The organism is Pantoea sp. 18069 (genome assembly GCF_902706035.1).
Classification (GTDB): Bacteria; Pseudomonadota; Gammaproteobacteria; order Burkholderiales; family Burkholderiaceae_C; genus Comamonas.
This window is the reverse complement of the sequence record NZ_CACSJA010000018.1, coordinates 1-108,806: the sequence shown is the minus strand read 5'-3', so window position 1 is coordinate 108,806 and position 108,806 is coordinate 1. Positions and strand designations below refer to the sequence as shown.

Sequence of the window (108,806 nt, the reverse complement as noted above, 5' to 3'; positions counted from 1 at the left end):
TGTGTATAAGAGACAGACCCCGCCCCCCGTCCCGACTGGGGCTGGCAGCCCGGCTTTGCCGCGCTGGGCCCGGCCTTCTTCACCCACCTGCAGCCCACGCCCGTGCCCGCGCCGTACTGGGTCGCGGTGAGCCGCCCCGCGGCCCAGGCGCTGGGCCTGCCGCCCGGGTGGCTCGCCAGCGACGAAGCGCTGCAGGCGCTCAGCGGCAACCAATTGCTGGCGGGCAGCCAGCCCATGGCCACGGTCTACAGCGGCCACCAGTTCGGCCTGTGGGCCGGCCAGCTCGGCGACGGGCGCGCCATCCTGCTGGGCGAGACCGCGCAGCACCTCGAAATCCAGCTCAAGGGCGCGGGCCGCACGCCCTACTCGCGCGGCGGCGATGGCCGCGCCGTGCTGCGCTCTAGCATCCGCGAATTCCTCTGCAGCGAAGCCATGCACGCGCTGGGCATACCGACCACGCGCGCGCTCAGCGTGACCGGCTCGCCGCTGCCGGTGCAGCGCGAGACGCGCGAAACCGCGGCCGTGGTCACGCGCTTCGCGCCCAGCTTCATACGCTTCGGCCATTTCGAGCATTTCGCCGCGCGCGACCAGGTGCCTGAACTGCGCGCGCTCGCCGACCATGTGATCGCCCACTACTACCCCGCCTGCCGCAGTACCCCCAACCCCTACGCGGCGCTGCTGCAGGCCGTGAGCGAACGCACGGCCGAGCTGCTGGCCCATTGGCAGGCCGTGGGCTTTTGCCATGGGGTGATGAACACCGACAACATGAGCATCCTCGGGCTGACCATAGACTACGGCCCGTTCCAGTTCCTCGACACCTTCGACCCGGGGCACATCTGCAACCACAGCGACACGCAGGGCCGCTATGCGTTCAACCGCCAGCCCCAGGTCGCCTACTGGAACCTGTTTTGCCTGGCACAGGCGCTGATGCCGCTGATCGAAGACCAGGAAACGGCGCTCGCAGCGCTGGCCTCCTACAAGACGGTCTATGCGCTTGCGTTCCTCGCACGCATGCGCGCCAAGCTGGGCCTGGTCCATCGCCAGGACGATGCGCGGCACAGCGAAAGCGACGGTGCGCTGATCGACCAGCTGCTGGGCCTGCTGGCCGCGAACCGCGTCGATTACACGGTGTTCTGGCTGCGCCTGACCGATGCCGTGGCCTCGGGCGACTTCACGCCCGTGCGCGACCTGTTCCTCGACCGCGAAGGCTGGGATGGCTGGCTGCTGGCCTATTCCGAACGGCTGGTGCAGACCGATGCGGGCAGCGCCGCCAGCGGCATGCGCGCGCGCAATCCGCGCTACGTGCTGCGCAATCACCTCGGTGAACTCGCGATCCGCGCCGCCAGCGAAGGCGACTTCAGCGTGCTGCAGCAACTGCTGCAGGTGCTCGAACGCCCCTACGACACCCATCCCGAACACGCGCAATGGTCCGGATTTGCGCCAGAATGGGCCTCATCCATCGCCATCAGCTGTTCATCATGAGCTTTCCCATCCAGAAAACCGACGCCCAGTGGCATGCCGCGCTGCAGGAAAAAGGCGCCGAGCCGGGCGCCTACCAGATCACCCGCCACGCAGCAACCGAGCGGCCCTACAGCGGCAAATATGAGCAGCACTGGGCCGACGGCAGCTACCACTGCATCTGCTGCGGCGCCAAGCTGTTCGCGGCCAACGCCAAGTTCGACGCCGGCTGCGGCTGGCCCAGCTTTTCGCAGGCCATTCCAGGAACCATTCGCGAAATCGTCGATCACAGCCACGGTATGAGCCGTACCGAAACCGTCTGCGCACAATGCGGCGCCCATCTGGGCCATGTCTTCGAAGACGGGCCGCAGCCCACGGGCCTGCGCTACTGCATGAACTCGGCGTCCCTGGACTTTTCGCCCAGCACGTCCTGACCCCTGCGCCGCTGCAACCGCAGCGGCGTGCCCTTTTGCCCCTCTGGCCCGCAAGCCCCATGAAATTACTGATCGACTTCTTTCCCATCATCCTGTTCTTTGTCGCCTTCAAGGTCTGGGGCATCTACGCGGCCACGGCCGTGGCGATCGTCGCGACGGTGCTGCAGATCGCCTACCTGCGCCTGCGCAACGGCCGCGTCGAGCCCATGCAATGGGTCAGCCTGGGCGTGATCGTGCTGTTCGGCGGCGCCACGCTGCTGGCCGAAAGTGAAACCTTCATCAAGTGGAAGCCCACGGTGCTCTACTGGCTCATGGGCGGCGCGCTGCTTGTCGGCCAGCTGCTTTTCCGCAAGAACCTGCTGCGCTCGATCATGGGCGCGCAGCTGCAACTGCCCGACCCGGTCTGGCTCAAGCTCAACTGGGCCTGGGCCGCATTCTTCGCCGCAATGGGCGCGCTCAACCTGTGGATCGCCTTCCACTTCGATACCGACACCTGGGTCAACTTCAAGCTGTTCGGCGGCATGGGCCTGATGCTGGTGTTCGTGGTCGCCCAGGCGCTGTACCTGAGCCGCTACCTCAAGGAAGACGGCGCGCAAGCCCCTGCGCCCAAGGAACTGCCATGAGCGCGCTGCCCGCGATCAGCGCCGCGGCGATGGAAGCCGCGCTGCGCGCGCGGCTGGCGCCCACGGCGCTTGAAGTCATCGATGAAAGCGCCCTGCATGCAGGCCATGCGGGCGCCAACGACAGCGGCTTTGGCACCCATTTTCGGGTCCGCATTGCGGCCCCCGGATTTGCCGCCAAATCGCGCGTGGCACGCCATCGCCTTGTGTATGATGCGCTGCAAGACTTCATTGACCAGGGTGTTCATGCCATCGCCATTGAAGTGCTTTGACTACATGCATGCCTCGCAAGGCATGGCAACGTTGAACACTGAAACGTTTCTCATTTTTCTTTCGGAATTTCGCATGAATAAACAGTTCTTGTCCAGCCTGGTGACGGCTGCCGTTTTGGGTGGTGCTGCCCTGGGCGCTTCGGCGCAAAATCTGGCCGTTGTCAATGGCAAACCCGTTCCCAAGGAACGCGTGGAAATCCTCAAGCAGCAGATCGAGCGCTCGGGCCGGCCCATCTCCCCCGAGATCGAAGGCCAGATCAAGGAAGAAGTCATCGCCCGCGAAGTCTTCATGCAGGAAGCCAGCCGCCTGGGCCTGGAAGCGTCGCCCGAATACAAGTCGCAAATGGAGCTGGCCCGCCAGACCGTGCTGATCCGTGAACTGTTCGAAGACTTCAAGAAGAAGAACCCCGTCACCGACGCCGAGATCAAGGCCGAGTACGACAAGTTCGTCGCCGCCAACCAAGGCCAGGAATACCGCGCGAGCCACATCCTGGTGCCCACCGAAAACGAAGCCAAGGCCATCATTGCCTCGCTGAAGAAGGGCGGCAATTTCGCCGAGATCGCCAAGAAGCAGTCCAAGGACCCGGGATCGGGCGCACGCGGCGGCGATCTGGACTGGGCCAATGCCGACAGCTACGTGCCCGAGTTCACCGAAGCCATGATCAAGCTGCAAAAAGGCAGCTACACCCAGACGCCGGTCAAGAGCCAGTTTGGCTACCACGTGATCCGCCTGGACGACACGCGCCAGGCCGAACTGCCCCAGCTCGACGACGTCAAGCCCCAGGTCGCCCAGCAGCTGGAACAGCAAAAGCTGATGCAGTTCCAGGAAAGCCTGCGCGCCAAGGCCAAGGTCGAGTAAACGCGCTCAACGCCTGCGTTGAAGCACAAAAAAGCGGCCCAGGCCGCTTTTTTGTTTGCGCAGCGCGCCTCTTTCACGCCGCAGAAAGCCGCACCGGGTGCGCCTCGCGAATCGGCAGATGGATCAGCGCCGCGCCCGCGGCCAGCGCAATGTCGATGTACCAGACCCAGTCGTAGCTGCCCGTGGCCTGGAACACCTGGCCGCCGAGGAAGGCGCCAAAGAAGCCGCCGATCTGATGGGCCAGCATCAGCACGCCGAACAGCATGGCCATGTTCGCCGGCCCGAACATCTTCGCCACCAATCCCGCCGTCGGCGGCACCGTCGACAAGAACGTGACGCCCATCACGGCGGCGAAGACCAGCACCACCGCGGGCGTCTTGGGCGCGAGCACAAAGGCCAGCACGGCCAGGCCACGGATCGCATAGAGCAGCGACAGCAGGGATTTCATGCGCCAGCGCCCCACCGCCCAGCCCATGCCCAGGCTGCCCACGATATTGAACAGGCCGATCAGCGCCAATGACCAGCCGGCAATGGCTGGCGGCATGCCGCAGCTCTCTATCACTCCCGGCAGGTGGGTGGCGAGAAACGCGATATGGAAGCCGCAGACCATGAAACCCGCCGCGAGCAGGCCGTAGCTTGGCGTGGCAAGTGCACGCGCCAGCGCCTGGCGCGCCGTGAGAACGGCGGCGCCCGAAGCGCTTGCGGCAGCCGCGGCGAGTGCCCTGGAATTGCCCTTGAGCACCCATGCGGCGGGCAGCGCGAGCAGCACCAGCAGCCCCATCCACTGCATCGATGCGGCCCAGCCCAGCGAGACGGTCAGGCCCATCGCGACCGGCGCGAGCGCGAACTGCCCGAACGACCCGCCCGCGTTGACGATGCCCGTGGCCAGCCCGCGCCGGGCCGCGGGCACCATGCGGGTGCTGGCCGCCATCAGCACGGAAGGCCCCGCCATGCCGGCACCGCCCGCGGCGAGCACGCCGATGGCCAGGATGAGCCCCCAGGTGGATGTCATGAACGGCGTGATCACCGTGCCGATCGCGATCAGCACCACACCCGCGAGCAGTACGCGCGCCGTGCCGATGCGATCGGCAACGGCCCCGGCAAAGGGCTGCGTCAACCCCCACCAAAGCTGCCCGAACGCAAAGGCCAGGCTGATGTTGGCCACGCCCAGGCCCGTCGCCGTGTTCAATGGCGACAGATACAGGCCCATGGTCTGGCGCACGCCCATCGTGAGCGCAAACGTGCCTGCGGCGGCCAGCAGCACGAGCCACAGGGCGTAAGACGCTTTGGCGGACGCTGTTTCGTCCATTGGACGAGATTCGGAAATGGGTTCGACTTGCATGGGTTGCTCCGTTTTCGCATATGATTGTATATACAACTGTTGCATCTACAAATACATCACGACAGTGATGCCCGGCAATCCAACGCATTTCACAAGGAAGCAGCAATGACCCTCTCTTCTACCGTTCTGATCACCGGCGCCTCCAGCGGCATCGGAGCCACCTATGCCGAACGCTTCGCGCGCCGCGGCCACGACCTGGTGCTGGTCGCGCGCGACAAGGCACGCCTCGACGCCCTGGCAAAACGCCTGCAGGATGAAAACGGCGTGGCCGTAGCCGTGCTGCAGGCCGACCTGACCGAGTCCGCCGAACTGGCTGTGGTCGAGGCGCGCCTGCGCGATGACGCCCGCATCGGCATCCTGGTCAACAACGCCGGCATGGCCCAGTCGGGCAGCTTTGTGCAGCAGACCGGCGACAGCATCGAACGCCTGATCACGCTCAACACCACGGCGCCCGCGCGGCTGGCGGCTGCGGTCGCGCCGCGCCTTGCGCAGTCGGGCAGTGGCGCCATCGTCAACATTGGTTCGGTCGTGGGTTTTGCGCCCGAGATGGGCATGTCGCTCTACGGCGCGACCAAGGCCTTCGTGCTGTTTCTCTCGCAGGGCTTGAGCCTGGAGCTGTCGTCCAAGGGCGTCTACGTACAGGCGGTGCTGCCCGCGGCGACCCGCACCGAAATCTGGCAGCGTTCAGGCATGGATGTCAATGCACTGCCCGAAGTGATGGAGGTCGGTGAGCTGGTCGATGCAGCACTGGCCGGATTCGACCGCCGCGAGCAGGTCACGATCCCGCCCCTACATGTGGCGGCTCGCTGGGATGCGCTGGAGGGCGCGCGCCAAGGCCTGCTGTCGGACATACGGCAGGCGCACGCGGCCGAGCGCTATCGGGCGCCCGAGTGACGCGGCTGCGCAAAGATCAAGGGCGGGGGATGTCCGCCCACTTGCGCAGGCCATCGGTGCCTGCTGCGGCTCGTGCCAGCAATATGCCCGCGAGGGTCGCGTGCAGCACGGCGCGGCCCCGGCCATGCGCGCGCAGCGCACACAATACCAGGCCGAGCCCCGCGACCGCGGTGAAGCAATGCTCGTACGGAGCGCTGGGGCGCGCATCGTCATAGGCAATCATTTCGTGGACACATTCCTTGACGCTCTTTTCCATGGCAATCCTCCTTGGGCTGATGACAGAAAGCTCCAAGTTAATCGTTCACGAGCGAAAAGCAGGCCGGCGCACAGGCCGGCGCCACGTAGGCCATGCGGACAACGGGGCGCCACAGGCGCAAAGCCTACATCTTGGAGAGAGAAGCCTCGGGCACCGCCGCATATTGGACGGCGCTGGCGAAAGCCGCGCCCTCCGACTCTGGCTTCGGCGAGTGAAAGACAGGCTGGGCTGAATTGAGCGCGAACAGGATACGGTCTTCGCGCGTACCGCCCAGGCGTTGAATCACGATCGCACCATCGTCGTGAATGTAGACACGCAACTGCGGCACCCGGGGACTCTGCCAATAGCAGGGATTGCCGTCGAGACCATGCCAGTTGTTTTCCAATGACATTTTCGTGTGCAGCAAGGCGTCCAGATAGGCCTGGTCGTCGTGGTAATTGGATTCCACGGCGTGCCAGTGCGCAAGCAGGCTGTCATACGCCTGCTGCCGGGAACTGCAAGGAGCCATGCTCTCGATGCGCTTCAGGAAGGCAACGGCACGGCGCTCAAACTCGTAAAACAAGCTGACCTCCTTGATGTAAGCCGAGTTCGTCCGAGTTGGTTACGAATAGTCGTCAATATGTTAGTTCTAACAGAGCAGCCCCATGGCTGTCGAGCAACTACCGCCTAAGTTTCATAAGGTTTCATTTGAGGCTTGCTTTTTTCAGGACCCATTGCATTGTTTGTGTTGTTGAACCTGCATCTTCATCAAGCTTCAAGGAAACTCCATGCACCGCCCGCAGCCCACCGATCCACCCACACCACCGCCCGCCCCGACCGAGCAGCCCGGGGAGACGCCGATAGGCGATCCGCCGCCCAATCCGGCCACCGCACCCCCCGTGCAAGACCCGCGGCCCGAACGCGAAGCAGGCGAATCAAGGCCTGCATTCGCGGACGCGCGCGTGAGGGAGCGCTGACGGCATCCGCAGATAACGTAACAAAGATGTCTGCTGGTAAGTCAACGCCCGGTTTTACATGTCTGCGCACCTGCCCCAACAGCAGCGCCCTTGGCTCAAGCGCAATCGCCAGGCCTTGTGCGCCTGCGCAACATGCGGCGCAGCCCGTGGATATCGCCCCGCAAACCGCAGTGCCGACAATGATTTCCCGTTCTCTTTTCCGAGAATCTCTGGAACTTCAGTGTCCGAGTCGGACTCAGACAGGATTTTCCCATCCCCTGACCATCCGATAGGAGTTGCTTTCGTGCTGTCTTTGACCCGCCGTTTCTCGCATTTCATCGCCGCTGCCAGCCTGGCACTGGGCGCACTGGCACCCACCATGGCCAGCGCGGCCGCCGAATTCGTCAGTATCAAGGGTGCTTCGGTGAACGTGCGCGAAAAACCGAGCACACGCTCCGCCACCTTGTGGGAGCTGGGCCGGGGCTATCCGCTGCAGGTCACGCAGCGCCAGGGCCAATGGCTCAAGGTCCGCGATTTCGAGTCCAGCCTGGGCTGGGTGCACGCGCCGCTGACGGCCAAGACGCCGCACATGGTCATCACCGCCCGCAGCGCAAACCTGCGCTCGGGCCCGGGCCAGAACTTCAAGCGCGTCGCCAGGCTCGAACAGCACGAAGTGGTGCGCACGCTCAAGCATTCGGGCGGCTGGGCCCAGGTGCGCCGCGAAAACGGCCAGCAGGGCTGGATTTCAAAACGATTGGGCTGGGGCTGGTAAAGCCGGCGTTCAGCCACCCACAATGACTTGCGCGCGCGGCGCATAACCGTGGTTCAAAGGACCATGGCCGCTGCCGGTGCGCACATCGGCGCCCGCGGCGATCGCGCCCAGGATATAGCGGCGCGCGCGCACCACGGCTTCGGGCAGCGCGGCGCCCGAGGCCAGCTCGGCGGCGATGGCCGACGACAGCGTGCAGCCCGTGCCGTGGCCGTTGTGGGTCACGATGCGCGCCGACTCCAGCCTGTGGCTCACGCCATCGGCGTCCACCAGCAGGTCGACCACCCAGTCTCCGGGCAGATGCCCGCCCTTGAGCAGCACGGCCGGCGCACCCAGCGCCAGCAATTTGCGGGCCGCGTCGTCGAGCGCCGCGACGCCGTCTATGGGCTGCCCCAGCAGCCATCCGCCCTCGTCGAGATTCGGCGTGATCAGCTCGACCAGCGGGAACAGTTCGCGCACCAGCGCATCGGCGGTTTCGGCGGCGATCAGCCGGTCGCCGCTGGTGGCCACCATCACCGGGTCGAGCACCACATGCGGCAGCTGGTAGCGGCGAATGGCGTCGGCGACCACGCGCACGGTTTCGGGCGTGGCGAGCATGCCTATCTTGACGGCGTCGACGCCGATGTCCTGCACCACGGCATCGATCTGCGCCTTGAGGATGTCGGCCGGCACGGCATGGATGGCGCGCACGCCGCAGGTGTTTTGCGCGGTGATCGCGGCAATCGCCGTCATGCCGTAGCAGCCCAGCGCGCTGAAGGTCTTGAGGTCGGCCTGTATGCCCGCGCCGCCACCGCTGTCGGAGCCGGCAATGGAGAGCACGCGCAGGTAGCGCGCGGTGCGTTCAGAGGCAGAAGCGGGCAGGCCCGAAGGCGCCTGGGCGGATTGCGCCGGGTGAGGGATGGTCATGGGAAAATTATGGCTTATCTGGCGCCCTTCCCGCCCCAAACCAGCGGCGTCATCGCACGGGCCCGCAGCCCTGTGTCAAAGTGAAGTCCGGCGCATCGTCCTGTTCGAGCCGCAACACCGGCACGCTTTCGTCCTTGAGCATCACGCCCGTGCGTTCGCCGGCGCTCGCCGCGCGCAGCAGCCAGGCCGCGCGGCGTGCCGCTTCGGGGTAATCCTGGCCACCGGGGCGCACATTGGAAATGCAGTTGCGCTCGGCGTCGGTGCGACCGCGCCGCGGCGCCCAGGTCAGGTAGATGCCCATGCTGTCGGGCGAACTCAGGCCGGGCCGCTCGCCGATCAGCACCATCACCATGCGGGCGGCCAGCAATTCGGCGATGTCGTCGCCTATGGCCACGCGCGCCTGCTCGACCAGCACCGCGGGCGTCATGCGCCACGCGGGCTCATCGCGCTGCAACTCGGCGAGCAAGGCAGCGAGAAACGGCGCCGCGTGCCGCTCCATCGCCAGTGCCGAAAGCCCGTCGGCGACGACGATTCCCAAATCATGTTCTTCACCGCGATGCCAGGACTTGAGCGCCTGCGCCGAGGCCGCGTCGAGCTGGCGGCCCCAGTCCGGGCGCTGCAGATAGCTCGCACGGTCGGGCGCCGCGCTGTGCGCGCTCAGCGTCGGCACGCCCACAGCTTCTATGGCTTCGGCCGTGCGGCGCACGTCGAACGGACGGTGCACGGCATCGCGCGCCTGGGCATGGGCCAGCTGGAATTCAAGTTGCTGCGCGCTCGGTATGCTGATGCCGCTGCGGCCCAGCGCAATGCGCGCCGGCGTGTGACGGCGCAGAGGCTCCCAGGGGTTGGCGGTCACGACGGGATTCACGGTGTGCGCCTCCTTCACGGCAACAGATGCGCAAACGGGCCAGCGCCAGCGTCTGCCAGGCGCGCATGCGCTCCCGGAACAAAGATGCCCGCGCGCTCGAGCCAGGCCTCGAACTCGGGCGCGGGCCGCAGACCGAGCACGCGCCGCGCGTAGAGCGCGTCGTGGAAAGAGGTGCTCTGGTAGTTGAGCATGACGTCGTCCGAGCCCGGAATGCCCATCACGAACGTGCAGCCGGCAACGCCCAGCAGGGTCAGCAGCACGTCCATGTCGTTCTGGTCGGCCTGCGCATGGTTGGTGTAGCAGATGTCGCAGCCCATGGGCAGGCCGAGCAATTTGCCGCAGAAATGGTCTTCGAGCCCGGCGCGGATGATCTGCTTGCCGTCAAACAGGTACTCGGGCCCGATGAAGCCGACGACGGTGTTGACGAGCAGGGGATTGAAATGCCGCGCCACCGCATAGGCGCGCGCTTCCATGGTCTGCTGGTCGCAGCCGTGATGCGCATTGGCCGACAGCGCGCTGCCCTGCCCGGTCTCGAAGTACATCACATTGCGCCCGCGCTCGCCGCCCTCGAACACGCCGCCGCGCTGCAGCGACAATGCGGCCGTCTGCGCTTCGCCCAGCAAGGCCAGATCGATGCCGAAGCTGCGATTCGTGGCCTCGGTGCCGCCTATCGACTGGAACACCAGGTCCACCGGGGCGCCGCGCTCCATCGCCTGCAAGGTGTTGGTGACATGCGTGAGCACGCAGGACTGGGTGGGAATGCCGTACTGCTGGATCACCGCGTCGAGCATCTCGAGCAGGTGCACCACCTGGGAAACGTTGTCCGTTGCGGGGTTGATGCCTATCGTTGCATCGCCCGAGCCATACATCAGGCCGTCGAGAACGCTGGCCGCGACGCCGGCGGCCGCATCCGTCGGGTGATTGGGCTGCAGCCGCGTCGACAGCCGCCCGGGCAGGCCGATGGTGTTGCGAAAACGGGTCGTGACCTGGCACTTGCGCGCGACCTGGATCAAATCCTGGTTGCGCATCAGTTTCGATACCGCGGCCACCATCTCCGGCGTCAGGCCCGGCGCCAATGCGGCCAGGCTTGCGCTGTCGACATGGTCCGACAGCAGCCAGTCGCGAAAACCGCCGACATCCAGATTCGCGACAGGCGCGAACGCCTGGGGCTTGTGGCTGTCGATGATCAGCCGCGTGACTTCATCGGATTCATAGGGAACAATCGTTTCCTGCAGGAACTGCGCAAGTGGCACCTGCGCCAGCGCCATCTGCGCCGCTACGCGCTCTTCGGCGCAACGCGCGGCCACGCCCGCGAGCTGGTCGCCCGAGCGCTCGGGCGACGCGCGCGCGAGCAACTGCGCCAGGTCGTCAAAGACATGGCGGCGCACGCCGATGGTCTGGTGGTAAACGGGCATTGTCGGCAATCGGTTTTCAGCGGTGTGGGCCCATTCTGGCCCTCCTGGCCGGTAATGCAACTCCTGGCGAGACCGCGCGATCATTGCGCTTGTGCTGTAATTCGGCTTCAACGGACGAAACAGGGGTGTCCCACTGGCTACCGGTTGCCCGGCGCAACCGTCACTGCAGTGCGCGACTGAGAAACACCCTGGGGCATCCAACCGCAGCCTGTGCTGCCGCCCCGACACCCGATCCAGGTCATACTGGCGTGGGGAGTTTCCTGCAAAGCGTGGTCACGCCTTTTTTGTCCCTGCCGTATTGACGGGACTTATCGACGGGATTTCCCATGCCTTGCCTTCAACCTTCCTCGCGCATCGCCATTCTGGGCGCGGGTCTCATGGGCCGCCTGCTGGCCTGCACGCTCGCGCGCCAGGGCCACCAGATTGCGCTTTACGACGCCCATGGCCCACAGGCCGATGGCGCGGCCGCGCGCGTGGCCGCGGCCATGCTCGCGCCGCTGGCCGAGTCGGCCGTGACCGAGCCCGGCGTGGTGCGCATGGGCCAGCACGCGCTGGGCCGCTGGCCGCAGATCATTGCCGAACTCGACGGCCATGTGTTCTTCCAGCAGAACGGCACGCTGGTGCTCTGGCACCGCCAGGACGCGGGCGACGCCCAGCGCCTGTGCGCGCTGTTCGAGAAGAACCGCCGCATCAACGACACACTGCCCGCCTTGCAGACACTGTCGGGCCAGGACCTGCACGGCATGGAACCCGCAACCACCCACCGCTTCACGCAAGGCGTCTACCTGCAAGGCGAAGGCCAGCTCGACAACCGCCAGCTGCTGGCCGCGCTGCTTGCCACGCTGCAGCGGCTGGGAGTCGAGATGTTCTGGGATACCCCGCGCGAACTCGGCGACTTTGCGCCCGGCAACCCGGGCCAGCCCGACTGGGTGCTCGACTGCCGCGGTCTGGGCGCACGCACGGCCTGGCCCCAGTTGCGCGGCGTGCGCGGCGAAGTGGTGCGCGTGCATGCGCCCGAAGTCACGCTGCAGCGGCCCACGCGCCTGGTGCATCCGCGCTACCCGCTGTACATCGCGCCCAAGGAAGACCATCTGTTCGTGATCGGCGCAACCGAAATCGAGTCCGACGACATGTCGCCCGCCAGCGTGCGCTCCACGCTCGAGCTGCTGAGCGCGGCCTACACTGTGCACTCGGGGTTCGCCGAAGCGCGCATCGTGGAAATCGCGACCCAGTGCCGCCCTACCCTGCCCGACAACCTGCCCGCCGTGCGCCGGCGGTCCGAGCGCGTGCTCGAAGTCAACGGCCTGTACCGCCATGGCTTCATGATTTCTCCGGCCATGCTCGACGTGGTGCTGGAGCTGCTGACCACGGGCGACTCCCCATTGGCGCGCCGCTTCGACGTGCCCGTGCACCAGTGAGTGCCCCCTTGCCGCAACCTGAATAGTGCCCTCATGAACATTCTTCTGAACCAACAGCCGCTGGCCCTGGCCGAAGGCGCGAGCCTGGCCGATGCCCTGGCCCAGCAGTCGCTGCGTCCGCCCTATGCGGTCGCCGTCAACACCCAGTTCGTGCCGCGCGCGCAGTATGCGGCGCGGCCGCTGCAAGAAGGCGACCGCGTCGAAGTCGTCTCGCCCGTGACCGGCGGCTGATCTGCCCCATTTACCGAGTTTGCCAAGATGAACACCACCACCTCCGACACCACGGCCGCCGCCGACCCGCTGGTCCTGTATGGCCAGACTTTCCACAGCCGCCTGCTGCTGGGCACCTCACGCTACCCCTCGCCGGCCGTGCTCGAAGCCGCCGTCAAGCGCTCGCGCCCGGCCATGCTCACGGCCTCGCTGCGCCGCCAGGGCAGCCAGGCCGCCGAGACCGGCGCGAGCTTCTGGGAGCTGCTGCGGCGCCTGGACGTGCCCGTGCTGCCCAATACCGCGGGCTGCCTGAGCATCCAGGAGGCCGTGACCACGGCGCAGATGGCGCGCGAAGTGTTCGACACGCCCTGGATCAAGCTCGAGCTCATAGGCGACGACTACACGCTGCAGCCCGATACGCTCAACCTCGTCGAAGCCGCGTCCATCCTGATCAAGGACGGCTTCCAGGTGCTGCCCTACTGCACCGAGGACCTGGTGCTGTGCCAGCGCCTGGTCGACGTCGGCTGCCAGGCCGTGATGCCCTGGGCCGCGCCCATAGGCACGGGCCGCGGCCCGGTCAACCCCTACGCGCTGCAGACGCTGCGCGAGCGCCTGACGGTGCCTATGATCATCGACGCCGGCCTGGGCCGGCCTTCGCACGCCTGCCAGGTGATGGAATGGGGCTTTGACGGCGTGCTGCTCAACACCGCCGTGGCGCTGTCGCAGGACCCCGTGGCCATGGCCGGCGCCTTCGCCGACGCCACCCATGCGGGGCGCGCGGCCTGGCATGCGGGCGCGATGGCCGAGCAGCAGTCTGCCCAGCCGAGCACGCCCGTGCTGGGCACGCCATTCTGGCACCACGACGGCCCCTGAAGCGGGAGACGCAATGACCACCACCGACATCGACACCCTGGCCCAGTCCATCCTCGATCACCACGCAGCCGCCTTCGCGCCCGAAGGCAGCGAACGCAGCGCGCTGCCGCCCCAGCCCGTGCCGCCAGCGACGCAGACACAGCCCGCCTATCTGGCGGCGCTGCAGGCCTGCGCGCGGCTGGGTTTCATCGCGGTAGATGCCGAATGCCTGGCGCGCGCCTGGCAGGCGCAGACCGAGCGCTGCGGCCACTTCGACGCCGCGCACTGGCCCGATGACGGCCGTGACTTCGGCATGATTGCGGCCGACGCCGCCCTGCCCCCGGCCTTTGCGGCCTGCCCGCAGTCACTGGGCCTGTACGCCGTGCTGCCCGACGCGCAATGGGTGGGCCGCATGGCGCGCGCCGGCGTGCCGACGGTGCAGCTGCGCTTCAAGTCCGAAGATGCGCAGGCGATTGCCAGGGAAGTGCGCGCCGCCGTGGCCGCGGTGCAAGGTACGCCGGCGCTGCTGTTCATCAACGACCACTGGCAGGCCGCGCTCGATGCGGGCGCCTACGGCGTGCATGTGGGCCAGGAAGACCTCGACGCGCTGCCGCAGGCGGCGCTCGATGCGATCCGCGCGGCCGGCCTGCGCCTGGGAGTCAGCACCCACGGCTATGCCGAAATGCTGCGCGCCCAGGCCGTGCGGCCCAGCTATATCGCGCTGGGCGCGGTGTTCCCGACCACGCTCAAGCGCATGGCCACGGCCCCCCAGGGCGTGGCGCGGCTCGCGGCCTATGTGCGGCTGATGCGCCAGTACCCGCTGGTGGCGATTGGCGGCATCAGCGCCGCGCAGTTTCCCGAGATTCTGGCCACGGGCGCGGGCTCGATCGCCGTGGTGCGCGCCCTGGTCAATGCGCAGGATCCGCAAGCCGAAGCGCAGGCGCTGCAGGCCGCCTGGCGCTAGACGGTTCAGAGTACTCAGCTGATCCCGCTGCCCGGCTCGGCCTTGTCGTTCTTGCCATCTTCGGGCGGCGACTTGGCAATCACCCGCTCGGTGCGCGCCGCGTTCCAGGCCGAGAAGATGCTGTCGGGTGAATCATCTTCCCAGGGCGTGAGTTCGAGATTGTCGGGCAGCGACAGCTTGGGGTCGAGCGCATTGAAGCCTACGTTCTGGTCCGCGATCGACCCGACGATGGGGCGTTTCGGGAATTCCTCCAGGTCAAAGGGCAAAGGCTCGACGGCCGGCAGGTCCAGCGGCTGCCAGCGGCCGACATCGCTCAGGTCGATGTCGAGCAGCGACGACGCTGCGGGCAGGTCCGCGCCGGCAGTGTCCGATGCCAGCGGCTCGGAGCGGGCAAACGGGCCTTCGGGCACATCGAAGCGCGAGGGAATGTCGAGCGACAGCGGCGCAGGATCCAGCGCCGGGGGCAGCGGCACCAGCGCGGGCGACGACGGCGCAGGCGCCGGGGCATTGGCGCGCTCCAGCGTGGCCCAGGGTTCGTCGCCCGGCACCAGGCCTGCGGCCAGGCTGCCCGCAGCCGCGGCCGCGGTGATCGCGGCACTGGCCAGTGGCGCCTCGACAGGGGCCGCAGTGGGCGTGGTGCGCCTGCGCCCGGTCGTCTGGCCGCGTGTGCCCGCAGGCGTGGTGCGCGCCACGGCCTGCAGCAGCAGCAGATCATCGAACGCCTCCAGGTCGAACAGCACGCCGCTGTCGTAGCCCTGGTGACGGAACAGATAGCTTTCGAGCAGCTCGCCGACCTCGTCCGTGGGCCAAAGCGCCTCGATGTTCGCGAGCAATTCCGGGTAGTGCGCCAGCGAGCGGCCGCGCTGCGCGAACTGCGCCATTTCCGGCACGCTGGCCGCGAAGTGCTGCTCGAACTGCTGGCGCAGGGCGTCATATTCGGCCCTGCGGCTGAGTTGATAGAACAGCCCCAGCAATTCGAGGTAGGCCAGCGGCGACGAATCCTGGTGCTCTGCAATGTGCTTGCGCATCACCGCGATCGCCTGCTCGTACTCGCCCACCGAAGTGAAGAACTCGGCCTGCTGGCGCACGTCGAACAATTCCTCGGGCTTGACCACATCGCGGTGCCTGTGCACCGGCGCGGCAGCCGCCTCGGCTGCTGCCGAAGCGCGCACGGTGGGTGGGCCGAACTCGGTCGCGTCCCCCTCTTCCTGGGGCGCACGGAACGCCGCACCCGAGAACGTAGAAACGGAGGAGGCCCCGGGCATGGACGCGGCTGCGGCAACGCCGAAAGCGGTTTCGGCATGGCCCGCGCCTGGCATGGCCAGGCCCTGCCCATCGACGGATTGCAACCAGCCGCTGGGCGCCGACTGCGCCAGGCTGCGCAGGCGCAGCAGCAGCCAGGCCAGCACCGCGAGCATGATCGCCAGCGCAACCAGCAGCGGCAAGGTCCAGGGGCTGCCCTGCTGCTGCTCCGCCTGCAGGGCCTCGAGTTGACTGCCGATGCGCGCCAGGCTCGCGCTCTGGCTGACCTCGCGCGTCTTCAGGGACTGAATTTCGGCTTCGAGCGCCAGCACGCGCTGATCGGCGGACTCTGCCGCGACGGCGGGAGAATCGGCCGAAGCCTGCGCACCGGGCAGCGGTCCGGAAAGCAGCGCCGCAGCGGCTGCGGCTCCTGCTGCCGGCGCGGCCCAGGTCTCGAGCGGCTCCATGCGCAGGCGTGAGTCGATGCGCAGACGGGGTTCCAGGCGCAGGCCTGATTCGCCCGCTGGCACGGCAACCGCAGTCGGTGCGGGTGCTTCGGGAGGTTTGGGCGCGGGCTTGCGCGGCCGCGGCGCGGCGGGGGCCCTGGCGGCAGCCGCGCTGGTGGCACTGGCACTGGCACTGGCGCTGCTCGCAGGCTCGGCGCGGCGTGGCGCGGCGGGTGGGCGCACGCGCGCAGCCGGCGCCACGGCGGCGGGCGGCGCGGCGGCGGGCGGCGCGGGCAGCGCGCTCAGTTGCCCGATATCGAAGGGCACGGCACCGGGAGAGGCCGCTTCGGGGAGTTCTGCAAAGAAGGTGTAGCTGCGCGAGATCAGGCCCTGGCAGCCTGCCGACAGCCTGACCACGACCACCGGCTCGTCGATCACGACCGAAGCGCGCAGCCGCACCGAGGCCGGCAGGCCTGGGCGCTGCGCCAAAGGCGTGACGTTCACGCGGCTGGCGTCGATGCGCCGCTCGCCCAGCAGCACTTCGGCGCTGACGCAGGAAGAAGCAGCGTCCATGTCGGCGTCCGGTTGCAGCTGGAACACCAGATCCAATGGCGCGCCCAACACCACCTGGCCCTGGCTTTGTCCCAGAGACAGTGCTGACGCGGTCAATGACAGCGCGAACAGCCCAGCCCCTCCGAACGTGTAACAAATTTTCACAAGCAGCTCCCCCTAGAGTGAATTTTGGCATACAAGGATTGAATGCCGCATAGGGCTGCGTTTTTGTTCCATTTTTCCATTGCCCCGGGGTTTTCCCGTAGGCCGCCAGGCCCTGCATCCTGCTCGCAGACACCCATGCGACAAACAGGCGAATCTGCAGGCCCGCGGGCCCGGTCCCGCACGCGACAATCAGTCGGTCATCAGTCACGAAAAAGACAGGCCATGGACGACCCGATTCTTACTATCGAAGAACGTGAAGCGATCAATTCAGGTCGCTGGTTTACGTCTCTTTCCCCTTCACTCAGGCACGACATACTTCGATGCGCATATGTCAAACGTTACAAGGACGGCACGCTGATCTGCGCACGCGGCGAGCCCCCCGAAGAGTGGATTGCCTGCGCCAAGGGCGCGGTGCGCGTCAGTTCCACCTCGATCTCGGGCAAGCTCATCACGTTGACCTATGTGGAGCCGGGCATCTGGTTCGGCGATGTGGCGATCCTGGACGGCGACCGGCGCACGCACGATGCCTATGCGCACGGCGAGACCACCATCCTGTGCGTTTCCAAGGCCGACTTCAAGAAGATTCTCGCCACCCACGCCGAGTTCTCCGAAGCCATGCTGCGCCTGCACGCGCGGCGCATACGCCAGCTCTACGGCCTGGTGGAAGACCTCAACACCCTGCCCCTGCGCGCGCGGCTGGCCAAGCAACTGCTGCACCTGGTGCGCAGCTATGGCGTGCCCAGCCTCTCGGACGCGCAGGAAATCCGCATCGGGCTGCAACTGGCGCAGGAAGAACTGGCGCAACTGCTGGGCGCCTCGCGCCAGCGCGTGAACCAGGAACTCAAGGCCATGGAGCGCGAAGAAATCATCCGCATCGAGCCAGGCGGCCTGGTGGTGCGCGACCGGCCCACGCTGCTGCGCATCGCGGAATCCGACCACTGACGACAAGGACCTGCTGACCCATGAGCACTTTCGACCATTTCGTAGGCACCCGCCCCCTTTCGGAGCAGCACGCGTTCGATACCGCCGCGCTGTCGGACTGGCTTTCACGCAATCTCACGGGCTTCGCGGGCCCGCTGAGCGTCGAGATGTTCAAGGGCGGGCAGTCCAACCCGACCTACAAGCTGATCACTCCCGGGCAAAGCTATGTGCTGCGCGCCAAGCCCGGTCCCGTGGCCAAGCTGCTGCCCTCGGCCCATGCGATCGAGCGCGAGTTCGCGGTCATGCAAGGCCTGCAGGGCACCGACGTGCCCGTGCCGCGCATGTTCGCGCTGTGCGAGGACGAGTCGGTGATGGGCCGCGCGTTCTATGTGATGGAGTACATGGAAGGCCGCGTGCTCTGGGATCAGTCGCTGCCGGGCATGACGCCCGCCGAGCGTGGCGCCATCTACGACGAGATGAACCGCGTGATTTCCGCGCTGCACTCGGTGAAGTTCGCCGAACGCGGCCTGGCCAGCTACGGCAAGCCAGGCAATTATTTCGATCGGCAAATCGGGCGCTGGAGCAAGCAATACCTGGCCTCGGTCACGCAGCCGATTCCCGAGATGGACCAGTTGATGGCCTGGCTGCCCGCCCACATGCCGGCGAGCGCGCGCGACGAAGCCCATGTATCCATCGTGCACGGCGACTTCCGCCTCGACAACCTGATGTTCCACCCCACCGAGCCGCGCGTGATCGCCGTGCTCGACTGGGAGCTGTCGACGCTGGGCCACCCGCTGGCCGACTTCAGCTACCACTGCATGAGCTGGCATATCCCGGCCGCGCTGGGCCGCGGCATAGGCGGCATGGACATCGCGTCGCTGGGCATTCCCGACGAGGACAGCTATATCCACCGCTACTGCGAGCGCACCGGCATCACCACGCCCGAGGCCCTGCGCGCCGACTGGAACTTCTACCTGGCCTACAACATGTTCCGCATCGCTGCCATCCTGCAAGGCATTGCCAAGCGCGTCGAGGCCGGCACGGCATCGAGCGCCCAGGCCAAGGCCTCGGGCGACACCGCCCGGCCCATGGCCGAGCTCGCCTGGTCGTTTGCGCTCAAGAGCGGCGCCTGAAGCGCCCACGAAAACCACCCAGGAGAACCCATGGATTTCGAATACTCGGCCAAGACCAAGGACTTGCAGGCCCGGCTGCTGCGTTTCATGCAGGAGTACATCTACCCCGCCGAGGCCACCTATGCGGCCGAGCTCGCGGCCAATACCGCGGCGGGCAAGCGCTGGACCGCGCTGCAGACCGTCGAAAAGCTCAAGGTCCAGGCGCGCGAGGCCGGCCTGTGGAACCTGTTCCTGCCCGTCGACAGCGCCGCCGCCTCGGGCTATGAAGGCGCGGGCCTGACCAACCAGGAGTACGCGCCGCTGGCCGAAATCATGGGCCGCGTGCCCTGGGCCTCGGAAGCCTTCAACTGCTCTGCGCCCGATACCGGCAACATGGAAACCATCGCCCGCTACGGCGACGAGGCCAACAAGCAGCGCTGGCTCAAGCCGCTGCTCGAAGGCAAGATACGCTCGGCCTTCGCGATGACCGAGCCCGACGTCGCGTCCAGCGACGCGACCAACATCGCCACGCGCATCGAACGCCAGGGCGACGAGTACGTGATCAACGGCCACAAATGGTGGATTTCGGGCGCGGCCGATCCGCGCTGCGCGGTGTTCATCACCATGGGCAAGACCGACCCCGAAGCCGCCAGGCATTCGCAGCAGAGCATGGTGCTGGTGCCCGCCGACACGCCCGGCATACGCATCGTGCGCCCGCTCAACGTGCTGGGCTACGACGACGCGCCGCACGGCCATGTCGAGATGTATTTCGAGAACGTGCGCGTGCCGGTCTCGAACATCCTGCTGGGCGAAGGCCGGGGCTTCGAGATCGCCCAGGGGCGCCTGGGCCCGGGGCGCATTCACCACTGCATGCGGCTCATAGGCCTGGCCGAGCGCGCGCTCGAGCTGATGTGCAAGCGCGCCTCGTCGCGCGCCGCGTTCGGCAAGACTGTGGCCCAGCAGTCGGTGACGCAGGAGCGCATTGCCGAAGCGCGCTGCAAGATCGACATGGCCCGCCTGCTCACGCTCAAGGCCGCCTGGCTGATGGACACCGCGGGCAACAAGGTGGCGCGCACCGAGATCGCGATGATCAAGGTGGTCGCGCCCAGCATGGCCTGCCAGGTCATCGACTGGGCGATACAGGTGCATGGCGGCGGCGGCATGTGCGACGACTTCCCGCTGGCCTACGCCTACGCGACCGCGCGCACGCTGCGTTTTGCCGACGGCCCCGACGAAGTCCACCGCAACGCGCTGGCCAAGTGGGAACTGGGCAAGTACGGCAGCTACGGCCGCAACGCCGAAGCGCCGGTGACGCGCGGCGGCTGAGCGACCAGGACTCCATGCAACCCGGCCTTCGCGCCGGGTTTTTCATCGCCGGGCCGCCCCAAGATGAAAAGCGCCCCCTTTGGGGGCAGCGAGCCACACGCAGTGGGCAAGCGTGGGGGGCCATTTTCATCGCCGGGCCGCCCCAAGATGAAAAGCATCGGGGGGGCTTGGCCCCCCAGCGCGAGCCACACGCAGTGGGCAAGCGTGGGGGGCCATTTTTCATTCCCGCGCGGACACCAGCGCCCGGGCCGGGGCAAGCCCAGGCGCTAAAAATTGGCAAATCTTGCCAAAACCTCGATATTTCACTCAGGGTTTACTCTAATCTTCCGATAATCCGCACAAGGATGCGCCGGATCGCCAGTGATCGCCCGCGCCTCCCCTGCCATTTTTCTTTCCAGCCTGCGCCGCGGCCCGACCGCTACTCCCCACCTCCATGACGTTCTTTCATAACCTGAAGCTGGCCAACAAGCTGCTTGTCTCTTTTGCGGCCCTGCTGCTGCTGTCGGCCAGCGTCGGCCTGTTCGCGCTGCTGCAGCTCGACCGCGTCAACCAGACCGCGACCGACCTGACGCGCCAGTCCCTGCCCGCGGCGCGCACGCTGCAGGACATCAAATACCAGCTGCAGTACCACCGCGCGCAGATGACGCAGCACCTGCTGGCCGCCACGCCCGACGAGGCCGCCGGCTACGAGAAATCCATGCCCATTCTGTGGGACACCGTGACCAAGCAGCATGCGGCCTACGCCGCGTACGCCAGGACGCCCGAGGAGCAGCAACTGCTCACCGCGATTGGCACCGACCTGAAGAGCTATGCAGCCCATTCCGCGCAGATCCTGCAACTGTCGCGCGAACTGCAAAGCGACCAGGCGGCCTACGAGCTGCGCGGCGACTCGCTCAAAGTCACCCTTGCCATCCAGGCCAAGCTCGACGCGCTCGACAGCATCAACGCCGCGCGCACCGAAGCCACCAACGCCGCGGGCGACGAGCTTTTCGCCGCCGCGCAATGGTGGATCAGCGCACTGCTGATCGGCTCGGTGCTGCTCGGCCTGGCCCTTGCGCTGGGCATTGCGCGCGCCGTCGCGCGCCCCCTGCAGCACGCGGTCAAGCTGGCCCAGGAAGTCGCCGCCGGCAACCTCGGCAGCCGCATCGAAGTGCATTCGCGCGATGAAACCGGCCAGTTGCTGCAGGCCCTGCAGGACATGAACACCCGCCTGCAGCAGATCGTCGGCCAGGTGCGCCAGGGCACGGACTCTATCGCCACGGCCAGCAGCCAGATCGCCATGGGCAACCAGGACCTGTCGGCGCGCACCGAGCAGCAGGCGAGCTCGCTCGAGCAGACCGCGGCGTCCATGGAAGAGCTGACGTCGACCGTGAAGCAGAACGCGACCAACGCACAGCAGGCCAACGAACTGGCCAGCGCCGCCTCCCAGGTGGCCGTGCGCGGCGGCAGCGCCGTGTCCCAGGTCGTCGCGACGATGTCGGCGATCAATGCCTCGTCGCGCAAGATCGTCGACATCATCGGCGTCATTGACTCCATCGCTTTCCAGACCAATATTCTTGCGCTCAACGCCGCTGTCGAGGCCGCGCGCGCGGGCGACCAGGGCCGTGGCTTTGCCGTCGTGGCCTCCGAGGTGCGCACGCTGGCCCAGCGCTCGGCTGCGGCCGCCAAGGAGATCAAGCAGTTGATCGACGCCTCGGTCATCAAGGTCGAGGAAGGCAACGGCCAGGTCGAACAGGCCGGCAAGACCATGGACGAGATCGTCAGCAGCGTGCGCCGCGTCACCGACATCATGGGCGAGATCACCGCCGCCAGCCACGAGCAGACCACGGGCATCGAGCAGGTCAGCCAGGCCATCACGCAGATGGACCAGATGACGCAGCAGAACGCGGCCCTGGTCGAGGAAGCTGCCGCGGCCACCGACGCGCTCCAGGGCCAGGCATCGGCGCTGTCCAAGGTGGTCAGCGTGTTCGATCTGGGCCAGGGCGCGGCACTGTACGCCGCCCCTATCCAGAGCGCACCCGCGCCCAGGGCCGCCGCGCGCCAGGCACCGACTGCGGCCACGGCGGCCCGCGCAGCGGCACCGACGGCCCCCGCCCTGCGCACGGCCTCGGCACCCGCCCCTGCGGCCACACCCGCTGCGCCCAAGGCAGTGGGCAGCGAAAGCGACTGGGAAAGCTTCTGAGCCCTGCGGGGCACGGCACGCGCCCCGCACTTTTTCCACGCCAAAAGCCCCTGTCCCGGGGCTTTGCGTTGGAATGTGCGCTGTGCATGAGAAAATCGCCGATTAATTCTCAAGAACACACAGGACACACCATGGAAGCAGAACGCATCAACCTCATCGGCAACACCCTCGAAGATCTGACGCAGCGTGCGGCGGATTTACGGAGGTATCTTTGACTACGATGCCAAATACGAACGCCTGAGAACCGTCAACGCCTCGCTCGAGGACCCCGCCGTCTGGAATGACCCGAAGAAGGCCCAGGAACTCGGCAAGGAAAAGAAGTCGCTCGACGGCGTCGTGCTGACGCTCGAGAAGCTCGCCAACGAACTCGCCGACAACACCGAGCTGTTCGAGATGAGCCGCGAGGAAGAAGACGAAGACGGCCTGCGCACCATCGAGGCCGAAACCGAAAAGCTGCGTCCGCTCGTCGAAGAGCTGGAATTCCGCCGCATGTTCCGCCACGAAGCCGACCCGCTGAACTGCTTCATCGACATCCAGGCCGGTGCCGGCGGCACGGAAGCCTGCGACTGGGCCAGCATGCTGCTGCGCCAGTACCTGCGCTACGCCGAACGCAAGGGCTTCAAGGCCGAAGTGCAGGAAGAAACGCCGGGCGACGTCGCCGGCATCAAGAGCGCGACCATCCGCATCGAAGGCGAGTACGCGTTCGGCCTGCTGCGCACCGAAACCGGCGTGCACCGCCTGGTGCGCAAGAGCCCGTTCGACTCGTCGGGCGGCCGCCACACCAGCTTCGCCTCGCTGTTCGTCTACCCCGAGATTGATGACTCGATCGAGATCACCATCAACCCCTCGGATGTGCGCACCGACACCTACCGTGCCTCGGGCGCGGGCGGCCAGCACATCAACAAGACCGACTCGGCCGTGCGTCTGACACACATCCCGACCGGCATCGTGGTGCAATGTCAGGACGGTCGCAGCCAGCACAGCAACCGCGATGTAGCCTGGCAGCGTCTGCGCTCGCGTCTTTATGACTACGAGATGCGCAAACGCCTGGAAGAACAGCAAAAGCTCGAAGACACCAAGACCGATGTGGGCTGGGGCCACCAGATCCGCTCGTACGTGCTGGACAACAGCCGGATCAAGGACCTGCGCACCAACGTCGAAATCTCCGCCACGCAAAAAGTGCTGGACGGCGACCTCGACGCGTTCATCGAAGCCTCGCTCAAGCAAGGCATATAAGGGAGGAACACCATGCTGCGTGAAGGACAAGCAAAACCCACACAACGTGCCGATTACCAGGCTCCGGCCTGGTGGATAGACACCGTGGACCTGACTTTCGATCTCGACCCGGCCAAGACCCGCGTGCTCAACCGCATGCGCGTGCGCCGCAACCCCGACGTGCCGGCCAGGGCCTTGCGCCTCGATGGCGACGAGCTCAACCTCGCGCGCGTGATGGTCAACGGCGAAGGCACGTCATTCAAGATGGACGGCAGCGCACTGGTGCTCGAGAACCTGCCCGAGGGCGATGCGCCCGTCGAGCTCGAGATCTTCACCACCTGCGCACCGGTGAAGAACACCAAGCTCATGGGTCTGTATGTGAGCGAAGGCACGTTCTTCACGCAGTGTGAAGCCGAAGGCTTCCGGCGCATCACCTACTTCCTCGACCGTCCCGACGTGATGGCGATGTACAGCGTCACGCTGCGCGCCGACAAGGCGCTGTTCCCGGTGCTGCTGTCCAACGGCAACCTGGTCGACAGCGGCGATCTGCAGGGCCCGGGCAACGAGGGCCGGCATTTCGCCAAGTGGGTCGACCCGCACCGCAAGCCCTGCTACCTGTTCGCGCTGGTCGCTGGCCAGCTCGTGGCGCGCGAGCAGCGCATCACCAGCCGCGCGGGCAAGGAACACCTGCTGCAGGTCTACGTGCGCCCCGGCGACCTCGAGAAGACCGAGCACGCGATGAACTCGCTGATGGCCAGCGTCGCCTGGGACGAAGCGCGCTTCGGCCTGTCGCTGGACCTGGACCGCTTCATGATCGTCGCCACCAGCGACTTCAACATGGGCGCGATGGAGAACAAGGGCCTGAACATCTTCAACACGAAATATGTGTTGGCGAACCAGGCCACGGCCACCGACGTCGACTACGCGAACATCGAAAGCGTGGTCGGCCATGAATACTTCCACAACTGGACCGGCAACCGCATCACCTGCCGCGACTGGTTCCAGCTGAGCCTCAAGGAAGGCCTGACGGTGTTCCGCGACCAGGAGTTCAGCATGGACCTGGCCGGCACGCCGTCGGCACGCGCCGTCAAGCGCATCGAGGACGTGCGCGTGCTGCGCACCGTGCAGTTCGCCGAGGACGCAGGCCCGATGGCCCACCCCGTGCGGCCCGACAGCTACCTCGAGATCAACAACTTCTACACCGTCACGATCTACGAAAAAGGCGCGGAAGTCGTGCGCATGATGCACACCCTGGTAGGCCGCGAAGGCTTCGCCAAGGGCATGGCGCTGTATTTCGAGCGCCATGACGGCCAGGCCGTGACCTGCGACGATTTCGCCCAGGCCATCGCCGACGCCAATCCAGGCAGCGAGCTGAGCGAGCGCCTGGAGCAATTCAAGCGCTGGTACAGCCAGGCCGGCACGCCCCAGGTCGCGGCCAGCGGTGTCTACGACGCCGACGCGAAGACCTATACGCTGACGCTGCGCCAAAGCTGCGCGCCCACGCCCGGCCAGCCTGAGAAGCTGCCGTTCGTGATCCCCGTCGAAGTCGGCCTGCTGACGGCCGACGGTGCGGCCCAGACCGTGCAACTGCTGGACGCCGCCGGCATGGCCGGCAGCCCGGCCGACACCCGCCTGCTGGTGCTGACCGAGGCCGAGCAAAACTTTGTCTTCAGCGGCGTCGCGCAGGCGCCCGTGCCTTCGCTGCTGCGCGGCTTCACCGCGCCGGTGGGCCTGCAATATGAATACAGCGACGACGCACTGCTGACCCTGCTCGCGCAGGACAGTGATGCGTTCAACCGCTGGGAAGCCGGCCAGCGCCTGGCCCTGCGCATTGCGCTGGGCGCGATCAACAACCCGGCGGTGCTCGTCCAGGCCAATGGCGAAATCGCGCAGAACCTGTTGCCCGAGCCTTTCACCGAAGCCATGCGCAGCGTGCTGCGCCATCCCACGCTCGATGCCGCCTACAAGGAACTGGTGCTGAGCCTGCCCTCGGAAAGCTACCTCTCGGAACAGCTCGACGAGGTCGACCCCCAGCGCGTGCACGCGGTGCGCGAAACGCTGCGCCAGCAGCTCGCCGCCGCCTTGCGCGACGACTGGGCCTGGGCCTGGGAAAACCACCAGGACACGGGCGCCTACAGGCCCGACCCGGTATCGTCTGGCCGGCGCGCGCTGACCGGCATGGCACTGCAGATGCTGTGCCTCGACGCGCGCCAGACCGGCGACGCCGTCTGGCCCGGCCGCGCCTACCAGAGCTTCAAGGACGCGGCCAACATGACCGACCGCATGGCCGCGCTCTCGGCGCTGGTGCACAGCGGCCACCCGCTGGCCAGCGACGCGCTGGCGCGCTTCCATGCGCTGTTCAAGACCGAGGCGCTGGTGCTCGACAAGTGGTTTGCGCTGCAGGCCGGCGCCACCGACCGCGGCGGCCAGGTGCTGGCGGCCGTCAAGCAATTGATGCTGCACCCTGACTTCCAGCTGCAAAACCCCAACCGGGCGCGCAGCGTGATCTTCAGCTTCTGCAGCGGCAACCCGGGCGGCTTCCACCGCCTGGACGCCGCCGGCTACCGGTTCTGGAGCGAGCGCGTGATCGAGCTCGACGCGATCAACCCGCAGGTCGCGGCACGCCTGGCGCGCGCCCTGGACCGCTGGAAGAAACTCGCCGAGCCCTACCGCAGCGCCGCGCGCGAAGCGATTGCCCGCGTGGCCGCGCGCCCCGACCTCAGCAACGATGTCCGCGAAGTCGTGACCCGCGCGCTGGCCGACTGAATGACTGCAGACGCATCCCGGGCGCAGGTCTCGATGCCGGCGCCCGGGCTTTTTCTGCGTCTGCCCTCTCCCTTTTTGTAATTACTGGATTTCCGCCATGAGCAAACGTCCCAGCCTGACCCGCTACCTCGTCGAACAGCAACGCGTCGACGGCCGCATCCCTCCGCAGCTGCGCCTGCTGCTCGAAGTCGTCGCACGCGCCTGCAAGCGCATCAGCTTTGCCGTCAACAAGGGCGAGCTCGGTGACGTCATGGGCTCGGCCGGCTCCGAGAACGTGCAGGGTGAAATGCAAAAGAAGCTCGACATCATCGCCAACGAAGTGCTGATCGAAGCCAATGAATGGGGCGGCCACCTCGCCGCCATGGCGTCCGAGGAAATGGAAGGCATCTACGTGGTGCCCAACCGCTATCCCCAGGGCGAATACCTGCTGATGTTCGATCCGCTCGACGGCTCGTCCAACATCGACGTCAACGTCTCGATCGGCACCATCTTCAGCGTGCTCAAGAAGCCCGAAGGCCACCCCGGCGTGCATGACGAAGACTTCATGCAGCCCGGCCTCGAGCAGGTCGCGGCCGGCTACTGCATCTACGGCCCGCAGACCACGTTGGTGCTCACGGTGGGCGACGGCGTGGCCATGTTCACGCTGGACCGCGAACAGGGCTCGTTCATCCTGGTGCGCGAAAACATCCGCATCCCCGAAGACACCAAGGAATTCGCGATCAACATGTCGAACATGCGCCACTGGGATGCCCCCGTGAAGCGCTACGTCGATGAATGCCTGGCCGGAGAAGACGGCCCGCGCGGCAAGAACTTCAACATGCGCTGGATCGCCTCCATGGTCGCCGACGTGCACCGCATCCTGATGCGCGGCGGCATCTTCATGTACCCCTGGGACCAGCGCGAGCCCAACAAACCCGGCAAGCTGCGCCTGCTGTACGAAGCCAACCCCATGAGCTGGCTGATCGAACAGGCCGGCGGCGCGGCCACGAACGGCAAGCAACGCATCCTGGAAATCAAGCCCACGCAACTGCACGAGCGCGTGAGCGTGATCCTGGGCTCAAAAAATGAGGTCGATCGCGTGACGAGCTATCATTCTGGTATATAATTTGAGTCTTCAGCCGGTGTAGCTCAGTCGGTAGAGCAGCTCATTCGTAATGAGAAGGTCGGGTGTTCGATTCATCTCTCCGGCACCAAGTCAGTAAAGGAAACCCTGCTATGTTTTGCATAGCGGGGTTTTTCTTTTTCTACTCCGTATAGCCGCTGTGTAGCCAGCGGTACAGGGTTTCGCTTTTTTCGGCAGGCGGCTGGCCTTGCTGCACGGCTCACGTAGCTTTCTTCCAGTCAGTCCACTTTCGCGCGTGATCTCACGATGCATCAACACCGAGGCAGCAAACCCATGTGCGACCGCATTGAGAGAACGCCTGAATGATGCACCGTGTTTCCTGGACCGTTAAACCACAGCAGCGCTGAACGACTCGGGCCGCCGCGCAAGCAGATGAGACAGCCGTTGAAGCCCCGCCTGCAAGCGTCCACGGTCCTTGATGCTGCCCAAGGAGATCCGAATGGCATTCACGGATGCGCTGCCAGTGGCGAATGCCTCCGCCGGCGTGACGGCTATGCCCTCGCTGTCGGCGGCACGCGCAAGCTGTGAGGGGCTCCAATACCCCGGCAACTCCAGCCATACATGCAGGCCGTCTCCAGCGCCGCTGTACCGCCCCGCCAGAATATCCCTGGCCATGCGGTGGCGCAGACGCGCCTCCTTGCGTACGCCTTCCATCAATTCGACAGCAGAACCGTCGAAGATCCACTGCGTGGCCAGTGCGGCCGTCAAAGGAGCGGCCATCAGCGCAAATGATCTGAGCGCGACCAGGAAACGTTCGCGTTCGTGCGGGTCACGTATGAGCACGAAGGCGACACGCAAGCCGGGCGTCAGGCATTTCGACAGGGTGGAGATGTAGTACACCTGTTCCGGAGCCAACGTGGCAATGGGTGGTGGCGGGGCTTCGGCGAGAAGCCAGTAGGGGTCGTCCTCGACGATGCGTACATTGCAGCGCTTGGCGATGCTGGCGAGCTCCTGGCGCCGGCGTTCCGCCATGGTGATGGCGGTCGGGTTCTGCAATGTCGGATTGAGGTAGACCAGCCCGGGCTTGTGCTGGCGGCACGCTTGGCTTAGCGCCTCAGGCACCATCCCGTGCCTGTCCGCTTCCACGGCAATGATGCGCCGGCCGAATTGGGTCGCTGCGACACGCAAGCCAGGATAACTGGTTGGCTCTGCCAGGATCACATCGCCAGGCTCCGTCAGCGCAAGAATCAATGCGGCGATCGCCGCTTGCGCACCCGGACAGACGACCACCTGCCCTGAATCCAGATATCCAAACATCGGCGCCAGCCATTTGGCTCCGGCCTTGCGGTCGGAGTCGCTTCCCCCACCCAGGTGGTACGTCATCAGCAATCCAGTATCTACCCTCATCAATACTTGAGACAGACCTTGTTTCAACATGTCGTCGAAGTCCACGCCCTCCGGCGGTGGCGGGGTATTCATGCTCAGATCGAGGATGGCGGTCCATTCGACTTTCGGCGCCGCGACATAAGTGCCTCGAGCGCCGCGTCCCTCCAGCAAGTGGCGGCGCCTGGCTTCGTCGTATGCGCGCGTGATCGTCGTCAGGTCGACGTCCAGCCGTGCTGCCAACTGGCGCTGCGGAGGCAGACGGTCACCCGGTTGCAGCGTTCCGTCTGCCACAGCCGCCTGCAACGCATCCGCAATCTGCAAAAAGCGGGGGCCGCCCTGCACGGCCAATCGCGGCAACCAGATTGGTGAATTGTCATCTTGCATGGTTTTCAACGCCGACGTCTTGTCTCGATGTATGGAAATTGCTTTTAAGTAGTATGTCCCAGTACATGCAGCAACACCATTCTTGTATGGCAGTCGCTGGCGTTTTCGCCTCTCCCATCGGGGAGGTGGTGCTCCTCACGGTAGACCGTGTCAAGTCATAGGCTGGAAATTCTCAAAATGATCGATTGGATCCCTGTAGTCTTCGTTATCTTCAAGCTTCTCACGCTGGGCACATGCATGTTCTTTGCCGTCAAGTGGCATTACGACCAGGGAAAGAAGGGGACGGACAGACGCGCGGTGCTGCTCGCAGGCGGCAAGGTGGCTGGCGTCTTCATGCTGACGCTCCTGGGCCTGGGGCTCTGCACCTTCGCCCTTGCCAGGATGCTCGGTTTGGACTTGAGCCTCCCATGATGGCAAAGAATGGTCGGCCGATATCCAGCAATGCAGCGAAACTTGCATTCGTCGGACGACCATAACCTGTCACTTCATCGAAGAAGGCAATCTGCCTGGCGTCGCTGTTGCAGGCTGCCTTTGGCTCAAGGCACTCGGGAAGCCACTTGCTTCAGATGACGCGGCTGAAGCCATGGGTTTCGGGCAGAAACCTTGACGTGGGTAGATGTCCGCTTCTGGCCGATTGCGCGGCCGCTCGGTATGCAAAGCCTTTTGTTCATGCCGAACTCGCTGCCTGCAAGAGCATGGTGCTGTGACCCTGCCGTAGGTCCAGAGCCGTGGCACCGCACAGGCGTGGATGAGCTCGGGAAACGCGAGCCCTTCGAAGCACCTGGCCACGGTCAATCGGCAGCCACCAGCGCCAGCAAATGACATGCCCACCCGATTCAACGCCCTCAGAGTCAAGGTCGTTGAATCGCTGGCGCGAAACTGAGCAAGGCTGCGCCGCACCTGCAACGCGCGGACGTGCTGGACGATGGCGCTCTTGCCGTCGAAGGAGTTGCCCACGCCCCGAGGCCTGCCCCGGCAGCTCGGCCGCGCCCACCTCATCGCGCACCGCGACGCCCGGCTTGGGCCCGCCACAAGTTGACAAACTTTTCAACTTGCAAATGCATACCATTCTCGTTTGCACCATTTCCTTGCAGGCAACGACCCCACTCGACGCAAGGCGAGTGTATCGAATCCAGCAGTCATGTGCAGCCCCTGACCCAACCTCCAGCCTCATTCGAAGCCGGGGTGAAGGATCTCGATAGACAACAAGATTTCAATGCACTCAACGCTATCTGAGAACTCTTCATGCCGTGCACAAGCCCCTTCAGGGAGACCCATTTGAATCATCTTTCACGTCGCGCATTGATGGCCACGTCGACCCTGGCACTGTTAGGCGCTTCGGCTGCTTATGCCCAAGGCCCCACCTCCAACCCAACGGAAACGTTGGTGCCCTCGTCTCCCAGGAAAATTGCGGCAATGGGATTGGCGGCATTGGAGATCCTGGATGCACTTGGCATCGAGGCCGCCATTGTGCCCGCCCCTCCTGCTGCTGACGCAAACATGCGCTGGCCGGACGCTCTGGCGAAAAAATACGCGTCAGACAGCTACGTCAAGCTCGTCAGCGCGGGAGGCCGTTCAGCACCGCAAAATGCCCCCAATCCACAAGTCGAGCAACTCAAATCGCTCAAGCCCGACGTCATCGTGCTGGACAGTCGCTCACGCGGCCTTCAAGACCAGCTCAAAAGCATCGCACCAGTCGTCGAGCTGGGCATCAGCAACACCAGCCTGGTCGATAGCGTGGTGCAGAACATCCTGACGGTGGGCGCTGCCTTCGGCAAGGAAAGGCAGGCCATCGAGAAAGCCAATGCCTTGCTGGATGACGTGCGCGCTGTGCGTGAAGCCGCCGCCAGGCAGGGCACGGGCCTGGTCCTCTTCGGCGTTGGCAACCGCGTGATGCCGCAACAGATCGGCGCACGCTTTGGCATGCTTTATGACGTGATTGGCATTCGACCGGTACTCCTGCCGGGCGAGGGAGAGGGCCTGAGCACCGGTCGCCCATCAGCCTCTATTCCCGAGGATGCCGATGCCGCCACAAAAGCCGCCGCAGAGGCTGCCCGCCAGACACAGCAAGCGGCCGAAGCCAGGTATTTCGCAGAAGTCATGGCACGCGATCCGAAATGGCTCTTCGTCGTCGACCGCAACGCGGCTTTCGGCCCCGCCAAGGCCGCCGAGGCAATGGCTGCCACCCCAGTCATCTCGAACAGCACCGCATGGAAGCAGAACAAGGTCATCTATCTGGATCAAGGTGGCGCCGCCTGGTACACCATGGCCGGAAGCCTGGGCCTTCTGGAAACCAGCCTTCGCCGAATCAAGGCGGAGTTCGAAAAGCACGAGGGCCGCTGAGTGTTGTGCGCCATGGCAGGTTCAGCCTCTGCGGAATCGGCGGTGAATGCCAGCTTGATGCAAAGGCTGCGCAAAGCAGGCTTGCGCGCCACCACGGCACGCATAGCCATGCTGCAGGCAATTGAAGCCGCCGCCGAGGGTCTTACTGCGGAAGACGTGTTCCGACAATTGCCCCAACGCGGCGCAAGCGCAAGCCTCAGCACTGTTTACCGTGTCATGCACCGGTTTGCGCAAGCCGGGCTGCTGCAGCGAGGGTGGGACGAACGTGGGACAGCTTTCTATCGCATCCACTCTGCCGAATGCATCGCCTCATTCCAGCTGGTCTGCGGCAATTGCCACCACAGCATCCATCTGACCGACTCAGACCTCCATGCGTGGCTGCTCGCTGCGGCGAGACGCGAAGGCTTGGCCTCGCCATCGCCGGCTCAGCCCGCAAGAGCCAGCACCGGCTCTTTGTCTGCACGCAGCAGCGAACAAGGACGACAGGAATTTTCAGCAAAACCATGCGCATGACCATTGACACCCATAAACCATTTCGCCACACGCGAAAAGCATTCTTCATCAGTTCACAAACGGGGAAAACCATGAGCCACTCTATGCAAACCAAGCGCATAGCCGCACTCTCGCTCACGCTGGCCTTGACGGCATGTGCCACCACCACCTTTGAATCACCGGATTCAAACTTCCAGGGCAAGGTCAGCGTCGTCGAGACGCCCTTGATCGTCGCAGGCACCGAGGTCAAGATTGCGGGCCGGGACTTCAAGCCAGGCCAGCAGGTGAGCTTGCTCTATGGCGACACGACCTTGAGTGGCTCCCCTGCCACCGTGGGCGCCGACGGGACATTCAAGACCCAGTTCAAGGTGCCGGCCTCCGCGCAAGCCGGCCGCCACTCGCTGGTGGTCAATGCGGTCAAACCGACTGCGGCCCTGGTGGTTGCGCTCAAGGTGTCGCCCAATCTCCCCTTGTCGGGCCTGGATCGCTTCGATCTGAAAGCCAGCAAGCTCACGAACGGCCTCTATCAAGCCGCCTACAGCATGAAGAATGACCGGGTCTTCGTGACCTCGGCCGTTGGACGTCCGCCAGTGACCCAAACCGAGTTGCTGAAGGTCCATCCCCAGACGCTGGCCATCGAAGCGCGCGTCACCCCCGCCGCCGCGCCCGCCCCCGCGCCGCGCGCGAACGCTACGGCAGCACCTGCCGCCGCCGCGCCCGCCAAACCCGCCTTGTACGCGGTCTACGGCATCGGGGTGGATGATGCCAATGGCACGGTGTGGGTCACCAACACCCGCCAGAACACGCTGGCCGTCTACAACCAGGCAGACCTGAAGCTGATCAAGCAGTTCGAACCGGACGCCGTGCCGCATCCGCGTGACGTCCAGATCGACACCAAGCATGGCAAGGCCTATGTCACGCCCCTGAACAAGGGCTCGATCTCGGTGTTCGACACCAAGACGCTGACTTTCCTGAAAGACCTGCAGATTCCGTCGTCTCTTGCCGCGGGCACGGGCCGAGGCAACAACGCAGAAGCCAAGCCGTTCTCGGCCATGAGCCTCGAGCTGGATGCCGCCAACGACCGCCTCTACACGGTCAGCATGAGCACCAATGAAGCGGCTGTCATCAATACCGCCAACGACACCGTTGAAAAGGTCTTTGCACTCGATGGCGCGCTGTCGGCCATTGGCGTGGCGTATGACCGCACGGCCAACCGGCTGCTGGTCGCCTCGCAGGGTTCCGACAACCTGCTGATCGTCGATGTCGCCACAGGAAAGACGCTGCACGAGGTCAAGGTCGGCGCCGGCGCACTCAATGTGGCCTTCGATCAGGTGACGCGCCTGGCCTATGTCAGCAATCGCGGCGCCGACACCGTCACGGTGGTGGATGCCGACGGAAAGATCGTTGCCAACCTGCCCGGTGGCAGCTACCCGAATCACGTCGTGGTTGACGGCAAGGGCGGCGCGTTCGCGATCAACAAGGCACGCGGAACCGATGATCCCAAGGGCGACCAGATCACCTACATCAAGCCGCGCTGATCGCTGAGGCAACCACCGCGCTGGCGCGCCGCGAAAACCCCGGGGTTCTCGCAAGGGCGCGTCAGTGCATTTCACGTTTTGGCTTTTTCCCATGTTCACTCTCACACGTATCTCGTCAGCCCTCGGCCTGGCCGTGCTCGCCACGGTCTTCACCCCCGGGGCTTCGGCCCAGCCGCAGCCCCGGGGCTGGCAGCAGGTGGCCGGCCCGCAGACCATCAAGGCGATCAAGGCCATGCCACGCCTGCCTGCGTCCGCCACATCCGATGACGGCGCAGTCGTGCGCGTGGCCGATGTCGCGCGCGTCATCGCCGGGGGGGATGACGTGATTGACATCATGGAAACGCTGGGTCTGGGCGATCGCGTCTTCGCCGCACCCGAGAGCGCCATCACCGAAGCGGGCCGCAAGGCGCCGCACCACTTTCTGTTCAACCGCACCACAGGTGCCGAGGGCGTGCTGAGCCTGGACGGCACGCTGTTCCTGGGCAACAGCCTGCGCCGCCACGGCAAGCTGTCCGAAACCCTGCGCGCCACCGCGCTGCCCGCCGTCGTCGTTGACGACCTGCAGCCCGCACCGCAAAAAATCCGCAAGGTGGCGGCCGTGTTCGGCCTGACCACCGAAGGCGAGACGCTGGCCAAAGCCGTGCAGCAGCAACTGGACGAGGCTGCCGCCATCGGCAAGCCACTCACCCGCCGCCCCCGCGTGATCCACGTCTCCGCCACCGGCGGCGGCGGCAAGCCCACCGTGGGCGGCAAGGACACGGCTGCCGCCCAGCTCATCCGGCTGGCCGGCGGCATCAACATCGGCGACGCCGCCAACACCGGCGACTACACCGCCCTGAGCCATGAAGGCGTGGTGGCCGCCATGCCCGATGTGGTGCTGATCACCCGCAGCGACCTGGAACTCTTCGGCGGTGAAGCCGGCCTGTGGCGCAACTACCCGACGCTCAGGCAGACGCCCGCCGGACAAGCCAACCGCGTCTGGGTGATGCCCGACGTGCAGCTCAAGGTCGTGGGCAGCCAGTCGGGCGCCGGCGCGATCGCGCTGGCACGGGCGTTCAAGGCATTTGCCACCGGCGCCAAGTGAGCACCGCCGTCCACCCTCCCCTGCACGCCGGGGTGCGTCGCCCCAGCGGCCCCTGGCTGCTGCTGGTGCTGGCGACATGTCTGCTGGCCGCCATCATCTTCTCCTTCGGCATCGGGCCGCTCAAGGTCGCGCCGGGCGATGTGCTGCGCATCGTGTTCGCACGCTTCGGCCTGGCCGACGCCGAAGGGCTGAGCGCACGCGACATCGCCGTGGTCTGGAACCTGCGCATCCCGCGCGCGCTCATGGGTGCGCTGGTGGGCGCCGCGCTGGCGCTGGCCGGTGCCGGCTTGCAAGGCCTGTTCGGCAACCCGCTGGCCGACCCCGGCGTCGTCGGCGTGAGCCAGGGCGCCGCCCTGGGCGCAGTCGCTGCCATCGTGCTCGGCGCCACCGCACTGGGCGACTGGACAGTGCCCGTCGCGGCCTTTCTCGGCGGCATCGTGTCCACCACGCTCATCTATCTGCTGGCCCGGCCCGGGCACGGCAACGGCACGGTGACGCTGCTGCTGGTGGGCATCGCCATCGGCGCGGCCTGCTCGGCCGCCATCGGCTTCTTCACCTACCGCGCCAGCAGCGCACAGCTGCAGTCGCTGGTGTTCTGGCAGATGGGTTCGCTGGGTTCGGCCAACTGGTCCGACCTCGGCGCCGCGCTGCCGGTATTCCTGATCGGCCTGGCCGGCATGCTGACGCTGGCGACGCCGCTCGACATGCTCGCGCTGGGCGAGCGACAGGCGCAGCACATCGGCCTGGACGTGAAGCGCACGCGCGCGCTGCTGGTGATGTTCTCTGCGCTGCTGGTCGGTGCGGCCGTGGCCTTCGCCGGCACCATAGGTTTCGTCGGCCTCGTCGTTCCGCACATCGTGCGGCTGCTCGCCGGGCCGGGCCACCGCTGGCTGCTGCCGCTCTCGGCCCTGACGGGCGCCACGCTGATCGTGATTGCAGACACCGCTGCGCGCACGCTCGACCCGCCCTCGGAAATTCCGCTCGGCCTGTTCTCCGCCGCCATCGGCGCGCCCTTCTTCCTGTGGCTGGTGCTGAGGCAACGCCCGGGAGGTGCACGATGAACGCCGCACCCCTGCTGGCCCTGCGCCAGGCGTGCTTCGCGGTCAACGGCCAGATGCTGGTGGACAGCGTGTCGCTCGACTTCCAGCCCGGCACGCTGACCGCGCTGGTCGGCCCCAACGGCGCGGGCAAATCGACCCTGCTCTCGCTGATCGCAGCCGACAACGCGCCCACCAGCGGCAGCGTCACGCTGCAGGGCCGCCCCATCGGTGGCTGGCGCGTGCGCGATCTGGCCCGCGTGCGCGCCGTGCTGCCGCAAGACCACGCGGTGCGCTTCGCCTTCAGCGTGCGCGAGGTGGTGGTCATGGGCCGGCTGCCGCACCCGCCCGACCCGGCGCGCGACGAAGCCATCGTCAACGCCGCCCTGGCCGACGCCGACGTGTCCCGGCTGGCGCACCGTGAAGTGCCATCGCTCTCCGGCGGAGAAGCCGCGCGCACCGGCTTCGCACGCGTGCTCGCGCAGCAGACGCCGCTGGTGCTGCTCGACGAGCCCACGGCAGCGCTGGACCTCAAGCACCAGGAGGCGCTGATGCGCAGCGTGCAGGCCCTCACCCGCTCGGGCACCTGCGTCATCGCCGTGCTGCACGACCTGAACCTCGCCGCCGCCTACGCCGACCGCATCGTCATGCTCGGCGGCGGCCGCGTGGCGGGCGACGGCACGCCACGCGAAGTGCTCACGCGCGAGCGCATCGAACAAATCTATGGCCAGACCGTCACCGTCATCGAACACCCGACCCGTCCCATCCCTTTGATTGTCACCACCGACCCATGATGCCGACCTACACCCCCGACCACCTGCTGCCCGGCCGTCGCCGGTTGCTCGCGCTCGCCGCAGGCGCCGCACTCGCCGGCTGCACCAGTACATCGAAGCCCATGACATCCGACCTCTCCGCCCTGCCGTTGCCACCGATCAACCAGGACCTGTCGGCTTACGCCTTGACGCGTCCGGTCGGCCCGACCGTTGCGGACCGTGATTCGATGCACTACCGTTTCGAGCGTTTCAACCTGCAGTCGAAGGACGGAAAACGCCACTACCGCGTGCAGCTCGCCATTCCCAGGGCCGCGCCGCCGCGCACCGGCTATCCCTTGCTGGTGATGCTCGATGGCAATGCCGCGTTCGGCTCGCTCACCGACGAGCAGCTCACGCTGCTGGCCACCAGCGACCGGCCGCTGGCGATTGCCGCGCTGGGCTATGAAACCGACCTGGGTGTCGATGTCGATGCCCGCTCCTTCGACTACACGCCTGCCGTGCCCGGCGAGAGCCCGACCTGGGACGACCAGGCCCGCAACCGCCTCGGCGGCGGCGCCGATATCTTTCTGGACTTGATGGCGCAGAAGATCCTGCCCGAGATCCACCGCCGCGTGCCTAGCGACCCGGCGCGCACCACGCTCTGGGGTCACTCCTATGGCGGCCTGCTGGCGCTGTACACGCTGTTCACGCGCCCGCAGATGTTCCCGCGCTACGCCGCCGCCGACCCCTCGCTGTGGTGGCACGACGGTTTCATCCTCGACGTAGAAGCCGCGGCCCGGCCGCTGCCTGGCCGCACCGCGCTGCTGATGCTGGCCGGCAGCGCCGGCCTGGAAGTGCAGAGCGAAACGCGCGCCCTGCGCCCGGGCCTGGACCCGGCCGTGGTGCTGGCCGCGCGCGAACGCCGCCGCGCCGTGCCACCCGATGCCACACCCCGCATGGCCGAGCGCCAGGGCGAGCGCCGCGGCATGACCATGACCTGGAAGCCCTTTCCCGGCATAGGCCACGGCCCGATGCGCCCGACCTCGATTCCGCCAACGCTGGAATTCGCAGCCCGATGACCGGACCCACCACCACAGCCCCTCGGCCATTTCGCATGGCGCCGCTGGCTATCGCCGCGCTCACCGGCACGATGGCAATGATGGCCTACGTCGCTGTCATCGGTCCCGTCGTGCGCCGGCTCGGCCTGCCCGAGTGGGTCGCGGGGCTGTCCATCACGGTCGGCGGCGTATTCTGGATGCTGCTGGCGCGCTGGTGGGGTGGCGTGAGCGACCGCCATGGCCGCAAGCCGGTGCTGCTTGCCGGCCTGGCGGCCTTCGCGCTGGTGTACGGCGCCCTGGCCATAGGCGTGGACCTGGCCCTGCGCGGCCACCTCGCGCCGCTGGCGGTCATCGCGCTGCTGATCGTGACGCGCGCGCTGATCGGCGCCTTCTACGCCGCCGTACCGCCCACCGCGGCAGCCACCATCGTGGACCACACACCGCCCCAGCTGCGCGCCTCCCGCATGGCCCAGCTCGGCACGGCCAACGCGCTGGGCATGGTGGCCGGCCCGGCTGCCGCCGGCTGGCTTGCCACGCGCGATCTGGGCATCGCGCTCTACGCGGCAGCCACGCTGCCGGTGCTGGCGCTGCTGGTGATCGGCTTGGCGCTGCCGCACCGCGCGCCCAGCCATGCCGTAGCCGACGCCGGCAAAAGACCGGGCGCCGCGCTGCGCCTGCGGGACCCGCGCCTGCGCCAGGCATGCGCCACCGCATTCCTGGCCATGACCTCGGTCGCCATCGCCCAGGTGCTGGTCGGCTTTTTCGCCATCGACCGCCTCGGACTCAGCGAGCAGGCAGGCGCGCGCGTCGCAGGCCTGTCGCTCGCCGCCGTCGGCGTGTCGCTGATCGTGTCGCAACAGTTCGTGATGCGCTGCAAGAGCGTGCCGCCCACGCGCTGGATCTGGACCGGCGCGCTGATCGGCGGCCTGGGCTTCTCCAGCGTGCTGTTCGCCCACAGCCAGGCCGCGCTCCTGTCCAGCTACGGCTTTGCAGCCTTCGGCATGGGCCTGATCTTCCCCACCTTCCAGGCCATGGCCGCCAATGCCGTGCAGCCGCATGAGCAAGGCGCAGCCGCTGGCGTGCTCTCTGCCGCCCAAGGCCTGGGCATGGTGCTGGGCCCGCTGGCCGGCACGCTGCTGTACCGCCTGGCGCCCGCACTTCCTTACCTGGTGGTGGGCGGCGCCCTGATCGCACTGAGCGTCTACACAGCTTCGCGGACACAGCCGCGCAGCGCCTTGAAGCACTGACATGTTGTCCACTTTCCACACACCATCCACCCATGCCGGCGAAGCCCCGGCTTGCGGCGCGCTGCTCGCGCTCTACCAACCCGGCGACCAGTTTTTCGCATCCCCTTCGCGCACCTTGCTCGGCCAGGGAGTGGCCTGCGCGACAGCACCCAACGCGCCACGGCCCAGCACCCGCGCTGCGGCTGCCCGCGCGCTCAACCAGCAAGTACAGGCGCTGCTGCGCGAGGCCAACGAGATGCACGGCATTGCCCGCCCCGTGGTCATGGGCGCCGTGCCATTTGACGTGCGCCGCCCCGCGCGCCTGAGCGTGCCGCGCCAGTTGCACATCGGCCAGGCGCCCCGGGCCGGCGATGCACTCGCCGCCCCTTTGCACGTGCGCGCCGAACGCGCCACGCCCAGCCCGGACCCGGCGGTGTACGAATCAGCGGTGGCCGACGCACTCGCGCGCTTGCAGCACGGCGAACTCGACAAGGTGGTGCTGGCCCGTTCGCTGGACCTGCTGCTCGACCGCGCACCGGACCGCCGTGCCCTGCTCGGCCGGCTCGCGCAGAAGAACCTGAACGGCTACACCTTCGCCATCGCGCTGCCGGAAGACGGCGACCGCGGCAACGAGCCCGCCGCTTTCATCGGTGCCACTCCCGAGCTGCTGGTGCAGCGCACCGGCACGCGCGTGGTGGTCAACCCGCTGGCGGGCTCCGCCGCGCGCCGTGCGCTGCCGACCGACGACCAGTTCGCGGGCCAGCAACTGCTCGCCTCCTCCAAGGACAGACGCGAACACGCCGTGGTGATCGATGCCGTCGTGCAGGCCCTGCGCCCGCTGTGCCGCACGCTGGAGGTGCCCGAAGGTCCGTCGCTGCTGGCCACCGACGCGCTGTGGCATCTGTCCACCACGCTGACGGGCGAGCTCGCCGACCCCGGCACCACCTCGCTTGATCTGGCACTCGCGCTGCACCCGACACCCGCCGTGTGCGGCCATCCGCTGGAGCGGGCGTTCAGCGTCATCGAAGCGCTGGAGCCCGTCGACCGAGGCCTGTTCGCCGGCTTCGTCGGCTGGTGCGACGCACAGGGCAATGGCGAGTGGGCCGTGAGCCTGCGCTGCGCCGAACTGCGCGGCCGCTCGCTGCGGCTGCATGCGGGTGCCGGCATCGTGCCCGGCTCCGACCCGCGCAGCGAAAGCCGGGAAACCGGCACCAAATTCCGCACCATGCTCAGCGCGCTGGGCATGGCGTCTTCGGTGGATTGAACCAGCACACTTTTTTCATCCTGTCATGAGCATTCCTGCCATCTCGCCTTATCCCATGCCGGTCGATCCGGTCAACAACCGCGTCACCTGGCTGCCGGACCCGCGCCGCGCCGCCCTGCTGGTGCACGACATGCAGGCCTACTTCCTCAACAAGTTCGACCGTGCGCAGTCCCCTGTGCCTGCGCTCGTGGCCAACGCCAGCGCGCTGCGCGAACTGTGCGCCGCCGCTGGCGTGCCGGTGTTCTACACGGCGCAGCCGCAGGAGCAAGCGGCAGACGACCGCGCGCTGCTCAACGATTTCTGGGGCCCCGGTCTCACCGACCCCCGCTTCCACGCCGAGCAGCCCATCATCGACGAGCTCGCGCCGCGCGCGGGCGACGTGGTGCTGACCAAGTGGCGCTACAGCGCCTTCCAGCGCAGCGACCTCGCCGAGCAACTGCGCGCACTCGGCCGCGACCAGCTCATCGTCTGCGGCATCTACGCGCACATCGGCTGCATGGCCACCGCGCTCGAAGCCTTCATGCGCGACATCCAGCCCTTCCTGGTCATCGATGCCGTGGCCGATTTCTCGCTCGCCGAACACCGCATGGCGGTCGATTACGTATCGCGCCGCTGCGGCGCGAGCCTCACCCTGGCCCAGGTCCGGGCCGCGCTGCAGCAGGCCACGCCATGAACACCATGCCTTCCGTCTCCGAATTCGGGCAACGCCACATCCTCATTACCGGCGCCGCCGGTGGCATTGGCATGGCGCTGGCGTTGCAGTTGCTGAGCGACGGCGCGCGCGTGAGCGCACTCGACCAGGATGCCCAAGGCCTAGAGGCCTTGCGCACCTCAAGCGGCGATGCCGCGCAACGGCTGCTGATCCGGACCGTGGACGTGAGCGACTCGGACGCGGTGAACGCCGCCGTCGATGCTGCCGAGCACGCCTTCGGCCCGGTCGACCACCTCGCCTGCGTGGCCGGCGTGCTGCAGATGGGCCGCGTGGCGGAACTGGACGACACCCAGTGGTCGCGCACCATGGCCATCAACATGGGCGGCGTGTTCAATACCTGCCGCGCCGTCACGCGCGGCATGATCGAGCGCCAGCGCGGCTCCATCGTCAACGTCAGCTCCAACGCCGCCACTGCGCCGCGCGCGGCGATGAGCGCGTACGCCGCCTCCAAGGCCGCCGTCACCCAGTTCAGCCGCTGCCTCGCGCTGGAGCTGGCCGAGCACGGCGTGCGCTGCAACACCGTCTCGCCGGGTTCGACCGATACCGAGATGCAACGCGCGATGTGGCGCCTGGGTTCCTCGCGCGAAACCGTGATCAAGGGGGATGCCAAGGCCTTTCGCCTGGGCATCCCGCTGCGCAAGATCGCCACGCCCGAGGACATCGTCGAGGCCATCCTGTTCCTGCTGTCGGACCGCGCGGGCCACATCACGCTGCACGACATGCGCGTGGACGGCGGCGCCACGCTCGACCAATGACCCCCCTCCCCCACGCAACAGCTCCATGACAAGCGCACCACTGCTTCCCCTTCAACAGACCTGGCCCGACGATCTCGTGGCGCGCTACCGTGCCGCCGGCCACTGGCGCGGCGAAACCTTCCCGGCCTTCCTGCGCGAGCGCGCCGCGCGCTTCGGTCAGCGCACCGCCATCGTCGATGTGGAGCAGCGCTGGACCTATGCGCAGCTGCTCGAACGCGCCGAGACCATCGCCGCCGGCCTGCTCGCGCTCGGCCTGCAGCGCGGTGACCGCGTGGTGCTGCAGATCGGCAACGTGCCCGAGTTCTACGGTGTCGCCTTCGGCCTGTTCCTCGCCGGGCTGGTGCCGGTGTACGCGCTGCCAGCGCACCGCATCACCGAGATCAGCCACTTCGTGCGCAAGTCCCAGGCCGTGGCCTACGTGGCGCTGCAGCAGTACGACAACTTCGACTACCGCACCCTGGCACGCGAACTGCAGGCACAGGAGCGCGCGCTGAAGCACGTGGTCATCCTCGGCGAGGACGCAGCCGAGTTCACGCCGCTGCACAGCTTTGAGCCCAACGCTGCGCTGCTGCCCACACAGGACCCCGACCCGCAATCAGTGGCCTTCCTGCAAATTTCCGGTGGCAGCACCGGCCTGTCCAAGCTGATCCCGCGCACGCACGACGACTACCTCTACAGCGTTCGCGCAAGCACCGAGATCTGCGGCATCGGCGACGACAGCCGCTACCTGGTCGCGCTGCCCGCCGCGCACAACTTTCCCATGAGTTCGCCGGGCGCGCTGGGCGCGCTGTACGCGGGCGGCACGGTCGTGCTATCGCGCTCGCCCCTGCCCGAGAAAGCCTTCGAACTGATTGAGCGCGAGCGCGTCACCGACCTCGGCCTGGTACCGCCGCTGGCCCTGCTATGGGCCCAGGCCGCGTCGCAGACCCGGCGCGATCTCTCCAGCCTGCGCGTGCTGCAGGTCGGCGGCGCCAAGCTCACGTCCGAGGCCGCACGCCGCGTCATCGCCGTCTTCCAGTGCCAGCTGCAACAGGTGTTCGGCATGGCCGAAGGCCTGGTGAACTACACCCGCCTCGACGACGACGAGGACACCATCCTCCACACGCAAGGCCGCCCCATCAGCCCTGACGACGAGGTGCTGGTGGTGGACGACCAGGGCGACCCGGTGCCCGAGGGCCAGAGCGGCTACCTGCTCACGCGCGGCCCGTACACCATCCGTGGCTACCACAACGACGATGCGGCCAACGCCCGCTCCTTCACCGCCGACGGCTTCTACCGCACCGGTGACGTGGTGCAACGCACGGCGAAAGGCTACCTCACGGTGCAGGGCCGCGCCAACGACCACATCAACCGCGCGGGCGAAAAGATCTCCGCCGAGGAGGTGGAAGACCAGTTGCTCGCCCACCCGCAGGTATTCGATGCGGCCGTGGTCTCCATCCCCGACGACGCCCTGGGCGAGCGCATCTGCGCCTTCATCATCCCGCGCGGCGAAAAGCCTCGCGGGCCCGCACTCAAGGCCTGGATGCGCACGCGCGGCCTGGCCGCGTTCAAGATCCCCGACCAGGTCGTGTTCGTCGACGCCTTCGAAACCACCGCCGTCGGCAAAACCAGCCGCAAGGAACTGCGCGCGCGCCTGCGCAGCGTTTTCCTGCGCGAGCAAGCCGCCGCCACCTCACCCAGCACGCCCACGCCATGACCACCACCCCATCCAAGCCTCCTTTCACCCTCGAACGCATGCGCGCCGACATCGCTCGCGTCGTCAGCCTGTCTCCCGACGAAATCGAGCTGGACGACAACCTGATGGACTGCGGCCTGGACTCCATGCGCCTGCTCATGCTGGTCATGGACTGGAACCAGGCCGGCCTGGCACTGGACATGTCCGAGCTGGGCGAGCACACCACCCTCAACGACTGGTGGTCCCTCGTCCAGAAACAGCAAGGCCAGGCCTGAGACATGCCGCTTTCCGTTGTCATCCCCGCTGAAGCCCCCTCGCCAGCCGATGCCGCGCCCCGCGCCTGGCCGCTGACGCAGGGGCAGTCCGGCCTCTGGTATGCGCAGCGCCTGGCGCCGGACAACCCGAGCTTCAACACCGGCCATGTGACGTGGATCGACGGGCCGCTGGACCTGGCGGCCTTCACCGCCGCAGCAGAACAGGCCGCTGATGAAGCCCAGTCCCTGTCGCTGGTGCTGCGCGACGGCGCCCGGGGGCCGGTGCAGTGGCTGGACCCTTCCCGCAGCCCGCGCCTGGAGCATGTCGACCTGAGCCGCCACGCCGACCCGAAGGCCGAGGCACGCGCCCTCATCCAGCGCGACATGCAGACCCCCACCGACCCGCAGAAAGGTCCGCTGGCCAGGCAGTGCCTGTATGTGCTCGGACCCCGGTCCTTCGCCTGGTTCCAGCGCGCCCATCACCTCGCCAACGACGGCTACGGCATGGCGCTGTGGAGCACGCGCCTGGCCGAGTTGTATGCCGGCCTCGTGGCCTCGGCACCCGGCCACGAACCGCTGGCGCCTCTGCAAGGCGTGATCGACGAAGACGCAGGCTACCAGCGCGGCGAACGCCGCGCCAAGGACGCCGCCTTCTGGCGCGACACCTTGAGCAACATGCCCGACGTCGTCGGCATGGCCGGTGGCCGCGCCGTCAGTGCGCACACCTGCCACCGTTTGACCGCGCCGCTGTCCGCCGCGCTGCTGTCGCCGCTGCTTGCCTACGCGCAGTCGCTCAAGCTGCCCTGGCCCGACGTGCTCACGGCCATCACCGCCCTCTACGTACTGCGCATGAGCGGCGCGGCGCAGACAGTGGTGGGCGTGCCCTACATGGGCCGCCTGGGCAGCGCGAGCGCGCGCGCCACCGCCACAGTGATGAACGTGCTGCCATTGCAAGTGGCCGCGTCCGACGACATGCCCCTGGCCGACTTCATCCAGGGCGTCGCTCGCGACCAGCAGCGCGCGCGCCGCCATGGCCGCTACCGCAGCGAGCAGTTGCGCCGCGACCTCGGCCTGCTCGGCGGTCAGCGCCGCCTGCACGCTGCGCTCATCAACGTGCAACCCTTCTACCGCGCACTGACGCTGCCCGCGGTGCAGCTCGCGCTGGAGATCCTCAGCACGGGCCCGATCGACGACATCACCATCGGTTTTCGCGGCGACGGCACGCAGCATCTCGACCTGGAGATCGAGGCCAACCCGGACCTCTACAGCCTGGCCACCGTGCAGGCGCACCAGGCGCGCCTGCTCGCCTTTCTCGCGGCAGCGCCCCGGGCCCGGACGCTGGGCGACATCCCGCTGGCCAGCCCGGCCGAATCGCAGCGCTACCTGTTCGATGTCAACGCCACCGACCACCCCTTGCCCGACACCACGCTGGCTGCGCTGATCGAAGCGCGCATGGCGCAAACGCCGCAGGCCGGCGCGCTGGAGTACGAGGGGACCACGCTCAGCTACGGCGAGCTGGAAGCCCGAACCCGCAGCCTTGCCGCCGACTTGCAAGCCCGCGGCGCGGGCCGGGAGCGGCTGGTGGCCGTGGCCTTGCCACGCTCGCTCGATCTGCTGGTGGCGCTGGTGGCCGTGCTGCGCGCGGGTGCGGCCTACCTGCCGCTGGACCTCAGCCACCCGCCCGACCGGCTCGCCCGCATCCTCGCGCTCGCCCAGCCGCTGTGCGTGCTGGTGCGCGACGACGACGCCGGCGTGCTGCCAGCGGACACCGCGCGGCTGGAGCCGCGCGCCTGGCCGGCGCCGTCGAGCGCGGCGACGCTCGCGGGCTGCCCGGCTGCGCAGGACGCAGCCTACGTCATCTATACCTCCGGCTCCACTGGCGAGCCCAAGGGCGTGCTGGTGGAGCACCGCGCCATCGTCAACCGGCTGGAGTGGATGCGCCAGCACTATGGCTTCGACACGTCGGACCGCATCCTGCAGAAGACGCCCGCCACCTTCGACGTATCGGTGTGGGAGTTCTTCCTGCCGCTGATCACCGGCTGCACGCTGGTCATTGCGCCGCCCGAGGCGCACCGCGACCCGGTCTGGCTGGCGCGGCTCATCCGCCAGCGCCAGATCGGCACCTGCCACTTCGTGCCCTCGATGCTGGCGGCCTTCCTCGGCACGCCGGGCGCGCGGGGCTTGCGCATGCGCCGCATTTTCTGCAGCGGCGAGGAACTGGGCGCGCCGCTGCGCGACCAACTGCACGCCACGCTGCAAAGCGAGCTGCACAACCTCTACGGCCCGACCGAAGCAGCGGTGGATGTGAGCTACTGGCCTGCCGACGCGCAAGACCAGACGTCGCCCGTGCCCATCGGTTTCCCGGTGTGGAACACGCGCCTGTACGTGCTCGACGCGCAGATGCGCCCACTGCCGCCGGGCGTGAGTGGCGACCTGTACCTCGGCGGCATCCAGCTCGCGCGCGGCTACCTCGGGCGCGCCGACCTGAGCGCCGAGCGCTTCCTGCCCGACCCGCACCGCCCGGGTGAGCGCATCTACAAGACCGGCGACCTGGCGCGCTGGCGCGAAGACGGCGCCGTCGTGTTCCTCGGTCGCAGCGACCACCAGATCAAGCTGCGCGGCCTGCGCATAGAACTCGGCGACATCGAAGCGGCCATGGCCTCGTCGGGCCTGGTGGCGCGTTCGGCCGTGATCGTGCGCGCAGACCCGCCCGGCGACAAGCGCCTGGTCGCCTATGTGCAGGCCGGTACCCATTTCAGCGAGAAGGCGCTGCGCACGCACATGGCCGCGCAGCTGCCCGCCTACATGTTGCCCGGCGCCTTCGTCGCGCTGGACGACTGGCCCGTGACCGCCAACGGCAAGCTCGATCGCGCCCGCCTGCCCGCGCCCCGCCTGGAAACGGCGCAGGGCCCAGCGCCGCGCACACCCACCGAGACCGCGCTGGCGCAGCTGTTCCGGCAGGTGCTCGACCTCGCGCCCGACACCGCACTCAACGCGGACAGCGACTTCTTCAGCCTCGGCGGCGACTCGCTATCGGCCGTGGAACTGCTGCTGTCTATCCAGAACCGCTGGCGGCGCGACCCGGGCCTGGGCACGCTGTTCACCACGCCAGCGCTGGGCGCGCTGGCCGCGGCCATCGACTCGGAAGAAGTGCGCTTCGACAGCGGCCTCGCCCCCATGCTCCAGCTCGTGTCCGGCGAACCGGGCTTGCCCATGCTGTTCGTGGTGCACCCGGCCGGCGGCATCGTCTGGGGCTACCGCCACCTGGCGCGCGCCCTGGCCGATGCGGGAGCGGGCCGCAGGCGCAGCGTCTACGGCCTGCAGTCGCCGGCGCTAGACCCGGATGCCCCCCTGCCGCACAGCATAGACGAGCTCGCACGGCAGTACGTGCAGCGCATCCTCGAGTTGCAGCCGCGCGGTCCTATCCACCTGCTGGGCTGGTCGGTCGGCGGCATCCTCGCGCAGGCCATGGCGGTCGAGCTGCAAGCCCGCCAGCGCGCGGTGGGCCTGGTCGCACTGCTCGACGCCTACCCCGCCGATGTCTGGCGCAGCGAGCCCGAGCCGACGCCGCTGCAGGCCCTGCGCGCCTTGCTCGCCATCGCCGGCCACGACCCCGAAGGCCATCCCGAACTCACCACGCGCGAGGCGGTGATCGATTTCCTGCGCCAGGGCGACACCGCGCTAGGCCACCTGCCGGTGCGCGCGCTCGAGGGCGTGGTGCGCGTGGTCACCGACACCAACCGCCTGATCCGCCAACACCACCATCGCCGCTTCGACGGCCCCCTCACGCACCTGCGCGCCGGCCGCGACCACGCGGACAGGCCGCAATTGCAGGCCGCGCGCTGGGCCGACTATGCCGCGCAGCTCGACACGCTGGAGCTGCCCCTGCTGCACGCCGAGATGACGGGGGAGACCGCCACACGCCTCATGGCGCCCGCGCTGCTGCAGCGCATCGCAGCAAGCCCCGCTCATCCCATCCACCCACCACTGGAGGAGACGACATGACCCCCACTGCACGGCGCTTGTCGCGCGCGTCGCGCTGCCTGCTGTCCCTGGCCCTGCTCTCCAGCGCGCCCCTGCTGCGGGCCGCCGAGAACTTCCCCACCAAAACCGTCACGCTCATCGTCAACGGTGGCGCGGGTAGCCTGCCGGACAACTTCGCCCGGCCCCTGGCCCAGCGCCTGAGGCAGGCACTGGGCCAGACCGTGGTGGTCGACAACAAGCCGGGCGCGGGCGGCATGGTGGCGCTGCAGGCGCTCAAGGACAACCCGCCCGATGGCCACACCCTGGCCATCGTGACCAACGCGCACATGGCCTGGAATCCCTTCGTGTTTCCCAAGCTGACCTACGACCCGCAAGCCGATCTGCAGCCCGTCAGCCCGATCGCGCTGATCCCTATGGCGCTGGTGGTCAACCCCAAGCTGCCGGTGCAATCGCTAGAAGACCTCGTGGCCCTGGCCAAGCGGGAGCCCGGCGTGCTGAACTACGCCTCGTCGTCCAACGGCAGCCCGCCGCACGTACTGTTCGAACTATTCCAGGAACAGGCGGGCACGCGCATCGCGCACATCCCCTTTCGCACCGGCCCCGACGCCCTGACCTCGGTGATGGCCGGCGACACGCAGGCCTACCTCGCCGGCACCTCGCTGGTGGAGCCGATGGTGAAAGACGGGCGCCTGCGCGTGCTGGGCGTCAGCCCGGGCGTGGAGAGCCCCAGCTTTGCCAAGGTGCCAAGCTTTGCCGACAAGGGCTTCAGCGGCTTCGAGGGCGCGGTGTGGCTGGGCGTGGTCACCAGCACCGGCGTGCCCGCCGCCGTGGTGCAGCGGCTGAACCGCGAGATCGGGCAGGTACTGCACGACCCGGCGGTGCAAAAGGTGTTCGAGAGCCAAGGCTCCCTGCCCTATCACGCATCGCCCACGGCCTTCGCCCAGCGCATCGCGCAGGACCGCGCGCTCTGGACCCCCCTGCTGCAGAAGCTGAACCTGAAACCGGATTGATACCATGAAACTCATTGACAGCATCGTGGGCCAGACCGCCTACCTGAAGGCCGTGCGTCGCGACCTCCATGCCCACCCCGAACTCGCGTTCGAGGAAACACGCACCTCCGACCTGGTGGCCGATCTGCTCACGCAGTGGGGCATCCCCGTCCACCGCGGCCTGGGCCGCACAGGTGTGGTGGGCATACTCCGGCAAGGCGATTCGAAGCGCGCCATCGGCCTGCGCGCCGACATGGACGCGCTGCCTATGCAGGAGTCCAACGAGTTCGAGCATGCCAGCCGGCACGCCGGCAAGATGCACGCCTGTGGCCACGACGGCCACACCACCATGCTGCTGGGCGCGGCCCAGTACCTGGCGCAGCACCGCGACTTCGATGGCACGGTCTACCTGATCTTCCAGCCCGCCGAGGAACATGGCGGCGGTGCGCGCGAGATGATACGCGACGGCCTGTTTGAACGTTTCCCCATGGACGCAGTATTCGGCATGCACAACATGCCCGGCATTCCTGTGGGCACCATCGCCGCGTCGCCGGGCCCGGTTCTGGCGTCCAACAACGAGTTCCGCATCACCATCCGCGGCAAGGGCGGCCACGCCGCCATGCCCCACCTCTCGGTGGACCCTATCGCTGTCGCCAGCCAGATCCTGCCGGCGCTCCAGACCATCGTCAGCCGCAGCAAGAAGCCGCTGGAGACGGCCGTGGTTTCCATCACCATGATCCACGCGGGCTCCGTGCCCAACGTCATTCCAGACACCTGCGAGATCCAGGGCTCGGTGCGGGCCTACACCGCCGAGACGCTGGACCTGATCGAACGCCGCATGGGCGAGATCGCTTCGCATGCCTGCGCCATGTTCGGCGCCGGGCATGACTTCGAGTTCCGCCGCAACTACCCGTCCACCGTCAACCACGAGGCCGAGACCGCCTTCGTGCGCCAGGTGCTGGGCGAGATGCTGGCGCCCTCGCAGGTGGTGACGCAGGCGCCCATCATGGCGGCGGAAGATTTCTCGTTCATGCTGGAGCAGGTGCCGGGTTGTTATGCCTTCATCGGCAACGGCGACGGTGAGCACCGCGACCTCGGCCACGGCGGCGGCCCGTGCGTGGTGCACAACCCCAGCTACGATTTCAACGACGAGTTGCTGCCCCTGGGCGCCAGCTTCCTTGTGCGGCTGGTGCAGCGCTGGCTCGCGCCCGCCTGAGACGCTGCGCAACCTGCGGCCTCCGCGGCGCAGTGCTTTCGCGGTTCGCGCCCGTCGTCCAAGTGGGGCAGGGGCCCGTTTCGGCATCGGGTCAAGCCGACCCGGCTTCGGCGAGCGGCCTGCTTTCAGCGTTGGTCATAATTTGACAAACTCTTTACAACGCAAATACATATGATTCGCATTTGCTTGACATGACAGAAGCGACCGGGCTCGGACTCGGGCGGCCATCGTTGTCTGTCTGCTTGATTTCGCGGAAGGCCAAGGCCCGTACGGACTGACCGATTCCTGTCGGTGCAGGGCTTCCGCCCCCCGTTCTTTTCATGCAATCCGGAGTATTTGATGTCCCTGTCCCTCCCCTTCCGCCGCACGCTGATTGCTGCAGCGGCCATCTCCAGCCTGTCTGCCCTGACCTCCCATGCGATGGCCCAGTCCACGCAGAGCGCGACACAGCTTGATGAAATCACCGTGACTGCCGGGGGCTACGAGCAAAGCGTGAAAGATGCCCCTGCATCCATCACCGTGATCACGGCAGACGAGATCGCCAAGAAATCCTACACAGATGTGACCGACGTGCTCAAGAACGTGCCGGGTATCCACATCCAGGGCGGCGGTGTGGAGCAGTCCGTCATGATTCGCGGCATGAGCGCGGACTACACCCTGTTCCTCGTCGATGGTCGGCCGCAGCAGGACAACCAGGCGTTTGGCCTCAATGGCGCGCAGGCGGGCACGCCCATCAACTTTCTGCCACCGCTGGAATCCATCGAACGCATTGAAGTGGTGCGCGGCCCCGCTTCTTCGCTGTACGGCTCGAATGCCATTGGCGGTGTGGTCAACATCATCACCAAGAAGGTGGTCAACAAGTTCAGCGGCAGTGTCACCACCGAATACATCCAGCCTGGTGCAGGCAATGAGGTCACCAACGCAGGCTTTCAGACCAGCATGGCCCTGAACCTGCCTATCGTGCAGGATCTGCTGTCCTTGCAATTGACTGGCGCATTTCGCAATCAGGATGAAGCGGATTTCGTCGGTGGTGGGGACAGCGCGGCCGCAGACCCCAAATACCAGTTGCAAAACTTCGGTGCCAAGGCCAGCCTGAAGGTCAATGCCCAGAACGCCTTCACCTTCGGCGCCACCCGCACGACACAGGAGCGTAGCCACAACCCCGGCAAGAGCCTCGCAGCCGACGCCGAGGCCAGCTACAGCAAATCGGTGCGCAACAACCTCTTCGCCACCCACGAAGGGCGCTACAAGGACATGCTGTGGGAAAGCTATGTGAGCTACGACACCTCGGAAAACCCGACACGGGTCAATGCCACGACCGGCAACAGCATCGGCTTCGACACCTTGACGGCCAATACCCAGGCCACGTTCTTCCTGGGCAAGCACACCCTGACCGGCGGGGCCAACTACAAGAGCGAAAAGCTCATGGACGGTGCGAGCAACGGCCTGAACCTGCCCGGCATCGTGGTGCCGACGGACGTGGTGACCATGGAACGCGACATGTACGCGCTGTTCCTGGAAGACAACTGGCGGTTGACCGACGATCTGTCGTTGCTGCTCAGCGGTCGTTATGACTACAGCGAGGACTTCGGGGGCAAGCTCAGCCCCAAGGTGTACGCGGTGTATGACCTGACGCCCACGCTGGCCCTCAAAGGCGGGATGACGACGGGCTACAAGACCCCCAGCCTGCGCAACGCCGCCACGGACTTTGGCAGCACCTCCATGGGTGGTGTGGTCATCGGCAACCCTGATCTGAAGCCAGAGACCACCCGCAACTTTGAAATCGGCTTGAACTACGGCAACGCCAACACCGGGCTGGCCGGCAGCCTGACGGTGTATCGGAGCAAGTTCAAGGACAAGCTGTTGCGCACAGGCCGTATCTGCGAGCCCAACGTGGTCTGCCAATCGGGCGGCGTGACCTACCCGGCCCACCAGTATGGCTACACCCTCATGGAGAACGTGGACTCCGCCGAGCTGAAGGGCCTGGAATGGACCGCGGATTGGAAGGTCAACCGGGACTGGACGTATCGCCACAGCTATACCTATGCCAAGACGGAGCAGACTTCGGGGACCAACGCCGGCAAGCCGCTGAACGACATTCCTGAGCACATGTTCAACACCACGCTGGATTGGCGCGCCACCCACAAGTTGAACGTGTGGACGCAGCTCAACTTCCGCGGCAAGACATCGGGTCGCACCACGAATGCCAGCGGCTCCAGCACCAACGATGTGAAGTATCCCGCCTATACCTTCGTGGATGTGGGGCTGGTGTATGCGGCGGCGCCCAATGTCAAGCTGCGGTTCGGTGTCTACAACCTGACCAACAAGGTCGTCACACCGGAAGAAGGCTTTGCCTATGTGCTGGATGGCCGACGCTACAGTGCATCGATGACCGTTCAGTTCTGATCGTTACCGACGCACAGGCGCATCGGCGCATGGACGGCCTGGCAGCTTGCATGCGGCCAGGCCCGATTTATTTGGAAAGGTACGGCCTTGAAAAAAATGGATGGCTACACCACCGATGTCAACTACCCCGCATTTTTCTACAAGGAAATGCAGCCGGTCTGGTTGTCCTGCGTATCGCGCCTGCTGGGCTTCGCAGCGCCCGATGTGGCCCGGCCGTTCAGCTATTGCGAGCTGGGTTGCGGCCTGGGGGTCAATCTGCTGGTGGCGGCGGCCTGCCATCCGCACGCCCGGTTTGTCGGCGTGGATTTCAACGACAGGCATCTGCGTGTCGCACGCGCGGCGGCACAGGCGGCGGGGCTTTCGAACATCGAGTTCGTCCACAGCGGCTTTTGCGAGTTTGCCGCCAGCCATCCCGGGTCGTTCGATTTCATGGCCACGCATGGCGTCTGGTCCTGGGTCGCGCCCCGGCACCGGGCCGGCCTGCTGGACTGCGTGAGTGCCAGCCTCCAGCCCGGCGGCCTCTTCTACCTGCACTACATGTGTCACCCGGGCTCCACCGATCTGCTGGCGGTGCAGCATGTGCTGAACCTCTTTGCCCCCCATGTGCCCGGGACATCGGCCCAGCAGGTGCAGATGGGTTTGAAGCTGCTGCGCCAGCTGGCCGAGCGAGGGCTTTTCGTGGACCAGCCTGGCGTGCTCAAACACCTGAACAGCCTGCATTCCAAGGACCCCAACCATCTGGCCCATGAGTTTCTGACCGACCACTGGCAGCCCCAGCATTCGGTGGATGTGCACCAGCAGATCGGTGCGCTGGGCCTGGGCTATCTGGGAAGTGCGGACGTTTTCAACAATCTGGATGCCTCCCTGTCCATTCCCGGGCAACTGCAGGGCGTAGTCCAGCAGACCCAGATTCCGGCCCTGGCCGAGACGCTCAAGGACATGGCGCGCAACAGCCATCAGCGCATGGACCTTTTCCAGCGCCAACCCCGGCCCTTGGGCCGGGAGGACTATGTCGCGCAGTTGGGCGCCACGCTGTTCCAGCAACTGCCAGGGGCTCCTGCCGGCGGCCCCGTCACCTTCTCCACACCCATAGGCCCCATCGAAGCGCCGCAGGCGCTGTGCACCGCACTGCTGCTCCGGCTGGCCGCAGGGCCGGCGTCCTTTTCCGAGTTGGCACAGCTTGCGGCCTTTGCGGGGCAGCCAGCGCTTTTGCTCCAGACCCTGCAACTGATGCTGATGCAGGAGATCGTGCATCCAGGCAACCCCGCGCCGGCATCCGGGCACAGCCAGGCCCATGGTCTGACGCAATGGTTCGAGCGCAACCGAATCGCGCTGAAGGTGCTGGCGCCTTGCGGCACGGCAGTGCGGATCGGCGCGGCTTTCGACCAGGCCCGCTGAAACGCCACGCACGCCGCCGGTGCGACGGCGCGTGTCAGGGCAAGTGGATGCTTGCGCGCAAGCCGCCTTCAGCGCGGTTGGCCAGGTGCACGTCACCGCCGTGCGCGCGCGCGCACGAGCGCGCGATCGACAGGCCCAAGCCCACGCCGCCGGCACGGGCGCCATCGCGATGGCGCGCCGGATCGCCTTGGAAAAACGGCTCGAAGACGCACTCCAGCATCGCCGGCTCCAGGCCTGGGCCTTCGTCTTCCACCACGATGCACGCACCGCCGGATTCGGCCAGCACGCTCACGCGCGCACCGCCGCCATGGCGCAGGGCGTTGTCGACCAGATTCGCCACGGCGCGGCGCAAGCTCATGGGCCTGGCGCGGTAGACCACCTCGGGGCCAGCTGCCAGGGATGCGCGCAGCGCGCCATCCGGCGGCAACTCTTGCAGCACCTCCTGCACCAGCTCCCGCAACCCGGTCGCGCAGGTGGCCTCGATGGCGGCGGCGTCATGCGCAAATTCCAGGGTCTGAGCCACCATCTCGCCCATGCCTGTCAACGTGCGTTCCATGGCGTCGCGCTGCTCCGAGGGCTCCAGCAGCGCGGTGCGCAGGCGCAGCGAGGTGATGGGCGTTCGAATGTCATGGCTGATGGCCGCCAGCAGTTGCGTGCGGTCGTCAACAAAGCGCCTGAGTTTGTCCTGCATCAGGTTGAAGGCGGCCGACACCTCGCGTGTTTCGCGCGGCCCCACCAGGGGCAGCGGCGCGATGCGCTCGCCGCGACTCACGCACTCAGCCGCGGCGGCCAGCGCCTTGATCGGGCGCAGCGTGCGCCAGACGAAGACCAGCACGATGACCAGTACCGGCAAGGTACTGGTGGGCAAGGAAAAGCGCAGCAGGCGCCACCATTGGTAGCCCGCCAACGGGCGCTGGCGGCTGTGCAGCCAGCGCCCGTCGCTCAGGCGCAGCGCGGTCTCCAGTTCAAACACGGACCAGCCCAGTTCCGCGTTGAAGACGCCCAGCGGTCCGCCCCGCGGAATCTCCAGGCGCACGCGTGCGTGCGCGGGCGGCAGATTCGGCAGTTTGGTCGCCAAGGCGTCGAGCATGCGCCGCTCTTCGGCAGTGGGTTCGCCAGGCAATACGGCGGGTTCGCGGCCGACCCAGAAGTCACCGCTGTCATTGCCCAGGGCTTGCAGCACCTGCTCGGCGTCCTCGGGCCGCGCCCATTCCAGCATGCGCCAGGTGGTGGCGAGCCGGCTGATCGCCCGCTCACGCGCGACCGGGTTGAGCACCTGCGCGTTCTGGTGCAGCAACACCAGGGCCACCACGTGCGCGAGCAGCAGGCCCAGCAGGATCAGCAAGGTGAGTTGCCCCGCCATGCCGCGCGGCCACAGCTTCATGGCACCAGCCGCCGAACCTCGGCGGCAAACAGATAGCCATTGCCCCAGACGGTCTTGATCAGCTCTGGGCAGCGCGCATCGCGCTCCAGCTTGCGGCGCAGGCGGCTGATCTGTGTGTCTATGCTGCGGTCGAACAACGATTGGTCACCGCGCTGCGTGAGTTCGAGCAGCGTGTCGCGGCTGAGCACCTGGTTGGCATTGGCCACCAGCACCGACAGCAACTGGCACTCGGCCTCGCTCAAGGCAACGGGTCTGCCCGCCGTGTCGGAGAGTTCGCGCCGCGCGGGGTGGAACATCCAGCGGTCAAACTGCAGGCGCGCACCGCGCGCGGCCGAGCCCAGCGCACGGCTTTGGCGGCGCAGCACGGCACGGATGCGCGCCACCAGCTCGGGCGGATCGAAGGGCTTGACGAGGTAGTCGTCAGCGCCCGCCTCCAGGCCGCGCACACGCTCGACCAGGCTGGCCTTCGCGGTCAACAGAATCACCGGCGTGCCCACCGTTTCGACCACATGACGACACAGACTCAAGCCGTCCTCACCGGGCAACATGATGTCGAGCACGATCAGATCGAAATGCTGCAGCGCCAGCTGGGATCGCATGGCCATGCCACCCGCAACGCCGAACGGGCGCAGGCCGCAGCGCGCAAGATAGGTCACCAGGGGTTCCCGAATGTCGACTTCGTCATCCACCACGAGCACCTGCGCCGACGACTCCACCAGGAGGTCGGCGGTATCGCTCGTGCACCCACCCCATACGCGTGTCTCCATCCTCATACCCACTTTCGCCCAGCCCAAGCGGCCAGAAGCGAACCGACGACCTCTCGTCCGGCACGCCGTTTCTTGACTTTAAAATGAGATTGATTCTCGTTCACGAATTATATCTCACGACCATTCTGAATGGGTTGAGACAGCCAAACGGCTGAGTCAATCCCAACGCCACGGCGCCGTCGAAAGCCCGGCCGCCCGGCGTCTCCAACGCGCTTTCAAGCGCCGTCGGCCCGGTGCAGCGCCCATTGCGGCAAACCATTCGGCCGCCAGTCCCGCAGAGCCTTCAGACCGGATCGGTCTGCGGCACATCAGCCCCTGCGCTCCACCCTCCACCCAGAACGCGGTACAGATCCACGGCGCTCGTCAACCGGGATTGCCGAATCTGCGCGAGCGAATCCTGTGCGGTGAACAAGGTGCGCTGCGCTTCCAGCACCGTCAGCAGCGTATCCACACCCTCGCGGTAACGGCGCTCGGACAGGTCCAGCGAACGCTGTGCCTGCGCGATGACTTCGCTTTGGGTGACTTCCTGGCGGCGGGCGGTGTCGGCGTTGCCAAGGCCATCCTGCACTTCCTTGAGCGCTTGCCGCACTGCGCTTGCATAGTTCTCGATCAGCACCTGCCGCTGCGAACGGGCCAGATCGATCTGCAGATCTTTTCGACCTCCGTCAAACAGGGTCTGCGCAAGCGACGCGGCAAGAGAAACACTTCCCGTGCCGCCAGCTAGACTCAGCAAGGCGGCACTGCCTACACCTCCGGCGGCCGACAGCGAAAAGCTGGGCAACAGCGCCGCGCGTGCAGCTGCGACGTTGGCGTCCGCGCCAGCGAGCCGGGTTTCCGCGGCCTGCAAATCCGGCCGACGCACCAGCAGCTCGGAAGGCAGGCCGGGCGTGACGCTGGGCGCCTGCATTTGCAGCAGCGCTTCGCCCTCGCCTGCGTTGAAGCCAATGGGCTGGCGCCCCAGCAGCAGTGCCAGGGCCGTCACGGTTTGGCGCTGCTGCTCCTCCAGAGGAACCAGCGCCGTGCGCTGCTGAAGCACCGTCGTGGTTTGCTGCGAGACTTCGAGCGGCGTGGCCACTCCATTGCGCGCGCGCGATTGCACGACGCTCAGCACGCGCTCGGCAATGGCCAGGTTGTTGCGCGCGATCTCCACGCGCTCACGTTGCGCGAGCAATTGGAAATAGGTGGTGGCGACCGAAGCCGTCAAAGTGATGCGCGCGGTCTCCAGATCCAGCCGCGTCGCAGCCGCCTGTGCGCGAGCCGAGTCGACATCGGCAGCAATGCGCCCCCACAAGTCCACCTCATAGCTCACGTTGAGCGAGAGCGATGTGGACTTGGCGGTGCTCGCCCCTTCACGCCGGTTGCCCGAGCTGCCTGCGGAGGCAGACACGCCCGGCAACTGCGCGGCGCCAGCGCTTTGCAGCGCGATGTCGGCCTGGCGCACACGCTCGGCTGCGGTGCGCAGATCGCTGCTGCCGTCGAGTGCTTCCCCCACCAGCGCTTGAAGCTGCGCCGATCCAAAGGCGCGCCACCATTCCTGCGACACGGATGCGGATGCGGCGGAAGTCGACTCCCCTGCCGCCCACGCCGCGGGCAAGGGCATGGACACGCTGGTGCGAGGTTCATGGACTGCGCAGCCGGCAACAACAAGCAAGGCAGCGGCCAGCGCGCTGCGGGGAAAGCAGTAAGTCAATGCACTGTGCATGGTGATCTTGAAACCCATTTATTCTGAAGCCAGCGCCACAACCGGATCGAGCCCGGCTGCCTTCTTGGCAGGCAAATAACCGAAGACGAGTCCGGTCGCGAACGCACACCCGAAGGCCAGCAGCACCGGCAATATCGAGAACTGCACGGGTGTGCCGAAGGCCTGGATGATGGCCGCCACGCCCAATCCGCAGAGCACGCCGATGGCGCCCCCCAGCGCGGACACCACGAGCGCTTCGATCAGGAACTGCTGGAGAATGTTGCGCATGCGCGCGCCCGTTGCCATGCGGATGCCGATCTCGCGCGTGCGCTCGGTCACGCTCACCAGCATGATGTTCATGACGCCGATGCCGCCCACCAGCAACGAGATCGCTGCAATCGAGCCCAGCAAAATCGTCATGGTGTTCTGCGTCTCCGTCGCAGCCTCGATGATCGAGGCCATGTTGCGGATCTGGAAATCCACCACGCCATGGCGTTCGGTGAGCAAGGACTCGACTGCCGCCTGCGTCTCATCGATGCGATCCGTATCCGCCACAGCCACCGTCACGTTGCGCAAGAAGCGCTGGCCCGACAGGCGCAACTGGCTGGTCGCATAGGGAACAAGCACCACGTCGTCCTGGTCCTGTCCCGTCGGCGAAGCGCCGCGCGCAGCCATCACGCCCACGACCTGAAAGACCAGGTTGTTGACAAGAAAGAACTGACCCACGGGGTTTTCGCCATTCTGAAAAAGCGCATTTGCGGCCGTCTGGCCGAGTACCGCAACGGTCGCGTAACTGGTTTCATCGTCTTCGCTGAAGAAGCTGCCCTGCGCCACCTGCCATTGCCGTGCAATCGGAAACTTGGCGGACGTACCCGTCACGCTGCTTGAATAGTCCGCCCCGCCAAAGCGCAACGTCACCGTGCTGCTCTGCTCGGGAATGGCCGCAAGCACGTTGGGAACCTCCTTGTCGATGGCGATCACATCGGCCTGCACCAGCGTCGCCGTGCTGTTGAAGCCGCGCTGATTGGGCGCGCCAGGGCGCACGAGCAGCAGGTTGGAGCCCATCGCCCCGATGCGGTCGATCACCGTCTGCTTGGCGCCATCTCCGATCGCCAGCATGGCAATGACCGAAGCCACGCCGATCACGATGCCCAGCAGCGTGAGGATGGAACGGAACATATTGGCGCGCAGCGCGCGCATGGCCGTCTTCGTCGCTTCCAGCACGTCGGACAGATAGCTCGCACCTCCGTTGGTGCGCGGCGCCCACTGCTGGGCCGCAGCTTGCGATTCATCCGAGAGTTGCGGCCCGGGATCGGCCCGCACATGGCCGTCGCTGATCTCGATGACACGCTGCGCATGCTGAGCGACCTCGGGCGCGTGCGTGATCAGAATGACCGTGTGCCCCTGCGCCGAAAGCTCCTTGAGCAGACGCATCACATCCGCGCCGCTCTTGCTGTCGAGCGCGCCGGTGGGCTCGTCGGCCAAGATCACGCGGCCGCCGTTCATGAGCGCACGCGCGATGGAAACGCGTTGCTGCTGGCCACCCGAAAGCTGATTGGGGCGGTGATGCGTGCGATCCGCCAGCCCCAGCATCGCCAGCAATTCACTGGCCCGAGCGTGTCGCTCGTGCGGCGTCACGCCGGCGTAGATCGCCGGCACTTCGACGTTGTCGGCCGCCGTGCCCGTGGCGATCAGGTTGTAGCTCTGGAACACGAAGCCGAAGGCCTCGCGCCGCAGCTCGGCCAGTTCGTCACGGCCCAGCGAAGACACGTCGCGGCCCATGAAACGGTAAGTGCCGGTGGTGGGCCGATCAAGGCAGCCCAGAATGTTCATGAGCGTGGACTTGCCGGAGCCGGACGCTCCCATGATGGCCACCAGCTCGCCCGGATAGATCGCGAGATCGATGCCATGCAGCACCTCGACCGCCAGCTCGCCCTCGCCATAGGTTTTGGTGACGCCATGCAGCTCGATGAGCGGCACCGCGGAGACAGAAGGCGTGTTCACCGACGGCTACCTCCAGCAGCGCCTGCACCCATGCCCGGCCCCATGCCGCCCGGCCCTTGCTGCGGCTGTTGCGCCGTCGCGCTGCGGCGTTGCGCTTCCACTTGCTTGACTCCCACAACCACGCGCTCACCCTCCTCCAGGCCCGAAAGAATCTGCGCCTGCACGCGGTTGCTCACGCCAATGGTAATTTCTCGTTCGATGATGACGCCATCTTCCTGCGCCACCTTGACCGTGGCCTTGCGCGGCATGCCTGGGGTCGGCGCAGCGCCGTTGCGTGGACCCGATGCGCGCTGGCGTTGCTCGCCATTGACTGTGCGGCCCTCACCCCGGGGCTCGCGCCCTTCACGGCCCTCCCCGCGCGATCCACCGCTTCGCGCTTCATCGGCGGATGCGCCTTCGGCCCGCGGACTGCGGCGCCCCTGCTCGACGGCTGCCGGTGCGGCTGAAGCCGGTTGTCGCGGCGCTCCAGCAGCGGGAGCGGATGCACCTTCGCGCCGCCCGCCTTGCGGGCCTTGCAGCGTGACCGCAGCCATAGGCACCACCAGCGCGTCCCGCACTTCAGCGACGACAAAGAAGACCTGCGCCGTCATCTGCGCCATGAGCGAGCCATTGTGGTTGTCGACGTCGAACAGCGCGTTGTAGAGCACCACGTTGTTGGTCACGGTGGGCGTAGGCTCGATCTTGCGCAGCTCGCCATACCACCTGCGCCCCTGGCTGCCGAGCGTGGTGAAGTATGCGGGCATGCCCGCGCGCAGCTTGCTCACGTCGGCCTCGGAGACTTGCGTCTGCACGGTCATCGTCGATTGATCGGCAATGCGCAAAATGGTTGGCGCGGCCTGATTGGCGTTCAGCGTCTGCCCCTGCTTGGCCGTGATGCTGACCACCGTGCCCGCCATAGGCGCGTAGATCTTCGTGTACTTGAGGTTGGACTCGTCCACCCGCATGCTCGCTTGCGTCTGTTCAATCTGCGCCTTTTGCGTGTTGATCTGAGCGCGGGTCAAATCGACGGTGGTTTGAGCGTTCTGCACCAGCTCCAGCGTGGTCGCGTCGTCCTTGAGCAGATTGCGCAGACGCTCCAGATCGCGTTCAGCCTTCTTCAGGTTCACCTCGTTTTGCACCAGCTGGGCGCGCTGCGCGCGAAGGCTGGCACGGCTTGCGTCCACTTTGGCGGTGGACTGCTCGGCGTCGATCTCCGCCAACAGCTGACCATCGGCGACTTCGCTGCCCACGTCAACCAGCAGCTTGCGCAACTGGCCCGAAACCTGCGCGCCCACGTCCACGTAGTCGCGCGGCTGCAAAGCCCCCGTGGCGCTCACCAGATCTTCAAATTGCGTGCGCTGCACGTTCGCATAGATGTATTCCACCTTGGGCGTACGGTGGGCACTCCAGTGGTACCAGGCACCTCCGGCAGCGGCCAGCACGGCCACTACCGCCAAGGTTGAAAACACGAATCGGCGGTTGCGCCGCGGGGGCGTGGAGGGGTTTGATGAAGCGGCGTCGGTCATGGAGCAAGGCACAAAAAAACCTGAGGCGACACCAAAAGACATCTGGCACACGGCAAACCCGAATCATCAGCACAAGGATTCTCTACGCCGGCAAGACGCTCTCTGCGCGACCCCAAGGAGGCAAATGGAACACAGAAATCTGTGCCGAAGAATGACACGATGACGTAAACGCTTCGCATTCGCCGTGTAAACCTTCTGTCAAGTTCAGCCCCGATCGCCAGACTGAAATCTGAAAAGTTCCCAGCTTTACACAGCGTTTAAAAAGCAGCCCGGAGAAGAAAGTATATTGATAATAGTTCTCAATACAAAATCAGCATCATGCTCACAACAACGAGGGACAGCGCCGCATCGCCTGCGTGTTTTGCCCCCATGCTTCAGCCGTTCTTTCCGACTTGCGCGCGCACCTCCCAGCACACGCGGAGGCCCGCATGACGGCCGCCGTGACGACATCGAATGCCCGCAAGAACCCCAGCGTCTCCATGACCCGCTACCGCCTGGCCGTGGTTTCTCGCGCACTGGCGGCAGTCGGTGGCGGCTATGCGCTCGCATCCGCCACGGCAGCCGGCGTTGGACTCTTTCTGGCCCAAACGGGCAGCACGCGCACCGATGCGGTGATGTGGGCAACCATGCTCTCATTCATCGCGCAGGCCTGCGCTGCGCTCTGGGCTTTCGGCTGCAAAAGCGCGCTGCGCGCATGGCTGGGCATCGGCACGCCTGCCGTGCTGCTCGGTGTGCTCACCTATCTTCTCAAAGGAGCCGCAGCATGAGAGTCGACGGCAAACCCGAAGGCGTGCGCCAATCCATGAGCTGGCTGCACACCTGGAGCGGCCTGCTGCTGGGCTGGCTGCTCTATGCCGTGTTCTTCACCGGCACGCTCAGCTATTTCCTGAATGAAGTCAACGACTGGATGCGCCCCGAGTTGCACCAATCCGTTCCCAATCCGCGGACCGCCGAGCTGGCCGTCGCAGCGATGCAAAAACTTGCACCCGATGCGAGCAACTGGACGATCAACCTACCCGGAGAGCGCCAGACTGCAGTCGAAGCCAGCTGGCGCAACCCGGGAGCCGCCTCGGGCCGAGCCGGCACGCAGCGCGTGCAAATCGACGCAGGCACGGGCGAAGTCATCAAGCCACGCGAGACGCGTGGCGGCAGCTTTCTCTACCGCTTTCACTTCGAGCTCTACGCCATGCCGCGCATCTGGGGACGCTGGATCGTGGGCATTGCAACCCTGTTCATGTTCGTGGCCATCATCAGCGGCGTGATCACGCACAAGAAGATCTTCACCGACTTCTTCACCTTCCGTCCACGCAAGGGCCAGCGCTCCTGGCTGGATGCGCACAACGCCACGGCAGTGCTTGCGCTGCCATTTCACATCATCATCACGTTCAGCGGTCTGCTGCTGCTGATGTTCATGCTCATGCCCTGGGGCGTCAATGCGGTCTACGAGGGCGACACGCAGAAGTATTTCTCCGAAAGCCGTGGCGCCCGCGGTGGTGACCGTGGCGCCGGCGAAGGCAATGATCGAGGGAATCGTCAGCAGGCGCGGCAAGCCGCTGAACTCACCCCCATAGGCCCGCTGATGAAGATCGCCCAGGCCCAGTGGCCCGGGCGCGGCGTAGGCAGCATCGCGGTGAATCAACCCGGCTCGCCGCGCGCCACCATTGAGCTGCGCGAGCAAGGCGGGCGAAGCGTTGCCCGAAGCTCCGGCGAGCGCATGCTGTTTGACGGAATCACCGGCGAGTCCAAAGCCATGCCCGAGGCACACGCGCCCTCCACTGCGCAGGCCGTTTCCGGCACCATGACCGGACTGCACCTGGGGCGTTTTGCCGACCCCGCCATGCGCTGGCTGTTGTTTCTTTCCGGCGTGATCGGCACCGTGATGGCCGGCTCCGGCATGGTGCTGTGGGTGGTCAAGCGACTGCCCGAGCGGCGCAAGCTTGGCCGCATTCCACGCGGACACCGGCTGGTGGAAATCCTCAACGTTGGCGCAATTGGCGGGCTGTCCGTTGCCACCGCTGCCTACTTCTGGTCCAACCGCCTGCTGCCGGTAGAAATGGCCCAGCGCCCCGACATGGAAATCCGCAGTTTCTTCATCGTATGGGGGCTGTGCCTGTTGCACGCTGCTCTGCGCTCGCACCGACGCGCCTGGCTCGAGCAGCTGTGGCTTGCCGCCATTGCCTTTGCCGCTTTGCCGGTACTGAACATGGCAACGGGCGGCGTGGCGCTGCCTGCTGCAATTTTCCGGGGGCAATGGAGCGTTGCCGGATTTGATCTGCTCGTGCTGGCGCTCGGCATCCTGCATGGATTTGCCGCCTGGAAGCTCGGAAAATCAGCGGCCATGCTCACCCCGCCGCGTGCGGCCAAAAACAACGCGGGCAACCCTGCAAACGGCGCCGCCGTGCATTTTCCCCGCGCCATGCCCCAAGCACCGGAGAAGCAAGCATGACCGCCTGGACCGCATGGACCGCATGGGCGCTGGCCTTTCCCGCATTCGCGGCCTTGAGCCTTGCCATGGAACGCCATCAGGACCAGGTCTTTGGGCGTGCGCTCGCATCGCGCCCGACATGGGCGTGGCGATTGGCAGGCATTGCATTGCTGGTTCTGTCACTGGTGGTTTGCGCAGCGTCTGCGTGGAGCTGGTCTGTCGCGATTTCCGCATGGCTGGGTCTGCTGACTTTGGCAGCTTTGCTGACGGGCCTCGTGCTGACCTACACGCCGAGCAAACTACTGCCCCTGGGTTGTGCCAGCATGGGCGTCGGCGTATTGGCACTCGTCACGGTCAGCGTCTCGCGGATGTAGATCCGGCACCTTGACATGGGTGGTAATGTAGTGGATGCCTCCAACCCAGACCCGGTCGGGCGTGACTGCGTGGCGTCGCTTGCCTGCACCTTGGTTGACTCGCAGGTTGGCCTCCATCCCCATCAGGTTGAGGCGGCTTGCATCGGACTCCGTCCTTTCGCATCGTTTGATACGCGTTGAGATGGTGCCTCATGCCAGGGAGACGCTTTTCGTCCGTTTCAATCGTTCGCGCATTGTTTGCGCAACAGCTTGTCAATACGCCGCGCGGCCCAACTGGGCCGAGCGTGTTGGACACGCGTAGCTGCGGCCGCACAACATTCTCGGGCATGCTTTCGACTGACTGCAACAGTTGACTGATGGCTGTATCCACCGTCAGGCCGACGACCGACATTCCCGCGAGCTGCATAGCCTCCAGCATCGGGGCCTGCAGCAGCGGTTGTTCGGCGACGCCGGCATGGGCGCCGTCAACGGCCACAGCCTGATCAGCGGCTCCGCGGCCGGAACGCCCGAAGGCCCCAACCCCAAGCGTGTCTCCAACAGCGTCAGCTACCTGCTGCCCAAGCTCGGCGGCGTGTATGGCCAGGTGACCCACAGCTTTGGCGAGCAGGCCGACAACAGCAGCCTGTCCAGCAACACCGGACTGCGTCTGGGCTATGCAGCTGGCGCACTGAACCTGGCGGGTGCCTACGGCCTGGTGCGCGGCGGCACGGCCGCTGCGGGCCTGGACTACAAGACGTTCAACCTCGGCGCTTCCTACAAGCTGGGCGCGTTCACGCCCATGGTGCTGGTCGCTTCGGACCGCGGCAACGGCAAGGCTGCACGCAAGCTGGGTTCGTCGCTGAGCCCCACCCCCAACGTGGGCAAGAAGCTCACGGGCTACGAAATCGGCCTGCACCACAACTTCCAAGCGCTTGAGGGTAGGCGCGATGCCGCGCATACCCCACTTGCGGGGCTGGACTGGAAAGCGTCCAAGCCCTTGCAAGCCGGCCCCGCGCATGCGGGGCTTTTTCATGGTGCTTCGCAGAAGTCGGTGGCGCCCGGGGCCAGGCCAAATGACGAGTCCTGGTCCTCGCGCAGTCCCTGCAAGCCCTCGGCTATCTTTCGCGCAGGCGCTGGGCCAGAAACTGCACGAGTCGCTGTGCTAAGGCTTCGCTGCCTTCGCGCGCCGTATGCACCACCAGTTCCGCGGCGAGCGGCGCTTCATAGGGCGAGGACACGCCGGTGAAATCGGGGATCAGGCCCTGGGCAGCCTTGGCATACAAGCCCTTGGGGTCACGCTGCTGGCATACCTGCAGTGGGCAGTCGCAGTACACCTCGATGAAGTCGCCCTGCGGCAGGCGTTCGCGCACCGCGTCGCGCGCGGCGCGCAGCGGCGAGACCAGGGCCACGAACACCACACTGCCCTGCGCGGCGAACAGCCGCGCCACTTCGCCAACGCGGCGCATGTTTTCTCGCCGGTCCTCGAGCGAGAAACCCAGGTCGGCGCACAGGCCGTGGCGCAGGTTGTCGCCGTCGAGCACCGCGGTCTGGAAACCCAGCGCATGCAACTGCAGCTCGGCCGAGAACGCCAGCGTGGACTTGCCCGCGCCTGGCAAACCGGTCAGCCAGACCACCGCGCCTCGATGGCCGTTGCGCCGGCTGCGCGTGGCTTGATCCAGCAGGCCAGACTGCCAGACCACGTTGGCGGACGGCGCAGGATGGACCGCCATGTTCAGAAGCGCTCGGGCTGCGCGACGGCGCTGAAGCCGGGGTAATACCGCTCGTAGTACCAGGCGCAGGCTTTCTCGATCTGCGCCTGGATACGCGGCGGAATCCGATGCTGGCGTGGCGAGGCAATGCGACCGGACTGCCGATGCATGTACTTCATGCGGTAGTGGCTGTCACTTTCGGGCGCGCCTATGGGCAGGTTCTCGGCATCGATGGCAAATGGCGCGATACCCAGCCAGGCAAACAGGTGCGACATGCAGGCCATGGGATTGGCCATCAGATCCTCGAAACGCAGGAAGTACAGGCGCTGGAGTACCTCTGGCGGCAGATCCACGATGGACTGCAGTGAGTGCAGCGGCGCGCCGATCACACGCTCCTTCATGAACAGCGCATCGGCACGGCTGAAGCGGTCAAGATCCGCGAGGTGATCGACGAAGTCGAGCAAAGGCGTTTTCTGGTGGCGCGCTTCGACCGAGCCGTAGACCTGCCCCAACTCACGCAGGCAGATGATGAGCTTGGCCTCGGGAGCGAGCGCCAGCAGAGTCTCGATCGAATTCAGCCAGGCACGGCTCTTGTCCACCACTACCGGTTTATCGACGTCCCGGTACCAACCGCGCAAAAAACCCTGCATGGCCGATTCGAGATGCCCGTAGGCGGTGTCGAAACCACCGTCCAGCTGTGACAGGAAAAACGGCTCATGGCTGATCTGGCGCCTGATGCCCTGCAGCGTGCTGCACAGCGGCGAGCTGTTGCCCTCGGAATACACCTCGGGATGCTGGGCCAGCAACTGGCCCAGCAGGGTGGAGCCGGCACGCGGCAGACCGGTGATGCCGACAAAGTTGAAATGCATGAACTTTCCTGTTGATCGCTGTTACTGAGTATTGTCACCAGTCGATGCCGGGCGGGCCGCTGCGCTGGCGCCTGTCTCGGGCGGCGCAAACGCCAGATGCACGCCACTGCCCACCACATCCAGGCCCATGCCCTGCAGGACAGGAGGCAGCACGCCGCTGTTGATGCGCACTGCCGGCTCGCTATTGTTGGCCGCGACCTCACGGATCTGTGCGGGCGCGCCGGGTTCGGGCTCAGACTGCGACATCTGCGCGTTGTCGCCCGGCGATCCATCGGCTGCTGTCATTGGCTGCTGTGCCACGACCATCTGCGGCGCCACGACATTGCCGCCAACCGCCACCGGTATCACGACGCTCTGGGCCGCAGCAATGGCTTCGCTGACCGTGGAGGCCGGTACCGTCGCGGCCGCGACGATGCTCGCCGACAGGCCGGTCGGATTGCTCACGCTGTAGTTTCCGGCCAGGCCGGTGCCATTCACCAGAGTCAAGCCGCTGACGGTGACGGCTTTGGCCTCGCCGACATCGGCGTTGTCGAAGCGTCCGCTCTGGCCCCTGAAGCCCAGGGTTTCCGAACCCACCAGGCCGCTCAGACTGCCACCAGCCAGGGTGGCCGCCACGCTGCCATCGGCGATCTTGTCCTGCGCCGTCATGCCGGTTACGGTCAGGGCCTTGGGCGTGATGCTGGCAGTGACGTCCGTCGCATTGCTCACCGTGTAATTGCTGGCCAGCCCTGTACCGTTGCCCAGTGTGGCACCGGTCACGGTCACTGCCTTGCCCGCTGCAGCATTCTGGTCGCTGAAGGCGCCGGACTGGCCCGACAGCGTCAATGTCTCATTGCCCACCAGACCATTGAGCGTGCCGCCCGACAGTGTGGCCACCGCCGTGCCGTCATAGGTCTTGTCGGCAGCGGTCACGCCACTGACCGTCAAGGCCTTGGCGGTGATATCGGCCGTCACGCCCATGGCGTTGCTGACCGTGTAGTTGCTGGCAAGGCCTGTGCCGTTACCCAGCGTGGCGCCGGTCACGGTGACGGTCTTGCCGGCCGAGGCGTTCTGGTCGCTGAAGGCGCCCGACTGGCCCGACAGAGTCAGGGTTTCGCCTGCGACCAGGCCATCGAGCGTGCCGCCCGACAGTGTGGCCACCGCCGTGCCGTCATAGGTCTTGTCGGCAGCGGTTACACCGCTGACCGTCAAGGCCTTGGCGGTGATATCGGCCGTCACGCCCGTGGCGTTGCTGACCGTGTAGTTGCTGGCAAGGCCCGTGCCATTTCCGAGCGTGGCGCCAGTGACCGTCACGGTCTGACCGGCGGCAACATTCTTGTCGCCGAAGGCCCCCGTTTGACCAGACAGCGTCAGCGTTTCCGAACCCACCAGACCGTTGAGCGTGCCGCCCGACAGTGTAGCCACCGTCGTACCGTCATAGGTCTTGTCGGCAGCGGTCACGCCGCTGATCGTCAAGGCCTTGGCGGTGATATCGGCCGTCACGCCAGCGGCGTTGCTGACCGTGTAGTTGCTGGCCAGGCCCGTTCCGTTACCCAGCGTCGCGCCGGTCACGGTCACGGTCTTGCCGACTGCGGCGTGCTGGTCGCTGAAGGCGCCCGACTGGCCCGACAGGATCAGCGTCTCCGCCCCCACCAGACCGTTGAGCGTACCGCCCGAAAGCGTCGCGACCGTGGTGCCGTCATAGGTCTTGTTGGCCGCGGTCACGCCGCTGACCGTCAAGGCCTTGGCATTGATATCGGCCGTGACGCCCGTGGCATTGCTCACCGTGTAGTTGCTGGCAAGGCCCGTATCGTTGCCCAGGGTGGCGCCGGTCACGGTGACGGCCTTTCCGGCCCCGGCGTTCTGGTCGCTGAAGGTGCCTGACTGGCCCGACAGCGTCAGCATCTCTGAACCTACCAGGCCATTGAGCGTACCGCCCGACAGCGTGGCAACGGACGTGCCGTCATAGGTCTTGTTGGCAGCCGTCACACCAGTGACCGTCAAGGCCTTGGTCGTAATATCGGCGGTCACGCCCGTGGCATTGCTCACCGTGTAGTTGCTGGCGAAACCAGTGCCGTTGCCCAAGGTCGCACCGGATATGGTGACAGCCTTGCCCACAGCGGCGTTCTGGTCGCTGAAGGCCCCGGTCTGGCCCGACAGCGTCAGGGTCTCCGAACCCACCAGACCATTGAGCGTACCGCCCGACAGCGTGGCCACCGTCGTGCCGTCATAGGTCTTGTTCGCAGCGGTTACACCGCTGACCGTCAAGGCCTTGGCGGTGATATCGGCGGTGACGCCTGTGGCGTTGCTCACGGTGTAATTGCTGGCCAGGCCCGTTCCATCGGACAGGGTTGCTCCTGTCACCGTCACGTTCTTGCCTACCGCTGCGTTCTTATCGCTGAACACACCCGACTGACCCGAGAGACCCAGCGTTTCATCCGCTACCAGACCTTCAAGCGTACCGCCCGACAGCGTTGCGACGGTGGTTCCATCGTAAGTCTTGTTGGCCGCGGTCACACCGCTGACCGTCAAGGCTTTGGCCGTGATATCGGCCGTGACGCCCGTGGCGTTGCTAACCGTGTAGTTGCTGGCCAGGCCCGTTCCATCGGACAGGGTTGCTTCTGTCACCGTCACGTTCTTGCCTACCGCTGCGTTCTTATCGCTGAACACACCAGACTGACCCGAGAGACCCAGCGTTTCATCCGCCACCAGACCTTCAAGCGTGCCGCCCGACAGGGTTGCAGCATTGGTGCCGTCATAGGTCTTGTTGGCAGCGGTCACGCCGCTGACCGTCAGAGCCTTGGCGATGATATCGGCCGTGACGCCCGTGGCGTTGCTCACCGTGTAATTGCTGGCCAGGCCCGTGCCATCGGACAGGGTTGCGCCCGTCACCGTCACGGTCTTGCCGGCCGCTGCGTTCTGGTCGCTGAAGACGCCCGACTGACCCGACAGGCCCAGCGTTTCGCCAGCCACCAGACCATCGAGCGTACCGCCCGACAGCGTTGCGACGGTGGTGCCGTCGTAAGTCTTGTGGGCAGCGGTCACACCGCTGATCGTCAAGGCCTTGGCGGTGATATCGGCCGTCACGCCCGTGGCATTACTCACGGTGTAGTTCGATGCCAGGCCCGTGCCATTGCCCAGCGTGGCGCCGGTCACGTTCACGGTCTTGCCCGCTGCAGCGTTCTGGTCGCTGAAGGCGCCGGATTGGCCTGACAACGTCAGCGTCTCCGAACCCACCAGACCATCGAGCGTACCGCCCGACAGTGTGGCCACCGCCGTGCCGTCATAGGTCTTGTTGGCAGCGGTCACTCCGCTGACCGTCAGAGCCTTGGCGGTGATATCGGCGGTGACGCCTGTGGCGTTGCTGACCGTGTAGTTGCCGGCCAGGCCCGTGCCGTCAGCCAGGGTTGCGCCCGTCACCGTCACATTCTTGCCGGCCGCTGCATTCTGATCGCTGAATACGCCCGTCTGCCCCGAGAGGCCCAGCGTTTCGCCAGCCACCAGTCCATCGAGCGTACCGCCCGACAGCGTTGCAACAGTGGTACCGTCGTAAGTCTTGTGGGCCGTGGTCACACCGCTGATCGTCAAGGCCTTGGCGGTGATATCGGCCATCACTCCCGTGGCGTTGCTGACCGTGTAGTTCGATGCCAGGCCCGTGCCATTGCCCAGCGTGGCGCCGGTCACGTTCACGGTTTTGCCGGCTGCGGCATTCTGGTCGCTGAAAGCGCCCGACTGGCCCGACAGGATCAGCGTCTCCGACCCCACCAGACCGTTGAGCGTACCGCCCGAAAGCGTCGCGACGGTGGTGCCGTCGTAAGTCTTGTGGGCCGCGGTCACACCGCTGACCGTCAAGGCCTTGGCCGTGATATCGGCCGTCACACCCGTGGCGTTGCTCACGGTGTAATTGCTGGCCAGGCCCGTGCCGTCAGCCAGCGTGGCGCCGGTCACGGTGACGGTCTTGCCGACTGCAGCAGTCTGATCACTGAACACACCCGACTGGCCCGACAGACCCAGCGTTTCACCCGCCACCAGACCATCGAGCGTGCCGCCCGACAGCGTTGCCAGCGTTGTGCCGTCATAGGTCTTATTGGCCGCGGTCACGCCGCTGACCGTCAAGCCCTTGGCCGTGATATCGGCCGTCACACCCGTGGCGTTGCTCACGGTGTAGTTGCTGGCCAGGCCCGTGCCGTCGACGAGCGTGGTTCCAGTGACCGTCACCGCCTGGCCGGATGCGACGTTCTTGTCGCTGAAGCTGCCGGTCTGGCCCGACAGGGTCAGCGTTTCCGATCCCACCAGACCATTGAGCGTGCCGCCCGACAGGGTTGCAATCGTCGTTCCGTCGTAAGCCTTATTGGCCGCCGTCACTCCTGTGACGGTCAAGGCCTTGGCTGTGATGTCGGCCGTCACGCCTGTGGCATTGCTCACCGTGTAGTTGCTGGCCAGGCCCGTGCCATCACCCAAGGTGACGCCGGAAACCGTGACTGCCTTGCCAGTACCTGCGTTGGCGTTGCCGAACGCACCGGCCTGGCCCGAGAAGCTCAGGGTTTCGCCGGTGACCAGACCCTCAAGCGTGCCGCCCGACAGTGTGGCCACCGTCGTACCGTCATAGGTCTTGTCGGCAGCGGTCACACCGCTGACCGTCAAGGCTTTGGCCGTGATATCGGCCGTGACGCCGGTGGCATTGGTCACCGTGTAGTTGCTCGCCAGGCCCGTGCCATTGCCCAAAGTGGCGCCAGTGACCGCCACGGTCTGACCAGCGGCGACATTCTTGTCGGCGAAAGAGCCTGTCTGGCCCGAAAGAACCAGCGTCTCCGAACCCACCAGACCATTGAGCGTACCGCCCGACAGCGTTGCCAGCGTTGTGCCGTCATAGGTCTTGTGGGCAGCGGTCACACCGCTGACCGTCAAGGCCTTGGCATTGATATCGGCCATCACCCCCGTGGCGTTGCTGACCGTGTAATTGCTGGCCAGGCCCGTGCCATTGCCAAGCGTGGCGCCAGTGACCGTCACGGTCTGACCGGCGGCAACATTCTTGTCGCCGAAGGCCCCCGTTTGACCAGACAGCGTCAGCGTTTCCGAACCCACCAGACCGTTGAGCGTGCCGCCCGACAGTGTGGCCACCGTCGTACCGTCATAGCTCTTGTCGGCAGCGGTCACGCCGCTGACCGTCAAGACCTTGGCGATGATATCAGCCGTCACGCCCGTGGCGTTGCTCACCGTGTAATTGCTGGCCAGGCCCGTTCCGTTAGCCAGCGTGGCGCCGGTCACGGTGACGGTCTTGCCGGCTGCGGCATTCTGGTCGCTGAAGGCGCCCGACTGGCCCGACAGGATCAGCGCCTCCGACCCCACCAGACCGTTGAGCGTACCGCCCGAAAGCGTCGCGACCGTCGTGCCGTCATAGGTCTTGTGGGCCGCCGTCACACCGCTGACCGTCAGCGCCTTGGCATTGATATTGGCCGTGACTCCCGTGGCATTGCTGACCGTGTAGTTGCTGGCGAGACCCGTGCCGTCAGCCAGGGTTGCGCCTGTCACGGTCACGGTCTTGCCGGCTGCAGCGTTCTGATCACTGAACACGCCCGACTGACCCGACAGACCCAGGGTTTCACCAGCCACCAGACCATCGAGCGTGCCGCCCGACAGCGTTGCCAGCGTCGTGCCGTCATAGGTCTTGTTGGCCGCGGTCACGCCGCTGACCGTCAAGGCCTTGGCGGTGATATCGGCGGTGACGCCCGTGGCGTTGCTCACCGTGTAGTTGCTCGCCAGGCCCGTGCCATTGCCCAAAGTGGCGCCAGTGACCGCCACGGTCTGACCAGCGGCGACATTCTTGTCGGCGAAAGAGCCCGTCTGGCCCGAAAGAACCAGCGTCTCCGAACCCACCAGACCATTGAGCGTACCGCCCGACAGCGTTGCCAGCGTTGTGCCGTCATAGGTCTTGTTGGCCGCGGTCACGCCGCTGACCGTCAGCGCCTTGGCGGTGATATCGGCCGTCACGCCCGTGGCGTTGCTGACCGTGTAGTTGCTGGCGAGACCCGTGCCGTCAGCCAGGGTTGCACCCGTGACCGTCACGGTCTTGCCGGCTGCAGCGTTCTGGTCGCTAAAGGCACCGGTCTGACCCGACAGGCTCAGCGTTTCGCCAGCCACCAGACCATCGAGCGTGCCGCCCGACAGCGTTGCCAGCGTCGTGCCGTCATAGGTCTTGTTGGCCGCGGTCACACCGCTGACCGTCAAGGCCTTGGCGGTGATATCGGCGGTGACTCCCGTGGCATTGCCGACCGTGTAGTTGCTGGCCAGGCCCGTGCCGTCAGCCAGGGTTGCGCCTGTCACGGTCACGGTCTTGCCGGCTGCAGCGTTCTGATCACTGAACACGCCCGACTGACCCGACAGACCCAGGGTTTCACCAGCCACCAGACCATCGAGCGTGCCGCCCGACAGCGTTGCCAGCGTCGTGCCGTCATAGGTCTTGTTGGCCGCGGTCACGCCGCTGACCGTCAGCGCCTTGGCGGTGATATCGGCGGTGACGCCCGTGGCATTGCTCACCGTGTAGTTGCTGGCCAGGCCCGTGCCATTGCCCAAAGTGGCGCCAGTGACCGTCACCGCCTGACCAGCGGCGACATTCTTGTCGGCGAAAGAGCCCGTCTGGCCGGAAAGAACCAGCGTCTCTGAACCCACCAGACCATTGAACGTTCCGCCCGATACGATAGCGACATTGTTGCCGTCATAGGCCTTGTGGGCAGCTGTCACACCGCTGACCGTCAAGGCCTTGGCGGCGATATCGGCGGTGACGCCCGTGGCGTTGCTGACCGTGTAGTTGCTGGCCAGGCCCGTGCCATCGGCCAAAGTGGCGCCCGTCACTGTGACCACCTTACCAGCACCCGCGTTGGCATTGTCGAACGCACCGGTCTGTCCCGTAAGAGTCAGGGTCTCGCCGGCCACCAGACCATTGAGGGTGCCGCCCGACAGGGTTGCAGCATTGGTGCCGTCGTAGGTCTTGTTGGCAGCCGTCACACCGCTGACCGTCAGCGCCTTGGCGGTGATATCGGCGGTGACGCCCGTGGCGTTGCTGACCGTATAGTTGCTGGCCAGGCCCGTGCCATCGGACAGGGTTGCGCCCGCCACCGTCACGCTCTTGCCGGCCGCTGCGTTCTGATCGCTGAAGGCACCGCTCTGACCCGAGAGACCCAGGGTTTCGCCCGCCACCAGGCCATCGAGCATGCCACCCGACAGGGTTGCAGCATTGGTTCCGTCATAGGTCTTGTTGGCAGCGGTCATACCGCTGACCGTCAAGGCCTTTGCGGTGATGCTGCCTGTGCCGCCGCTGAAAACGTAGTTGCTGGCCAAGCCGCCACCCGTTCCATCGCCGAGCGTGACACCGCTCACCAGGAGGGCTTTGCTGGTACCGACGTTCTTGTCGTTGTAGTTGCTGGCGGTGCCGCCCGAGAAGGTCAGCGTCTCGCCGCTGACCATGCCGCTCAAGGTGCCGCCGGTGAGATTGGCCGTCGTCGTTCCATCATAGACTTTGGAGACATCCAGGCTGACCGCACGCTGTGTCACCACCAGACCGCCATCCACATAGCTGATGGAATAACCGGTCTGCCCGCCGAGCGAATACAGGCCGCTGGCCGAGACCGTGTAATTGCCTACGTTGACACCGCCGCCCGTGCCGGAATAAATCACCGTGCCCGCCAGATTGCCGTTGACCACGTTCGAATAGGTGACGGCGTTGCCGCTGGATGCCGAAGTGCCGTCGTAGACCTTGGTTCCGGTCTCGACCCGCACCACCAGCGGTTTCATGAACGCGCGCAGCAGCGGCGCGCTCTGGCCATCGTAGACCACCCAGGTATTGGTCAGGTCCCAGGCAGGATTGACTGCGCCATTGTCAGCGGTGGCACTGTGGAAGTTGACCAGCGCCTGGATCTGCGCGGTGGTCAGGCCGGTGCCACCATCGCTGTAGGTTCTGCCGCTGGTCGTGGTGTCCCAGAAGCTGTTGGCGACCGTGCCGCTGTTCGCGCCCACCAGGCCGGCAGCGTTGTCCATGGCCGTTACCCCGCCGGACGCGTAGCTGTTTGTCAGGCTACCGGCATTGTCGCCCACCAGGCCGCCGACGAGATCAGCGCCGCTGACGGCACCGCTCGCATAACTGTCGCTGATCGTGCCATTGTTCGCGCCGACCAGCCCGCCGACCTGCATCCCCCCGGCCACCTGCGCGGAACTGAAGCTATTGCTGATGGTGCCGTTGTTGATGCCGGCAAGCGCTCCGGTGTTGCTGCCGCCTGCGACGCTGCCGCCATCCAGACCGACGCGCGTGACGACACCTGCCTCTCCGACGACACCGAACAGTCCGGCATTGTCGACGCTGGGCTGGTTGATGTTCAGGTTCGAGACAATGCGCCCGCGCCCGTCAAGCGTTCCGTTGAAAGACGCTGCCAAGGTGCCGACCGGGATGAAGCCGGTGCTGCCCCAGACGTCCTTGGCCGTGGTCGCCGTGCCCGCAGCGCTGAAGCTTGAGCCAAGGGTGTAGCTGGCGGTCTTGTCCATCGCCATCAGCTGCAGCTGATGGGCGGAGTGGATGGTGGTGGAATATTCCGAGGCCAGCATCGGCATGGTGCCGCTGACGGTGGTGTCGCCATTGGTGGCCAGCGTGCCGTCGGCCTTCACCATCACCCAGTTGTTGCCGGTCGCGCCACCGGAGCCCGTGAAGTTGAAGCCGGCAAAGGCCGAGGCAGTCTTCATCTGGGCCACGGTCAGCCCTGAGGGGTCACCAGTACCATTGTTGTTGCCAGTGCCCACACCACCAAGGGTATTGACGCTGGAGTTGTAGTAGCCATTGGTGATGTTGGTCCCATAGCGGTAGCCGATGAAGGCCCCGCTCCAGTAGGCCGATCCGCTGCTCGAGGAGACCTTGCCACTTGCGTAGGTGTTGGTGAAGGTCGCGTATTGAGCACCGCCAGCCAGACCGCCGACATAGCTGTAACCGGAGACATCGCCGGTGCTGTAGCTGTTGCTGATGGTGCCGTTGCCCGCAAAGCCGAGCAGGCCACCGGTCATATCCTGGCCTGCGACATTGCCGGTTGCGTAGCTGTTCGCGATCGTGCCATTGTTGGCGTTGTAGCCGACCACGCCGCCTGTGCTGTATACCCCGGTTATCGCGCCGGTGGCAAAACTGCCGCTGACCGCACCCTGGTTGCGGCCGACCACCCCCCCGACATACTGCTCGCCCTGTACCGCACCGGTGGCAAAACTGTCGATGACGCGACCCACATTGAGTGCCACCAGGCCGCCGGCGGCTCCCCCTGCCTGGATCGCCATGCTGCTGGAACTGCTACTGATGGTGCCGTTCAGGAGTGACTGCCCATTGACGGCGGCAATCCCCCCGGCGTAGGAGTCACCTCCCCAGTAGTTCGATCCGGAGGTCAGCACGCCACTGCTGCGGCTGTTGTGGATGGTGCCAAAATTGAAGCCGGCCACGCCGCCCACCCGACCATTGCCGGAGGCGGTGAAGCTGCCATTGACGCTGACGTTATCAATCAGGCCCTCGTTCACGCCGGCAATACCACCCGCTCCGTCACCGCCACTGCCGCCATACCCGTAGCTCCAGCCGTTATTCATCGTCACGCTGGCATTCACCAGGCCCAGGTTGCGCACCTGTCCGGCAGCGCCGACACGCGAGAACAAACCTGCAACGCCCACCGCCCCGCCGTAGCCATAGGAGTAACTGGAGACCTGCATCGTCAACCCGTGGATCTCGTGCCCCAGCCCATCAAAGCGGCCCGTAAAGGGCGTGGCATCCGAACCAATGGATTTCCAGCCCAAGCCGCCATTCCAGTTCGCGGATGAGCTCGCATCGAGATTGCTGCCCAGCACATAGTTGCCCGACAGATTGCCATTGATGCCCTGCAGGTCGGTGCCGGTGTTGCTGCCCTGCGCGCCCAGGGAATTGATGACCTGGTAATTGATCACGCTGCCCGCACTGCCCTGCTGGGTGCTGAAGTTCATGCCGGTGGGCAGGTCGACCTCGGCGTTGACCGTGTAACCACTGCCGGTGCCGGCCACGCTGGCCTGGCCATACTGCAGCGCGAGACTCGCCGTTCCCGTGCCACGCATGGCCTGGTTGATATTGATATTGTTGTGCGCCTTGAGCGTCAGCTTGTTGGCCGCCCAGGACACGTTGTCGTTGACATGGATGTCGCCAGCACCCGCGCCGTCAGCAACCGTGGCAATCGTGACATCGGTGGTCTTGAGGCTGTTGCTCAGATCGGCGCCGGTCATGTTGCCGCCCGAGGCCGCGATGGTGTAATCCGTCGGGTCGATCAGCCAGCTGCCGGTGATGCCCTGCGGCGCCGCGGTGGTGATCTTCGCGCCGTTGTACTTCACATTGGCGGCCGACGTCTCGATGAAGCCGCCGTTGCCACCGCCCGCAGCGCTGGCATCCAGCGTTCCCCCCACGATGACCGTGCCCGAACGCATGTCGCCCAGCAGCTTGATCGTGCCGCCGCGGTTGTCTATGGTCTGCGCCTGCACCACGCCGGTGTTGTTGACCACGGAGTTGAGCAGATCGCCGACGGCTTGTGCCGTCATCAGCACCTGGCCGCCATCGGCCTGGATCAAACCGCCGTTGTCGACCAGTGCGTTCACCGCACCTTGGTCCACGCTCAGATTGAGCAGGCCGTCCCCGGCCACATCCAGCGTGACCGCCTGGCCCGCCGCCAGCGCCACCGTGCCCAGACGCGCGGTGATCGCGCCAGTGTTGCCGACATTTGCGCCCAGCAGCGCGACATAGCCACCAGGGGCGTTGATCTGGCCCTGGTTGCTCACGCCGGCCCTGCTGTTGCCCGAGAAACGGTAGCGCCCGGCCAGAAAATCGCTGTCCGTCAGGCTCAAGGTCGAAGCCACGAGGCCGCCGACGTTCACCGATGCGCCAGCGCCAAACATGATGCCGTTCGGGTTGACCAGGAACACCTTGCCATTGGCCGAGAGACTGCCCAAGATCTTCGATGGGTCCGAACCGATGACGCGGTTGAGCGCGACCGCATTCGCATTCGGCTGCACGAAACGCACGGCCTCGCCCGCGCCGATATTGAAGCTCTGCCAGTTGATCGCCGCGTTCTGGCTGCCCTGCACGATGGTGGTATTGCCCGCCGCCGAGGAGATGCTGGCCGAACCGGCCATGACCACCCCGCCTGTCGGATTGGCCAGCGCCGCCCCGCCCCAGCCCAGGCACAGCGCGGCCGCCAAGGCCGTCACCGCGAAATGCCCTGCGCCACTGCTGCTCGAAGAGACTTTCTTGCCCGCGCTGACCGCGGTTTCGGCGACAGCGACATAGGTGCCGAGCTTTTCGCTCCAGATGGAGCGGTAGATGTGGTTCATGACTGGCGATCAGAAAAAATGGGCGGGGCGGCGTGGCGGCGGGAAATGCAATGCGATGTAAAGCGGATGTGACGCTCAGAAGTACTTGACGCCCTGGAGCCAGAAGCGGCTGCTGGCCGGCGGTGCGGACGTAGCCTGGGCGGCGCCGATGGTGTGGGCGTAGAACGCCTTGACGACGAAATTGCTGCCCACTACCCAGTTCACGCCGACACCACCGCCGCGGAGGGTGCGGCGGTTGTCTGCCGTGGTCCAGGGTTTGCGGCTGATGCGCGCGGTGCCGGTGTCGACAAAACCGACCAGCTGCAGCTGACCCGGGACATAGGCGGCAAGCTGGCCCAGGCTGTAGCGGGCCTCGATGGAAAGCACATAGGCCTGGTCGGCCTGGGTCTCGCCTTCGGGATAGGCGCGCACGGCGGAGGCGCCGCCCAGCGCCATCTTCTCGGAGGCATCAAGGTTCTTGGAAGCGAACTGGCCGCCCAGCGACACCGCGACATAGGTATTGCGTGCGACCGCCTGCAGATGGCCCAGGCTGAAACCCAGCTTGGAGAAGCTGCCTTCGGCGCGCGCGCTCGCGGCGTCGGCGGCGCGCAGCGCGGCACTTTGCGGATCGAAGCGTCCAAAAGCCGCGGACAGCTGGTAGGTGCTCAGCGACTCGCGGCCAAAGAGGTCGCGCTGGTCGCCGTTCAGGTTGAACGTCAGCAGCTGGCTTTTCTTCTCGGTCTGGGCGCCGGTCGAATCGACACGGTCGTCAAAACGCCTGTCGTCAAAGCTCAGCTGCAGGAAGCGGTTGGCATTGCGGCTGCGCAGCAGCGGATAGCTGCCGAACACGCTCGCGACCTTGGCCGTGCCATGGGCCTGCAGCGCCGCGAACTCCTTGCCCAGACGGTAATCGAGGTGGGCGTAGGCCAGGCCCAGCTTGCCCCGGCCGGCCTGCACCTGGTAGGAAGCACGCGCGTACTTGAGGCCCTCTCCCGCCGTGAGCAGGCGCAGGCTCGCGACATCGCCCAGGCCTGCGGGGTTGTTGAGGTTCAGGACCGCACCCAGCCGCTCGCGGCCGGTGTAACGGTTGCCCTGGTTGTCGGCATCGACGCTGCCGCTCACAACCGCACCCGGCACGATGTCGACAAAAAGATCGGACGTGCCCACGGCCACGCCCGGCGCCAGGGTGGAGCGGACCGCCACGCCGGGAAGGTCCGACAGCAGCAGCAGGCTGCTTTCCAGCGGCGCGCTGTTCACCGGCTGGCCTGCGGCCACCTCGCCCATCAGGCCGTTGACCACGGATGAAGACAACCGGGACTGGTTGCGTGGTTCGACTTTGCCGTAAGTGCCTTCGACTACGGTGATCGTGACCTGGCCGTCGCGCACATCCTGCGCGGGCAGATAGGCGCGTGCGACAAAAAATCCTGCACGGCGGTAGAAGTCGGTGATCTGCGCTGCGATGGTTCGCAGTTGGGACAAGTCGAGTTCGCTGCCGGGCTGGAAACCGGCTTGCGCCAGGAGTTCGCTGGCGGCGAAGGCGCTCGCACCCTCGATACGCACCGAAGACACCACGATTTTCATCCCGCCTTCTGCCGCCGCCTGGACCGGTGCATCGGGCGACTGGATACGCAATTCAGGCGCGGGCCGCAGGGGTTGCGGCACCGGCGTGATCTGGCGCAACTGAGTGCCCGCATCCGGCAATTGCTGGGAAAGAACACCCTGGCTGGACAGACCTACAAGAGAGCAGGTCAAGATCCGGAAATGACGGGAATAGAACATTGAGAGAAAATGTGTAAATGTTTACAAAATGTAAACGAAAGTCAAATTCTCAGGTGTCGTTTGCCCGCGAATATGAGGCCATGGCATGAAAAAGATAATGCAGCAGCAAAGTGGACCGGCAACTGCCGGCGCGGATAAGCTGCCCTCCAGCGGCCAGTACGGCAGGTACACAGGAGGCCCACCGAGCATGCCTTTCGATGGAATCAAAGGCGCGATGCTGGCCCTGCAATACGACACCGTGGCACAAGCTGAAGCCGCCTTCGCGGCCCTCGCTGAAGGCGGTCAGGTCACGATGCCGCTGGCGCCTGCTTTCTGGGCCAAGACGTTTGGCATGCTGACCGACCGTTTCGGCGCGCGCTGGGCGGTCAATGGCGAAGCGGTGTCTTTTCCAGCGTGAGGCGTCCAAGCCGCAATGCGCTCCACAGCAGCGCAATCGCGGCAGACTCTCGAACGCGCTTTCGCGCATGAGGCGCACGAGTTCCTGCAGCCAGGGCTGGACTGCCCCAGCCTTGCGCGCGGCCATGAACAGGGGGCCTTGCAGGCCGTGCGGGCCCATGGACTTGGCCGCTTTGCGCGGCCCAGCCCGGCAGCGTCGCCCCGCGCGCGGCCTCCAGGGCCCACCCCTTTTCCGGGAACGCTCAGGGCCTGATCGCGATCTTCAGCACGCCATCGCGCTGATGGCTGAACAGGTCGTATGCCGCGGCAATGTCCTCGAGTCGGTAGTGGTGGGTCACCAGAGGCGCCAGATCGATGCGCCCGCTGGCGATCACGGCCATCAGGCGGCGCATGCGCTCCTTGCCGCCGGGGCACAGCGCGGTGTTGATGCGATGGTCGCCCAGACCCGCGCCAAAGGCATCTAGGGGAATGGTCAGATCGGTCGAATAGACGCCCAGGCTGGACAGGGTGCCGCCGGGACGGATGCAGCGCAGTGCGCTTTCGAAGGTCTGCTGCGTGCCCAGCGCCTCGATCGCACTGTCGGCTCCCTTGCCGCCCGTGGCCTTGAGCACTTCGGCGATCACGTCCTGCGTCTTGAAATTCAAGGTGATATCGGCGCCGAGCTTTTTCGCGACGGCGAGGCGCTCATCGTTGCCATCGATGGCAATGATGGTGCTCGCGCCCCGCAGCTTCGCGCCCGCGGTCGCGCACAGGCCGATCGGGCCCTGGGCAAACACCACCACCACATCGCCTATGCGGATGTTAGCGTTTTCCGCGCCCGCAAAGCCGGTGGACATGATGTCCGGGCACATCAGCACCTGCTCATCCGTGAGCCCTTGCGGCACCGGAGACAGGTTGCCCTGTGCATCCGGCACCAGCAGGTATTCGGCCTGCGCGCCGTCGATCAGATTGCCGAAGCGCCAACCCGCGGTCAGTTTGTAGCCGTGGCAGCCGCAGCGCCCGCTCGCGGCCAGATAGCTGCCGTCCTGCGATGGCGCACCATCCTGCGCGGCATAGCTGTTGAAGTTGGGGCAGATGGCCCCCGCAATCACGCGCTGCCCTTCCTCATAGCCCTGGACCGCGCTGCCGAGCTTGACGATGACGCCCACGGGTTCGTGGCCTATCGTCAAGCCCTTGGCGACGGGATACTCGCCCTTGAGGATGTGCACGTCCGTGCCGCAGATCGTGGTGGTGGTGATCTTGATCAGCGCGTCGTTGGGGCCGACATCGGGGATGGGCTTGTCCACCACCTCGATGCGACCGGATTCGACAAATACCGCCGCTTTCATCATTTGAGCCATGACATCTCCTTGGGGTGCACTAATGGACAATGAGCATATCGCCACACGCCGGTTGGGTTCTTGACATACAACAAGGTCTGCGCCAAGGTGACTGCCTGCCCGCAAACCATGGGCTCAACGGCCTCAACCAACGAAGATCGGCGCGAATCTCTCACGCGCTGGGGCTATGCTGGCGACATGCAACGCAAAACCCTGCTCATCGTCTACCACTCGCTCACGGACGGCACGCGCCAGATGGCGCAGGCCGCGCGCGACGGCGCGGCGTCCGATGGCAGCGTTGAAGTGCGGCTGCTGCATGCGCGTGACGCGGGCCCCGACGATGTGCTCGCGGCCGACGGCTATATCTTCGCCACGCCCGAAAACCTTGCGGCCATCAGCGGCCAGCTCAAGGACTTCTTCGACCGCAGCTACTACGGCGCGCTCGAGCGCATCAACGGCAGGCCCTACGCCAGCCTGATCTGCGCGGGCAGCGACGGCCAGAACGCCGCGCGCCAGATCGCCCGCATCGCCACCGGCTGGCGCCTCAAGCCCGTGGCCGAGCCGCTGATCGTCTGCACCCATGCACAGACTCCCGAGGCGATTCTGGCGCCCAAGCACATCGCGGCCGCGGACCTGCAGCAATGCCAGGCGCTGGGCGAAGCCATGGCCGCAGGCCTGGAGCTGGGGGTGTTCTAGGGACCCTCTGCACAAATCCCTGCGGCCGTTGGCAGCACGGGATCGGGCGGTTTATGCAGAGGGTCCCCAGGCCATCACGATGCGTGGCCTTCCATGGCCGCATAGGGCACGAAACCCTGCGCGTTCTCGTTGACCAGCAGCGGCTTGCCGACAAAAGGAAACGCGCGCTGCGGGCAGGCGCCGCGTTCGCAGACCTTGCAGCCCATGCCGATCGGCGTGGCGGCATGGGAGCTCCTGAGGTCCATGCCCGCCGAATAGACCAGCCGCTCTGCGTGCTGCACATCGCAGCCCAGGCCGATCGAGAACATCTTGCCCGGCGTGCCCCAGCCCGCTCCCGCATGAGAGATGCTGCGTGCGACCCACAGGTAGGTGCGGCCGTCGGGCATGCTCGCGAGCTGCGGCAGGATGCGCCCGGGCTGGGCAAACGCCTCGTAGACATTCCACAGCGGGCAGGTGCCGCCGGTTTTGGAGAAGTGGAAATGCGTGGCCGACTGGCGCTTGGAAATATTGCCCGCGCGGTCGACGCGGATGAAGAAGAACGGCACGCCCGGCGCCCCGGGGCGCTGCAGCGTCGACAGCCGGTGGCACACGGTCTCGAAGCCCACGCCGAACTGGCGCGCGAGCCGGTCGATGTCATGGCGCAGCGTCTGCGCGGCCTGCAGGAATTCGCCATAGGGCAGCACCAGCGCGCCGGCCGTGTAGTGCGCCAGGCCTATGCGCGCCAGGCGCCGCGTGGCCTCGTCCTGCCAGGTGGCTGTGGCCAGGCAGTCGTCGATCAGCGTCTCCATTTCCAGCAGCGCGAGTTGCGTGGCCATCTGAAACGCCTGCTGGCCCGGCGCGAGCTGGGCCGACAGGAGCAGCGTGCGGCTGGCCGCGTCGTAGCTGCGCAGCGACCCCTGCGCGTCGCGCTCGGTGCGCTGCACATGCACGGCGTGCAGGCTGCGCAGCCGCTGCGCCAGCCAGTCGGACAGCGCCGCGCCCTGCGCGCGGGCTTCCAGCGCCCAGGCCTCGGCCGCACGGTCCAGCGCATCGAAGTAATTGCGGTGCGCGAAGAAGAAGTCGCGCACCGCCTCGAACGGCATCTGCCGCAGCGGCGCCGCGGCCCAGTCCTCACCTTCGGCGCGGCTGTCGCCGAGCCTGGCCGACAGCGCTTCGAGGCGCTGCACATCTTCGGCATGGCGGCGGTGCAGCGCCAGGATGGCCTGCGCCAGGTGCGGCAGCTTGGCCGCGACTTCGCGCAGCTCGGGCTGGGGCACGCCCGGCGCGCCCGGCACCGCGGCCAGCGCGTCGCTGAGCTGGGCCAGCACGCGCGCTTCCTCGTCTTCGGAAAACTGCTGGATGTCCACGCCCAGCAGGCGGTGGATCTTGAGCAGCACCGACACGGTGAACGGGCGCTGGTCCTGCTCGAGCTGATTGACGTAGCTCGGCGACAGCCCCAGCGCGTGGGCCAGCGCGAGCTGCGTCATGCCGCGCTCGGCGCGCAGGGAACGCAGCCGCACGCCCATGAAGGTCTTGGCCATGGCAGACGGTCTCCAGAAATGCGAAAACTTCGCAAAATTCGCAAACAAATGGTGGGTGATTCGCAAACATTCGCCAATTCGGCGGTGATTTCCGTGAAGAAGCTTGCGTAAATTGCGAACCAACCCAAGCCTATCACGCCGGGCACCGGCTGCCTGCGCGCCATGCCCCGCCACACCCGCCAACGCAGCGGCATTCGCACGCGCCTGCGGTGCCGACCCGCTGCCGGCCTGCGCCATGGCGAGCCGGCGGGCTTTGAAAATGCTATTCCGCTGCAGCAGCGCCCTGCTCCAGGCCCTCCAGCGTCATCAACGAGGCATTGCCGCCGGCCGCAGCCGTATTGGTGCTGACCGCGCGCTCCACCAGCAGACGCTCCAGCGGCACCGGTGCGTCGTCGCTGTCCAGGTGGATCACGGCCAGCAGCGGCCCCGCGCGCCCCTGCAGCCTATGCTGCAGCGCCAGCAGGGAGTCCGCCGCACCGGCGTGCAGCACCGCGTCGACGCGCAGGCGGTTTTCGCCCAGCGCCTGCGCCCAGGCGCCTACCAGCACCAGTTCGTGCGCGACCGGCCCCGGCAGGCGCGCCGACAGCGCCGCATGCTCGGCGGGCCAGACGGCCTTGCCGCCCACGGCCAGCACCGCCGCCAGTTGCAACAACAGGCCTTCGGGGCTGGTCGCCAGGCACAGCGTCGCAGGCCGGGCGACCAGCCGATAGCGGTTGCGCTCACCGGTCGGGCCGGGCAGCAGCACCTCGAGATCGGTGGGCGACTGGCTCGCATGGAGCGCGCAGCGTTGGGCCAGTTGCTCCATGGCCTCGCCGCCCTGCGCCCGCGCCCATTGCTGCAGCGCCTGCAAGGCAGGCCGCGCGACCTGCTCCTGCCCCGGCACTGGCGCGAGTGCGCCGCGCAGCACCAGTTCGCGCGTGTCGGCGGGATGGCGGGCGAGCAGCCGGCGCAGGTACAGCGGCCCGCCGGCCTTGGGCCCGGTGCCCGACAGCCCTTCGCCGCCAAACGGCTGCACGCCGACCACGGCGCCAATCGTGTTGCGGTTGATATACAGATTGCCCGCGCGGCACGCGGCCGTGACCTGGGCCGCAGCGGCGTCTAGCCGCGAATGCAGGCCCTGGGTCAGGCCGTAACCGGTGCTGTTGACCTGGGCCAGCAGGCTCTCGAAGCGCGCGCGCGGGTAGCGCAGCACATGCAGCACCGGGCCGAACACTTCGCGTCCAAGTTCGGCGATGCGTTCGATCTCGATCACCGTAGGCGCGACAAAGCTGCCTTGCGCCGCGATATCAGCGGGCAACGCAGCCTGGCGCACCACACGGCCCCTGGCCTGGAACGTCGCGATATGCTCTTCGATCTCGGCACGCGCGCGCCCGTCGATCACCGGCCCGACATCGGTTGCGAGTCGCTGCGGATCGCCGACCTGCAGCTGCTGCATCGCGCCGTCGAGCATCTGCAGCAGGCGGTCGGCGCAGTCTTCCTGCACGCACAGGATGCGCAGCGCCGAGCAGCGCTGGCCCGCGCTGTCGAACGCCGACGCCAGCACATCGGGCACGACCTGCTCGAGCAGGGCCGACGAGTCGACGAGCATCGCGTTTTGCCCGCCGGTCTCGGCGATCAGCACCACGGGCTGGCCGTCGGGGCGCAGCCGCTGGCCCAGCGTGCGCGCCATCTGCTGCGCGACTTCGGTCGATCCGGTGAACACCACGCCCATCACGCGCGCGTCGGCCACAAGCGCCGCGCCCACGCTCGAGCCCGCGCCGGGCAGCAGTTGCAGCGCCTGGGCCGGCACGCCCGCGGCATGCAGCAGCGCCACGGCCCGGGCCGCGATCAGCGGTGTCTGCCGCGCCGGCTTGGCGAGCACGGTATTGCCCGCGGCAAGCGCGGCGGCGACCTGGCCGGTGAAGATCGCCAGCGGGAAATTCCAGGGGCTGATGCAGACCACGGGCCCTAGCGGCAGATGCGTGTCGTTGTCGAAGTCGCGCTCCACCTGCGTCGCGTAGTAGCGCAGGAAGTCGACCGCCTCGCGCACTTCGGCCAGCGCATTCGCGGCGGTCTTGCCGCCTTCGCGAACCATCAGCGCCATCAACTCCAGGGTTTGCGCCTCATACGCATCGGCCGCGCGCAACAGGCATTGCGCGCGCGCTTGCGGGCCCGTGCCCGACCAGGCCGCAAAGCCGGCGCTGGCATAGCCCAACGCGGCGTCGACCTGCGCGGCATCGCTCTCCTGCACTTCGCCCACCACCTCGTCCCGGCGTGCGGGATTGCGCACGGGCCGGGGCGTGGATGGGCCAGCCAGCGGCTGCGCGAGCACAGGCCCGGCCTGCACGGGCCCGGCCCGGGCCAGCACGGTGGCGAACGCCTGCAGCGTTGCCTCATCGGCCAGGTCGAGCCCGCGCGAATTGGGCCGCTGCGCGCCAAACAGCTGGCGCGGCAGGGGAATGCGCGGATGGGCCGCACCGACCACGCCTTCGCTCGCGGCCGCGGCATCGACCAGGTCCACGGGCGAGCGCAGCAGCGCCTGCAACGCGACCGCGGGATCGGCCGCCTGGTTCACAAACGAGGAGTTGGCGCCATTTTCCAACAGCCGGCGCACCAGATAGGCGAGCAGGTGGGCATGGCCGCCCACGGGTGCATAGATGCGGCAGGCGCGCCCGAGCTGGCCGCTGGCCCGGCCCACGACCTGCTCGTACAGCGGCTCGCCCATGCCGTGCAGGCACTGGAACTCATAGGCCACGCCCGGGTACTCGGCCGCGGTCGCGGCCAGGTGGTAGACCGTGGCCAGCGTGTGGGCGTTGTGGGTCGCGAACTGCGGGAAGACCGCGTCCGGGGCGGCCAGCAACTGGCGCGCGCAGGCGATGTAGGCCACATCGGTATGGGCCTTGCGCGTGAACACCGGGTAGTCATCCAGGCCTTCGACCTGGGCGCGCTTGATTTCGCTGTCCCAGTACGCGCCCTTGACCAGACGCAGCAGCAGCCGGCGCTGGCTGCGCCGCGCAAGGTCGAGCACGAAGTCGACCGCGCTTGCGCAGCGCTTCTGGTAGGCCTGCAGCACGAAGCCCAGGCCGTTCCAGCCCGCGAGTTCGGGCGCGAAACAGAGTTTTTCAAGCAGGTCCAGCGACAGCTCCAGCCGCTCGGATTCCTCGGCATCGATATGGATGGCGATGTCGTAGCGCCGCGCCGCGGCGGCGAGCCGCAGCACGCGCGGGTAGAGCTCGGCCATCACGCGTGCGTGCTGGGCGCGCGCATAGCGCGGGTGCAGCGCCGACAGCTTGATCGACAGGCCCGGGCCGTCATGGATGCCGCGGCCCCCGGCCGCCCGGCCTATGGCCTCGATGGCGCCCGCATAGGCCGACAGGTAGTGCTGCGCCTGCGCTTCGGTCAGCGCGGCTTCGCCCAGCATGTCATACGAATAACGAAAGCCCTGGGCTTCGCGCGGGCGCGCATTCGCCAGCGCTTCGTTGATGGTCTCCCCCGCGACGAACTGGCGGGCCATCAGGCGCACGGCCGCGTCGACCGCGGCGCGCACCAGCGGCTCGGCGCCCTTGGCGCCCAGGCGGTGCAAGGCCGCGCTCAGGCTGTCGTCTGCGGGCGCCTCGACGAGCTTGCCCGTGACCAGCAGGCCCCAGGCGGCCGCGTTGACGAACAGCAGCGGGCTTTTGCCCAGATGGGCCTGCCAATGGCCGCCGCCGATCTTCTCGCGGATCAGCGCGTCGCGGGTGTCGGCGTCGGGAATGCGCAGCAGGGCTTCGGCCAGGCACATCAGCGCAATGCCTTCTTCCGAAGACAGCGAAAACTGCTGCAGCATGCCCTGGACCAGGCCGGTCTGGAACGCCGTGCCGCGCGCCCGCATGCCGCGCGCGAGCCGGGTGGCGGTGGCTTGCACCGCCTGCTCGAGCGCGGGCGGCACGCGCGCCTGTGCGAGCAAGGCCGCGAGGGCCTGGGGTTCGGTCAGCGCCTGGGCGCGCGCAATCGCCTGGCGCAGCGGGTTGTCAGTGGCATCGCGCGGCGCGAAAGCGCCCGCAGCGGTCATCGAATCGGGCATGATGTTGCAGGCACAGTCCCTGGGGCTGCGCCCGCCCTCCTTGCGAAGTGAGGGTCACAAGGCCTCCAGCGTACCCGTTTCTGCTTGCGGCGATAAGCATGCCGCTACCCACTGTTGGGTCTCAGGCTATTCCAACGACCTTATGGGTCTGGATGGACAGCCGCCATTGCGGATGCGCCATGCAGTAATCGATCGCCAGGCGCGTATTGCGCTGCTGCTCGGGCCCGTCCATGGGCTGCAGGAAATGGTGGGTGAACGCCAGGTCGGCGAACTGCTCGGGCATGGCGCCGGGCTGGGGAAACACCAGCTTCAACTCCGAGCCTGCGGTCAGCACCAGCGGCGCACCGGCCTTGGGGCTCACGCAGATCCAGTCCAGGCCCCGGGGCGCGGGCTGGGTGCCGTTGGTTTCGACCGCAATCTCGAAGCCGCAGGCATGCAGGGCATCGACCAGTGCCTGGTCAAGCTGCATCAGCGGCTCGCCGCCCGTGCAGACCACCAGCGGCTTGCCCGAAGGCGAGTCGGGCCACAGCGAGCGCACTTTCTCGGCCAGCGCACTGGCCGTGGCGAACTTGCCGCCGCCCTCGCCGTCGGTGCCGACGAAATCGGTGTCGCAGAACTGGCAGATGGCCTTGGCGCGGTCCTTTTCCCGGCCCGTCCAGAGGTTGCAGCCCGCGAAGCGGCAAAACACCGCCGCGCGCCCGGCCTGGCCGCCCTCGCCTTGCAGCGTGTAGAAGATTTCCTTGACGGAATAAGTCATGGCGTCACTCCTTGCGCCGCTACCTGCGCGCCGCAGCCCCGGGTTTCGAACAGGTCCACGCCGTCGAGCTGCGGCAGATCAGGGCGCGCCCTGGCCAGAATCCAATGGGCGACGCTCGCGGTGTCGCAGTCGTCGAGGTCGGCGATCTCGTGCAGCGGCCGGTGGTCCAGCGCCTTGAACAAGGGGTTGAACAGTTCCTTGACATCGCCGAAGTCCACGGTCCAGCCCATGATCCGGTCCAGCGGCGCGCTCAGGTGCAGGCGCAGCGTATAGGTATGGCCGTGCAGGCGCCGGTGCGCGCTGCCCTCGGGCGCGCGGCGCAGCTGGCGCGCGCTGTCGAGCGTGAGGTCCTTCCAGATCCGGTACTGCCGGCCGTCGAAGCGCGCGCCGCAGGACGCGGTCTCGTAGACCGTGACCAGCGACAGCGAAGGCAGTTGCGCGTGCAGCCGCTCCCAGATCCAGCTCGACATCATTTCGCTGGTCGGGTTCTCCAGCCCGGCAATCTCGTTGAGGCAGGCGTAGTGCAAGGCATCCTGCAGCGGCGCCCAGACCGCATCGAGCCGCTCGTAATCGACGCCGCCCTCGGCGCGCGCCTGGACAATGACTTCAAACCCATGGCCATGCATGCGCCCGCACTTGTGGCCCGCAGGGACATTGGGCAACTGGTGCGCGGACTGGAACACATAGCGCCGCCAGACATGGGCCTGGCCCGCGGCGTCGAGCATCGCGCCCTGGCGGTCCGTGCTGTCGACGCCGATTTCCAGGCGGCCGAGCGCGGGGTCGGCAAGCCGCTCGCCCAGCCAGCGCGCGAGGTGGATGTCGCTGGGATCGGCGAGCTGATCATTGAGGCAGCGATAGTCGAGCAGGCCCACCACCGCGTCCAGCCGCTGCTGCAGCTGCGCCACTTCACCGCCGGGAAAATCGGCCCAGCCCGCGGGAATGGCGCAGCGCACGCGCGCCGCAAAGCCATGGCCATGCAGGCGGCCCGCACGGTGGCCCGGCGCGAGCCCGTCAATTTGCCGCGCCGCCTCGAAGGCGGCCTCGGCCGTGTAAAAAGTCTTGGTATTCATTTCGCTCAATCCGCCAACAAGCGACCAGCAGGTTCCGGCCACCGCAGGCACGGATTTTGCCTGCCATGGCGGTATCAGAGCGCGCGCGTGGATATTCGCACCGCAGGGGCTTGCATGGCGGGGCGGCGCTGCAGGCCTAGTCGCAGGGGTGATCCTGGCGGTACAGCTGCCACTCGTCCACGAATGCGCCATCGGGCAGAAAGCACAGCCCCTGGCGGCCGTCGGCGGTGTAGCCAAGCACGATTGTGCCACCCCGGGCATGGCAGTAGCTGGTCGCAGGATTGACCAGCCCAGCGGGCCGGATCGGCTGCGGCGCGCAGGCCGCGATCAGGCAGGCTGCACCAAGACAGGTGGCGCTTCTCATCAGATACCGGTGCATGGTTTCTTCCCCCTGCCGGGACTTCGGCCCCCTATCATCGAAATTCCGGGGCCCTTGCAATGCCAGACACATGCGCCTTGTCATGCATGCCCCCTTTGCGCAGGAGGTGCAATGAGGACTGGGCCTTGGAAGGCGCGCTGGCGCTGGAAACTGTGCGCAAGCAGCTGCCTGCTGCTCGCCGGCTGCGCGCTGCGGCCCGCGCCGCCGCTGTCGCCTGTCGACACGGCTTTTTCCGAATGCCCGCAGTTCTTTCCCGCGCAGACGCCGCCCGTGGTGCCCGCCTCGCCGGCGCTGCGCGAGCTCTGCTACAGCGCGTTTGCGGTGCTGCACAGCGGCGAGTCCAAGACGCCGGTATTCGTTGCCGAGCACCTCGACCGGGCCATGGTGGCCGCGGCGCGCGGGCAAAAGCGCAGCAACCGCTTCTTTGCCGATGCGCGCCTGCCGCGCGGCGAGCGCGCGGAACTGATCGACTACCGGGGCTCGGGCTATTCGCGCGGCCACATGGCGCCGGCCGGCAACATGGGCTCGCCCGATGCGATGGCGCAGAGCTTCAGCCTGGCGAACATGGTGCCCCAGGACCAGACCTTCAATGCCGGCGCCTGGTCGGAAATCGAGCAGCACACGCGCCAGTATGTGCTGCGCGCCCAGGCCGATGTCTACGTCTTCACGGGCCCGGTGTTCGCGGCGCCCGCCCCCACCATTGGGCCGGGCAAGGTGCAGGTGCCCAGCCATCTGTTCAAGCTGGTCTACGACCCCTGCAGCGGCAAGAGCTGGGCCCACTGGCTGGCCAATGCCGCGAGCACCACGGCGCTGCCGCCGATCAGTTACGACGAACTGGTGCGCCGCACGCGCATCCGCTTTCTGCCGCCCGCCGCGCGCGCGGCGCATGGCTGCCGGCATGCGCCGCCGCAGCCGGACAGCGCTGCGTCCCTCACGCCCTGAAGCAGCAAAGGCCACCCGAAGGTGGCCTCTGGGTGCGCGGGCCCGCATGCGGGCCCGGCCATGGCTTTTACTTGCTGTCGGGCAAGGCGTAGGCAATCACATAGTCGCCGCGGTCTGGCGACTGGCGTGCGCCACCGGCCGAGATGACCACGTACTGCTTGCCCGTCCTGGGCGACTTGTAGGTCATGGGCGTGCCCTGGCTGCCCACGGGCAGGCGCTTCTTCCAGACCTCCTTGCCCGAGGCGCTGTCGAGCGCGCGCAGGTAGTAGTCCTGGGTGCCGGCGAAGAACACCAGCCCGCCCTGGGTCGCGACCGAGCCGCCCAGCGTGGGCATGCCGACTTCCATCGGCAGCAGCATCTTGATGCCGAACGGACCGGTGTCCTGCACCGTGCCCAGCGGCACCTGCCACGCGACCTTTTGCGTCTTCAGGTCAATGGCCGTCATGGTGCCGAACGGCGGCTTCTGGCAAGGGATCTGCAGCGCCGACAGGAAGCGGTTCTTGACCACCGAGTACGGCGTGCCACCCAGCGGCACCTGGCCCATGCCGGCGTTGGGCGACTCGCCGCCATCGGACAGCTGGCCTTGCTGCTTTTGTTCGACCATGGTGACCCACAGGCCCAGGCGCATGTCGTTGACGAACAACAACTGGTTGTTCGGGTCGGTCGACAGGCCGCCCCAGTTCATGCCGCCCAGCGAGCCGGGGAAGGACAGCGACTTGTCGGTGTCGGGCACGGTGTACAGGCCGTCGTAGCGCATGCCCTTGAAGTCGATGCGGCACAGCAGCTGGTCGAACGGTGTCGCACCCCACATGTCGGATTCGGTCAGCGTCTGCGCGCCGATCTGCGGCATGCCCACGGAGAACGGCTGGGTCCTGGCGTAGGGTTCGCCGGCAATGCGGCCGGGCTTGACTTCGCGCTCCTCGACTTCGGTCAGCGGCTGGCCCGTGGCGCGGTCCAGCACGAAGATCTGGCCCGCCTTGGTCGCGACTACCACGGCCGGCACCTTGCTGCCGTCGGCCTGGGGAAAGTCGATCAGCGACGGCGCCATGGGCACGTCGAAATCCCACAGGTCGTTGCGCACGGTCTGGTAGACCCACTTTTCCTTGCCGGTCTCGGCGTCGAGCGCGAGCACCGAAGCGCCGTACTTGTGATCGAGCGCGCTGCGCGTCGCGCCGTACAGGTCGACCGACGCCGAGCCCACGGGCAGGAACACCGCGTTCATGGTCGGGTCGTAGGAAATGCCGGCCCAGACGTTGGGTGTCGAGCGCTTGAAGTTCTGGCCGGCCTCCAGCGGTGCGTTGGGATCGTCCATGCCCGGGTCGAAGTGCCAGCGCATCTGGCCGGTGATCACGTCGAAGCCGCGCATCACGCCGCCGGGCATGTCGACCTGCACGTTATCGGCCACGCGGCCGCCGACCACGATGGTGGTGCCGGCCACCGTGGGCGCCGACGTCATGGTGTAGAAGGCCTGGTTGGCGATGGCGCCCATGCCGGCCTTGAGGTCGACCTGGCCCTGGTCGCCGAACTCGGCGCACATTTCGCCGTTGTCGGCGTTGATCGCCACCAGACGCGCGTCAATGGTGTTCATGACCACGCGGCGCTCGCAGCCGCCCGAAGCCGGCAGCGACACCGGTGTCACGGGGCTGGAGCCCGGCACGGTCGGCGCGGCAATCGCCGCGTTCACGTCGAAATACGCCAGGCCGCGGCAGCGCTCCCAGACGCCGCCCACGGAGGCGTTGAAGTCTCGGCGCCACAGCGGCTGGCCGGTGTCTACATCGAGCGCGATCACGTTGTTGTGCGGCGTGCAGACAAACAGCTTGTCGCCGACCTGCATGGGCGTCAACTGGTCTTCGGCACCGGCCCCCGTGGATTGGGGAATGTCGCCATGCTGGAAAGTCCAGGCCACGGCAAGCTGCTGAACGTTGGCGGTATTGATCTGGTCGAGCGCCGCGAAGCGCTGCGTGCCCGCGTCATTGCCGTAGTGCGCCCAGTCCTTCTGTTCGGCGCCGGGCTGCACGGGCAACTGCTTGGCTGCGGGGGCCGAGGCGACCACTTCGGGGTGCTTGACGAACATGCCGGCAAAGCCCACCAGGCCCAGCGCCAGCAGCACGCCACCGATGGCCACGCCCTGCGTGCGCGCCGGCACCAGGCCTTGCGCGCGGCGCAGCAGCGGCAGCGTGAACGCCACCACGGCGCCCAGGAACACCAGCGCCAGCAGCCGCGAGATCAGGCCCCAGAAATCGAGGCCTACATCGGCAAGCGCCCAGACCACGGTACCGGCCAGGGCTGCGAGATACAGCCAGGCACCCGAGCTGCGGCCGCGGCCGACCTGCACCGCCGAGGCGCTAATGACCAGGCCCGCGAGCACGAAGTACCAGCTGCCGCCACGCGTCGCGAGCACCGCGCCGCCTATGGTCAGGAACAGGCCTGCGGCGAGCAGCACCAGTGCCAGGGCATAAAGCCAGGCACGCCAACCGCCAAGAGGCGGAATTGTTTTTGTTTTCAAGGCTCAACTCCCAATCACTCAACCCGGATCGTCCTGTCTGTGCAACGGGCACAGCGACGCCAAGCTGATCAATCGACAATTTTCGCCATAAGCATTCACCCCTGGCTGCACAGAGGTCAATAAGGGTATACCCACCACCCAACGCAGCCAGGAAGCGCTCTACAAAAGCCTTCTGCAATGAAAAAACCCCGGCTGCTTGACGCAACCGGGGTTCATGTTCTTGGCAGGGGAAGAAGGATTCGAACCTTCGCATGCTGGAATCAAAATCCAGTGCCTTAACCAACTTGGCGACTCCCCTTCAATGCCCGCAATCATAGCATCGCAAAAAAGGGGCAAAAACGAAATTCAGCGAAAAATTCACAAAATTTTCACTCCTGCGCTCCAACGGTGCTGCGCTGCGCGATCAGCCCCCCGCCCCCATCCAGCGTGCGAGCTGCGCCGCGACCGCGCGCGGCTGCTCCATGGGCGCGAGGTGGCCCGCGTCCTGGACCACGGCCAGCACGGCGCCCGGGATCGCCGCGGCGCAGGCGGCGAGCCTGGACGGCGCGAACAGCTTGTCGTGCGACGCGGCCAGCACCAGCGTCGGGCGCCTGCCGTCGAGCAGCGCGCTGCGGTCGGGGCGCGCCGCCGTGGCGCGCACATGGGCCGCGTAGCGCTGCGGCCCGTAGTCCTGCACCATGGCCTGGCGCGCGGCCATGAGCTGGGCGTTGTGCAGGCTGTCGGGATGAAAGGCATTGGCCGCCTGCTGCGCGATCATCTCGAAATAGCGGCCCTGGGCCACGGCGTCGAGCGCGGCAATACGCTTTTGCGCGGCCTCGGCGCTGTCGGCGAACGGCGCCGTGCACAGCAGCGCAATGCCCTGCACGCGCTCGGGCGCGAGCTCCAGCATCGCGAGCGCGACATAGCCGCCAAACGAAAAACCCGCCAGCCAGAAGCGCTCGGGCAGCGCCGCGAGGTGGGCGCGGGCAATGGCCTCGACCGTATCGAGCGCGGGGTTGTCGAGCGCCACGGACGTCACCGCCTTCGGCAACGCGGCCTGCACGCCGTCGAACACCGCGCGGGTATTGTTCAGGCCCGGCACCAGCACCAGGGTATCGTGCGGCGTCTTCATGCGGGTACGTAACGCTGGTCGCGGTGCTCGCCCGCGATGCGGTCGCCTTCGACCCAGGCGGTATGCGTGCCTGCGGAAATGCGGTGCGGCAGCACGATGCGCGCAACCGCGCCGCGCGTGATGTCGTTGGCCGGGATGACCCAGCACTCGGAGCGCGCGTCGACCATGTTGTTGACGAAAGTGATGATGTAACCGTCGTCTTCGGCCACGGCGCCGATGCTGCGCGCGAGCTGCGGCTCGCTGCCATAGCAGCCCTTGCCGTACTCGAGCGACTGCGTCTGGCGCGACAGCATGTCGTAGCGCTTGAGGCCGCGAAACAGCCATTCCCCGGGCTGGTAGAGCACGTTGAAACTGTAGCGATACGGCCGGCCCACATAGTCGTTGCTGACCATGGGGAACTCGGTGATCTCGTCGTCGATCTGCTCTTCGTGCGTCTGGCCGGTGCGCAGGTTGAAGCGCCAGCGGTACATCAGCGTCGGGTTGTTGTGCTTGTCGAGGTGGGCGCGGATCTTGTCGTATGCGGCCTGGCGCCCGCCCTCGCTCGACTGCCCGACATTGGGCTTGTGCGGATTGGGCATGATGCAGCCGTCCATGACCACCTCGTCGCCGTCCTCGTAGCAGTTGGCGATGTGCAGGATGTGGCAGGGCGTGCCCTCGAACCAGCGCACCGACGCCGAGTCGCCATAGCGCGGCATGATGCCGAAGCGCGCAGGCTTGTCGCGGTAGAACGCCATCTTGCGCTGGCCCTTGGCGAGCAGCTCGGCATCGAAGTGGAACGGCAGGTCGTGCAGGATGGAAAACCGCTTGGTCACGCCCAGGTCGTGGGGCCAGCGCGCGCCGGGCAGCTCGATCGGCACATAGTGGACCAGGCGATTGTGGCGGTCCACGACGCCGTAGTGCATGTGCGGCCAGCGCTCGGGGTAGTTGAAGAACATCATCTCGCCCGTGGCCGGGTCGACCTTGTAGTGCGAGGCCACGCCGTCGGGCACCAGCCGCGCCCAGTCGGCGTCCGGCCCCAGCGTCTCCAGCGTGACCGGGTCCAGCCGCCAGGGCTCGCTCCCCTGCGACATCGTCGCCAGCAGCTTGCCTGCATGGATCTTGACGTCGGTGCCGGCGTTGTCCTTCATCGCCCCCATCGAGCCCCAGCCGCGGCGCGCCTGCAGCTGGGGCGCCAGCATGCCCGGCCACAGCGACCGGCCCGCGGCCTGCTCGGCCAGAAAGCCCGTGGTCTGCACGAAGCGGTTGCGGTAGGTGGCCTTGCCGTCCTCGAAGTGCATCGAATGCAGCATGCCGTCGCCGTCGAACGGGTGGTACATGCCCAGCGACTCGTGCACCTGATTGTGCGTGTTGCGCACGTAGATGCCGTGCAGGTTCTTGGGAATCTCGCCGATCACCTGCATGCTGTCGGTGTCGGCGACCCACTCTTCCATGGCGGGCGTGAACGGGCCGTGCAGGAACGGGTGGTCATTGTCGGGAGCGAGGGTGGAGGTATAGGTGTGGAGAATCTTCTGCATGGTGTCATCCAGGAAAGACGAAGGAAAACAAGGCGGTGCTCACTGGAGCTTGACGGCGCCCGAGCGCAGCAGCTCGCCATAGCGCTGGCTGCTGTCCTGCACGATCTGGCGAAACTGCTGCGGCGTGTTACCCACGACCTGGTAGCCCATCTCGCCGAGCTTTTGCCTGACGCCGGGCACGTTGAGCGCCTTGACGAACGCGCCCTGCAGCCGCGCGAGCACGGGCGCGGGCGTGCCCTTGGCCGCGACATAGCCGACCCAGCCATCGGACGTGAAGTCGATGCCCGTCTCGCGGAACGTGGGTACATCGGGCAGCGAGCGCACGCGCTGGCCCGACGTCACGGCCAGCGCGCTCACCTGGCCGTTCTCGACAAAGGTCTTGCCCACGTTGGAGACCAGCGCGTACTGCAGCTGGCCGCCTGCGATGTCATTGAGCATCTGCACTTCGCCCGTGTAGGGCACATGCTGGGCCTCGATGCCGAGCTTTTGCGCGAGCAGCACATTGTTGAAATGAAAGCTCGTGCCCGCGCCGGGCGTGCCGTAGTTCATCTGGCCCGGGTGCTTGCGCGCGTACTCGGCAAACTCGGCAACCGTCTTGAAGCCCAGCTTGCGGTCCACCACCAGCGTGAGAAAGGTGTCGACCGCGATGGTGATGGGCTCGAACTGCTCGAGCGGCCGTATCCTGTAGGCCGGATTGGTCAAGGGCAGCGTGACCATCGTGGCCGGCACCACCAGGCCAATGGTGTAGCCGTCCTTGGGCGCCTGCAGCAGCGCCTGCAGGCCGATCTGCCCGCCCGCGCCGGCACGGTTCTCGATCACCACCGAGGTGCCGAGTTCGCGGCCGAGCTCGTCGCCGACCAGCCGCGAGACGATGTCGGTCAGGCCGCCCGCCGGGTACGGCACGATCAGCTTGATCGGGCGCTCGGGCCAGGGGCCGGCGAGCACGGGAAAGGCGGTCAGCGTGACCAGCGCGCCGGCCAGCAGGCGGCGAAGAAGGGATTTCTTGGGCATGGGATTCTTTCGCATGGCTATGGAAAACGGCCCGGCTTCAGGCCTGCGCCAGCACACGCTCGCGGATGAAGCGCAGCACCTGCTCGTTGAACAGCGCGTGCTGCTCCGCGAACGCGTAGTGTGCGGCGTCCGGCAGGCAGACGAAATCGGCGTGCGGCATGAACTGCTGCTGCACGCTCTGCATGCTTTGCGGGCGGCCGACCTGGTCGAACTCGCCGGCCAGCAGCAGCGCCGGCACTTTCACGTTCCTCATATTGGGCTCGCCCTGGTAGCGCGTGATCGCGGTGATTGCGGCGCAGAACGTGTCTGCCGGCGTAGACAGCGCCACCTCGCGCACCAGGTCCACCATGGGCCCGCGCGATGTCGGCGCGAACATGGAGTCGATCACCGCGCCCGCGGTATCGCGAAAGGTATTGCCCGCGCGCAGGGGCTCGACGCGCTCGGCGAGGAAGGTTTCCTGGTCCTGGGCGCTCTTTTGCGAGAAGGAGCCGGCCGTGGCCGAGATCACGATGCCGTGGACCTTGTCGGGCCGCGCCGCGTAGACCGCGGGCGTGATGATGCCGCCCATGCTGTGGCCCAGCACGATATTGGTCTTGCTGCCTTCGCGGTCGATCAGGCAGGCCGCGGTTTCGGCCAGCCGTTCGATGCTCAGGCCTTCGGGCGGCAGCGGGCTGATGCCGTAGCCAGGTGCATCCCAGGCGACGACGCGCAGGCCGGCGCGCACCAGCGTTTGGATTTCCTCGCGGAAGTAGTCCTTGGAGCCGTAGGCGCCATGCAGCAGGAACACCGTGGTGTCCGCGTCGCCGGCAACCTGGTAATCGGGAAAGCGGTAAGGAGTTGACATGGAACAGTCTCTTTGAAAAATGGAAGTTGGCCCTGGGGCCGGCGCGGCGCTGCCAAGGTGGGTGGTCTTGATTCTGTGCAAGGCCCGGCGTTCTGGCTGCGCATTCCGGCACGCATTCCGCGCTGCGGAACTGGCTTGGGCAAAGCCCGCAAAGCATCAGAAGTTGTGCCGCAGCCCCAGGTCGTAGCCGGTCGAGGAACGGCCTGCCGGGGCACCGGCCGGGCCTCCAGGCACCCCATAGGTGGCGTTGCCCTGGTTGGACACATGGGCCGCGCTCAGGTACAGCGCCGTGCGCTTGGACAGGTGGTGGACATAGCCGACGGCCAAGATGCGTGCATCGTCGGCGTCTATGCTCGCGCCCGCGGCATTGCTGCCTTTCTGGTCCACGCGCGCGAACGAGGCCTTGAACTCGTGCACGCCCGACAGCAGCTTCGCGGCCGCGCCCATGACGTTGTGCCGCGAGGAAAGATAGGAGGTCTGCGTGGCGCTCGCGCTCAGGTGCAGCGCGCCGAGCCGATAGCTGCCCGCGATGCCGTCGACCGCGAAGTCCTCGCCCGTGGCGTCGATCCTGGTGCGCGCCGCAGTCGCGGAGATGTCGAACGCGCCCGCGGCATAGCCCAGTCGCGCGGCCTGGTGGCCGTAGCCGCTCGCGCTGCCGGTCTTCTCGCGCGGCGCATACATCAGGATTGCATAGGCACCGCCCAGCGTCCTTGGCGTGAAGTACTGGATTGCGTTGTTCGAGCGCGCGAACGTGGTCGCGCCCGTGCCGAAGGCGCGCTGGAACGTGGTCGTGGCCGCCGCGTTGAACGCCGTGGCGACGCCGCCCACGCCCACATAGGCGAACGGATCGGCGGCGACAATGGCACGGAAGCCCGGCGTATAGTCGCGGCCCAGCCGCAGATCGCCCCAGCGGCTGCCCAGGCTCAGATAGGACGCGCGGTCGAAGAACATGCCGCCGCTGCCCATCGTGCCGGTATCGGTGAACAGCGTCGATTCGAGCCAGAAGCCGGCCTTGAGCCCGCCGCCCAGGTCCTCGCTGCCGCGAAAGATCAGCCGCGACGTGGAATTGCCGCCGCTGGCCAGGGAAGTCAGCGCGCCTTGCGCGTTGCGCACATGGCGCCCTCCCGCATCGACGACGCCGCTGATCGTCGCCGACGACTGGGCTGCGGCCACGCCGCCTATGCAGGCCCATGCGAGGCCTATGGCCAGGGCCCGGGTGGAGCGGATATCTCTTGTGTTTATGTGCATGCGAATGTCTCCTCAAATGGTGTTGTGCGCTGCGCGGCCAAGGCCTGCGCGCCGCCGGTTCTGTCAGCGGTGGCGGATTCTTGTGCGAACGGGGCGGGCTTGACCACGCACAAACGGCGCAGTTCCACGGCGCGGAATCGAGATGTAGGCGCGCGTTGCGCCGGCGCGGCGCAACACCCCTCAAACGAGCACGGACGGGTACCATCCGGCTCAGGCCTGCTGGACAGCACGGCGCCGAGGGCGCCGCACGTCCTGAACCCCATTTCCTGGACCCTGCGATGCAACCGACACCCGCCCGCCCCGCAAAAGACGCCGACGCCGACGCCGACGCTGCCGCGCCCCAACCCGCCCTGGTGCACTCGCTGGCCAAGGGCCTGGAAATCCTCTCGGTGTTTTCCGAAGGCGACCTGCTGGGCAACCAGCAGCTGGTGGCCTTGACGGGCCTGCCCAAGGCCACGGTCTCGCGCCTGACCTCGACCCTGGTGCAACTGGGCTATCTGCGCACCGACCCGCTCACGCGCAGGTACTTCATGGGCACGCGCCTGCTGGGCATGGGCCTGAGCGTGCAGCGCAAGCTCGGCCTGCTCAAGGTGGCCCGGCCGTACATGCAGCAGTTGAGCGAGGACACCGGCCTCACGGTGTCGCTGGGCACGCGCGACCGGCTGGGCCTGGCGCTGCTCGAAGTGCTGCTGCCGCCGCAGAACAACCGGCTGGTCGTCAACGCCGATGTGGGCACCGTGCTGCCTATCGCGTCGACGGCCATAGGCCTGGCCTACATCGTCGCCGCGCCCGTCAAGGAGCGCTCGCAGATTCTCGAAGGCCTGCGCAGGCGCTTTCCCGACGAATGGCCCGCGATGCGCGCCAACGTCGAGCGCGCGCATGCCGATTTCGCCGAGCATGGCTTCGTCATCACCCAGGGCTCGTGGGGCCGCGATGTGAACGGCGCGGCCGCGCCCCTGCTGCTCGACGAGCGCAACGTCCTCTACTCCTTCCATTGCGCGGGCCCGGCCAGCCGCATGCCGCTGGCGCGCATCCGCAAGGACATAGGCCCGCGCCTGGTGGCGCTGGTCGCCGAAGTGCGCGCGGCCATGCGCCAGGCGCCGCGCCCGCGCCTGAACCCGCCGGGCCTCTACGAGCCCTGAAACGCGATTCCGCTCCGTGGAACTGACCCGCGTTGCGGGTTGGAAGCGTCTGCCTGCGTGCCCACAATCCACGCAGAGGGCCGCAACTGACGGCTCCTCCCCACAACAAGGAGACGCTTCATGCATTCATCGCTGCGCCGCCGCCATTTCGGCGCGCTGGCCCTGCTGGGCCTGGCGCCATGGGCCCAGGCTTCGGAACCGGCCTACCCTTCCCGGCCCATCACCCTGGTCGTGCCCTACCCCGCGGGCGGCAACGGCGACAACATCGCGCGCGTGTTCGCCAGGAAGCTGTCCGCGCTCTGGAACACGCCCGTGGTCGTGGACAACAAACCCGGCGCCTCGGGCACGATAGGCGCGGGCAGCGTTCACCGCGCCGCGCCCGACGGCTACACCCTGCTGCTCACCGTGACCACGCAGCTCACCAGCAGCGTGCCCAACGTCAAGCCGGTCTACGACGCCGCCACCGACTTCGTGCCTATCGCCGGCCTGACCATCGCGCCCATGGCCTTCGTGGTCTCGCCCGCGCTGGGCGTGAACAGCATGCAGGAACTCGAAGCCCTGGCACAAAAACGCCGGCTGGCCTACGGCTCCTACGGCACGGCGACTTCGACGCATGTGGTCCAGCATCTGCTGGGCAAGCAGTTCAAGGCCGTCGACATGGTGCATGTGCCCTACCGCGGCGAAAGCCCCATGGTCGCCGACCTGCTCGGCGGCCAGGTCGACATGGGCCTGGTCGGCATAGGCCAGGGCCGCGAAATGGCCAGGTCCGGGCGCCTGCGCATTCTCGCCGTGCTCGGCACGCAGCGCAGCGAGTTCCTGCCCGACGTCAAGACGCTGACCGAACACGGCTACAAGCAGATGGACTGGGCCTATGGCGTCGCGCTGTACGGCCCTTCGCGGCTGCCCGCGCCCGTACTGGCCAGGCTGCAGGAGGCCGGCAGGACCATCATGGCCGATGCCGAGACGCAGCAGCTGTACCGCAACCAGTCCAACCAGCCCTGGCTGGGCGCCACGCCCGCGCAGTTGCGCGAGCGCCAGATCGCCGACATCCGGAACTGGAACAAGGTGCTGGCCGACGTCGGCCCGCTCGAATGACCGCCACTGGCAAAAGACCGACCCCCATGACTGATTCGGAGATTTCCTTGCTTCCATCCTTTACTCCGACCGCGGGCCAGCGCCTGCTGGTCATAGGCGGCTGCGGCGGCATGGGCCGCGCGCTGGTCCGGTCCGCGCTGGCCCTGGGCCTGCGCGTGGCCGTTCTCGACCTCGAGCGTTCCATCCTGCTGTTCCCTCCGCCTGACGGCGTGCTGGCCATTGCCTGCGACGTCTCGCAGGAAGCGGCCGTGCAGGCGGCGTTCGCGCAGATCACCGCGGCCTGGGGCGCGGTCGATGCACTGGTCAACCTGGCCGGCTACACCGGCGAGCGCGTGCGCGTCGAGGACATGACGACGCGCGAATGGGACGACATCCTCAACACCGACCTGCGCGGCATGTTTCTCACGGCGCGCGCCTGCGCGCCGCTGCTGCGCGCCGCGGCCGCGCAAGGCCAGGCGCCCGCGGCCGTGCTGGTGTCCTCGACCTTCGGCGTGCGCGTGCCGCATGTGGGCTACGGGCCCTACGCGGCATCGAAGGCCGGCGTGATCAACCTGATACGCGCGCTGTCGACCGAATGGGCGCCCGAGATCCGCGTCAACGGCGTCGCGCCCGGCGTGATCGACACGGCTTTCCTGCGCGGCGGCACGGGCCGCGACGTCAAGCAGACCGGCCTGGACATGGGCCGCTTCGTGCAGGGCGTGCCGCTGCAGCGCCTGGGCCAGCCGGCCGAGATCGCGCACGCGCTGCTGTTCCTGCTGAGCCCCGCGGCCAGCTACATCACCGGCCAGACCCTGCACGTCAACGGCGGCAGCTTCATGGCATGAACTCCACTTCCCACACTCCCATGCGTTCCATCATCACCAGCTATATCAATGGCCAATGGCAGGCCGCAGGCCCCTTGCTTCTGCCCGTGATCAACCCCGCCACCGAAGAAGTCGTGGCCCAGCTCAGCGAAGCCGATGCGCACGAGACCGCCGCCGCCGTGGCCGCGGCCCAGGCGAGCTGGAAAAGCGGCATCTGGGCGCGCAAGCCCGCGGCCGAGAAACGCCAGGTATTCCAGCGCATCGTCGCGCTGACGCTGGCGCACATCGAGGAGCTGGCCCAGCTCGAATGCCTCAACAGCGGCCTGCCGCTCAACTACCTGCGCGCGCGCCAGCTGCCGCGCATCACGCGCAACTTCGATTTCTTTGCCGACTGGCTGTCGCAGAACGTCGAGAAGGCCGGCATGACCGACCAGGACTACCTGCGCTTCGTGCTGCGCGAGCCCGCGGGCGTGGCCGCGCTGATCGCGCCCTGGAACGCGCCGCTGGCGCTGGCCTCGACCAAGATCGCGGCCGCGCTGGCGTTCGGCAACAGCTGCGTGATCAAGCCCGCGGAAACCACGCCGCTGGCCGTCGCGCGCTTCATGGACATCCTGAGCGAAGCCGGCGTGCCGCCGGGCGTGGTCAACATGGTCAACGGCCGCGGCCACATCACCGGCGACGCGCTGGTGCGCGACCCCGCGGTGCGCGTGGTGTCGTTCACGGGCGGCACGCAGACCGGCCGCGCGATCGCCGCTGCCGCGGCGCCCGGACTCAAGCGCGTGGACCTGGAGCTGGGCGGCAAGTCGGCAAACATCATCACCGAGACCGCCAACCTCGATGACGCGCTGGACGGCGCGCTGACCTCGATCTACACCAACAACGGCCAGCAGTGCTTTGCCGGCTCGCGCATCCTGCTGCAGCGCTCGATTGCCGACGCATTCATGCGCCGCTTCGTCGAGCGCGCGCGCGCAATCCGCGTGGGCGATCCGCTGGACATGACCACCGAACTCGGCCCGCTGTCGAATGCCGCCCACCACGCGCGCGTGTGCGCCTTCGTGGAAACAGCGCTCGCCGACGGCGGCCAGCTGCTGTGCGGCGGCAAGCGGCCGCCCGGCCTGGGCAGCAAGGGCTACTACCTCGAACCCACGGCCGTGCTCATGCCGTCGAACGCCGCGCGCGTATGCCAGCAGGAAATCTTCGGGCCGTTCGCGGCCTTCCAGGTGTTCGACGATTTCGATGAGGCGATCGCGATTGCCAACGATTCCGAGTTCGGCCTGGTTTCCTACCTCTGGACCAATGACCTGCAGCAGGCCCACCGCGCCGCGCGCGCCATCGAGGCCGGCGTGGTGCTGGTCAACACGCCGATGATCCTGGACCTGCGCTTTCCGTTCGGCGGCTACAAGAGCTCGGGCGTGGGCCGCGAAGGCATAGACGGCATGCGCCATTTCTACACCGAGGAAAAGACCGTGACCATCGCCTTGCAGCGCCCGGCCATGGCACGCCTGGGTGCGGCCGCGCAGTAGGCGGCCCCAGCTCAGTCCAGCTTGGCGCCCGAAAGCCGTATCACCTCGGCCCAGACCGGGCGCTCCTTCCTCGCCAGCTCGAACAGCGCCTGGCGCGGGCCGACATGGACTTCATAGGCCTGGGCATTCAACTGCTGCTTGACGGCCGGCGAAGACAGCGCCTTGTTGAAGGCCGCGTTCAGGAAGTCGAGCACCTTGCCATCGACGCCCGCGGGCGCGACATAGCCGTTCCAGGCCACGGCCTGGTAGCTGGCCAGGCCGGTTTCGGCGACCGTGGGCAGCTGGGGCAGGCGGCTGTCGCGCGCCGCGCCGGTCACGGCCAGTGCCGTCAGCTTGTCGCCCTTGAGGTGGGGCGCGATCGAGGTGATGTTCTCGAACACCAGGTCGATCTCGCCGCGCAGCAGCGCCAGATCCGCTTCGAGCCCGCCCTTGTAGGGCACGTGCACGATGGACACGCCGGCCATGGTCTTGAACATCTCGGCGCTCAAGTGCCCCGTCGTGCCATTGCCACCCGAGCCCACCGTGAGCTTGCCCGGCTGCTGTTTGGCCAGGGCGATCAGGCCGGCAACGTCCTTGACGCCCAGGCTGCTGCGCACGGCCAGCACGTTCTGCACCGAGCCTATCAAGGCGACGGGCGCGAGCTGCTTGTCGGCGTCGTACGGCAGCTTCTGGTAGAGCGACTGGTTGATGGCCAGCGTCGCCACGTTGGCAAAACCAATGGTGTAGCCGTCGGCCGGGGCACTGGCCACGGCCTGGGTGCCGATGATGCCCGAGGCGCCGACGCGGTTCATCACCACCACCGGCTGGCCGATGTCGCGGCCCACCGCCTCGGCCAGCAGGCGCGAGACGATGTCGGGCGTGGTGCCGGCGTTGAACGGCACGATCAGCGTGATCGGCTTGTCGGGAAAGGCCGCCTGGGCGTGGCTGCACAGGGCCAGTGCCGCGAGCGGCGCGGCCAGGCCCTTGAGCAGAAGGCGGCGGGAAGTCGGGAAGGAGACGGGGAAAAGCGACATGGCTTGGACTTTCTGAAACGCGGTGAACAGAGGGTTTTCGGTCTCCTGGGCGACGCTGCACCGCGGGGCGGCGGCGTCGGCCTCGTTGTTCTGGGATTCGAATTCAGGCATCGGTCTGGACCATCTCGGTCTGGGCGATCACCGACTGCAGCAGCGCCATGTCGACATTGCCGCCCGACAGCACGAGCACGGCGCTGCGGCCCTCAAGCCGCAGATGGCCGGCGAGCAGCGCGGCCAGCGCGACGCTGCCGCCGGGCTCGACCAGCAGGTGCAGCTCCTCGAGCGCAAAGCGCATGGCGCGCGCGACTTCCGCGTCGCTCACGGCCACGGCTTCGCTCAGCAGCGGCTGGTTGATGGCGAAGGGCAGTTGCGCGGGCGTTGCGGCCTGCAGCGCGTCGCACAGCGTGCGCGCACCCGCGGCATTGGTTTCGCGCCGGCCGCTGGCCAGCGAGCGCACGGTGTCGTCGAACGCCGCGGGCTCCACGGCCACGCGGCGCGCGCCCGGGCTCAGCGCATCCAGCGTGAGGCAGCAGCCGGCCATCAGGCCGCCGCCGCCGCAGGGCGCGGCAAACAGGCCCAGCGTTTCGGCCACGCCCTCGGGCAGGTCCTGCAGCGCTTCGAGCGCCACCGTGCCCTGGGCGGCCAGCACCTGCGGGTGGTCGCCAGGCGGCACCAGCGTGCCTCCTGTCTCGGTCAGCAGGCGCATGCCAATGTCTTCGCGGCTTTGCTTCTCGCGGTCGTAATGCACGACCTGCGCGCCCTGGGCCAGCGCGCGCGCCACCTTGTTCCTGGGCGCATCGACGGGCATCACGATGGTGGCGCGCACGCCCAGCTGGCGCGCGGCCCAGGCAATCGCCTGGCCGTGGTTGCCCGTGGAATAGGCAACCACGCCCCGGCTGCGCTGTTCGGCGTTCAGCGCCAGCAGCGCATTGAACGCGCCGCGCAGCTTGAACGAGCCCGTGGTCTGCAGGTTCTCGCACTTGAGCCACACCGGCCCGCCGGCAATGGCGTCGAGCGCGGCCGAGCGCAGCAGCGGCGTGCGCAGCACATGGGGCGCGATCGCGCCGGCCGCAGCCTGCACGTCGGCAAAACGCGGCACGGCCAGCGTGCCAAGCATTTCGTGCTCTATATAAGAAGGCAGGGAAGCGGCCATGGTCACAGCGCCTCTTGCGTAGGCTGCCACACGGCCGGAGCGCTGCTGCCGGTCTGCGCCGTGAGGCGCGCATAGGCTTCGAGGCGGCGGTGCTGCGCGAAGTTGAAGATGGTGGTGCGGCCCAGCTCGCACATGGCCAGGTTGCAGTCGGCGACCACCAGCTCGTCGTCCCAGCTGGTCGCCATGGCCATGATCTCGCCCTGGGGGTTGACGATGATGGAGTGGCCCATGAGCTCGAAGCCGTCTTCGTTGCCGGCCTTGGCCACGCCCACGCCGAAGGTCGCGTTCTGGTAGCAGCCCGCCTGGATGGACAGCTGGGAGTGGAAGTTGCGCAGATGGTGGGCTTCGAAGCCGCGGTTTTCCTGGTTCACGGCCGGCGTGTTGTAGCCCAGCATGGTCAGCTCGACCTGCTGCAGGCCCAGCTCGCGCCAGGCCTCGGGCCAGCGGCGGTCATTGCAGATCAGCATGCCCAGGTTCACGCCATCGACCGGACCCACGGGCGCGCGCACCACGGGAAAGCCCAGGTTGCCGACTTCGAAATAGCGCTTTTCCAGATGCTGGACCTTGCGCAGCGTGGAGAACTCCTTGTGGCCCGGCAGATGGATCTTGCGGTACTTCAGAACGATCTCGCCCGAAGGGGCAATCACCACCGAGGTGTTGAAGCGGCGCTTGCGCAGCACGCCGGTGGCGTCGGGCTCGTAGGCGATCTCGGCATAGCCCAGGTAGCAGGTCAGGCCGTAACGGCGGATCGCGTCGAACAGCGGCTGGGTGGCCGGCGAAGGCAGCGTCTGCTCGTACCAGTCGTCGGCTTCGTCGAGGTCTTCGACATACCAGCGCGGAAAGAACGTGGTCAGCGCGAGTTCGGGAAACACCACGACATGGGCGCCGCGCTGGTGGGCCTGCTCCAGCAGGCGGACCATGCGCGCGACAACCACATCACGGCCTTCGGCTTTCTGGATGGGGCCGAGCTGGGCGGCGGCAACGGTGATAAGACGTTTCATAGCGGTCATCAAGTGGATCTGGGGCCATGATCCGCGCCACCCGCCGCAGCGCCAACCACGCCAGAACCACCTTTTTGCCGTTCCGGGACATCTCCCAGAATTTTCGTAAGTGATTGATTCGTAAAAGAAAATTACCAACGGCGCGGCCATCTCGAGCGCCCTGCCGTTAACCACTGGTTATGGCTTGAAGACAAAAGGTGATGGGCGCCCGGCAGCAGTTGTCGAACGGCGGCAACAAGAGCGCTCAGGCGCGGTGCACGAGCACCCGTACAGCGCCCTCCCCGTCCCAGTGCTCGGACGGCGCCAGCGCGGTGTCGCGCCCTTCCTCCTTGAGCAGGCGCTTGACGGTCGCGAGAAACTCCTTGGCCACGGCCGACAGCGGGCTGGTGTTGGCATGGATCTGGTAGATGCGGTGCGACAGCATGGGGCGCAGCGGCTTGAGCACCACGCCGTCCTGGCTGGGCCGGCGTGCGCCAAACGCTTCGATCAGCGCCACGCCCACGCCCGCGCGCACCAGGCCCATGGCTTCGGGCGTGGAGCGGATCTCGACGTCGGCGCGCAGCGCCAGCCCCGCGGCCGCGAAGAAATCCGCGGCCAGGTTGCCAAACGGCGTGTCGCCGCCGTAGCTGATGAAGGTCTGGCCGAGCAGATCGGCCGCGCCTATGGATTCGGCCTGGGCCAGCGGATGGCGCTCGGGCACGGCGCATTCGATGAAACCATGGCCTATGGCGCGCGCCACCACATTCGCGCTCGACGGCGCGGGCATGGACGAAATCGCCAGGTCGGCCTGGCCCAGCAGCACATGGGGCAGCAAGGCATCGAAGGGCAGCGGCCGGTACTTGATGCGCACCTCTGGAAAGCGCGCGCGAAAACGCCGTATCGCCACCGGCATCAGCCATTCGGCATAGCTGGGGCTGGAGACCAGCGACAGCTCGCCATGCGTGCCCACGGCCAGATCGCTGGCCAGCGCATTGAAGCGGCGCACGCCTTCGACAATGCTCTGCACTTCGGCAAACAGCCGGCGCGCTTCGGGCGTGGGCTGCAGCCGCCCGCGCACGCGCTCGAACATCAGCATGCGCAGCCGGCTCTCGGCCGTGGCCAGCATGCGGCTCACGGCCGGCGGGGACACGCACAGCATGCGTGCGGCGCCGCTGAGCGTGCCGGCCATCATGATGGCGTGAAAGACTTCGATCTGCCGCAGGTTCAGCGGCACGGGATGGGGCAAGGCGGAGGGAGACATGGCGCTCGCAAGGTGACGGGGATACCGCTGCCTTGCAAGCAATTAGCACGCCAGAAGCAGGCCTCCTATCCCGCGCGCCAGAGCTTGAGCATTTCCTTGAGCAGCTGCGGCGTGGCTTCGCGGCCCAGCACCACGCCCAGCGGCGGCAAAGCCGACTGGAAGCTGCCGGTCTGCAGGTCGAGCACCGCGAAGCGCGCGCTGCGGCCCTGGGGCTCCATGCCGGCAACGATGCTGCGCGGCATCAAGGCCACGGCCTGGGGCTGGCTCAGCAGGCCTTCGAGCACCGACAGCGACATGGTGGCCACGGGAAACCACTGCGCATCGGGCAGGCGGCTCAGGATGTCGCGCTCGAAGATATCGCGCACCGCAATGTTCGCCGAGGGCAGCACCCAGCGCGCGCAGCCCAGTTCCGCAAGCCGCAGTTGCTGCTGGCCAACCAGCGGGTGGGCGTGCGAGGCGACGATCACGGCCTCGTCGTCGAGCAGCGGCTCGAACAGGAAGGCCTCGGGCAGCAGCCCGGGCTGGCGGCAAAACAGCGCGTCGAGCCCGCCGCCGATCAGCTGCGGCAGCAGCCGCGTGGCCGAGCCTTCCTGCACATCGATGTGCACCAGCGGGTGCTCGCAATAAAAGCGCGTCAGCAGTTGCGCGAGGATGGCCTGCGCGGCCGAGGGTATCGTGCCCAGGCGCAGCGCGGCCGACGCGCCCATGCGGATCGCGGCCAGCGTCTGCGCGGCTTCCTCGAGTTCGCTCATCACGCCGCGCGCGGCGTCCGTGAGCGCCTGGCCGGCCAGCGTCGGGCGCATGCCGCGCGCATGACGCTCGAACAGCCGCATGTCGAGCACGCGCTCGAGTTCGGCCAGCGCCTGCGTGGCCGCCGACTGGCTCATGTGCAGATGCGCGGCGGCGCGCACGATGGAGCCGCACTGGGCCAGCGCCAGCAGCAGCTGCAGCTGGCGCAGCCGCCCCTGCTTGGCGAGCCGGGAAAACAGCACTTTGCCTTCGGGGCAGTTTTCGGTGGGAAACAAGGGCGGCGCGCGCTCGCGCGGTAAAGAGTGGCGGTCGCCCATTTTCGGCGAAAAGCCCGCAGGCGCCACCACGCGAGCCATCGGCAATGCTTATGGCAGGCCCTTGTTTCGGTGAGGCCGGCGCAGCGGTTTTTTTCTATAGTGCCCTGACTTGCCTGCATGACCCGAGCACCGGTTGTGCATGGCCCCGCTGCTGCATTTCGCCTGTCCAAAGGAAAGTCCCATGAGCGCCCTGTCCCGCCC

80 protein-coding genes, 2 tRNA genes, 2 pseudogenes and 1 riboswitch are annotated in these 108,806 nt (G+C 66.8%); of the genes and pseudogenes, 49 read left to right on the top strand and 35 right to left on the bottom strand.

The window, feature by feature from the left end; genetic code table 11:
• Nucleotides 1-54: 54 nt before the first annotated feature.
• From GVL12_RS15370 to GVL12_RS15350, 5 genes and pseudogenes are all read left to right on the top strand, one after another.
• Nucleotides 55-1,482: pseudogene (locus GVL12_RS15370) on the top strand (YdiU family protein); the annotation flags it as partial.
• Complete coding sequence (gene msrB / locus GVL12_RS15365; RefSeq protein WP_159915538.1) at nt 1,479-1,892, top strand: peptide-methionine (R)-S-oxide reductase MsrB; 414 nt, start codon at nt 1,479-1,481, stop codon at nt 1,890-1,892. The pseudogene GVL12_RS15370 and the gene msrB, both read left to right, overlap by 4 nt.
• Nucleotides 1,893-1,951: 59 nt before the next feature.
• Nucleotides 1,952-2,515, top strand: coding sequence for a septation protein A (locus GVL12_RS15360; protein WP_159915537.1), 564 nt, complete (start codon nt 1,952-1,954; stop codon nt 2,513-2,515).
• Nucleotides 2,512-2,784 (top strand): BolA family transcriptional regulator, encoded by a 273-nt coding sequence (locus GVL12_RS15355; protein ID WP_159915535.1) that lies wholly within the window; start codon nt 2,512-2,514, stop codon nt 2,782-2,784. Before GVL12_RS15360 ends, GVL12_RS15355 begins: the two co-directional genes overlap by 4 nt.
• A 73-nt stretch (nt 2,785-2,857) precedes the next feature.
• Complete coding sequence (locus GVL12_RS15350) at nt 2,858-3,643, top strand: peptidylprolyl isomerase (RefSeq protein ID WP_159915533.1); 786 nt, start codon at nt 2,858-2,860, stop codon at nt 3,641-3,643.
• Nucleotides 3,644-3,716: 73 nt separating this feature from the next.
• Here the strand turns inward: GVL12_RS15350 and GVL12_RS15345 are convergent, their stop codons facing one another.
• Nucleotides 3,717-4,952, bottom strand: coding sequence for an MFS transporter (locus GVL12_RS15345; protein WP_159915531.1), 1,236 nt, complete (start codon nt 4,950-4,952; stop codon nt 3,717-3,719).
• 138 nt (nt 4,953-5,090) lie between these two features.
• On the opposite strand from GVL12_RS15345, the gene GVL12_RS15340 reads away from it, so the two are divergent.
• Nucleotides 5,091-5,879, top strand: coding sequence for an SDR family oxidoreductase (locus GVL12_RS15340; protein ID WP_159915529.1), 789 nt, complete (start codon nt 5,091-5,093; stop codon nt 5,877-5,879).
• Nucleotides 5,880-5,895: 16 nt separating this feature from the next.
• Here the strand turns inward: GVL12_RS15340 and GVL12_RS15335 are convergent, their stop codons facing one another.
• The gene (locus GVL12_RS15335; RefSeq protein WP_159915527.1) at nt 5,896-6,135 is read right to left on the bottom strand and encodes a hypothetical protein; all 240 of its coding nucleotides are present in this window, start codon (nt 6,133-6,135) and stop codon (nt 5,896-5,898) included.
• Nucleotides 6,136-6,259: 124 nt separating this feature from the next.
• Nucleotides 6,260-6,697 (bottom strand): hypothetical protein, encoded by a 438-nt coding sequence (locus tag GVL12_RS15330; RefSeq protein WP_159915525.1) that lies wholly within the window; start codon nt 6,695-6,697, stop codon nt 6,260-6,262.
• A gap of 677 nt (nt 6,698-7,374) precedes the next feature.
• On the opposite strand from GVL12_RS15330, the gene GVL12_RS15325 reads away from it, so the two are divergent.
• Nucleotides 7,375-7,842 carry an SH3 domain-containing protein gene (locus GVL12_RS15325; RefSeq protein WP_200843789.1) on the top strand — a complete coding sequence of 156 codons (468 nt, stop codon included), beginning with the start codon at nt 7,375-7,377 and terminating at the stop codon, nt 7,840-7,842.
• 9 nt (nt 7,843-7,851) lie between these two features.
• Here the strand turns inward: GVL12_RS15325 and thiD are convergent, their stop codons facing one another.
• Genes thiD through GVL12_RS15310 form a run of 3 tightly spaced genes read right to left on the bottom strand, consistent with a single transcriptional unit; the run spans nt 7,852 to nt 11,028 of the window.
• A complete protein-coding gene (gene thiD, locus GVL12_RS15320) occupies nt 7,852-8,745 on the bottom strand; it encodes a bifunctional hydroxymethylpyrimidine kinase/phosphomethylpyrimidine kinase (RefSeq protein ID WP_159915523.1) in 894 nt (297 codons plus the stop codon).
• Nucleotides 8,746-8,794: 49 nt separating this feature from the next.
• Nucleotides 8,795-9,631, bottom strand: coding sequence for an ethanolamine ammonia-lyase subunit EutC (eutC, locus tag GVL12_RS15315; RefSeq protein ID WP_306770601.1), 837 nt, complete (start codon nt 9,629-9,631; stop codon nt 8,795-8,797).
• Nucleotides 9,628-11,028, bottom strand: coding sequence for an ethanolamine ammonia-lyase subunit EutB (locus tag GVL12_RS15310; RefSeq protein WP_159915519.1), 1,401 nt, complete (start codon nt 11,026-11,028; stop codon nt 9,628-9,630). Before GVL12_RS15310 ends, eutC begins: the two co-directional genes overlap by 4 nt.
• 111 nt (nt 11,029-11,139) lie before the next feature.
• Nucleotides 11,140-11,300, top strand: a riboswitch (TPP riboswitch).
• Between the two features lie 54 nt (nt 11,301-11,354).
• Here GVL12_RS15310 and GVL12_RS15305 point away from each other — a divergent pair.
• From GVL12_RS15305 to GVL12_RS15290, 4 genes are all read left to right on the top strand, one after another.
• On the top strand, nt 11,355-12,446 hold the full coding sequence (locus GVL12_RS15305) for an FAD-dependent oxidoreductase (RefSeq protein ID WP_159915517.1): 1,092 nt from the start codon (nt 11,355-11,357) through the stop codon (nt 12,444-12,446).
• Between the two features lie 33 nt (nt 12,447-12,479).
• Complete coding sequence (gene thiS / locus GVL12_RS15300) at nt 12,480-12,677, top strand: sulfur carrier protein ThiS (RefSeq protein WP_159915515.1); 198 nt, start codon at nt 12,480-12,482, stop codon at nt 12,675-12,677.
• 27 nt (nt 12,678-12,704) lie between these two features.
• Nucleotides 12,705-13,529 (top strand): thiazole synthase, encoded by an 825-nt coding sequence (locus tag GVL12_RS15295; RefSeq protein ID WP_159915513.1) that lies wholly within the window; start codon nt 12,705-12,707, stop codon nt 13,527-13,529.
• Between the two features lie 292 nt (nt 13,530-13,821).
• Nucleotides 13,822-14,472, top strand: coding sequence for a thiamine phosphate synthase (locus GVL12_RS15290; protein ID WP_200843793.1), 651 nt, complete (start codon nt 13,822-13,824; stop codon nt 14,470-14,472).
• A gap of 14 nt (nt 14,473-14,486) precedes the next feature.
• On the opposite strand, the gene GVL12_RS15285 is transcribed toward GVL12_RS15290, so the two are convergent.
• A complete protein-coding gene (locus tag GVL12_RS15285) occupies nt 14,487-16,877 on the bottom strand; it encodes a hypothetical protein (protein ID WP_159915509.1) in 2,391 nt (796 codons plus the stop codon).
• 222 nt (nt 16,878-17,099) lie between these two features.
• On the opposite strand from GVL12_RS15285, the gene GVL12_RS15280 reads away from it, so the two are divergent.
• The 8 genes from GVL12_RS15280 (at nt 17,100) to GVL12_RS15245 (ending at nt 27,592) form a co-directional block, all read left to right on the top strand.
• Entirely contained in the window at nt 17,100-17,819 is a 720-nt protein-coding gene (locus tag GVL12_RS15280) for a Crp/Fnr family transcriptional regulator (protein WP_159915507.1), read from the top strand.
• 20 nt (nt 17,820-17,839) lie between these two features.
• A complete protein-coding gene (locus tag GVL12_RS15275) occupies nt 17,840-18,931 on the top strand; it encodes a phosphotransferase (RefSeq protein WP_159915505.1) in 1,092 nt (363 codons plus the stop codon).
• Between the two features lie 30 nt (nt 18,932-18,961).
• Nucleotides 18,962-20,236 (top strand): acyl-CoA dehydrogenase family protein, encoded by a 1,275-nt coding sequence (locus GVL12_RS15270; RefSeq protein ID WP_159915503.1) that lies wholly within the window; start codon nt 18,962-18,964, stop codon nt 20,234-20,236.
• A 433-nt stretch (nt 20,237-20,669) separates the two neighbouring features.
• Entirely contained in the window at nt 20,670-22,418 is a 1,749-nt protein-coding gene (locus GVL12_RS15265) for a methyl-accepting chemotaxis protein (RefSeq protein ID WP_159915501.1), read from the top strand.
• A 131-nt stretch (nt 22,419-22,549) separates the two neighbouring features.
• Nucleotides 22,550-23,654 (top strand): peptide chain release factor 2 gene (gene prfB, locus GVL12_RS15260; protein WP_159915499.1). Its coding sequence is split into 2 segments (ribosomal slippage): nt 22,550-22,630 and nt 22,632-23,654, totalling 1,104 coding nucleotides; the frame shifts between segments, so codons are not numbered across the junction.
• Between the two features lie 12 nt (nt 23,655-23,666).
• Entirely contained in the window at nt 23,667-26,399 is a 2,733-nt protein-coding gene (gene pepN / locus GVL12_RS15255; protein WP_159915497.1) for an aminopeptidase N, read from the top strand.
• Nucleotides 26,400-26,496: 97 nt separating this feature from the next.
• Nucleotides 26,497-27,504 carry a class 1 fructose-bisphosphatase gene (locus GVL12_RS15250; RefSeq protein ID WP_159915495.1) on the top strand — a complete coding sequence of 336 codons (1,008 nt, stop codon included), beginning with the start codon at nt 26,497-26,499 and terminating at the stop codon, nt 27,502-27,504.
• A 12-nt stretch (nt 27,505-27,516) separates the two neighbouring features.
• A tRNA-Thr gene (locus GVL12_RS15245) sits at nt 27,517-27,592 on the top strand.
• A gap of 257 nt (nt 27,593-27,849) precedes the next feature.
• On the opposite strand, the gene GVL12_RS15240 is transcribed toward GVL12_RS15245, so the two are convergent.
• Nucleotides 27,850-29,232: a PLP-dependent aminotransferase family protein gene (locus GVL12_RS15240; RefSeq protein WP_159915493.1), complete on the bottom strand. Its 1,383-nt coding sequence runs from the start codon at nt 29,230-29,232 to the stop codon at nt 27,850-27,852.
• Nucleotides 29,233-29,409: 177 nt separating this feature from the next.
• On the opposite strand from GVL12_RS15240, the gene GVL12_RS15235 reads away from it, so the two are divergent.
• The 19 genes from GVL12_RS15235 (at nt 29,410) to GVL12_RS15145 (ending at nt 53,415) form a co-directional block, all read left to right on the top strand.
• Nucleotides 29,410-29,643 carry a hypothetical protein gene (locus GVL12_RS15235; RefSeq protein ID WP_159915491.1) on the top strand — a complete coding sequence of 78 codons (234 nt, stop codon included), beginning with the start codon at nt 29,410-29,412 and terminating at the stop codon, nt 29,641-29,643.
• Nucleotides 29,644-30,510: 867 nt separating this feature from the next.
• Nucleotides 30,511-31,575, top strand: a complete 1,065-nt coding sequence (locus tag GVL12_RS15230) for an ABC transporter substrate-binding protein (protein WP_159915489.1) — start codon at nt 30,511-30,513, stop codon at nt 31,573-31,575.
• 12 nt (nt 31,576-31,587) lie between these two features.
• Nucleotides 31,588-32,088 carry a Fur family transcriptional regulator gene (locus tag GVL12_RS15225; RefSeq protein WP_159915487.1) on the top strand — a complete coding sequence of 167 codons (501 nt, stop codon included), beginning with the start codon at nt 31,588-31,590 and terminating at the stop codon, nt 32,086-32,088.
• Nucleotides 32,085-33,605: a hypothetical protein gene (locus GVL12_RS15220; protein WP_200843788.1), complete on the top strand. Its 1,521-nt coding sequence runs from the start codon at nt 32,085-32,087 to the stop codon at nt 33,603-33,605. Before GVL12_RS15225 ends, GVL12_RS15220 begins: the two co-directional genes overlap by 4 nt.
• 91 nt (nt 33,606-33,696) lie before the next feature.
• Nucleotides 33,697-34,689 (top strand): ABC transporter substrate-binding protein, encoded by a 993-nt coding sequence (locus GVL12_RS15215; RefSeq protein WP_159915485.1) that lies wholly within the window; start codon nt 33,697-33,699, stop codon nt 34,687-34,689.
• The gene (locus tag GVL12_RS15210; protein ID WP_200843787.1) at nt 34,686-35,750 is read left to right on the top strand and encodes an iron ABC transporter permease; all 1,065 of its coding nucleotides are present in this window, start codon (nt 34,686-34,688) and stop codon (nt 35,748-35,750) included. The genes GVL12_RS15215 and GVL12_RS15210 overlap by 4 nt, the downstream gene beginning before the upstream one ends.
• The gene (locus GVL12_RS15205) at nt 35,747-36,520 is read left to right on the top strand and encodes a heme ABC transporter ATP-binding protein (protein WP_159915483.1); all 774 of its coding nucleotides are present in this window, start codon (nt 35,747-35,749) and stop codon (nt 36,518-36,520) included. The genes GVL12_RS15210 and GVL12_RS15205 overlap by 4 nt, the downstream gene beginning before the upstream one ends.
• Entirely contained in the window at nt 36,520-37,557 is a 1,038-nt protein-coding gene (locus GVL12_RS15200; protein WP_235033876.1) for an alpha/beta hydrolase, read from the top strand. Before GVL12_RS15205 ends, GVL12_RS15200 begins: the two co-directional genes overlap by 1 nt.
• A complete protein-coding gene (locus GVL12_RS15195) occupies nt 37,554-38,783 on the top strand; it encodes an MFS transporter (protein ID WP_200843786.1) in 1,230 nt (409 codons plus the stop codon). Before GVL12_RS15200 ends, GVL12_RS15195 begins: the two co-directional genes overlap by 4 nt.
• 1 nt (nt 38,784) lies before the next feature.
• A complete protein-coding gene (locus GVL12_RS15190) occupies nt 38,785-40,026 on the top strand; it encodes an isochorismate synthase (protein WP_200843785.1) in 1,242 nt (413 codons plus the stop codon).
• Between the two features lie 25 nt (nt 40,027-40,051).
• Nucleotides 40,052-40,699 carry an isochorismatase family protein gene (locus GVL12_RS15185; RefSeq protein WP_159915479.1) on the top strand — a complete coding sequence of 216 codons (648 nt, stop codon included), beginning with the start codon at nt 40,052-40,054 and terminating at the stop codon, nt 40,697-40,699.
• A gap of 5 nt (nt 40,700-40,704) precedes the next feature.
• On the top strand, nt 40,705-41,493 hold the full coding sequence (locus GVL12_RS15180) for a 2,3-dihydro-2,3-dihydroxybenzoate dehydrogenase (protein ID WP_200843784.1): 789 nt from the start codon (nt 40,705-40,707) through the stop codon (nt 41,491-41,493).
• A 25-nt stretch (nt 41,494-41,518) separates the two neighbouring features.
• Nucleotides 41,519-43,189, top strand: a complete 1,671-nt coding sequence (locus tag GVL12_RS15175; protein ID WP_159915475.1) for an AMP-binding protein — start codon at nt 41,519-41,521, stop codon at nt 43,187-43,189.
• Nucleotides 43,186-43,443: a phosphopantetheine-binding protein gene (locus GVL12_RS15170; RefSeq protein ID WP_159915473.1), complete on the top strand. Its 258-nt coding sequence runs from the start codon at nt 43,186-43,188 to the stop codon at nt 43,441-43,443. The genes GVL12_RS15175 and GVL12_RS15170 overlap by 4 nt, the downstream gene beginning before the upstream one ends.
• Nucleotides 43,444-43,446: 3 nt before the next feature.
• A complete protein-coding gene (locus tag GVL12_RS15165; RefSeq protein WP_159915471.1) occupies nt 43,447-47,427 on the top strand; it encodes a non-ribosomal peptide synthetase in 3,981 nt (1,326 codons plus the stop codon).
• A complete protein-coding gene (locus GVL12_RS15160; protein ID WP_159915451.1) occupies nt 47,424-48,416 on the top strand; it encodes a tripartite tricarboxylate transporter substrate binding protein in 993 nt (330 codons plus the stop codon). Before GVL12_RS15165 ends, GVL12_RS15160 begins: the two co-directional genes overlap by 4 nt.
• A gap of 4 nt (nt 48,417-48,420) precedes the next feature.
• On the top strand, nt 48,421-49,611 hold the full coding sequence (locus GVL12_RS15155) for a M20 aminoacylase family protein (protein ID WP_159915449.1): 1,191 nt from the start codon (nt 48,421-48,423) through the stop codon (nt 49,609-49,611).
• A 339-nt stretch (nt 49,612-49,950) separates the two neighbouring features.
• Nucleotides 49,951-52,017 carry a TonB-dependent receptor gene (locus GVL12_RS15150; protein ID WP_159915447.1) on the top strand — a complete coding sequence of 689 codons (2,067 nt, stop codon included), beginning with the start codon at nt 49,951-49,953 and terminating at the stop codon, nt 52,015-52,017.
• 96 nt (nt 52,018-52,113) lie between these two features.
• On the top strand, nt 52,114-53,415 hold the full coding sequence (locus GVL12_RS15145) for a class I SAM-dependent methyltransferase (protein WP_235033878.1): 1,302 nt from the start codon (nt 52,114-52,116) through the stop codon (nt 53,413-53,415).
• Between the two features lie 34 nt (nt 53,416-53,449).
• Here GVL12_RS15145 and GVL12_RS15140 read toward each other — a convergent pair whose 3' ends face one another.
• The 5 genes from GVL12_RS15140 to GVL12_RS15120 all read right to left on the bottom strand — a co-directional run bounded on the left by GVL12_RS15140 (nt 53,450) and on the right by GVL12_RS15120 (nt 60,699).
• Entirely contained in the window at nt 53,450-54,799 is a 1,350-nt protein-coding gene (locus tag GVL12_RS15140) for an ATP-binding protein (protein ID WP_159915443.1), read from the bottom strand.
• Entirely contained in the window at nt 54,796-55,566 is a 771-nt protein-coding gene (locus GVL12_RS15135; protein ID WP_159915441.1) for a response regulator, read from the bottom strand. Before GVL12_RS15135 ends, GVL12_RS15140 begins: the two co-directional genes overlap by 4 nt.
• A gap of 283 nt (nt 55,567-55,849) precedes the next feature.
• Nucleotides 55,850-57,286, bottom strand: coding sequence for an efflux transporter outer membrane subunit (locus GVL12_RS15130; RefSeq protein WP_200843783.1), 1,437 nt, complete (start codon nt 57,284-57,286; stop codon nt 55,850-55,852).
• On the bottom strand, nt 57,287-59,251 hold the full coding sequence (locus GVL12_RS15125) for a MacB family efflux pump subunit (protein ID WP_159915439.1): 1,965 nt from the start codon (nt 59,249-59,251) through the stop codon (nt 57,287-57,289).
• Nucleotides 59,248-60,699 carry an efflux RND transporter periplasmic adaptor subunit gene (locus tag GVL12_RS15120; protein WP_200843782.1) on the bottom strand — a complete coding sequence of 484 codons (1,452 nt, stop codon included), beginning with the start codon at nt 60,697-60,699 and terminating at the stop codon, nt 59,248-59,250. Before GVL12_RS15120 ends, GVL12_RS15125 begins: the two co-directional genes overlap by 4 nt.
• A 536-nt stretch (nt 60,700-61,235) precedes the next feature.
• On the opposite strand from GVL12_RS15120, the gene GVL12_RS15115 reads away from it, so the two are divergent.
• From GVL12_RS15115 to GVL12_RS26590, 4 genes and pseudogenes are all read left to right on the top strand, one after another.
• A complete protein-coding gene (locus GVL12_RS15115; protein WP_159915435.1) occupies nt 61,236-61,523 on the top strand; it encodes a DUF3649 domain-containing protein in 288 nt (95 codons plus the stop codon).
• Nucleotides 61,520-63,202 (top strand): PepSY domain-containing protein, encoded by a 1,683-nt coding sequence (locus tag GVL12_RS15110; RefSeq protein ID WP_159915433.1) that lies wholly within the window; start codon nt 61,520-61,522, stop codon nt 63,200-63,202. The genes GVL12_RS15115 and GVL12_RS15110 overlap by 4 nt, the downstream gene beginning before the upstream one ends.
• Entirely contained in the window at nt 63,199-63,555 is a 357-nt protein-coding gene (locus GVL12_RS15105; RefSeq protein ID WP_159915431.1) for a DUF3325 domain-containing protein, read from the top strand. The genes GVL12_RS15110 and GVL12_RS15105 overlap by 4 nt, the downstream gene beginning before the upstream one ends.
• A gap of 454 nt (nt 63,556-64,009) precedes the next feature.
• A pseudogene (locus tag GVL12_RS26590) lies at nt 64,010-64,435 on the top strand (porin); the annotation flags it as partial.
• A 214-nt stretch (nt 64,436-64,649) separates the two neighbouring features.
• Here GVL12_RS26590 and cysC read toward each other — a convergent pair.
• The 4 genes from cysC to GVL12_RS15080 form a co-directional block, all read right to left on the bottom strand.
• Nucleotides 64,650-65,264 (bottom strand): adenylyl-sulfate kinase, encoded by a 615-nt coding sequence (gene cysC / locus GVL12_RS15095; protein WP_159915429.1) that lies wholly within the window; start codon nt 65,262-65,264, stop codon nt 64,650-64,652.
• 2 nt (nt 65,265-65,266) lie between these two features.
• Complete coding sequence (locus GVL12_RS15090) at nt 65,267-66,112, bottom strand: sulfotransferase (protein ID WP_159915427.1); 846 nt, start codon at nt 66,110-66,112, stop codon at nt 65,267-65,269.
• Nucleotides 66,113-66,133: 21 nt separating this feature from the next.
• Complete coding sequence (locus GVL12_RS15085) at nt 66,134-77,455, bottom strand: YDG domain-containing protein (protein WP_159915425.1); 11,322 nt, start codon at nt 77,453-77,455, stop codon at nt 66,134-66,136.
• 75 nt (nt 77,456-77,530) lie between these two features.
• Nucleotides 77,531-79,213, bottom strand: a complete 1,683-nt coding sequence (locus GVL12_RS15080) for a ShlB/FhaC/HecB family hemolysin secretion/activation protein (RefSeq protein ID WP_159915423.1) — start codon at nt 79,211-79,213, stop codon at nt 77,531-77,533.
• A gap of 187 nt (nt 79,214-79,400) precedes the next feature.
• On the opposite strand from GVL12_RS15080, the gene GVL12_RS15075 reads away from it, so the two are divergent.
• On the top strand, nt 79,401-79,610 hold the full coding sequence (locus tag GVL12_RS15075) for a VOC family protein (RefSeq protein ID WP_200843781.1): 210 nt from the start codon (nt 79,401-79,403) through the stop codon (nt 79,608-79,610).
• A gap of 241 nt (nt 79,611-79,851) precedes the next feature.
• Here the strand turns inward: GVL12_RS15075 and GVL12_RS15070 are convergent, their stop codons facing one another.
• The gene (locus GVL12_RS15070) at nt 79,852-80,949 is read right to left on the bottom strand and encodes an NAD(P)-dependent alcohol dehydrogenase (protein WP_159915421.1); all 1,098 of its coding nucleotides are present in this window, start codon (nt 80,947-80,949) and stop codon (nt 79,852-79,854) included.
• Between the two features lie 177 nt (nt 80,950-81,126).
• Between GVL12_RS15070 and GVL12_RS15065 the strand changes: the two genes are divergently transcribed.
• Nucleotides 81,127-81,624: a flavodoxin family protein gene (locus GVL12_RS15065; RefSeq protein ID WP_159915419.1), complete on the top strand. Its 498-nt coding sequence runs from the start codon at nt 81,127-81,129 to the stop codon at nt 81,622-81,624.
• A 74-nt stretch (nt 81,625-81,698) separates the two neighbouring features.
• Here the strand turns inward: GVL12_RS15065 and GVL12_RS15060 are convergent, their stop codons facing one another.
• The 5 genes from GVL12_RS15060 to GVL12_RS15040 form a co-directional block, all read right to left on the bottom strand.
• Entirely contained in the window at nt 81,699-83,144 is a 1,446-nt protein-coding gene (locus GVL12_RS15060; RefSeq protein ID WP_159915417.1) for a short-chain fatty acyl-CoA regulator family protein, read from the bottom strand.
• Between the two features lie 262 nt (nt 83,145-83,406).
• Nucleotides 83,407-87,186 (bottom strand): trifunctional transcriptional regulator/proline dehydrogenase/L-glutamate gamma-semialdehyde dehydrogenase, encoded by a 3,780-nt coding sequence (gene putA / locus GVL12_RS15055; protein WP_200843780.1) that lies wholly within the window; start codon nt 87,184-87,186, stop codon nt 83,407-83,409.
• Nucleotides 87,187-87,307: 121 nt separating this feature from the next.
• Complete coding sequence (gene queE / locus GVL12_RS15050) at nt 87,308-87,943, bottom strand: 7-carboxy-7-deazaguanine synthase (protein ID WP_159915415.1); 636 nt, start codon at nt 87,941-87,943, stop codon at nt 87,308-87,310.
• The gene (locus GVL12_RS15045; protein WP_159915413.1) at nt 87,940-89,013 is read right to left on the bottom strand and encodes a 6-carboxytetrahydropterin synthase; all 1,074 of its coding nucleotides are present in this window, start codon (nt 89,011-89,013) and stop codon (nt 87,940-87,942) included. Before GVL12_RS15045 ends, queE begins: the two co-directional genes overlap by 4 nt.
• Before the next feature lie 136 nt (nt 89,014-89,149).
• A complete protein-coding gene (locus tag GVL12_RS15040; RefSeq protein ID WP_159915411.1) occupies nt 89,150-89,377 on the bottom strand; it encodes a DUF333 domain-containing protein in 228 nt (75 codons plus the stop codon).
• 126 nt (nt 89,378-89,503) lie between these two features.
• On the opposite strand from GVL12_RS15040, the gene GVL12_RS15035 reads away from it, so the two are divergent.
• A complete protein-coding gene (locus tag GVL12_RS15035; protein ID WP_159915409.1) occupies nt 89,504-90,334 on the top strand; it encodes a DNA/RNA non-specific endonuclease in 831 nt (276 codons plus the stop codon).
• Between the two features lie 67 nt (nt 90,335-90,401).
• On the opposite strand, the gene GVL12_RS15030 is transcribed toward GVL12_RS15035, so the two are convergent.
• The 7 genes from GVL12_RS15030 to GVL12_RS15000 form a co-directional block, all read right to left on the bottom strand.
• Nucleotides 90,402-92,840 (bottom strand): membrane-bound PQQ-dependent dehydrogenase, glucose/quinate/shikimate family, encoded by a 2,439-nt coding sequence (locus GVL12_RS15030; protein WP_159915407.1) that lies wholly within the window; start codon nt 92,838-92,840, stop codon nt 90,402-90,404.
• 221 nt (nt 92,841-93,061) lie between these two features.
• A tRNA-Gln gene (locus GVL12_RS15025) sits at nt 93,062-93,138 on the bottom strand.
• Nucleotides 93,139-93,243: 105 nt separating this feature from the next.
• Complete coding sequence (locus GVL12_RS15020; RefSeq protein WP_159915405.1) at nt 93,244-93,951, bottom strand: alpha/beta fold hydrolase; 708 nt, start codon at nt 93,949-93,951, stop codon at nt 93,244-93,246.
• The gene (locus GVL12_RS15015) at nt 93,948-95,465 is read right to left on the bottom strand and encodes a carotenoid oxygenase family protein (RefSeq protein WP_159915403.1); all 1,518 of its coding nucleotides are present in this window, start codon (nt 95,463-95,465) and stop codon (nt 93,948-93,950) included. The genes GVL12_RS15020 and GVL12_RS15015 overlap by 4 nt, the downstream gene beginning before the upstream one ends.
• Nucleotides 95,466-95,504: 39 nt before the next feature.
• On the bottom strand, nt 95,505-96,476 hold the full coding sequence (locus tag GVL12_RS15010; protein ID WP_159915401.1) for a tripartite tricarboxylate transporter substrate binding protein: 972 nt from the start codon (nt 96,474-96,476) through the stop codon (nt 95,505-95,507).
• 37 nt (nt 96,477-96,513) lie between these two features.
• Complete coding sequence (locus GVL12_RS15005; protein ID WP_159915399.1) at nt 96,514-97,320, bottom strand: alpha/beta fold hydrolase; 807 nt, start codon at nt 97,318-97,320, stop codon at nt 96,514-96,516.
• Between the two features lie 156 nt (nt 97,321-97,476).
• Nucleotides 97,477-98,568 (bottom strand): porin, encoded by a 1,092-nt coding sequence (locus GVL12_RS15000; protein ID WP_159915397.1) that lies wholly within the window; start codon nt 98,566-98,568, stop codon nt 97,477-97,479.
• 278 nt (nt 98,569-98,846) lie between these two features.
• Here GVL12_RS15000 and GVL12_RS14995 point away from each other — a divergent pair, with 278 nt between their 5' ends.
• From GVL12_RS14995 to GVL12_RS14980, 4 genes are all read left to right on the top strand, one after another.
• Entirely contained in the window at nt 98,847-99,710 is an 864-nt protein-coding gene (locus tag GVL12_RS14995; protein ID WP_159915395.1) for an IclR family transcriptional regulator, read from the top strand.
• Between the two features lie 120 nt (nt 99,711-99,830).
• Nucleotides 99,831-100,805 carry a tripartite tricarboxylate transporter substrate binding protein gene (locus tag GVL12_RS14990; protein WP_159915393.1) on the top strand — a complete coding sequence of 325 codons (975 nt, stop codon included), beginning with the start codon at nt 99,831-99,833 and terminating at the stop codon, nt 100,803-100,805.
• A 47-nt stretch (nt 100,806-100,852) separates the two neighbouring features.
• Nucleotides 100,853-101,629 (top strand): SDR family NAD(P)-dependent oxidoreductase, encoded by a 777-nt coding sequence (locus tag GVL12_RS14985; protein WP_235033875.1) that lies wholly within the window; start codon nt 100,853-100,855, stop codon nt 101,627-101,629.
• Nucleotides 101,626-103,131, top strand: coding sequence for an aldehyde dehydrogenase family protein (locus GVL12_RS14980; RefSeq protein WP_235033874.1), 1,506 nt, complete (start codon nt 101,626-101,628; stop codon nt 103,129-103,131). Before GVL12_RS14985 ends, GVL12_RS14980 begins: the two co-directional genes overlap by 4 nt.
• Nucleotides 103,132-103,142: 11 nt before the next feature.
• On the opposite strand, the gene GVL12_RS14975 is transcribed toward GVL12_RS14980, so the two are convergent.
• The 5 genes from GVL12_RS14975 to GVL12_RS14955 form a co-directional block, all read right to left on the bottom strand.
• On the bottom strand, nt 103,143-104,144 hold the full coding sequence (locus GVL12_RS14975) for a tripartite tricarboxylate transporter substrate binding protein (RefSeq protein ID WP_159915387.1): 1,002 nt from the start codon (nt 104,142-104,144) through the stop codon (nt 103,143-103,145).
• 103 nt (nt 104,145-104,247) lie between these two features.
• On the bottom strand, nt 104,248-105,297 hold the full coding sequence (locus GVL12_RS14970; RefSeq protein ID WP_200843779.1) for a threonine/serine dehydratase: 1,050 nt from the start codon (nt 105,295-105,297) through the stop codon (nt 104,248-104,250).
• A 2-nt stretch (nt 105,298-105,299) separates the two neighbouring features.
• Nucleotides 105,300-106,298, bottom strand: a complete 999-nt coding sequence (locus GVL12_RS14965) for an N-carbamoyl-D-amino-acid hydrolase (protein ID WP_159915385.1) — start codon at nt 106,296-106,298, stop codon at nt 105,300-105,302.
• A 244-nt stretch (nt 106,299-106,542) separates the two neighbouring features.
• On the bottom strand, nt 106,543-107,538 hold the full coding sequence (locus GVL12_RS14960; RefSeq protein WP_159915383.1) for a LysR substrate-binding domain-containing protein: 996 nt from the start codon (nt 107,536-107,538) through the stop codon (nt 106,543-106,545).
• Nucleotides 107,539-107,603: 65 nt separating this feature from the next.
• Nucleotides 107,604-108,644 carry a LysR family transcriptional regulator gene (locus GVL12_RS14955; protein WP_200843778.1) on the bottom strand — a complete coding sequence of 347 codons (1,041 nt, stop codon included), beginning with the start codon at nt 108,642-108,644 and terminating at the stop codon, nt 107,604-107,606.
• Nucleotides 108,645-108,806: the final 162 nt, after the last annotated feature.

Bases quoted from the DNA above. Each gene is read 5' to 3' on its own strand.
- msrB (WP_159915538.1), top strand. From the start codon at position 1,479: ATGAGCTTTCCCATCCAGAAAACCGACGCCCAGTGGCATGCCGCGCTG.
- GVL12_RS15360 (WP_159915537.1), top strand. From the start codon at position 1,952: ATGAAATTACTGATCGACTTCTTTCCCATCATCCTGTTCTTTGTCGCC.
- GVL12_RS15355 (WP_159915535.1), top strand. From the start codon at position 2,512: ATGAGCGCGCTGCCCGCGATCAGCGCCGCGGCGATGGAAGCCGCGCTG.
- GVL12_RS15350 (WP_159915533.1), top strand. From the start codon at position 2,858: ATGAATAAACAGTTCTTGTCCAGCCTGGTGACGGCTGCCGTTTTGGGT.
- GVL12_RS15345 (WP_159915531.1), bottom strand. From the start codon at position 4,952: ATGGACGAAACAGCGTCCGCCAAAGCGTCTTACGCCCTGTGGCTCGTG.
- GVL12_RS15340 (WP_159915529.1), top strand. From the start codon at position 5,091: ATGACCCTCTCTTCTACCGTTCTGATCACCGGCGCCTCCAGCGGCATC.
- GVL12_RS15335 (WP_159915527.1), bottom strand. From the start codon at position 6,135: ATGGAAAAGAGCGTCAAGGAATGTGTCCACGAAATGATTGCCTATGAC.
- thiD (WP_159915523.1), bottom strand. From the start codon at position 8,745: ATGACCATCCCTCACCCGGCGCAATCCGCCCAGGCGCCTTCGGGCCTG.
- GVL12_RS15310 (WP_159915519.1), bottom strand. From the start codon at position 11,028: ATGCCCGTTTACCACCAGACCATCGGCGTGCGCCGCCATGTCTTTGAC.
- GVL12_RS15305 (WP_159915517.1), top strand. From the start codon at position 11,355: ATGCCTTGCCTTCAACCTTCCTCGCGCATCGCCATTCTGGGCGCGGGT.
- thiS (WP_159915515.1), top strand. From the start codon at position 12,480: ATGAACATTCTTCTGAACCAACAGCCGCTGGCCCTGGCCGAAGGCGCG.
- GVL12_RS15295 (WP_159915513.1), top strand. From the start codon at position 12,705: ATGAACACCACCACCTCCGACACCACGGCCGCCGCCGACCCGCTGGTC.
- GVL12_RS15290 (WP_200843793.1), top strand. From the start codon at position 13,822: ATGATTGCGGCCGACGCCGCCCTGCCCCCGGCCTTTGCGGCCTGCCCG.
- GVL12_RS15280 (WP_159915507.1), top strand. From the start codon at position 17,100: ATGGACGACCCGATTCTTACTATCGAAGAACGTGAAGCGATCAATTCA.
- GVL12_RS15275 (WP_159915505.1), top strand. From the start codon at position 17,840: ATGAGCACTTTCGACCATTTCGTAGGCACCCGCCCCCTTTCGGAGCAG.
- GVL12_RS15270 (WP_159915503.1), top strand. From the start codon at position 18,962: ATGGATTTCGAATACTCGGCCAAGACCAAGGACTTGCAGGCCCGGCTG.
- GVL12_RS15265 (WP_159915501.1), top strand. From the start codon at position 20,670: ATGACGTTCTTTCATAACCTGAAGCTGGCCAACAAGCTGCTTGTCTCT.
- pepN (WP_159915497.1), top strand. From the start codon at position 23,667: ATGCTGCGTGAAGGACAAGCAAAACCCACACAACGTGCCGATTACCAG.
- GVL12_RS15250 (WP_159915495.1), top strand. From the start codon at position 26,497: ATGAGCAAACGTCCCAGCCTGACCCGCTACCTCGTCGAACAGCAACGC.
- GVL12_RS15240 (WP_159915493.1), bottom strand. From the start codon at position 29,232: ATGCAAGATGACAATTCACCAATCTGGTTGCCGCGATTGGCCGTGCAG.
- GVL12_RS15235 (WP_159915491.1), top strand. From the start codon at position 29,410: ATGATCGATTGGATCCCTGTAGTCTTCGTTATCTTCAAGCTTCTCACG.
- GVL12_RS15225 (WP_159915487.1), top strand. From the start codon at position 31,588: ATGGCAGGTTCAGCCTCTGCGGAATCGGCGGTGAATGCCAGCTTGATG.
- GVL12_RS15220 (WP_200843788.1), top strand. From the start codon at position 32,085: ATGACCATTGACACCCATAAACCATTTCGCCACACGCGAAAAGCATTC.
- GVL12_RS15215 (WP_159915485.1), top strand. From the start codon at position 33,697: ATGTTCACTCTCACACGTATCTCGTCAGCCCTCGGCCTGGCCGTGCTC.
- GVL12_RS15205 (WP_159915483.1), top strand. From the start codon at position 35,747: ATGAACGCCGCACCCCTGCTGGCCCTGCGCCAGGCGTGCTTCGCGGTC.
- GVL12_RS15200 (WP_235033876.1), top strand. From the start codon at position 36,520: ATGCCGACCTACACCCCCGACCACCTGCTGCCCGGCCGTCGCCGGTTG.
- GVL12_RS15195 (WP_200843786.1), top strand. From the start codon at position 37,554: ATGACCGGACCCACCACCACAGCCCCTCGGCCATTTCGCATGGCGCCG.
- GVL12_RS15190 (WP_200843785.1), top strand. From the start codon at position 38,785: ATGTTGTCCACTTTCCACACACCATCCACCCATGCCGGCGAAGCCCCG.
- GVL12_RS15185 (WP_159915479.1), top strand. From the start codon at position 40,052: ATGAGCATTCCTGCCATCTCGCCTTATCCCATGCCGGTCGATCCGGTC.
- GVL12_RS15180 (WP_200843784.1), top strand. From the start codon at position 40,705: ATGCCTTCCGTCTCCGAATTCGGGCAACGCCACATCCTCATTACCGGC.
- GVL12_RS15175 (WP_159915475.1), top strand. From the start codon at position 41,519: ATGACAAGCGCACCACTGCTTCCCCTTCAACAGACCTGGCCCGACGAT.
- GVL12_RS15170 (WP_159915473.1), top strand. From the start codon at position 43,186: ATGACCACCACCCCATCCAAGCCTCCTTTCACCCTCGAACGCATGCGC.
- GVL12_RS15165 (WP_159915471.1), top strand. From the start codon at position 43,447: ATGCCGCTTTCCGTTGTCATCCCCGCTGAAGCCCCCTCGCCAGCCGAT.
- GVL12_RS15160 (WP_159915451.1), top strand. From the start codon at position 47,424: ATGACCCCCACTGCACGGCGCTTGTCGCGCGCGTCGCGCTGCCTGCTG.
- GVL12_RS15155 (WP_159915449.1), top strand. From the start codon at position 48,421: ATGAAACTCATTGACAGCATCGTGGGCCAGACCGCCTACCTGAAGGCC.
- GVL12_RS15150 (WP_159915447.1), top strand. From the start codon at position 49,951: ATGTCCCTGTCCCTCCCCTTCCGCCGCACGCTGATTGCTGCAGCGGCC.
- GVL12_RS15145 (WP_235033878.1), top strand. From the start codon at position 52,114: ATGGATGGCTACACCACCGATGTCAACTACCCCGCATTTTTCTACAAG.
- GVL12_RS15140 (WP_159915443.1), bottom strand. From the start codon at position 54,799: ATGAAGCTGTGGCCGCGCGGCATGGCGGGGCAACTCACCTTGCTGATC.
- GVL12_RS15135 (WP_159915441.1), bottom strand. From the start codon at position 55,566: ATGGAGACACGCGTATGGGGTGGGTGCACGAGCGATACCGCCGACCTC.
- GVL12_RS15130 (WP_200843783.1), bottom strand. From the start codon at position 57,286: ATGGGTTTCAAGATCACCATGCACAGTGCATTGACTTACTGCTTTCCC.
- GVL12_RS15115 (WP_159915435.1), top strand. From the start codon at position 61,236: ATGACCCGCTACCGCCTGGCCGTGGTTTCTCGCGCACTGGCGGCAGTC.
- GVL12_RS15110 (WP_159915433.1), top strand. From the start codon at position 61,520: ATGAGAGTCGACGGCAAACCCGAAGGCGTGCGCCAATCCATGAGCTGG.
- GVL12_RS15105 (WP_159915431.1), top strand. From the start codon at position 63,199: ATGACCGCCTGGACCGCATGGACCGCATGGGCGCTGGCCTTTCCCGCA.
- cysC (WP_159915429.1), bottom strand. From the start codon at position 65,264: ATGGCGGTCCATCCTGCGCCGTCCGCCAACGTGGTCTGGCAGTCTGGC.
- GVL12_RS15090 (WP_159915427.1), bottom strand. From the start codon at position 66,112: ATGCATTTCAACTTTGTCGGCATCACCGGTCTGCCGCGTGCCGGCTCC.
- GVL12_RS15085 (WP_159915425.1), bottom strand. From the start codon at position 77,455: ATGAACCACATCTACCGCTCCATCTGGAGCGAAAAGCTCGGCACCTAT.
- GVL12_RS15080 (WP_159915423.1), bottom strand. From the start codon at position 79,213: ATGTTCTATTCCCGTCATTTCCGGATCTTGACCTGCTCTCTTGTAGGT.
- GVL12_RS15075 (WP_200843781.1), top strand. From the start codon at position 79,401: ATGCCTTTCGATGGAATCAAAGGCGCGATGCTGGCCCTGCAATACGAC.
- GVL12_RS15070 (WP_159915421.1), bottom strand. From the start codon at position 80,949: ATGGCTCAAATGATGAAAGCGGCGGTATTTGTCGAATCCGGTCGCATC.
- GVL12_RS15065 (WP_159915419.1), top strand. From the start codon at position 81,127: ATGCAACGCAAAACCCTGCTCATCGTCTACCACTCGCTCACGGACGGC.
- GVL12_RS15060 (WP_159915417.1), bottom strand. From the start codon at position 83,144: ATGGCCAAGACCTTCATGGGCGTGCGGCTGCGTTCCCTGCGCGCCGAG.
- putA (WP_200843780.1), bottom strand. From the start codon at position 87,186: ATGCCCGATTCGATGACCGCTGCGGGCGCTTTCGCGCCGCGCGATGCC.
- queE (WP_159915415.1), bottom strand. From the start codon at position 87,943: ATGACTTATTCCGTCAAGGAAATCTTCTACACGCTGCAAGGCGAGGGC.
- GVL12_RS15045 (WP_159915413.1), bottom strand. From the start codon at position 89,013: ATGAATACCAAGACTTTTTACACGGCCGAGGCCGCCTTCGAGGCGGCG.
- GVL12_RS15040 (WP_159915411.1), bottom strand. From the start codon at position 89,377: ATGAGAAGCGCCACCTGTCTTGGTGCAGCCTGCCTGATCGCGGCCTGC.
- GVL12_RS15035 (WP_159915409.1), top strand. From the start codon at position 89,504: ATGAGGACTGGGCCTTGGAAGGCGCGCTGGCGCTGGAAACTGTGCGCA.
- GVL12_RS15020 (WP_159915405.1), bottom strand. From the start codon at position 93,951: ATGAAGACGCCGCACGATACCCTGGTGCTGGTGCCGGGCCTGAACAAT.
- GVL12_RS15015 (WP_159915403.1), bottom strand. From the start codon at position 95,465: ATGCAGAAGATTCTCCACACCTATACCTCCACCCTCGCTCCCGACAAT.
- GVL12_RS15010 (WP_159915401.1), bottom strand. From the start codon at position 96,476: ATGCCCAAGAAATCCCTTCTTCGCCGCCTGCTGGCCGGCGCGCTGGTC.
- GVL12_RS15005 (WP_159915399.1), bottom strand. From the start codon at position 97,320: ATGTCAACTCCTTACCGCTTTCCCGATTACCAGGTTGCCGGCGACGCG.
- GVL12_RS15000 (WP_159915397.1), bottom strand. From the start codon at position 98,568: ATGCACATAAACACAAGAGATATCCGCTCCACCCGGGCCCTGGCCATA.
- GVL12_RS14995 (WP_159915395.1), top strand. From the start codon at position 98,847: ATGCAACCGACACCCGCCCGCCCCGCAAAAGACGCCGACGCCGACGCC.
- GVL12_RS14990 (WP_159915393.1), top strand. From the start codon at position 99,831: ATGCATTCATCGCTGCGCCGCCGCCATTTCGGCGCGCTGGCCCTGCTG.
- GVL12_RS14980 (WP_235033874.1), top strand. From the start codon at position 101,626: ATGAACTCCACTTCCCACACTCCCATGCGTTCCATCATCACCAGCTAT.
- GVL12_RS14975 (WP_159915387.1), bottom strand. From the start codon at position 104,144: ATGTCGCTTTTCCCCGTCTCCTTCCCGACTTCCCGCCGCCTTCTGCTC.
- GVL12_RS14970 (WP_200843779.1), bottom strand. From the start codon at position 105,297: ATGGCCGCTTCCCTGCCTTCTTATATAGAGCACGAAATGCTTGGCACG.
- GVL12_RS14965 (WP_159915385.1), bottom strand. From the start codon at position 106,298: ATGAAACGTCTTATCACCGTTGCCGCCGCCCAGCTCGGCCCCATCCAG.
- GVL12_RS14960 (WP_159915383.1), bottom strand. From the start codon at position 107,538: ATGTCTCCCTCCGCCTTGCCCCATCCCGTGCCGCTGAACCTGCGGCAG.
- GVL12_RS14955 (WP_200843778.1), bottom strand. From the start codon at position 108,644: ATGGCTCGCGTGGTGGCGCCTGCGGGCTTTTCGCCGAAAATGGGCGAC.